This is a genomic window from Vibrio splendidus (assembly GCF_001557875.1).
Lineage (GTDB): Bacteria > Pseudomonadota > Gammaproteobacteria > Enterobacterales > Vibrionaceae > Vibrio > Vibrio splendidus_F.
In genome coordinates this window covers 115,344-230,686 of sequence record NZ_LNRF01000006.1, presented here as the reverse complement: position 1 = coordinate 230,686, position 115,343 = coordinate 115,344, and the positions used below count along the sequence as shown (strand labels likewise).

Annotated in this window: 99 protein-coding genes, 1 tRNA gene and 1 other RNA gene (2 of these 101 cut by a window edge); 64 read left to right on the top strand and 37 right to left on the bottom strand. The window is 44.9% G+C overall.

All coding sequences use genetic code 11. The annotated features are described in order from the left end of the window. The 3 genes from ATB74_RS15545 to argR all read right to left on the bottom strand — a co-directional run. Positions 1-1,529 carry the 5' portion of a TRAP transporter permease gene (locus tag ATB74_RS15545; protein ID WP_061019096.1) on the bottom strand. It extends 1,051 nt beyond the left edge of the window, so the window shows 1,529 of its 2,580 coding nt (coding positions 1-1,529); it begins with the start codon at positions 1,527-1,529; its stop codon lies off the left edge, out of view. A gap of 255 nt (positions 1,530-1,784) precedes the next feature. Further along, the gene (locus ATB74_RS15540; RefSeq protein WP_017061374.1) at positions 1,785-2,753 is read right to left on the bottom strand and encodes a TAXI family TRAP transporter solute-binding subunit; all 969 of its coding nucleotides are present in this window, start codon (positions 2,751-2,753) and stop codon (positions 1,785-1,787) included. Positions 2,754-3,095: 342 nt separating this feature from the next. After that, positions 3,096-3,566 carry a transcriptional regulator ArgR gene (gene argR / locus ATB74_RS15535; protein ID WP_004740827.1) on the bottom strand — a complete coding sequence of 157 codons (471 nt, stop codon included), beginning with the start codon at positions 3,564-3,566 and terminating at the stop codon, positions 3,096-3,098. Positions 3,567-3,898: 332 nt separating this feature from the next. Here argR and mdh point away from each other — a divergent pair, with 332 nt between their 5' ends. Beyond that, on the top strand, positions 3,899-4,834 hold the full coding sequence (gene mdh / locus ATB74_RS15530; RefSeq protein WP_009847834.1) for a malate dehydrogenase: 936 nt from the start codon (positions 3,899-3,901) through the stop codon (positions 4,832-4,834). 125 nt (positions 4,835-4,959) lie between these two features. Beyond that, positions 4,960-5,151 (top strand): hypothetical protein, encoded by a 192-nt coding sequence (locus tag ATB74_RS15525; protein WP_017061375.1) that lies wholly within the window; start codon positions 4,960-4,962, stop codon positions 5,149-5,151. A gap of 95 nt (positions 5,152-5,246) precedes the next feature. Here the strand turns inward: ATB74_RS15525 and ispB are convergent, their stop codons facing one another. Next, positions 5,247-6,218, bottom strand: a complete 972-nt coding sequence (gene ispB / locus ATB74_RS15520; protein WP_061019095.1) for an octaprenyl diphosphate synthase — start codon at positions 6,216-6,218, stop codon at positions 5,247-5,249. A gap of 268 nt (positions 6,219-6,486) precedes the next feature. On the opposite strand from ispB, the gene rplU reads away from it, so the two are divergent. The 6 genes from rplU (at position 6,487) to folA (ending at position 10,478) form a co-directional block, all read left to right on the top strand. Further along, positions 6,487-6,798 carry a 50S ribosomal protein L21 gene (rplU, locus tag ATB74_RS15515; RefSeq protein ID WP_004740823.1) on the top strand — a complete coding sequence of 104 codons (312 nt, stop codon included), beginning with the start codon at positions 6,487-6,489 and terminating at the stop codon, positions 6,796-6,798. A 19-nt stretch (positions 6,799-6,817) separates the two neighbouring features. Then, positions 6,818-7,075 (top strand): 50S ribosomal protein L27, encoded by a 258-nt coding sequence (gene rpmA, locus ATB74_RS15510; protein WP_004735905.1) that lies wholly within the window; start codon positions 6,818-6,820, stop codon positions 7,073-7,075. A 305-nt stretch (positions 7,076-7,380) separates the two neighbouring features. After that, positions 7,381-8,553, top strand: coding sequence for an Obg family GTPase CgtA (gene cgtA / locus ATB74_RS15505; RefSeq protein ID WP_017061377.1), 1,173 nt, complete (start codon positions 7,381-7,383; stop codon positions 8,551-8,553). 165 nt (positions 8,554-8,718) lie between these two features. After that, on the top strand, positions 8,719-9,486 hold the full coding sequence (locus tag ATB74_RS15500) for a threonine/serine exporter family protein (protein WP_060982989.1): 768 nt from the start codon (positions 8,719-8,721) through the stop codon (positions 9,484-9,486). Further along, positions 9,486-9,959, top strand: coding sequence for a threonine/serine exporter family protein (locus tag ATB74_RS15495; RefSeq protein ID WP_017062945.1), 474 nt, complete (start codon positions 9,486-9,488; stop codon positions 9,957-9,959). The genes ATB74_RS15500 and ATB74_RS15495 overlap by 1 nt, the downstream gene beginning before the upstream one ends. Before the next feature lie 39 nt (positions 9,960-9,998). Next, a complete protein-coding gene (gene folA, locus ATB74_RS15490; protein ID WP_061019094.1) occupies positions 9,999-10,478 on the top strand; it encodes a type 3 dihydrofolate reductase in 480 nt (159 codons plus the stop codon). Between the two features lie 99 nt (positions 10,479-10,577). On the opposite strand, the gene ATB74_RS15485 is transcribed toward folA, so the two are convergent. The 6 genes from ATB74_RS15485 to lptD form a co-directional block, all read right to left on the bottom strand. Further along, positions 10,578-11,381, bottom strand: a complete 804-nt coding sequence (locus ATB74_RS15485) for a symmetrical bis(5'-nucleosyl)-tetraphosphatase (protein WP_060982991.1) — start codon at positions 11,379-11,381, stop codon at positions 10,578-10,580. Between the two features lie 29 nt (positions 11,382-11,410). Continuing rightward, the gene (gene apaG / locus ATB74_RS15480; RefSeq protein WP_004735899.1) at positions 11,411-11,791 is read right to left on the bottom strand and encodes a Co2+/Mg2+ efflux protein ApaG; all 381 of its coding nucleotides are present in this window, start codon (positions 11,789-11,791) and stop codon (positions 11,411-11,413) included. An 88-nt stretch (positions 11,792-11,879) separates the two neighbouring features. Further along, positions 11,880-12,695 carry a 16S rRNA (adenine(1518)-N(6)/adenine(1519)-N(6))-dimethyltransferase RsmA gene (rsmA, locus tag ATB74_RS15475; RefSeq protein WP_017062942.1) on the bottom strand — a complete coding sequence of 272 codons (816 nt, stop codon included), beginning with the start codon at positions 12,693-12,695 and terminating at the stop codon, positions 11,880-11,882. Continuing rightward, on the bottom strand, positions 12,692-13,681 hold the full coding sequence (pdxA, locus tag ATB74_RS15470) for a 4-hydroxythreonine-4-phosphate dehydrogenase PdxA (protein WP_061019093.1): 990 nt from the start codon (positions 13,679-13,681) through the stop codon (positions 12,692-12,694). The genes rsmA and pdxA overlap by 4 nt, the downstream gene beginning before the upstream one ends. After that, a complete protein-coding gene (surA, locus tag ATB74_RS15465; RefSeq protein ID WP_061019092.1) occupies positions 13,671-14,966 on the bottom strand; it encodes a peptidylprolyl isomerase SurA in 1,296 nt (431 codons plus the stop codon). Before surA ends, pdxA begins: the two co-directional genes overlap by 11 nt. Positions 14,967-15,009: 43 nt before the next feature. Then, the gene (gene lptD / locus ATB74_RS15460; protein WP_081090131.1) at positions 15,010-17,343 is read right to left on the bottom strand and encodes an LPS assembly protein LptD; all 2,334 of its coding nucleotides are present in this window, start codon (positions 17,341-17,343) and stop codon (positions 15,010-15,012) included. Between the two features lie 149 nt (positions 17,344-17,492). Here lptD and djlA point away from each other — a divergent pair, with 149 nt between their 5' ends. Both djlA and ATB74_RS15450 read left to right on the top strand, forming a co-directional pair. Further along, complete coding sequence (djlA, locus tag ATB74_RS15455; RefSeq protein ID WP_061019090.1) at positions 17,493-18,347, top strand: co-chaperone DjlA; 855 nt, start codon at positions 17,493-17,495, stop codon at positions 18,345-18,347. Positions 18,348-18,407: 60 nt separating this feature from the next. Further along, positions 18,408-18,953 carry a DUF924 family protein gene (locus tag ATB74_RS15450; protein ID WP_061019089.1) on the top strand — a complete coding sequence of 182 codons (546 nt, stop codon included), beginning with the start codon at positions 18,408-18,410 and terminating at the stop codon, positions 18,951-18,953. A gap of 93 nt (positions 18,954-19,046) precedes the next feature. On the opposite strand, the gene ATB74_RS15445 is transcribed toward ATB74_RS15450, so the two are convergent. The 5 genes from ATB74_RS15445 to leuA form a co-directional block, all read right to left on the bottom strand. Beyond that, entirely contained in the window at positions 19,047-19,829 is a 783-nt protein-coding gene (locus ATB74_RS15445) for a DUF547 domain-containing protein (RefSeq protein WP_061019088.1), read from the bottom strand. Between the two features lie 189 nt (positions 19,830-20,018). Further along, complete coding sequence (leuD, locus tag ATB74_RS15440) at positions 20,019-20,621, bottom strand: 3-isopropylmalate dehydratase small subunit (protein WP_061019087.1); 603 nt, start codon at positions 20,619-20,621, stop codon at positions 20,019-20,021. Between the two features lie 14 nt (positions 20,622-20,635). Continuing rightward, positions 20,636-22,048 (bottom strand): 3-isopropylmalate dehydratase large subunit, encoded by a 1,413-nt coding sequence (gene leuC / locus ATB74_RS15435; RefSeq protein WP_061019086.1) that lies wholly within the window; start codon positions 22,046-22,048, stop codon positions 20,636-20,638. A gap of 112 nt (positions 22,049-22,160) precedes the next feature. Further along, positions 22,161-23,252 (bottom strand): 3-isopropylmalate dehydrogenase, encoded by a 1,092-nt coding sequence (gene leuB, locus ATB74_RS15430; protein WP_061019085.1) that lies wholly within the window; start codon positions 23,250-23,252, stop codon positions 22,161-22,163. A gap of 97 nt (positions 23,253-23,349) precedes the next feature. Beyond that, complete coding sequence (leuA, locus tag ATB74_RS15425; RefSeq protein ID WP_060983000.1) at positions 23,350-24,897, bottom strand: 2-isopropylmalate synthase; 1,548 nt, start codon at positions 24,895-24,897, stop codon at positions 23,350-23,352. A gap of 568 nt (positions 24,898-25,465) precedes the next feature. Here leuA and ATB74_RS15420 point away from each other — a divergent pair. The 10 genes from ATB74_RS15420 to ATB74_RS15375 all read left to right on the top strand — a co-directional run bounded on the left by ATB74_RS15420 (position 25,466) and on the right by ATB74_RS15375 (position 40,425). Continuing rightward, a complete protein-coding gene (locus tag ATB74_RS15420; protein WP_061019084.1) occupies positions 25,466-26,125 on the top strand; it encodes a TetR/AcrR family transcriptional regulator in 660 nt (219 codons plus the stop codon). Then, positions 26,125-27,462: an efflux RND transporter periplasmic adaptor subunit gene (locus ATB74_RS15415; RefSeq protein WP_061019083.1), complete on the top strand. Its 1,338-nt coding sequence runs from the start codon at positions 26,125-26,127 to the stop codon at positions 27,460-27,462. Before ATB74_RS15420 ends, ATB74_RS15415 begins: the two co-directional genes overlap by 1 nt. After that, positions 27,459-30,566, top strand: coding sequence for an efflux RND transporter permease subunit (locus tag ATB74_RS15410; protein WP_060983003.1), 3,108 nt, complete (start codon positions 27,459-27,461; stop codon positions 30,564-30,566). Before ATB74_RS15415 ends, ATB74_RS15410 begins: the two co-directional genes overlap by 4 nt. A 216-nt stretch (positions 30,567-30,782) precedes the next feature. After that, positions 30,783-31,307, top strand: coding sequence for a phosphatase PAP2 family protein (locus tag ATB74_RS15405; protein WP_061019082.1), 525 nt, complete (start codon positions 30,783-30,785; stop codon positions 31,305-31,307). 54 nt (positions 31,308-31,361) lie between these two features. Next, a complete protein-coding gene (locus ATB74_RS15400; protein WP_061019081.1) occupies positions 31,362-32,417 on the top strand; it encodes an MJ1255/VC2487 family glycosyltransferase in 1,056 nt (351 codons plus the stop codon). Between the two features lie 346 nt (positions 32,418-32,763). Further along, on the top strand, positions 32,764-33,723 hold the full coding sequence (gene leuO / locus ATB74_RS15395) for a transcriptional regulator LeuO (protein WP_060983006.1): 960 nt from the start codon (positions 32,764-32,766) through the stop codon (positions 33,721-33,723). A 201-nt stretch (positions 33,724-33,924) separates the two neighbouring features. Next, positions 33,925-35,733, top strand: a complete 1,809-nt coding sequence (locus ATB74_RS15390; protein ID WP_017062927.1) for an AMP-dependent synthetase/ligase — start codon at positions 33,925-33,927, stop codon at positions 35,731-35,733. Between the two features lie 459 nt (positions 35,734-36,192). Further along, on the top strand, positions 36,193-37,932 hold the full coding sequence (locus ATB74_RS15385) for an acetolactate synthase 3 large subunit (RefSeq protein ID WP_060983008.1): 1,740 nt from the start codon (positions 36,193-36,195) through the stop codon (positions 37,930-37,932). A gap of 1 nt (position 37,933) precedes the next feature. After that, positions 37,934-38,428, top strand: a complete 495-nt coding sequence (gene ilvN / locus ATB74_RS15380) for an acetolactate synthase small subunit (protein ID WP_008219984.1) — start codon at positions 37,934-37,936, stop codon at positions 38,426-38,428. Between the two features lie 113 nt (positions 38,429-38,541). Then, on the top strand, positions 38,542-40,425 hold the full coding sequence (locus ATB74_RS15375) for a sensor domain-containing diguanylate cyclase (RefSeq protein ID WP_061019080.1): 1,884 nt from the start codon (positions 38,542-38,544) through the stop codon (positions 40,423-40,425). Between the two features lie 577 nt (positions 40,426-41,002). Here ATB74_RS15375 and ATB74_RS15370 read toward each other — a convergent pair. After that, entirely contained in the window at positions 41,003-41,674 is a 672-nt protein-coding gene (locus ATB74_RS15370) for a GntR family transcriptional regulator (RefSeq protein ID WP_081090130.1), read from the bottom strand. A gap of 176 nt (positions 41,675-41,850) precedes the next feature. Then, on the bottom strand, positions 41,851-43,263 hold the full coding sequence (pykF, locus tag ATB74_RS15365) for a pyruvate kinase PykF (RefSeq protein ID WP_017061403.1): 1,413 nt from the start codon (positions 43,261-43,263) through the stop codon (positions 41,851-41,853). Between the two features lie 429 nt (positions 43,264-43,692). Between pykF and ATB74_RS15360 the strand changes: the two genes are divergently transcribed. Then, positions 43,693-44,463, top strand: a complete 771-nt coding sequence (locus tag ATB74_RS15360; RefSeq protein WP_061019078.1) for a DeoR/GlpR family DNA-binding transcription regulator — start codon at positions 43,693-43,695, stop codon at positions 44,461-44,463. Positions 44,464-44,569: 106 nt separating this feature from the next. Beyond that, positions 44,570-46,402, top strand: a complete 1,833-nt coding sequence (gene glmS / locus ATB74_RS15355) for a glutamine--fructose-6-phosphate transaminase (isomerizing) (RefSeq protein WP_061019077.1) — start codon at positions 44,570-44,572, stop codon at positions 46,400-46,402. A gap of 116 nt (positions 46,403-46,518) precedes the next feature. Here the strand turns inward: glmS and ATB74_RS15350 are convergent, their stop codons facing one another. The 6 genes from ATB74_RS15350 to rpsU form a co-directional block, all read right to left on the bottom strand. Then, complete coding sequence (locus ATB74_RS15350; protein WP_061019076.1) at positions 46,519-47,787, bottom strand: O-acetylhomoserine aminocarboxypropyltransferase/cysteine synthase family protein; 1,269 nt, start codon at positions 47,785-47,787, stop codon at positions 46,519-46,521. A 201-nt stretch (positions 47,788-47,988) separates the two neighbouring features. Further along, a tRNA-Ile gene (locus ATB74_RS15345) sits at positions 47,989-48,064 on the bottom strand. A 163-nt stretch (positions 48,065-48,227) separates the two neighbouring features. Then, positions 48,228-50,072, bottom strand: coding sequence for an RNA polymerase sigma factor RpoD (gene rpoD / locus ATB74_RS15340; RefSeq protein WP_017061407.1), 1,845 nt, complete (start codon positions 50,070-50,072; stop codon positions 48,228-48,230). A gap of 99 nt (positions 50,073-50,171) precedes the next feature. Next, positions 50,172-51,923, bottom strand: a complete 1,752-nt coding sequence (gene dnaG / locus ATB74_RS15335; RefSeq protein WP_017069474.1) for a DNA primase — start codon at positions 51,921-51,923, stop codon at positions 50,172-50,174. A gap of 119 nt (positions 51,924-52,042) precedes the next feature. Then, positions 52,043-52,486 (bottom strand): GatB/YqeY domain-containing protein, encoded by a 444-nt coding sequence (locus ATB74_RS15330; protein ID WP_017069475.1) that lies wholly within the window; start codon positions 52,484-52,486, stop codon positions 52,043-52,045. Between the two features lie 25 nt (positions 52,487-52,511). Continuing rightward, complete coding sequence (gene rpsU / locus ATB74_RS15325) at positions 52,512-52,727, bottom strand: 30S ribosomal protein S21 (protein ID WP_004396009.1); 216 nt, start codon at positions 52,725-52,727, stop codon at positions 52,512-52,514. A gap of 258 nt (positions 52,728-52,985) precedes the next feature. Here rpsU and tsaD point away from each other — a divergent pair, with 258 nt between their 5' ends. Beyond that, positions 52,986-54,002: a tRNA (adenosine(37)-N6)-threonylcarbamoyltransferase complex transferase subunit TsaD gene (gene tsaD, locus ATB74_RS15320; RefSeq protein ID WP_019826876.1), complete on the top strand. Its 1,017-nt coding sequence runs from the start codon at positions 52,986-52,988 to the stop codon at positions 54,000-54,002. A gap of 106 nt (positions 54,003-54,108) precedes the next feature. Beyond that, positions 54,109-54,924: an alpha/beta fold hydrolase gene (locus ATB74_RS15315; RefSeq protein ID WP_061019075.1), complete on the top strand. Its 816-nt coding sequence runs from the start codon at positions 54,109-54,111 to the stop codon at positions 54,922-54,924. Between the two features lie 37 nt (positions 54,925-54,961). On the opposite strand, the gene plsY is transcribed toward ATB74_RS15315, so the two are convergent. Further along, a complete protein-coding gene (gene plsY, locus ATB74_RS15310) occupies positions 54,962-55,558 on the bottom strand; it encodes a glycerol-3-phosphate 1-O-acyltransferase PlsY (RefSeq protein WP_061019074.1) in 597 nt (198 codons plus the stop codon). A 138-nt stretch (positions 55,559-55,696) separates the two neighbouring features. Here plsY and folB point away from each other — a divergent pair, with 138 nt between their 5' ends. Genes folB through ATB74_RS15295 form a run of 3 tightly spaced genes read left to right on the top strand, consistent with a single transcriptional unit; the run spans position 55,697 to position 57,353 of the window. Beyond that, positions 55,697-56,056 (top strand): dihydroneopterin aldolase, encoded by a 360-nt coding sequence (folB, locus tag ATB74_RS15305; protein ID WP_004735969.1) that lies wholly within the window; start codon positions 55,697-55,699, stop codon positions 56,054-56,056. Continuing rightward, entirely contained in the window at positions 56,053-56,535 is a 483-nt protein-coding gene (folK, locus tag ATB74_RS15300; RefSeq protein WP_061019073.1) for a 2-amino-4-hydroxy-6-hydroxymethyldihydropteridine diphosphokinase, read from the top strand. The genes folB and folK overlap by 4 nt, the downstream gene beginning before the upstream one ends. Positions 56,536-56,549: 14 nt before the next feature. Next, positions 56,550-57,353, top strand: a complete 804-nt coding sequence (locus tag ATB74_RS15295; RefSeq protein ID WP_004735967.1) for an undecaprenyl-diphosphate phosphatase — start codon at positions 56,550-56,552, stop codon at positions 57,351-57,353. 100 nt (positions 57,354-57,453) lie between these two features. On the opposite strand, the gene ATB74_RS15290 is transcribed toward ATB74_RS15295, so the two are convergent. Beyond that, the gene (locus ATB74_RS15290) at positions 57,454-58,770 is read right to left on the bottom strand and encodes a multifunctional CCA addition/repair protein (protein WP_061019072.1); all 1,317 of its coding nucleotides are present in this window, start codon (positions 58,768-58,770) and stop codon (positions 57,454-57,456) included. 36 nt (positions 58,771-58,806) lie between these two features. Between ATB74_RS15290 and ATB74_RS15285 the strand changes: the two genes are divergently transcribed. Further along, positions 58,807-60,474: an ExeA family protein gene (locus ATB74_RS15285; protein ID WP_179946923.1), complete on the top strand. Its 1,668-nt coding sequence runs from the start codon at positions 58,807-58,809 to the stop codon at positions 60,472-60,474. Continuing rightward, complete coding sequence (locus ATB74_RS15280; RefSeq protein ID WP_061019070.1) at positions 60,474-61,427, top strand: general secretion pathway protein GspB; 954 nt, start codon at positions 60,474-60,476, stop codon at positions 61,425-61,427. The genes ATB74_RS15285 and ATB74_RS15280 overlap by 1 nt, the downstream gene beginning before the upstream one ends. Positions 61,428-61,531: 104 nt before the next feature. Here ATB74_RS15280 and ATB74_RS15275 read toward each other — a convergent pair whose 3' ends face one another. From ATB74_RS15275 to ATB74_RS15265, 3 genes are all read right to left on the bottom strand, one after another. After that, complete coding sequence (locus ATB74_RS15275; protein WP_019826861.1) at positions 61,532-62,143, bottom strand: TIGR04211 family SH3 domain-containing protein; 612 nt, start codon at positions 62,141-62,143, stop codon at positions 61,532-61,534. 205 nt (positions 62,144-62,348) lie between these two features. Next, complete coding sequence (locus ATB74_RS15270) at positions 62,349-63,611, bottom strand: inorganic phosphate transporter (protein ID WP_048609672.1); 1,263 nt, start codon at positions 63,609-63,611, stop codon at positions 62,349-62,351. Between the two features lie 128 nt (positions 63,612-63,739). Further along, on the bottom strand, positions 63,740-64,420 hold the full coding sequence (locus ATB74_RS15265; RefSeq protein ID WP_010434644.1) for a TIGR00153 family protein: 681 nt from the start codon (positions 64,418-64,420) through the stop codon (positions 63,740-63,742). A 207-nt stretch (positions 64,421-64,627) separates the two neighbouring features. Here ATB74_RS15265 and ATB74_RS15260 point away from each other — a divergent pair, with 207 nt between their 5' ends. Beyond that, positions 64,628-66,145, top strand: a complete 1,518-nt coding sequence (locus ATB74_RS15260; RefSeq protein WP_048609673.1) for an inorganic triphosphatase — start codon at positions 64,628-64,630, stop codon at positions 66,143-66,145. A 51-nt stretch (positions 66,146-66,196) separates the two neighbouring features. On the opposite strand, the gene ATB74_RS15255 is transcribed toward ATB74_RS15260, so the two are convergent. After that, positions 66,197-66,946, bottom strand: coding sequence for a potassium channel family protein (locus ATB74_RS15255; protein WP_061019069.1), 750 nt, complete (start codon positions 66,944-66,946; stop codon positions 66,197-66,199). A 97-nt stretch (positions 66,947-67,043) separates the two neighbouring features. Here ATB74_RS15255 and ATB74_RS15250 point away from each other — a divergent pair, with 97 nt between their 5' ends. The 3 genes from ATB74_RS15250 (at position 67,044) to hldE (ending at position 73,099) form a co-directional block, all read left to right on the top strand. Continuing rightward, on the top strand, positions 67,044-68,300 hold the full coding sequence (locus tag ATB74_RS15250) for a methyl-accepting chemotaxis protein (RefSeq protein ID WP_060983018.1): 1,257 nt from the start codon (positions 67,044-67,046) through the stop codon (positions 68,298-68,300). Positions 68,301-68,698: 398 nt separating this feature from the next. After that, positions 68,699-71,548, top strand: coding sequence for a bifunctional [glutamate--ammonia ligase]-adenylyl-L-tyrosine phosphorylase/[glutamate--ammonia-ligase] adenylyltransferase (gene glnE, locus ATB74_RS15245; RefSeq protein ID WP_061019068.1), 2,850 nt, complete (start codon positions 68,699-68,701; stop codon positions 71,546-71,548). Between the two features lie 120 nt (positions 71,549-71,668). Next, entirely contained in the window at positions 71,669-73,099 is a 1,431-nt protein-coding gene (hldE, locus tag ATB74_RS15240; RefSeq protein ID WP_061019067.1) for a bifunctional D-glycero-beta-D-manno-heptose-7-phosphate kinase/D-glycero-beta-D-manno-heptose 1-phosphate adenylyltransferase HldE, read from the top strand. A 110-nt stretch (positions 73,100-73,209) separates the two neighbouring features. Here hldE and tolC read toward each other — a convergent pair whose 3' ends face one another. Beyond that, positions 73,210-74,520 carry an outer membrane channel protein TolC gene (gene tolC, locus ATB74_RS15235; RefSeq protein WP_061019066.1) on the bottom strand — a complete coding sequence of 437 codons (1,311 nt, stop codon included), beginning with the start codon at positions 74,518-74,520 and terminating at the stop codon, positions 73,210-73,212. A gap of 228 nt (positions 74,521-74,748) precedes the next feature. Here tolC and nudF point away from each other — a divergent pair, with 228 nt between their 5' ends. The 6 genes from nudF (at position 74,749) to parC (ending at position 81,710) form a co-directional block, all read left to right on the top strand. Next, positions 74,749-75,378: an ADP-ribose diphosphatase gene (nudF, locus tag ATB74_RS15230; RefSeq protein ID WP_061019065.1), complete on the top strand. Its 630-nt coding sequence runs from the start codon at positions 74,749-74,751 to the stop codon at positions 75,376-75,378. A gap of 4 nt (positions 75,379-75,382) precedes the next feature. After that, positions 75,383-75,823: a DUF1249 family protein gene (locus ATB74_RS15225; protein ID WP_008222561.1), complete on the top strand. Its 441-nt coding sequence runs from the start codon at positions 75,383-75,385 to the stop codon at positions 75,821-75,823. 59 nt (positions 75,824-75,882) lie between these two features. Next, positions 75,883-76,707, top strand: a complete 825-nt coding sequence (cpdA, locus tag ATB74_RS15220; RefSeq protein WP_061019064.1) for a 3',5'-cyclic-AMP phosphodiesterase — start codon at positions 75,883-75,885, stop codon at positions 76,705-76,707. A gap of 15 nt (positions 76,708-76,722) precedes the next feature. After that, on the top strand, positions 76,723-77,328 hold the full coding sequence (gene yqiA / locus ATB74_RS15215; protein WP_060983024.1) for an esterase YqiA: 606 nt from the start codon (positions 76,723-76,725) through the stop codon (positions 77,326-77,328). A gap of 239 nt (positions 77,329-77,567) precedes the next feature. Then, positions 77,568-79,448: a DNA topoisomerase IV subunit B gene (gene parE, locus ATB74_RS15210; protein ID WP_017061428.1), complete on the top strand. Its 1,881-nt coding sequence runs from the start codon at positions 77,568-77,570 to the stop codon at positions 79,446-79,448. Positions 79,449-79,451: 3 nt separating this feature from the next. Further along, complete coding sequence (gene parC / locus ATB74_RS15205) at positions 79,452-81,710, top strand: DNA topoisomerase IV subunit A (protein WP_060983026.1); 2,259 nt, start codon at positions 79,452-79,454, stop codon at positions 81,708-81,710. 116 nt (positions 81,711-81,826) lie between these two features. Here parC and degS read toward each other — a convergent pair whose 3' ends face one another. The 3 genes from degS to zapG all read right to left on the bottom strand — a co-directional run bounded on the left by degS (position 81,827) and on the right by zapG (position 84,987). Further along, positions 81,827-82,891 carry an outer membrane-stress sensor serine endopeptidase DegS gene (degS, locus tag ATB74_RS15200; protein WP_061019063.1) on the bottom strand — a complete coding sequence of 355 codons (1,065 nt, stop codon included), beginning with the start codon at positions 82,889-82,891 and terminating at the stop codon, positions 81,827-81,829. A gap of 158 nt (positions 82,892-83,049) precedes the next feature. Continuing rightward, on the bottom strand, positions 83,050-84,405 hold the full coding sequence (locus ATB74_RS15195; protein WP_050053096.1) for a Do family serine endopeptidase: 1,356 nt from the start codon (positions 84,403-84,405) through the stop codon (positions 83,050-83,052). 126 nt (positions 84,406-84,531) lie between these two features. After that, positions 84,532-84,987 carry a Z-ring associated protein ZapG gene (zapG, locus tag ATB74_RS15190; protein WP_060983029.1) on the bottom strand — a complete coding sequence of 152 codons (456 nt, stop codon included), beginning with the start codon at positions 84,985-84,987 and terminating at the stop codon, positions 84,532-84,534. Positions 84,988-85,206: 219 nt separating this feature from the next. Here zapG and zapE point away from each other — a divergent pair, with 219 nt between their 5' ends. From zapE to sspB, 8 genes are all read left to right on the top strand, one after another. Next, positions 85,207-86,310, top strand: a complete 1,104-nt coding sequence (zapE, locus tag ATB74_RS15185) for a cell division protein ZapE (protein WP_050635033.1) — start codon at positions 85,207-85,209, stop codon at positions 86,308-86,310. Positions 86,311-86,557: 247 nt separating this feature from the next. Further along, entirely contained in the window at positions 86,558-86,986 is a 429-nt protein-coding gene (gene rplM, locus ATB74_RS15180) for a 50S ribosomal protein L13 (protein WP_010434689.1), read from the top strand. Between the two features lie 13 nt (positions 86,987-86,999). Further along, positions 87,000-87,392, top strand: a complete 393-nt coding sequence (rpsI, locus tag ATB74_RS15175; protein ID WP_004740758.1) for a 30S ribosomal protein S9 — start codon at positions 87,000-87,002, stop codon at positions 87,390-87,392. Positions 87,393-87,722: 330 nt separating this feature from the next. Next, positions 87,723-88,313, top strand: coding sequence for a ubiquinol-cytochrome c reductase iron-sulfur subunit (gene petA / locus ATB74_RS15170; RefSeq protein ID WP_061019062.1), 591 nt, complete (start codon positions 87,723-87,725; stop codon positions 88,311-88,313). Then, entirely contained in the window at positions 88,313-89,578 is a 1,266-nt protein-coding gene (locus ATB74_RS15165) for a cytochrome b (RefSeq protein ID WP_017629361.1), read from the top strand. Before petA ends, ATB74_RS15165 begins: the two co-directional genes overlap by 1 nt. After that, positions 89,575-90,312 (top strand): cytochrome c1, encoded by a 738-nt coding sequence (locus tag ATB74_RS15160; protein ID WP_048658023.1) that lies wholly within the window; start codon positions 89,575-89,577, stop codon positions 90,310-90,312. The genes ATB74_RS15165 and ATB74_RS15160 overlap by 4 nt, the downstream gene beginning before the upstream one ends. A 97-nt stretch (positions 90,313-90,409) precedes the next feature. Further along, positions 90,410-91,045 carry a stringent starvation protein SspA gene (gene sspA / locus ATB74_RS15155; RefSeq protein WP_009848943.1) on the top strand — a complete coding sequence of 212 codons (636 nt, stop codon included), beginning with the start codon at positions 90,410-90,412 and terminating at the stop codon, positions 91,043-91,045. Between the two features lie 6 nt (positions 91,046-91,051). Continuing rightward, entirely contained in the window at positions 91,052-91,546 is a 495-nt protein-coding gene (sspB, locus tag ATB74_RS15150; protein WP_061019061.1) for a ClpXP protease specificity-enhancing factor, read from the top strand. Positions 91,547-91,635: 89 nt separating this feature from the next. Here the strand turns inward: sspB and ATB74_RS15145 are convergent, their stop codons facing one another. The 4 genes from ATB74_RS15145 to ATB74_RS15130 are packed head-to-tail and all read right to left on the bottom strand — an operon-like array spanning position 91,636 to position 95,053. Further along, a complete protein-coding gene (locus ATB74_RS15145) occupies positions 91,636-92,241 on the bottom strand; it encodes a BON domain-containing protein (protein ID WP_061019060.1) in 606 nt (201 codons plus the stop codon). A gap of 16 nt (positions 92,242-92,257) precedes the next feature. Beyond that, positions 92,258-92,848: a phosphoheptose isomerase gene (locus tag ATB74_RS15140; RefSeq protein ID WP_010434705.1), complete on the bottom strand. Its 591-nt coding sequence runs from the start codon at positions 92,846-92,848 to the stop codon at positions 92,258-92,260. A gap of 2 nt (positions 92,849-92,850) precedes the next feature. Beyond that, positions 92,851-93,249 carry a YraN family protein gene (locus ATB74_RS15135; protein WP_061019059.1) on the bottom strand — a complete coding sequence of 133 codons (399 nt, stop codon included), beginning with the start codon at positions 93,247-93,249 and terminating at the stop codon, positions 92,851-92,853. After that, entirely contained in the window at positions 93,236-95,053 is a 1,818-nt protein-coding gene (locus ATB74_RS15130; RefSeq protein WP_061019058.1) for a penicillin-binding protein activator, read from the bottom strand. The genes ATB74_RS15135 and ATB74_RS15130 overlap by 14 nt, the downstream gene beginning before the upstream one ends. 61 nt (positions 95,054-95,114) lie before the next feature. Between ATB74_RS15130 and rsmI the strand changes: the two genes are divergently transcribed. The 17 genes from rsmI to secA all read left to right on the top strand — a co-directional run. Further along, on the top strand, positions 95,115-95,981 hold the full coding sequence (gene rsmI, locus ATB74_RS15125) for a 16S rRNA (cytidine(1402)-2'-O)-methyltransferase (RefSeq protein WP_061019057.1): 867 nt from the start codon (positions 95,115-95,117) through the stop codon (positions 95,979-95,981). Between the two features lie 176 nt (positions 95,982-96,157). Next, positions 96,158-96,597: RNase P RNA component class A (rnpB, locus tag ATB74_RS15120), an RNA gene on the top strand. Between the two features lie 228 nt (positions 96,598-96,825). After that, complete coding sequence (gene rsmH / locus ATB74_RS15115; RefSeq protein WP_017059280.1) at positions 96,826-97,776, top strand: 16S rRNA (cytosine(1402)-N(4))-methyltransferase RsmH; 951 nt, start codon at positions 96,826-96,828, stop codon at positions 97,774-97,776. A 3-nt stretch (positions 97,777-97,779) separates the two neighbouring features. Beyond that, positions 97,780-98,097, top strand: a complete 318-nt coding sequence (gene ftsL / locus ATB74_RS15110; protein ID WP_061019056.1) for a cell division protein FtsL — start codon at positions 97,780-97,782, stop codon at positions 98,095-98,097. Next, positions 98,094-99,851, top strand: a complete 1,758-nt coding sequence (locus tag ATB74_RS15105) for a penicillin-binding transpeptidase domain-containing protein (RefSeq protein ID WP_061019055.1) — start codon at positions 98,094-98,096, stop codon at positions 99,849-99,851. Before ftsL ends, ATB74_RS15105 begins: the two co-directional genes overlap by 4 nt. A gap of 18 nt (positions 99,852-99,869) precedes the next feature. After that, positions 99,870-101,354, top strand: coding sequence for a UDP-N-acetylmuramoyl-L-alanyl-D-glutamate--2,6-diaminopimelate ligase (gene murE / locus ATB74_RS15100; protein WP_061019054.1), 1,485 nt, complete (start codon positions 99,870-99,872; stop codon positions 101,352-101,354). Further along, on the top strand, positions 101,354-102,727 hold the full coding sequence (locus tag ATB74_RS15095; RefSeq protein ID WP_061019053.1) for a UDP-N-acetylmuramoyl-tripeptide--D-alanyl-D-alanine ligase: 1,374 nt from the start codon (positions 101,354-101,356) through the stop codon (positions 102,725-102,727). Before murE ends, ATB74_RS15095 begins: the two co-directional genes overlap by 1 nt. Beyond that, positions 102,724-103,806 carry a phospho-N-acetylmuramoyl-pentapeptide-transferase gene (mraY, locus tag ATB74_RS15090; RefSeq protein WP_048658030.1) on the top strand — a complete coding sequence of 361 codons (1,083 nt, stop codon included), beginning with the start codon at positions 102,724-102,726 and terminating at the stop codon, positions 103,804-103,806. The genes ATB74_RS15095 and mraY overlap by 4 nt, the downstream gene beginning before the upstream one ends. Before the next feature lie 57 nt (positions 103,807-103,863). Beyond that, positions 103,864-105,180: a UDP-N-acetylmuramoyl-L-alanine--D-glutamate ligase gene (gene murD, locus ATB74_RS15085; RefSeq protein WP_061019052.1), complete on the top strand. Its 1,317-nt coding sequence runs from the start codon at positions 103,864-103,866 to the stop codon at positions 105,178-105,180. Between the two features lie 22 nt (positions 105,181-105,202). Next, positions 105,203-106,399: a cell division protein FtsW gene (ftsW, locus tag ATB74_RS15080; RefSeq protein WP_048609688.1), complete on the top strand. Its 1,197-nt coding sequence runs from the start codon at positions 105,203-105,205 to the stop codon at positions 106,397-106,399. A gap of 12 nt (positions 106,400-106,411) precedes the next feature. After that, positions 106,412-107,473, top strand: a complete 1,062-nt coding sequence (gene murG, locus ATB74_RS15075; RefSeq protein ID WP_061019051.1) for an undecaprenyldiphospho-muramoylpentapeptide beta-N-acetylglucosaminyltransferase — start codon at positions 106,412-106,414, stop codon at positions 107,471-107,473. Between the two features lie 13 nt (positions 107,474-107,486). Beyond that, positions 107,487-108,947, top strand: coding sequence for a UDP-N-acetylmuramate--L-alanine ligase (gene murC / locus ATB74_RS15070; protein ID WP_061019050.1), 1,461 nt, complete (start codon positions 107,487-107,489; stop codon positions 108,945-108,947). A 278-nt stretch (positions 108,948-109,225) separates the two neighbouring features. Beyond that, on the top strand, positions 109,226-109,918 hold the full coding sequence (locus tag ATB74_RS15065; protein WP_017059290.1) for a cell division protein FtsQ/DivIB: 693 nt from the start codon (positions 109,226-109,228) through the stop codon (positions 109,916-109,918). After that, positions 109,911-111,179: a cell division protein FtsA gene (gene ftsA / locus ATB74_RS15060; protein ID WP_010434747.1), complete on the top strand. Its 1,269-nt coding sequence runs from the start codon at positions 109,911-109,913 to the stop codon at positions 111,177-111,179. Before ATB74_RS15065 ends, ftsA begins: the two co-directional genes overlap by 8 nt. A 31-nt stretch (positions 111,180-111,210) precedes the next feature. Beyond that, on the top strand, positions 111,211-112,440 hold the full coding sequence (gene ftsZ / locus ATB74_RS15055) for a cell division protein FtsZ (RefSeq protein WP_017059291.1): 1,230 nt from the start codon (positions 111,211-111,213) through the stop codon (positions 112,438-112,440). 96 nt (positions 112,441-112,536) lie between these two features. Further along, entirely contained in the window at positions 112,537-113,454 is a 918-nt protein-coding gene (gene lpxC / locus ATB74_RS15050; RefSeq protein ID WP_010434751.1) for a UDP-3-O-acyl-N-acetylglucosamine deacetylase, read from the top strand. A gap of 388 nt (positions 113,455-113,842) precedes the next feature. Beyond that, positions 113,843-115,343: the 5' portion of a preprotein translocase subunit SecA gene (gene secA, locus ATB74_RS15045; protein ID WP_061019049.1), read on the top strand. Its footprint extends 1,226 nt past the window's final position; 1,501 of the gene's 2,727 nt are visible here — the first part of the coding sequence; it begins with the start codon at positions 113,843-113,845; its stop codon lies beyond the right edge, outside the window.

The following is a 115,343-nucleotide window of genomic DNA, read 5'->3' as shown; positions in this document are numbered from 1 at the left end:
CCTGAAACCAAGCTCTCTGCTAGGTCAACGAAACCAGCTTTAGTTTGCTCTGCAAGATCGTCAGATTTGTTCATCAGAGTCATCAAAGGACGCTGAGTGATCAAAATGAAGATCATGAATACGGTTGCCCAGAATGCAGATAGGCCTGGCGAGAAACGTTCAACCGTTAAACACCAAACTAGCACTACGATAGGCAGTAGGAAGTGAAGGCCAGACTTAATCGTTGGACCTGGGTCTGGAACTTCTTTTAGATCCGCATCGATTTCCATACCACCTTCAGCTGCGTATTTTGCTGATACGCGAACCAGAGCAACATAAGCGATCAATAGCGCCACAGTTACGATTGGTGTTGCCGCATCGCCAAATACATCTTTCGTCCAACCGACACCGTAATAAACCGCGGCACTGATAACACATAGACCTAAAATGGTACCAGTGAAAGAGAGTAGGCTTTGTACGATAGTTGGCGTGTGACGACGAGGTAGGCCTGTCATGCCTGCTTTACATGCTTCTAGGTGAACAATGTAAATCAGAGCGATGTAAGAGATCAGAGCGGGCAGTAGCGCGGCTTTGATAACTTCTACATACGAAATGCCCACATACTCAACCATCAAGAAGGCTGCTGCACCCATGATAGGTGGCGTTAGCTGACCGTTGGTTGAAGCTGCTACTTCTACTGCACCAGCTTTTGTGCCAGGGAAACCAACACGCTTCATTAGCGGGATAGTAAAGGTACCTGTGGTTACCACGTTTGCAATCGATGAGCCTGATACCAGACCAGATAAACCAGACGCAACAACGGCTGCTTTCGCTGGGCCGCCCTTCATGTGACCAAGCAGAGAGAATGCAACTTTAATAAAGTAAGCACCAGCACCAGCACGTTCTAGCATTGCACCAAACAGTACAAACAAGAATACGAATGACGTTGATACGCCAAGTGCCACACCGAATACACCTTCAGTTGTTAGCCACAGGTGCGACATTGCCTTGTTCAGGCTCGCACCTTTGTGGGCAATAACGTCTGGCATGTGAGGGCCGCCAAAGGTGTAAAGTAGGAATACTGCTGCCACAACCATAAGAGGTGGACCCAAAGCGCGTCGTGTTGCTTCAAGCAGTAAAACCATACCGAATACGGCCGCAACAATATCGAATGTTGTTGGTGCGCCTGAGCGCTCAGCGAGTTCAGTATAGAAAATATAGATATAAGAAGCTGAAAAACTACCTACTAGCGCTAATATCCAGTCGACAGCTGGGATGCGATCCCTAGGCGAATTCTTCATGGCTGGATAAGCGGTAAAGGCTAGGAAAATAGCAAACGTAAGGTGAATTGCTCGAGCTTCAGTGTCGTTTAAAATTGCGAAGTTAAAAATGAACGGCAGCGGAGATGCATACCAAAGTTGGAACAGTGACCAACATAGAGGCACAAACCATAAAATACGGCCTTGGATACCACGAGGGCTACGCGCACCAGTATCTGATTGTGCCACCATTTCTTGCACATCTGGAGACGGTGATGTTGTCTGCGTCATGTACTTTATCCTTATTATTGATGGTCTGCCTTTTCTTACGAACAACCAAACGCTATTTATTTCCTATCTAGTGTAGTGAATGGATAGGGAAATGCGTTCTTTGTTCGTCTTTGTCTTAGGCTTGATACGAAGGTAAGTCCTCCAAATTGGAGAAACTTAAAGGGTTGCTCTTTTCACTTAAGTTATTTTTATAAAACGTGAAAAGCCAATAAGGAGGGCTAGCCTCCTTATTGGTGTAGTAGGCTTAAAGTAGAATTACTTTAGAAGGCCCACTTCTTTGTAGTATTTTGCTGCGCCTGGGTGAAGAGGGATAGAGATACCCGCTTTAACCATGTCTTCTTTTTTCAGGTTAGCAAATGCTGGATGTAGGCGTTTGAAAGTGTCAAAGTTTTCAAATACTGCCTTAGCAACGTTGTATGCAACTTCTTCAGAAACGTCTGAAGTTGTTACCATTGTTGCTGCAACACCGAAGCTGTTTACGTCAGCGTCAGTACCACGGTACATGCCAGCAGGAACTGTGCTGTAAGCGTAGTACGGGTTTTCAGCTACGATCTTGTCGATCTGTGGACCTGTTGCTGAAACCAGTTTTGCATCACAAGACGTTGTTGCTTCTTTGATTGATCCGTTCGGGTGACCAACCATGTAGATGAATGCATCAATCTTGTTATCACAAAGTGCTTGTGAACGCTCAGAACCTTTAAGTTCAGAAGCAAGCTTGAAGCTGTCATTCGTCCAACCCATAGCGTCCATTACAACACCCATCGTTGCACGGTCACCAGAGCCTGGATTACCAATGTTTACGCGCTTACCAGCTAGGTCAGAAACATTGTTGATGCCAGCATCGGTACGAGCGATGATGTTGAACGGTTCTGTATGTAGAGAGAACATAGCGCGAAGTTTCTTGTATTCGCCTTGATCTTTGAACTTACTTGTACCGTTGTAGCCGTGGTATTGCCAGTCCGATTGAACAACACCGAAATCTAGTTCACCAGCACGGATGGTGTTAACGTTGTAGATTGAACCACCAGTAGACTCTACAGAACAACGAATGTTGTGGTCTTTGCGGCCCTTGTTCACTAGTTTACAAATTGCACCACCAGTCGGATAGTAAACACCCGTCACTGAACCAGTACCAATTGTGATGAACTCTTGAGCGTTAACAGCGCCAGCGCCCATTACAGCAGCTGCAATAGCACCAACTTTAATAAGTTTGGTAAATGCCATGAATTTCCCTTCCTTTATTCATTATTAACCCTGAAACAAGTGTAGTCGTTTCTGGAGTTTCCTATTTGGAAACGGCACCTTTTTCAATCCATGTGATGAAAAAGTGGCTGAATAATATCAAAAATTGGCAGAAAATTACTCGAATGTTAAAAGATATAGCTAAAAAATCTAACAAATGATGTCTAGATCTCGTGTTTAATTTGCTACTGAGTTTTTTAAAATCAATGATTTAGTGTAATTTCGGGAGGGGAGTATGGATATTCTAGGATGTGATTTGGATCACGAAGCGAATAGATGCTCGTGATCCATTAGTAAGGCTGATAGTTATGAAACAGTGATCAATTATCCTGCGTATTCAAACAGTTCGCACACAGAATCAAACAGTTGCTTAGTGGTAACCGATAAGGTTGGAGTAATAAAGATAGTGTCATCACCCGCGACCACACCCAGTATGCCTTCCGACTTGCCTAGTGAGTCTAATAAGCGAGCAATAAGCTGAGCTGCACCTGGGCCAGTGTGTATCACAACTAATGCATTGTTGTGGTCAATATCTAGTACTAATTCTCGTAAAGAGCTAGAAACTGTCGGAACACCAAGTTCAGCAGGAAGACAGTAAACCATCTCCATTTTTGCGTTACGAGTTCGAACGGCACCAAACTTGGTTAACATACGCGAGACTTTAGACTGGTTGATGCTTTCAAAACCTTCGTGTTTTAGGGCATCTACAATTTCGCCTTGTGAGCCAAAACGTTCTTCTTTTAGTAAGGCTTTAAATGCACGAACTAAGTTGTCTTGCTTTTCTGTATTGCGCATATGTCATTCTTATTCATTAACAAAGATGTTTGCATATTCTCGCATACATATTCAATTTTAGCCAAAATATCCCAGTAATTTGTTAGTCATATCACTGTAAATATTTAATAGAATAATGTGTTATTTGCGACGACTTATTTTGTTATTTCAGTTGATTATCGCCATAATGCGAACTCGCTGTGTAGCACGGTTTTATTGACTTGCGCGAAGTCGCAAAGCTAGCGTTAATTGATTGTAATCACTTTGTGATTAATATAGTTTTTTAACTTAGATTTAGCTCAAGAATTACCCTACAAAGAATTTATAAGAGAAAGCTCTCAAGGAGAATAACAATGAAAGTAGCTGTTATTGGTGCCGCTGGTGGCATCGGTCAAGCCCTAGCCCTACTACTTAAGAACCGCCTACCTGCTGGTTCAGATCTTGCACTTTACGATATCGCACCGGTAACACCGGGTGTTGCTGCTGATCTTAGCCATATCCCAACGCCTGTTTCGATCAAAGGTTACGCAGGTGAAGATCCAACACCAGCACTAGAAGGTGCGGATGTTGTACTTATTTCTGCAGGTGTTGCTCGTAAGCCTGGTATGGATCGTGCGGATCTTTTCAATGTGAACGCTGGCATTGTTAAGTCTCTTGCAGAGAAAATCGCAGTTACTTGTCCTACTGCTTGTGTTGGTATCATCACTAACCCAGTAAACACGACAGTGCCAATCGCGGCTGAAGTACTGAAGAAAGCGGGCGTTTACGACAAGCGTCGTCTATTTGGTATTACGACTCTTGATGTGATTCGTTCTGAAACGTTCGTTGCTGAACTAAAAGACAAAGATCCAGGCGACATCCGTGTTCCTGTTATCGGCGGTCACTCAGGCGTAACTATCCTTCCTCTGCTTTCTCAAGTTGAAGGCGTAGAGTTCACTGATGAAGAAATCGCAGCGCTAACGACTCGCATCCAAAATGCAGGTACGGAAGTAGTAGAAGCTAAAGCTGGCGGCGGTAGTGCGACACTGTCTATGGGTCAAGCGGCTTGTCGTTTCGGTCTTGCACTAGTTAAAGCACTTCAAGGCGAAGAGAACGTGATTGAATGCGCATACGTTGAAGGTGAAGGCGAGCACGCACCATTCTTCGCGCAACCAGTTAAACTTGGCAAAGAGGGCGCTGAAGCGATCCTTAGCTACGGTGAGCTGAGCGACTTCGAACGTAACGCTTTAGATAGCATGCTTGAAACACTAAATGGCGACATTGAGATTGGTGTTGAATTCGCTAAATAAGCGAGACGCTATTTAACTCAGCCTAAAAGTGAATTATTAAGAGCCGGTCATAATGATCGGCTTTTTTGATCCTAGAGTTTAAGCTGCTCGTATTTTCCTCTACAACCAAGTTGAGGGTGAATTTTATGGCTACTGTTCAGAAGGGTATGAATGTCGAATATTTGGGGCACTTAGGAAAAGTATTGGTTATTGATGAGCAAGAGCAGTATGCCTTAGTAGAGACTTACAATGGGCATGAGCAATACGCAGTGCCAATGGAAGAGCTTGAAGAAATTGAAGCACAATTGCCACTATCATTAGAAGCGAGCCGATATTGAACTTGGATCTCTTATAAATATTTGTTCAAAACTAAAAAAGAGCCCTGAGGCTCTTTTTTATTATTTATATAGAAGCTAGTTGTCTATCAACGAGCTTACTTACTGCGTTTAACAGCCAAGTGTGCGAGCGTTGTTAGCGCTTGCTTATATTCAGAGTCAGGAAGTACAGAAAGCTCAGCAATCGCTTTATCGGCTTCTTCATAGGCTTTATTTGTTGTGTACTCTAAAGAGCCTGTCTCTTTCATCACAGCCATAATATCGTCGAGGCGTTCCATCCCATTCGCTTTTTCAATCGCTTCACGAATCATGCTTGCTTGTTCAGCTGAACCATTGTGCATTGCGTAAAGTAGAGGCAGCGTTGGTTTGCCTTCGGCAAGATCGTCACCAACGTTCTTACCCATCTCTTTACCGTCAGCTGTGTAATCCATCACATCATCAATCAGTTGGAATGCGGTGCCTAAGTACTTACCGTAGTTCTGCATTGCAGTTTCGATTTCTGGTGATGATTCGCTAAGAATGGCACCGATTTGCGTTGCAGCTTCAAACAGGCGAGCGGTCTTAGAGTAGATCACCTGCATATAGCTTTCTTCTGTGGTGTCTGGGTTGTTGCAGTTCATTAATTGTTGAACTTCACCCTCGGCAATTACGTTTACCGCTTCGCTCATCAACTCAAGGATCTTTAAGGATCCTAGCGTTGTCATCATTTGGAATGAGCGAGTATAAATAAAATCGCCCACCAAAACGCTAGCGGCATTACCAAAAGCGGCATTGGCTGTCGCTTTACCGCGTCTCATGTCTGATTCGTCGACAACATCATCATGGAGCAGGGTAGCGGTGTGAATAAACTCGATAAAGGCTGCTGAGGTGATATGAGCTTCACCTTGATAACCAAGTGCACGAGCAGATAAAAGAGCAAGCAAAGGGCGTAGGCGTTTGCCGCCGCCGCTAACGATATAAAAACCAAGCTGGTTGATTAAACTTACGTCAGAATTAAGTTGGGCTTGAATTGTTTCATTCACTTTTGCCATATCATTGGCAGTAAGCGTTTGGATAGCTTTAAAATCCATTGTTCATCCGGCTGAAGTTAGACCCTGTAAGGCTTATACGTTGTATTTAATTGTTGAATAATACACTAAAAAACGTTGATTAATACATCGCTAAAGGGCATGATTGCCGCACTTTTCTTTGGCGAACAGGTTTTCGCCAATTTTTTAAAAATATGGCTTGTCATAGCGCCATGATTCCCGTAGAATCTGCGCCCTATTGATTAGTTTAGCGCACACCCGAGTTGTACAATTAACAACCATAGGCTGTGCGGAAAAAGCGGAGTAAAATATGTACGCTGTTTTCCAATCTGGTGGCAAACAACACCGAGTAAGCGAAGGTCAAACACTTCGTTTAGAGAAATTAGACGTTGAAACTGGTGCAACTGTAGAATTTGATAAAGTTCTTCTTGTTGCTAACGGCGAAGAAATCGCTGTTGGTGCACCTCTTGTTGAAGGTGGCAAGGTTACTGCAGAAGTAGTACAACACGGTCGTGGCGATAAAGTAAAAATCGTTAAGTTCCGTCGTCGTAAGCACTCGCGTAAGCAAGCTGGTCACCGTCAGTGGTTCACTGAAGTGAAAATCACTGGCATTAACGCTTAAGTATTAGGAGAGTTTAACAATGGCACATAAAAAAGCTGGCGGTTCTACTAATAACGGCCGCGATTCAGAAAGCAAACGTCTTGGTGTTAAGCGTTTTGGTGGTGAATCTGTTCTTGCAGGTAACATCATCGTTCGTCAACGTGGTACTAAGTTCCACGCTGGCACAAACGTTGGCATCGGTAAAGACCACACTCTTTTCGCTCTTACTGAAGGTAAAGTGAAATTTGCTGTTAAAGGTCCTAAAAACCGTAAGTTTGTAAGCATCGAAGCTGAGTAATTTAATCTTTAACTAGATTATTTTATTAGCTTTCAAGCTGAATTCAAAAGCCCTGCCGATTCGGCAGGGTTTTTTATTTATAGCAAGAATAAAAAAGCAGACGCTCTGGCTTTAATTTTTAATAAGCAGTTTGGTTTTTAAGAAACCATTTGTTTTTTAAGAAAAAGAAAGCAAAGAACCTCTCCTTATTTGTTCCTTAGTTGCAGGTCGGCCTAGATCTTAGGTGATCGATCTAAACACGGATCTGCTAGAATTTATATCACTCCTTGATGAGTGGTAACGCAACGTAAGTGCGGAGTTAAAAAATGAAATTCGTTGATGAAGCGGTAGTAAAAATAGAAGCCGGTGATGGCGGTAATGGTACAGTTAGCTTTTGGCGCGAAAAATTCGTCGCTAAAGGTGGCCCTGACGGCGGTGACGGCGGTGACGGTGGTGATGTTTACATCCAAGCGGATGAGAACTTGAACACACTGATCGATTATCGTTTCCAACGTTTTTACAACGCAGAGCGTGGTGAGAACGGTCGCGGTGGTAACTGTACTGGTAAACGTGGTAAAGACATTACACTGAAAGTACCTGTAGGTACTCGTGCGGTTGATATCCACACCAATGAAATCGTTGCTGAAGTTGCTGAACACGGCAAGAAAGTAATGGTTGGTAAAGGTGGTTGGCACGGTCTTGGTAACACGCGTTTTAAATCGTCTGTTAACCGTGCTCCTCGTCAAAAGACAATGGGTACTAAAGGTGAAGTTCGCGAACTGCGTTTAGAGCTTCTTCTATTAGCTGACGTTGGTATGCTTGGCCTACCAAACGCAGGTAAATCTACTTTTATTCGTTCAGTATCTGCTGCGAAACCAAAAGTAGCTGATTACCCGTTCACTACCTTGATCCCAAGCTTGGGTGTGGTAAGTGTCGTTCCTGAAAAGAGCTTCGTTGTTGCCGATATCCCTGGTCTAATCGAAGGCGCAGCTGATGGCGCAGGCCTTGGTATTCGTTTCCTTAAGCACCTTGAGCGTTGTCGTGTTCTTCTGCATATGATCGATATTATGCCGATTGATCAGTCTGATCCTATTCAGAATGCACTAACGATCATCGATGAGCTTGAGCAATACAGTGAAAAAGTTTCACAGAAACCTCGTTGGTTAGTGTTCAACAAAGTTGACCTAATGCCAGAAGACGAAGCAGACGAAAAGATTCAAGAAATCATCGATGCTTTGGGTTGGGAAGGCGAGTACTTCAAGATCTCTGCTGTGAACAAAATCGGCACCAAAGATCTTTGCTTCAAACTAGGTGAGTTTATGGAAAACCTACCTCGTGAAGTTGTAGAAGTTGAAGAAGAAGAAAAAGTAGACTTTATGTGGGATGACTACCATAAAGATGCGATGAGCGGTAAGAATGTCGTCACTGAAGATGACGATGACTGGGACGATTGGGATGACGAAGAAGATGACGGTCATGTTATCTATGTTCGTGACTAATCCTCTTAGTTTCTCATAACGCATCGGTCGCTTCTTACAAGTACACTGATAGTTTTATTAAACCGCAATGAAAATTGCGGTTTTTTTGTATCTAAATCATTATGTATAGTCGGATTTTAATGCAGAATTTATTTCTAGAAATTTAACGCCTATGGGAAGGAAATCATGGCACCAAAGCAAAGAGCGATCTCAAGACTTGTCGCTCAATCAGGACAAATGTTACTGGCACACGGAGCTGAAAGTACACTGGTCGGCGATATTATGCGCCGTATCGGCATTGCTTGTGGGGTGAATGAGGTTGAAGTCGCACTGTCAGCCAATGCGCTCGTTGTCACTACCGTGATGAACGATCACTGTATTACCACCACACGAAGCTGTGCTGATCGTGGCATTAACATGCAAGTGATCACTGACATTCAGCGAATTTGCATCATGATGGAGAAGGGAATTCTCGATTATGAATTAGCATATAAAAAGATTCAAAACATCAGCCCTGAACGCTACAACCGTTGGTTAGTGGTTGTGATGATTGGATTATCATGCGCCTCTTTTAGCCGTCTTGCGGGCGGAGATTGGCAGGTGTTCATGATGACTTTTATTGCTTCAGCCTGCGGCATGATCGTCAGACAAGAAATTGGCCATCGTCATTTCAATCCTTTATTAAACTTTGCGATCACTGCATTTGTTACCACTACCATCTCTGCTCAAGCTGTACTTTACAATATTGGCGGTCAACCCACGATCGTGATGGCTTCATCAGTATTGATGCTAGTACCAGGCTTTCCTCTGATTAACTCCGTCGCTGATATGCTCAAAGGCCATATCAATATGGGGTTGGCACGCTTCACCATGGCCAGCTTATTAACTCTGGCGACGAGCTTGGGTATTGTAGCAGCGATGAGTTTATCTGATGTTTGGGGATGGGCGAGCTAATGAGTATTTTCGAACTGTTTTTAGGTTTGCTCAATGATATGTTTTTCGCCGCGATTCCTGCGGTTGGATTCGCATTGGTGTTTAACGTTCCACAGCGCGCGTTAATTTATTGTGCATTAGGAGGCTCTATTGGTCACGGTAGCCGTTACCTGATGATGCACTTTGGTATTCCAATCGAATGGGCGACATTTTTCGCCGCGACTGTAGTTGGTATGATAGGGGTTCATTGGTCGCATAAACTGTTAGCGCATCCTAAGGTATTTACGGTTGCTGCCTTGATTCCTATGGTCCCAGGCGTGTTTGCCTTCAAGGCAATGATTGCTATGGTGGAGATTAACAGAGCTGGCTACACTCCCGAGTTACTGGCAATGTTGATGGAGAACTTTTTGAAATCAATGTTCATTATCGCTGGACTAGCGGTTGGCTTAGCTGTACCTGGGCTGTTATTCTACCGACGCAGACCTATTGTCTAGCATCAAATCTCTCTCAGTTAAGGACAGGACTTTCGATTTATGATCATCAGTATGATTGCAGCAATGGCCAATAACCGTGTAATAGGTAAAGACAACCAGATGCCTTGGCACTTGCCTGCGGATTTTGCATGGTTCAAGCGCTCAACGATGGGTAAGCCTGTAGTCATGGGGCGTAAAACCTATGATTCTATCGGACGTCCTTTACCTGGTCGATTAAACGTTGTGATTAGCCGTGATGAGAACTTGGAAATTGAAGGGGTGACAACGGTTACCTCGATTGAAAAAGCTCTGGATCTAGTCAGTGATGTTGAAGAGGTCATGATCATTGGTGGTGGTTCAATCTATGAAAGTTGCCTACCTAAAGCAGACAAGTTGTATCTGACCTACATCGATTTTGATGTGGATGGAGATACACAATTTCCTGACTGGGGGGAAGGTTGGAAGCTGAGCTTTAACGAGAGCTATCAAGCTGACGAGAAAAACAAACACAATATGGCGTTTGTGATTCTCGAGCGTTAACTGTGGTTATTAATAGTTAGGCTCTGAAAAATGCTTGCGTTACTGTACCTAGCAGCGCAAGCGTTCGTATCTCGTATCTCGTATCTCGTATCCGTGTTTCTATAGCGCTTTTTGAGTAAAAAACTGTTTGTCTTCCCAGCGAAGTGCGGTTAAGTCTCCCCCCCAAACGCAGCCAGTATCAAGTCCAATCACGTCTTTTCCGTTATAGCCTTCAAGTGCAGCCCAGTGTCCAAAAACAACGGTTTTATCGAGCTTTATGCGTTGTGGAAGGTCAAACCACGGCACTAATGGTTCATCGGTAATTTCATTGGGTGGTAGCTTACATGCCATGTCAAGTCGACCGTCTTCAAAACAGAAGCGCATTCTTGTCAGGCTATTGATTGCATAGCGATAGCGCTCAATATCATGTAAATCCTGATGCCATAAATCAGGCGTGTTGCTGTACATGTTTTCGATAAGCCATTGCCATCTGTCCGACTTCAGCAAGGATACTATCTCTCGATTTTCGATACGTGCTGTTTCTATGCTCCATTGCGGCGAGATACCCGCATGGCACATCACGAACTCTGGGTGTTCTTGAAGCAAAGGTTGTTGCCTTAACCATTCGAGTAGTAGTTCACGATCTTCAGCATCAAGAATCGCTTGAGTCTTATCTTTTGGTTTCGCTGGAAATAGCCCTAAGGACACTGCCAGAAGGTGTAAGTCGTGGTTGCCTAATACAACCTTAGCTGCGTCACCAAGGCTACGAATAAAGCGTAGAGTTTCCAATGATTTTGGGCCTCGAGCGACTAGGTCTCCAGCTACCCATAAGGTATCTTGGTGTTTATCAAAGTTAATAGCTTCAAGCAGTAATTGAAGTTCGTCGAAGCACCCTTGGATGTCTCCGACAATATAATTCGACACAATAATTTCCTGTAGATACGGATGTATGGCTAATTAAGAATATTAGGGATTGCGAGTCTGAATGGGTCAACTTCGGTAATAAAATCAATGCCCTTGTTATCGGTCATCACATAGTGACCTTGCATAACGCCAACAGGGGTTTCGATGACAGTGCCACTTGTGTAGGTGTATTCGTCGTTGGCTTCAATCACGGGTTGTTGCCCAACTACACCATCACCCTCAATGGTGAGTTGCTTGCCGTTAGAGTCGGTAATAAGCCAGCGGCGAGACATAAGCTGCACCGTTGTTTTACTGAGGTTTTTGATCGTTATAATGTAGGCGAAGACGTAACGATTCTTGGTAGGCTCAGATTGCTCCTCTATGTATTTAGAGTGAACCTGGCATTTGATACAAGGCGTAGATATATCCATATTCGCACCTTTTGTTGTTGATATACTTAATGTAATTAAAGTATTACATAAAAAAGGCTCCTAACCGAAGTGTAGGAGCCTTTTTTATTTATTTGTCAGCGTTGTGGCTGTCGTACAACCAGTTTGCCATGTCGACAAACTGTTCAAGCGTTAAGTTCTCAGGACGCATGCTTGGGTTGATACCGAGCTCTTCCAGTACTTCTTTATCGATCAAACTCTTATAGCAGTTACGAACCGTTTTACGACGCTGGTTAAAGCCTTCGCGACATACGCGATCTAGCCATTTCAGATCTTTTGCCGGGTAAGGCAGCACTTCGTATGGCTGTAGGCGAACGACTGCAGAGTCTACTTTCGGTGGCGGAACGAAGGCCGTTGGTGGCACTTCTAGCACTGGCGTCACTTTACAGTAGTACTGAGCCATCACAGTAAGACGGCCGTAAGCTTTGCTGCCTGGGCCTGCGGCTAGACGGTTAACCACTTCTTTTTGAAGCATAAAGTGCATGTCTTGCACGTCTTTATGGAATTCAAAAAGGTGAAACATCAATGGTGTAGAGATGTTGTATGGCAAGTTACCGAAAATACGTAGCTTGTTGTTTGGTTTAACCAGTTCTTGGAAGTCGAACTTCATCGCATCGCCTTCACGGATCGTTAGCTTATCAGCCAGATCCGGATGGTTACGCAGACGTTCTGCAAGGTCTCTATCCAATTCGATAACAGTAAATTTATCGACAAGCTTACCCACAGGCTCAGTAATTGCGCCTAGACCAGGACCGATCTCTACCAAGTTTTGACCAGGTAATGGGTTAATGCTCGATACGATGCCATCAATAATGTATGGATCGTTAAGGAAGTTTTGACCAAAACGTTTACGCGCTTTGTGCCCTAAGTGGACATCATTTCTCATTGCTTTTTCTCTACTAATTCAATGGCGTGCGTGAGCGCTGTTCTAAAGCTCCCTGTATCGGCTTGGCCTTTCCCTGCCAAGTCTAAGGCGGTACCGTGGTCGACTGATGTGCGAATAAACGGTAAGCCAAGCGTGATGTTCACTGAGCGACCAAACCCTTTGTATTTCAATACCGGGAGTACTTGGTCGTGATACATACCTAAAACAGCATCTGCATCTTGCAAATATTTTTCATTAAAGATGGTATCTGCTGGCAATGGGCCAACTAAATTGATGCCATCTTTTTGGCGAATTTTTTCTAGCGTCGGGGTGATGGTTTCAATCTCTTCACGCCCTAAGCAACCATCTTCACCAGCATGTGGATTCAAGCCACACACGTAGATAGTTGGTTTCTCAATAGCAAATTTTTCAACCAAGTCTTTATTCAGAATAGCAATAATTTGCTCTAATCTGTCTTCGGTCACTGCTTGAGATACATAAGCTAGTGGGATGTGCGTTGTTACTAGCGCAACACGCAGCCCTTCAGTTGCCAACATCATCACTACCAGTGGTGTATTGGACTTCTCTGCAAAGAACTCGGTATGGCCACTAAAAGCAACGCCAGCTCGGTTAATTACACCCTTGTGAACAGGGCCGGTGACAATAGCATCAAATTCATCATTCATACAGCCAATTGCTGCGGTTTCTAAAGTATTTAATACGTAATGGCCATTAGCCTCGTTGAGTTGGCCCGCAATTGCCATTTCAGCAAGTGGAATGTGTTTCACTACTAGTGTGCCAGCACGTTGAGGTTGCTTAGCTGCGTTTGCGTCGTAATCTAGCAGATCCACTTCGATACCAAGCACTTTAGCTCGTTCAGCTAGCAGTGTCTTATCGGCACAGACTACAAGTTGATGAGGCCAGCTTTCTTGAGATAGAGCCAGAGTCAGATCTGGACCTATCCCCGCGGGCTCTCCTGCAGTTATGACAATACGTTTAGTTGTCATCTTGGTCGTCCTCAACCATTTCCACAAAGGCACTTGCTCTCACTTCTTGCAGCCAAGCACCAGCTTCTTCGTTGAATTTACGGTTAAATAGAATTTGGTAAGCTTTATTTTTCAAAGCTGAATCAGTACGGTCTACTTCGCGACGGTCTAGTACTTCAACAATGTGCCAACCATGCACGGTTTTGAATGGCGCACTGATCTTACCTTCGGGTAGTGTTTCTACTTGGTGTTTGAACTCTGGTACATACAAGTCTGGCGTTTGGTAACCTAGCTCACCGTCTTGTACTGCAGAACCTGGGTCTTGGCTGTATTGCTGAGCAAGGTCGCCAAAGCTCGCTTCACCTGCGTTTACGCGGCGCGTGATCTCTTCAAGTTGTTCCTTAGCGCCATCGTCACTTAAGATTACGGTTGGTTTAATCAGGATATGACGAGCATTAACTTCCGTTACCGCTACAGTTTCTAAGCCTTTCACATCTTCAATTTTTAGAATATGGAAACCAACGCCGCTTCGGAAAGGACCTATGATGCTGCCTTTATTTTGCATTTTGATTTGATCAGCAAAGATGGTTGGCATCTCTTCTTTGCGCATCCAACCCCAATCACCACCTTGTAGTGCTTTAGGGCCTTTAGAGTAAGTATATGCCATGGTGCTGAAATCTTTACCTGAGTTCAGCTCTTCGACAAGTTCTTTAGCTTGGGCTTCTAGCTCTTCTTTAGTTTGGTCATCATTGAAGCGCAGTTGAATGTGTCCAATCTTGTATTGAACGGTTGCGTTAGTCTCTTGCGCCAAGATATCCGCTAGGTTATCGACCTCTGCAGGAAGGATGTTAATACGACGACGAACTAGAGCATTGCGAGCCTCACTTGCCGCAATTTCTTTTCTTACTTGCTCTCGAAATGCATTGTAGCTAAGGCCTTCTTCAGCAACCGATGCGGTAAGTTGCTCTACCGTTTGGTTGTTGTCTTTGGCGATACCTTCAATTGCTTGATCAAGTCGAGCATCATCAATACGAACACCGATACGCTCCGCTTCTTGAGTCTGAATAGTATCGATGATCAGTTTTTCAAGCACTTGCTCATTGAGCACGTCTTGTGATGGCAGTGTTTGACCGCTTTTTTTTGCGTTTGCACGCAGCGTCTTCATCGAAGCATCGATGTCGCTTTGTAAGATAACGCCTTCGTTAACGATAACTTTTACGCTGTCTAGCTCGACCGGCGCTGCATAGCTTGTTGATAAAGTACAAGCTGCTGCAATGGCAATTAATGTGCGTTTCCACAATGTCATGTGTAATCCTTTAAATTTACTGATGTCTTATCAGTAAAGAAAATTAGTTGTTTAAGAAGAATGGGCGACCGTAACTCAAAGAATTATCTGAGCTGCTTTCACCAATAGCGCCGGAGTCAGAGCCGATATTGGTACCAAAGCCAATAATACCGAAGTTCACACTAAAGTTGTTTTCATATTCAGGTGTGATATTTGGATCACTAATGTTGTTCGTCAAACGGTTGCTATAGGTAAAGCCGATGTACCAACAATCCGATTTGTAGTTAAGTCGAGCCAACCACTCTAGATCTTCTTGTGTGCTTAAGTCATAGAAATATTGGGCACTTGTGCTCCACTTAGGTGAAATTTTGTAGGCACCGAGTAAACCTGCTTGAGATATACCATCTCTTGTTATTGATGATACGTCAAAATCTACAGTTTCATTTATGTATTCTTCTGTAACGTAGCGATAGTTGGTTTGTATGTAACCACCAGCAAAGCGGTATTCAAGTGTACTATTGGCTAATTGCATCGAAGATGAGTCAATGTCGTATTGCACGCCACCATGGTAGAACAGATAGTCATCGTAGTTGAAGTCCATTTCGATAGCCCAAGAAGAATAATTAGTTTTATCATTAGATCCTTCACTGCTCAGGGTTTGCTTTGTATCTTTATCAAAATAGAATATTTGACCAAATGATATATTTAGTCTTTCTTTGTATTCGTCATCAAAGAAACGAGATGAAGCCCCATAACTGACTTGATTTGCAGCTGCGATACGGTCTACACCACTGTATTTACGGCTTCTAAATAGACCATAGTAATCAGTCTGAAGTAATGTAGTGTCGTAAAATCCGATATTACTTTGGTCTTCTTCTGGAACGTACAGGTACTGAACCTGTGGTTCTAGAGTTTGTGTGTAGTTACCAACAATCGTGGTATCTCGTTCTAGAATGATCCCAGCATGACTTCTAAATTCAGGGATAGCTCTGCTTACTGATTCTTCTAAATCTTTGTATTCGTCACTTGTTGTATCAACACCATCAAGATCTTGCTGATAGTATGTACCCAGCAGTCGTGCTTCTGTTGTCCAAGTACCCCAAGTATTTCCGACTGGAATGGTAATGCCTGGCTCTACGTGGACACGAGTCGCAGATGGTTTACCTTTTGCGTCTGTATCAAATATTGAGACATGGCTGATCATGTCGAAGTCTAAGTACTCCATCACCTCAGGAGCATAGTAATTGTACTCTAGCTGTGGCATTAGACGATAAGGAAGATTATTGCTTGTAGTCAGAACTTGGAAATCTCGCACAAGTACCGATGCATCCCAGTTTTGGGAGCGGTAAGTTGCTTGACCTTCTTGAAGTAGTTGGCCATCTTCGCGATTACCAATACTACTTCCACTAACGTCTGTGAAGTAGTCGATATCACTTACTTTTGAATAATCGATTTCGAATAACCAAGACTGCTGGAATATACCTGAGTGCTCTAACTGTGCTCCCCAACGGTCGCCCTTATCTTGGTATTTTTTGTCATCTGGTAAGTATTCCGATTTGATACTGCCCTTACCAAAGTCACTTAAATATCTGAACTTACTGTTAAGTTGTGTACCACGCTCTTGCATGTACTTGAAGGTGGTTTCCAAGTCGTAGTTTGGTGCTAAGTTCCAATAAACAGGGATTTCAGCTTCAAAGCCATCACTTGAACCGTATGACACGGTTGGGTACAGGAAACCTGTTTTACGTGTATCGCCAATAGGGACGGTTAGATAAGGCAGATAGAAAACAGGAACGCTCTGGATTTCAAAGCGTGGGTTATAAAAGGTCGCTTGCTCTTCGTCTTGGTCGACATCGATACTCGATGCTCTTAGACGCCAAGCGTTGTCACCAATCGGGCAAGAGGTAATCGAGCCATCTTCAATCTCATAAACCGCTTTACCTGTTTTTGCTATATAAACAGCATCTCCGCGACCTGGTTCGCAAAGAAATTCGTAATCGGTATTTTCTAACGTCATCTCATCGGTAGTCAGATTGTTGGTTGCTCTATCTGATACTGACTTGATTTGACCGTCACTAAAGTTTACGTTGCCTTCAGCTACAACGATATTTTCTTGTTGGTGTAGGGTTACGTTATCAGCAAGGATGGTCTTGTTCCCTTGCGTAACTCTTACGTCACCTGAATATATAGCCTTGTCACCATTGATAGCTTCTAAGCGATCTGACTCAACGTGTGCGGGTAGCTGTGTCTCGTTTTCTGCAGCGGGTTCGATCAAGCATTGATCTATAGAGGGCATTTCCTGCACACTACTATTGGTGATTGTTTCAGCTTGAGTTGTCGACACGTATAACGCCGTACTTATAGACGCGGCTAACAAGGTGCGGGAAAAAGATTGCATGAAGTTGAACTATCCTGTGTCACTAGATGGAGGGTTGATCTAGTATCAATCCAATTAATAAAGCATTTTCCTTATGATAAAGGAAATATTAGCATTCAGCATCATCAGACAGCATTACTCAGATAAAATTCATAGATAGAGAACACATAATGCAAATATTTGGCAAAATTTTGGGCGCGTTTTTTGGCTTTTTATTTGGAGGGCCGCTCGGTTTGGTTTTTGGCCTATTTTTAGGTCACCAGTTCGATAAAGCTCGCCGATTGAACCAATCAGGCTTCAATAGCTCTGGTTTTGGTCGAGGCCCAAGCCAAGCTGAAAGACAGAACGAGTTTTTTAAATCCGCTTTTGCGGTTATGGGACATGTTGCTAAAGCGAAGGGGCAAGTAACACCTGAAGAGATTCAGCTTGCTTCTACCATGATGGAGCGCATGAACCTGCATGGCGAACAACGCAAAGCGGCGCAAGATGCATTCCGAGATGGAAAAGAGAGTGACTTCCCGCTGAGTGATGTCCTTGAGCGAGTGAAAATCTCATCGGGTGGTCGTTTTGATCTCCTACAGTTCTTCCTTGAGCTGCAAGTATCTGCTGCATTTGCTGATGGGAGCTTGCATCCAAGTGAGCGTCAGGTCTTGCATAAGATAGCTCAAGGCCTAGGTTTTTCTGCAGAGCAACTAGAACGCCGCTTGCAGATGCAAGAAGCTGCATTCCGTTTCCAACAGCAAGGTGGAAGCTTTGGTGGTCATCAAAGCCATGGGCAATCATCAGGTTGGCAACAGGCTTCACAGCAGAATCAGCTTGGCGATGCGTTTAAGGTACTAGGTGTGAGTGAAAGTGCCGACGGTAAAGAGGTCAAGAAAGCTTATCGTAAGCTGATGAATGAGCACCATCCAGATAAACTGATGGCGAAGGGCTTACCGCCTGAGATGATGAATGTTGCGAAAGAGAAGTCGCAAGAAATTCAAAATGCTTATGACCTGATAAAGAAGGTCAAAGGTTTTAAGTAATCGAACACTAAGCCGAGCCATGACATTAAATGACTCGTTTTTTTTATTAAAGGGAATTATATGACGGTAACGTATCAGGATGTTCTTGAATTTTGGTTCGATGAGTTGACGCCTAAAGATTGGTTTACTGGCGGCGCCGAGATTGACTCTTTGATAGAGTCTCGATTTTCTGAACTGCACAAAGCAGCAGCTCAAGGTGAGTTATTTGAATGGCGTCAAAACGCACAAGGGCGCTTGGCTGAGATTATCGTGCTTGATCAGTTTTCTCGAAATATTGGTCGAAACAGTCCGACAGCATTTTCTGCTGATCCGATGGCGTTAGCTCTAGCCCAAGAAGCGGTAGCGGGTGGTTTTGACCACCAACTTAACGAGCAACAAAAAAGTTTCCTGTATATGCCTTATATGCACAGCGAGTCTTTGTTAGTCCATGAACAAGCCGTGGAGCTCTTTTCTCAAACTGGCTTAGAACATAATTTGGATTTTGAGTTTAAGCACAAGATTATCATTGAGCGATTTGGTCGCTATCCGCACCGTAATGAGGTGTTAGGGCGAGCATCAACGCCAGAAGAGATTGAGTTCTTGCAGCAGCCAGGTTCAAGTTTCTAGTTTTAGAGCTCAGTGAAATAGATGAAAAGAGGCTAGTGGCTAATATACTATTAGCCTCTTTTTTTGCTTTAGTAATGAACTTTAGCGTTAGAGTTAGTTTGCTTGGTTGAGCGACCAGTCGTAGTCATAATTGATGTTCTCAGTATTCGTTACTGCTTCTTTTCGATATTGGTCTAAGTGCTGAATGAGTTGTTTCTCCGTACCAAAATCCACAGCAAACCAATCGTAAATCGATGATAGCTGAAGCTTATTATTTGTAACCAGCACGCCTTTGTCATTGTTTACAAACTCATTAGCAGCTTGTTCTAGCAAGGTTTCAGTATTGTCAGAGGTAAAAGCGTCAGGCTGCAAGTTAGGGCAGCCTAGGCTGGCACAGTTCACTGCATAATGGGTGCGTGGGTCTTGCCAAATCGGTCTTAGGATTCGATGTTCAATGTCGTTGAGTGTCAGTGACTTCCCGTTAACGACTACCACATCATCTCCCCAAGGCCCGAAACTAAACAGTCCGCCAAGTTTCGTGATGGATTTGATCGGGTAGGCATCAAGAATCAAATCGACAGTCACGGCGTTGTATAGGTTAACCCAATAGGCATACTGCTCCGCTTTTGAATAGTCGAGCGGATTCACCTGTTCGAGTTGCTTGATGTACTGCTTGAGTTTTGTCTTATCAGTAGTGTTTACTGCTTGATAGCGAACTAGGGTGTTTTGCCCTTGTTTAATTAAGTAGTTATCGAGAAATTGCTGCCAATCTTGATGAGATACCTGTTCTAGGTTGGTTTCGTCGCTTTGGTTCCAGTATGGCCAAAGATCGGATTTAGGCGCAGACCAAGCTAAGGTTGAGAAAAGTAGGCTTACAATAAAAAGTAGTTGTTTCATGGCATTCTCCTGATGACTGACTACTAAGACCTTATGGCTTACCATTTTCTTTCATGGCTCTTCAGTTAATAAAGAACTTAGTCAAATAAAGAGGAAGTTTAATAAAGATATTCAGCTAAATAAAAAAGGTTGGCACTAGGCCAACCTTTTATGTCTACAGAAACTGTGTGATTCTATTTCAAGACTTCTTTATTTCAGGAAGCTAGGAATCTTAGCTTCAAACTCTGAGATCTTATCAGCATGTTGAAGTGTAAGGCCGATATTATCTAAACCATTCAGTAAGCAGTGACGACGAAACTCATCAATTTCAAACGAGTACTGTTTGCCGTTCGCGCTAACTTTCATTGCTTCTAGATCAACAGTGATTTCTGCACCTTCATTCGCTTCAACGAATTGGAATAGCTCGTCCACTTCTTGCTCAGTCAATCGAACTGGCACCATTTGGTTGTTGATCGAGTTACCGTAGAAAATGTCGGCAAAGCTTGGTGCGATCATTACTTGGATACCGTAATCGGCAAGCGCCCAAGGTGCGTGTTCACGAGATGAACCACAACCGAAGTTTTCACGAGCTAGAAGAATTGAAGCGCCTTGGTAGCGTGCTTCGTTCATTACAAACTCAGGGTTTGGTTGTTGGCCTGCATCGTCTAGAAAGCGCCAATCGTGGAACAAGTGCTTACCAAAACCGATGCGGTTCACTTTCTGTAGAAACTGCTTTGGAATGATCGCATCAGTATCGATGTTGGCCGTATCTAGAGGAACGACTAATCCGGTGTGTTGTTGAAAACCTGACATGTTAAATCCTCTAATTATAGTTCACGAATATCGACGAAGTGACCAGCGATAGCGGCTGCGGCTGCCATAGCTGGGCTAACTAGGTGCGTACGACCATCACGGCCTTGGCGACCTTCAAAGTTACGGTTTGATGTAGAAGCACAGCGCTCTTGTGGACCTAGACGGTCGTTGTTCATCGCAAGACACATCGAACAACCAGGTAGGCGCCACTCAAAACCAGCTTCTTTGAAGATAACATCTAAGCCTTCAGCTTCTGCTTGTGCTTTTACTTGCTCAGAACCCGGAACAATAAGCGCTTGAACATGCTTCGCCACTTGGCGACCTTTTGCTACCGCTGCTGCTGCACGCATGTCTTCGATACGCGAATTAGTACAAGAACCAACGAAGACCTTATCAACGTTGTAATCTGATAGAGACTTACCTGCTTCAAGGCCCATGTAAGCTAACGCTTTTTCAGCCGATGCTTTTTCAACAGGGTCAGCAAAGCTTTCTGGTGCTGGGATTGGTGTGTCTACCGAGATAACCTGACCTGGGTTGGTGCCCCAAGTAACTTGTGGTTTGATGTCTGCTGCTTCTAGTGTAACAACCGCATCGAACTCTGCATCAGCATCGGTTTTTAACGTATTCCAATACTTAATTGCTGCTTCCAAGTCTTCGCCTTGTGGAGAGAACTTGCGACCTTTGATGTACTCGTATGTCGTTGCATCCGGAGCAATTAGGCCCGCTTTAGCACCAAGCTCGATAGCCATGTTACATACCGTCATACGACCTTCCATCGTAAGGTCAGTAATCGCCTCACCACAGAATTCAACCACGTAGCCTGTACCACCAGCAGCAGTTGTTTTACCGATGATCGCTAGTACGATGTCTTTTGCAGTGATACCCGGAGCAACCTTGCCTTTTACTTCGATTTTCATGGTTTTAGCACGAGCTTGTTTTAGCGTTTGAGTTGCTAGAACGTGTTCAACTTCTGAAGTACCGATACCAAACGCAAGAGAACCAAATGCACCGTGTGTCGCAGTGTGTGAGTCACCACATACGATGGTCATGCCCGGTAGTGTAATACCCAGTTCAGGGCCCATGACGTGCACAATACCTTGGTATTTGTGGTTTAGGTCGTAAAGCGTTACACCAAACTCTTCACAGTTTTTTGATAGCGTTTCCATTTGGATACGTGCCATCTCGCCAGAAGCATTAATGTCTTTGGTTTGGGTTGATACGTTGTGATCCATGGTCGCGAAAGTCTTGCCTACTTGGCGAACTTTACGGCCTTTTTCACGCAAGCCATCAAACGCTTGAGGTGACGTTACTTCGTGAACTAGGTGACGGTCGATGTAAAGAATCGGGTTTTCGCCTTCCGCTGCTACTGCAACGTGCGCGTCGTAAACTTTTTCGTATAAGGTTTTTGCTTGCTGGTTTGTCGACATAGCTGTTCTTCCTTGGGAGCATCAGTCCCAGTGTTTGTTTCGAGCCAAGTCATGCGGTTTAAGCTGACTTGGCTTGATATTATTCTTATGTACTTGCTTTAGAGCGTTAAGCCTATGAAGCTAAGATGTACTCTGCGATCTTGTCACCCATTTCAGAGGTAGTAAGCGCTTGGTTCTTACCTGCAAGGTCTGCTGTTAGCTCGCCTGCAGAAAGTGCTTTAGATACTGCTGCTTCGATGTCTTGTGCTGCTGCTTCTTCACCTAGGCTGTAACGAAGCATTAGCGCAGCAGAAAGAATCTGTGCAACTGGGTTTGCGATGTTCTTGCCTGCGATATCTGGTGCACTGCCGCCCGCTGGTTCGTATAGGCCGAAGTTGCTTTCGTTTAAGCTTGCAGAAGGAAGCATTCCCATGGAGCCTGTGATCATTGCGCACTCATCAGAGATGATGTCACCGAAGATGTTAGAACACAGCATTACGTCAAACTGAGATGGATCTTTGATTAGCTGCATGGTCGCGTTGTCGATGTACATGTGATTTAGCGTGACATCTGGGTAATCTTTTGCGATCTCTTCAACCACTTCACGCCATAAGATAGAGCTCTGCAGAACGTTTGCTTTATCGATTGAGTAAACGTTTTTGTTACGTAGACGTGCAGATTCAAAAGCAATCTTGGCAATGCGTTCGATTTCGTAACGGTGGTAAATCTCAGTATCAAAGGCTTTTTCAGTTGCGCCTTCGCCTTCACGACCTTTAGGTTGGCCGAAGTAGATGCCGCCTGTTAGCTCACGAACAACAACGATGTCGAAACCATTACCTGAAATATCAGCACGCAAAGGAGAGAAAGACTCTAGACCTTTATGGATTTGTGCAGGACGTAGGTTACAGAACAATTGGAAGTGTTTACGCAGGGGAAGTAGGGCACCACGCTCAGGTTGATCGTTTGGTGGAAGGTGCTCCCATTTAGGGCCGCCAACCGAACCAAATAATACAGCGTCAGATTCTTCACAGCCTGTTACTGTCGCTTCTGGAAGTGGACAACCGTGGTTATCAATTGCGATACCACCAACATCATACTCTTCGCGAGAAAAGCTAATTGCGTGTTTCTTTTCGATCGCGTCTAACACTTTATGTGCTTGCTGCATTACTTCTGGGCCAATGCCATCACCAGGTAGTACGGCAATCTTGTATGATTTATCAGTCATGTTAATCCTTTAATTCTTGTTACTGAGCTGTTTAGCTCGTTTAAAATTTTGTCCCTAAAGCCAATAACATCGGCTCTAGGGCTCTGTTATTGGGTGTTTAAACTGTCGCGATTCTTTGCTGTTTCATTTCAGCAATTGTGTCTGCGCGTTGAATGCTATTAATAACGTGCAGTAGCGCCTGACCAGAGGCCTCAACGATATCCGTTGAAACGCCCGTACCGTGGTATTTACGGCCTTTATAGTTAGCAATGATGTCCGCTTGACCTAGGCCATCTTCGCCTTCACCTTTCGCCGTAAGGTCGAATTTATCCAAGGCAATCTCGTAACCCGTTAAGCGGTAGATACATTGGTATAAAGCATCAACAGGGCCGTTACCGACAGCCGCTTCGCATTTCTCTTCATCGCCACATTGAAGCTTGATGCTGGTGGTAGACATAACACTACCAGATTGTACGCTTAGGTAGTTAAGTTTATAGAAGTCATCTTCGTCGCGTAGGTTCGCAAAGTGCATTAATGCTTCAAGGTCGTAATCGAACACTTGGCCTTTACGGTCAGCTAGCTTCAAGAAGTCTTCGTACAATGAATCTAGGCTGTACTCGTTGTCTTTGTAACCCATCGCGTCCATGTGGCTCTTAACGGCTGCACGACCGCTGCGGCTTGTTAGGTTCAATGCTTTGTTCTTCAAGCCAATAGACTCAGGCGTCATGATCTCGTAAGTGTTCTTGTTCTTAAGCATGCCATCTTGGTGGATACCTGAAGAGTGGCTGAATGCGTTAGCACCAACGATTGCTTTGTTGTCTTGAATTGGCATGTGGCAAAGCTGGCTAACCAACTTACTGGTACGGTGAATCTCTTTGTGGTCCAAACCAGTATGAACACCTAATAGCTCTTGACGAGTTTTGATGATCATTGCGATTTCTTCTAAAGAACAGTTGCCCGCACGCTCACCAATACCATTGATTGTGCCTTCAATTTGTCGAGCACCCGCTTGCACTGCAGCAATTGAGTTAGCAACCGACATGCCTAAGTCATCGTGACAGTGAACAGAGATGATCGCTTGATCGATGTTTGGTACGCGATCGAATAGCGTTTGGATAATGCCACCAAACTCATTCGGTACTGTGTAGCCTACGGTGTCAGGAATGTTGATGGTTTTTGCGCCCGCGTTGATAGCGGCTTCAACCATACGGCATAGGTTGTCGATAGGTGTACGGCCAGCATCTTCACAAGAAAACTCAACATCATCGGTATAGTTACGCGCATGCTTTACCGCTTTCACTGCCATCTCGACAACATCGTCGTAGCTGCGGCGTAATTTGTCTTGAACGTGAACCGTCGATGTCGAAATGAAGGTATGAATACGGAACTGTTCAGCCACTTTTAGCGCTTCGGCAGCGGCATCAATATCTTTCGCTACTGCGCGAGAAAGCGCGCAGATGCGGCTATCTTTAATATTTTTTGCGATGGTTTGTACTGATTCGAAATCGCCTGGAGATGACACAGGGAAACCCGCTTCAATAACATCTACACCCAGTCGTTCAAGTGCATAAGCGATCTGTAATTTCTCTTTTACCGTAAGGCTTGCTGCCAACGCTTGCTCGCCATCACGTAAGGTCGTGTCAAAAATTATCACTTGATCGTTCATGGGTGCTTCCTTATATCGATAATGAATCGATTGCTATCCAAATTATTATTAAGAATGATGTTCTTTTAAAAGTGCCAGTTACAAAAAAACCCGCTCAGCGCGGGTTTTAATATTTGTGTAGTTCTTGACCCACAACTTACCCGCGCGATTGGTTCACGATAAGGAGAAGTTTCAGCAGTCGAGAAGAAGAAAAAATCATTACACAAATATCCGTAAATAAACTGTTAACACCATATTTACCGCAATTTATTCTGAGCGTCAAACAAGAAAATCCAATATCAGTGTGCATTGACGGTGTTTTTGTTTGGTTTGTGCTGTTTTGTGTTGTTTTATTGGCTAAATCATCTGATTGGTGGTTTTGTATTGGGGGGTTAGTTTATCGTTTGGCTTATGTGTAGGTTAAAACTTTGTAGTAAATCTTTTTGATGGAACGATTCACCAAAAAAATCACAAGCGTGACTAAATTAATTAATCACTTGATTAAATAGTGAGTAATTAATCTTCTACTGTTACGCCTGTTTATCTCTATAATTAATCAGATGATTAATTATAGAGATGGATTTTTACCATGACGGCACGAAAAGCGGGGCGACCTCAAAAGAACTTAGATGTTCGACAGTTATTGATTGAGCATGCTCGTGATCTGTTTGTCGTTCAGCCATACGATAAGGTCTCGACACGTTTAATTGCTGAGCGTGCGGGTGTGAACATTGCGATGATCCGTTATTACTTTGGTAGTAAGGCCGGGCTGTTTGAAGCGATGCTGCGTGAAACGCTACGACCGATGCAATTACAGATGCAAAGGTTGGTTGAAGAAAGCAGTCATGAGAACTTTCTTGATTTAATGCGGACTTACTACAAAGAGATGGTCAAGGTGCCGAAGTTTCCTCGCTTGATAGCTCAAGTGATGAATATGCCTCCCTCTGAAGTGCAAAGAGAGTTGCTCGAAAAGGTTTTCCTCGATGTTGCCAAGCCAGCTCAAGATGTCATTTTTGAAAAACTGGTGGCACAAGGCGTCTTAAGAAAAGATATGGATCCTAAACTCTGTCGCGTGTCGTATATAAGCTTGATGGTATTTCCATTCATTGCGCCGCCTCCTCTATTAGCAATCCATGGTATTGAGATTAATGAAGAATTTCTTAACCGCTTAATCGAACACAACATTAAATTGATGACAGAAGGCTTTATAAATACGCCTAGCCCTTCTTCTGTGCAGGACCAAAGATAATGAAAATAAATAAAAAACTACTCTTCTTTCCAGCACTTGCGGTTGGTGTGATTGGCCTTGTCGCCGCGATTAACTTGAAGCCGGATCTTCCAACCAAACCTGCGAGTGATAGAGCCCGCTTAGTTGATACAGTAAGCCTAGAGCAACAACTGATAGCGCCGTTAGCAGTTGGTTTTGGCAAAGTGGTGCCGAAAGTCGAATGGAAAGCGATTGCTGAGGTGACAGGACAAATAGTGTATCGACATCCAGATCTTGAAAAAGGGCAGGTGATCCCCGCAGGAACGGTTGTGCTCAAGGTTGATCCATTGGATTACGAATTGAAACTGATACAAGCAGAGGCGGATCTAAAATCAAGCCAAACCTCATTAGCGAAATTGAATCAAGAAGAAGACAACCTTAATCAGACTCTTAAGATCGAAAAGAATCGCTTAGTGATCAGTAACAAAGAGCTACAACGTAAACAGGATCTGCGTAAGAAAGGGCTAACTTCTCAGTCTGATGTCGACCTGCAACAACAAAGCGCATTGTCTCAACAGAAGCTAGTGTTGGAGATCGCGAACCAAATTGCTTTAATGCCAGATGAAAAACGCGTCGCGGAAGCGGTGATTAAGGTCAACGTATCTAAAGTGAAAGAGGCGCAGCGCTCTCTTGATAAGACCACCATCACTTTGCCAAGAGCGATGCGAATTGCTCAGGTTGATATCGAACAAAATCAAGTGGTTAATCTTCAGCAGGAGATGTTTATTGCTCACGGGATTAGTGTCATGGAAGTGGAGGCGCAACTTTCTATTCACGATATGCAAACTTTAGCCTCGAGCTTTAACCAGTTCCCTCGCGATGCTGCGGGAATCCCTAATCCTTATGAAGCGCCAATTAAAGCAAGCATTCAACTTAACAGCGGCAACCTGAACCTTAGTTGGCCTGCGAAGGTGGCAAGAATCAGCGAAACAGTTGATGAAAACCAAGCAACGGCGGGGATTATTCTCGAGATCGCGCAAGACTACTCGCAGTTGAAACCTGACAGCGCAACGCCTTTGGTTAACGGTATGTTTGTAAAAGCTGAGATTGAAGGTGTCGCCAATCTAAGTTGGGTGGTTCCAGAGCGAGCACTGCATGGTGATAAGGTTTATCTGATGGGTGACAATCAGCGTTTGCAAGTGGTCAATGTTGAAGTGCTTTATCGCAGAGACAATCAAGTGGTTGTGAGTGGCGAGCTACAAACTGGAGATAAACTGGTTCTCAATGATGTTCTGCCAGCAATTGAAGGCATGTTACTGAAAGAGTCGAACTCTGAAGAGGCTGAGCTTGAATCAGATACTCAGGAGAGTGCGTCATGATCAAGTTCTTTTCTAGGCACCCAACAGCAGCAAACTTGCTGATGCTTGGGCTGTTGATCTTGGGTATAAGCTCACTATCAACCATCAAACGTGAAACCTTTCCCGCTTATGACCCGCCTTACATTATGGCTGCGATTGTTTATCCCGGCGCTTCTCCACAAGAAGTGGAAGAGAGCTTATGTGTGCGAATGGAAGATGCAGTCGACGGCTTGGCCAACATTGAAGAGACTCAGTGTGAAGCGATCGAAGGCAGCGCCCGTTTAATTCTCAAGTTAAATGAGAAAGCAGATATTGGCCGAATGCTGGTGGACGTGCAAACCCAGATCAACTCGATCAATGACTTCCCAACCGAGATTGAATCACCTGTTGTTCAAGAGCTAGATTGGAATGAACCAGTTGTTGATATCGCCATCACAGCCGAAACGTCGTGGCCGGAACTTAAGGCCTACGCGGAAGATCTTAAGCGCACTATGAAGCTCGATTACGGTGTATCTTTGGTCGAGGTCAGCGGCTTCTCAGATCATCAATATCGAGTAGAACTGGATACCCAAGCCATTCGTCAGCTGGGTTTGAGTGTCGGTGATATTGCCGATCAGATTGGTCGACAGAATGTAAAACTGCCGAGCGGTAACGTTGAAACACCAGACAAAAACTTCCTGATTCGTTTTGACGAGAGACGAATCACACCGGTTGAACTTGAAAGTATCGTGGTTGGATCTGCGCCTAATGGCTCGGTGATCCGTTTGAGAGACATAGCCAAAATAACCGACCGCTTTGAGCTTGATGAACAGAAGGTGTTATTTGATGGCAAGCCTTCGGCGTTGCTTAAGATCAGTAAGAACAAAGAAGACGATGCGCTGCGAATCAAAGAGAACGTAACACGATTCGTTGAAGATCAAAGCGCGATTGCTCCTGATGGCGTGACACTACAAATGACTAACGATCTCTCTTCTGTACTTTGGGATCGTCTAACCATGATGGTGAGCAATGGTTGGCAAGGTATTGTGCTAGTGTTCGCAACCATGTGGCTGTTCTTCAGCTTACGTTATTCATTTTGGGTGGCTGCTGGGTTACCGGTGGCCTTCCTTGGTGGTTTGTTCTTAATGGCCAATCTTGGTTTGTCGATCAACATTATGTCGTTAGTCGGCTTATTAATGGCAATCGGTATTATGATGGATGACGCCATCGTGATTGCCGAATCGATAGCGTCCCATTTAGATCGGGGGCAGAGCGTAGATGATGCGGTGTACAATGGCGTTAAGAAGGTGCTTCCCGGAGTACTGTCTTCTTTCCTAACCACTGTGTGTATTTTCGGTAGCTTACTGTTTCTTGATGGTGAGATGGGCGCGGTGCTTAAGGCCGTTCCTCAAGTCTTGATTTTGGTGCTGTCGTTGAGCTTGATTGAAGCCTTCCTGATTCTACCTAATCACCTATCTCATTCATTACACAAAGAAAAGAATGACAAGCCAGCGCTGCGTTTTAAGGTTGTGTTACTTGAGAAGTTTGAGAACTTCCGTAATACCACTTTGATGAACATGGTTGAGAAAGTCGTGACCTTCCGTTATGCCTTTATGGGGGGAGTGATTACGCTGTTGTTACTTTCTGTAGCCTTGATTGCTGGTGGCATTGTTAAGTTTCAACCTTTCCCTGAGCTGGATGGTGATATTGCCGAGGCACGTATCATTCTTCCGCCGGGAGCATCATTGTCTCAAACCGAAAAAGTGGTCGACAAAATTGTCGCGTCTGCTGAGCGTTTGAACAAGCAATGGAGCGAAGAGGTTGAAGAAGGCAATACACTGGTCGAGCATATCACCAGCCAATTCAATGCCAACGCCGATGCCAATGAATCTGGCCCACACTTAGCCACAGTGCGCCTAGATTTACGCGGAGCAGAGAGCCGTAATACGGTTATCGATGATTTCATTGATGCGTGGCGTGAAGATATAGGAGACTTAGCGGATCCTATTTCATTGGTGTTCAAGCAACCGACTATGGGGCCGGGCGGTCGTGCTATTGAAATCCGCGCCAAACATGATGACCTGAGCGCGTTGAAATCTGCTTCTTTGGATATTCAAGAATACCTTAATCAGTTTGATGGGGTGCATGGCGTGCTTGATGACATGCGCATGGGTAAAGAAGAGATCTTGGTGAAGCTGCGCCCTGGAGCCGAAACCTACAATGTGAATGGGCAAATGATCGCGTCTCAGTTACGAGCTGCTTTCTTTGGGCAAACCGCGGATGAGATTCAAATTGGCGTCGAGAATATTTCGATTGAAGTGCGTCTTGATAAAGAGCAAGCGGGAGATTTACAGCAGCTGGCTAACTTCCCGATCATTACCGCAGATGGCAGTCAGATCCCGCTAGCAACATTGGCGACATTAGATTTCCAACGTAATTACGTGCGAATCCAGCGCATTGATGGGCTGAGAACCATCAGCATCTTTGGTGATATTGACAATAAGAAAGCGAGCTCATCTGCGATTTTGGCTCAGTTCCAAAAAGATGAAGCAGCCAAGCTTGTTCAGAAGTACCCAGGTTTACGCTTTGATTTCGAAGGGGAGGCCAAAGATGCGGCTAAGACGGGCGCTTCGATGGGCAAAGGCTTCTTGCTCGGTCTGTTTGGTGTGTTTGCGATTCTGAGTTATCAATTCAGAAGCTACTTAGAACCGGTGGTCGTGATGTTGGCGATTCCACTCGCCTTTATTGGGGTGGTCGTTGGTCACTGGATACTTGGCCACTCTTTGAGTATGCCAAGTATGATGGGCTTTGTGTCGCTTGCCGGTATTGTGGTTAATGATTCCATCTTGTTGGTGCAGTACATTCGTCACCATGTCGATGAGGGAGATAGCGTGCATGACTCGGTAGTGAAAGCCAGTCGAGAGCGTTTCCGAGCGGTATTCTTGACCTCAATGACGACAGCGGCAGGTTTGCTACCGCTATTGACGGAAACCAGCTTACAGGCACAGGTTATCCAGCCATTGGTTATTTCGATCGTATTCGGCATATTTGCCTCGACCTTACTGGTGCTGTTTATGATCCCAGCAGCCTACGCGATATTGGCGGATTTCGGTTTGGTGAAAAAGCACGAGCCACTCTCGTTATAGAGTCTTCGTTTATTCGTCTTTAAAGAAATAACAAACAATAAAGCGACCTTGAGTCGCTTTATTTGTATCTGTGTGATCACTCTCAAGCTTGGGATGCACAATTTAGTTGAGTCATTTGCTTCAAAATTCATTTTAGTTCATTCAAAACGTCACTTAATTGTCATTTCAGGGGCATAACTTGAGCCTTAACTGAATAAGGATTGTTAAGGAGATCGTATGCGTACTATCGAACCTATTGTCCGCTGGGATGTGGCATTTTCTGTTTTCTGTTTAAAGAACCGTTGCAGCGGGCAACATGCAACATTGAGCAAAGCGGTGTCTCACACTGGAGATGGACACCTTTATGTTTTGATTGCTTTGGTTGCACTGCTGGCTGATAGCAACACCGGCCGAGATTTTCTTTTGGTGGGCTTAACCGCTTTTGCTATCGAACTGCCTATCTACTGGCTGGCCAAAAATACCCTCAAGCGCCGTAGACCAGCTGAATTCTCTTCACTGCTTCACTCTCATATTGTGCCATCCGATAAGTACAGCCTGCCTTCTGGGCATTCCGCTGCGGCTTTTGTTATGGCGACTCTAATCGGAGATTTCTATCCGAGCTTATATCTCTTTAGCCTGATTTGGGCGGCAGCGATTGCTGGCTCTCGAATCCTGCTTGGTGTGCACTTTTTAACGGACGTACTGATTGGTGCAGCCTTGGGCATCGCTTGTACTAGCCTTGCTATCAGTTTCATCCTGTAATCATTTTGTTGGCAACCACGGCCGAGCTAAAGTGGCAAATTCAAAGGAACATGCATGAAAATTTTATATGGTGTACAAGGTACGGGGAATGGTCACATCGCTAGAGCGAGAGCAATGGCTGTTGCTTTTCGTCAGCAAAATATCGATGTCGATTTTCTATTCTCAGGTCGAGAAGCTAGCAAATACTTCTCGATGGAAGCGTTTGGCAACTATCAGACTCGCAGCGGCTTAACTTTTTACAGCGAGCAGGGGCAGGTTAAATACGGCAAAACATTCATCAAGAATAACATCTGGCGATTTCTCCGTGAGATTAACCAGATCGATCTTACGCCTTATGATTTAGTGATTAATGACTTTGAGCCTGTGACTGCATGGGCGGCTAAGCGGCAAGGTGTGCCATGCATTGGGATAAGTCACCAGAATGCGTTTCGTTATGATGTACCCAAAGAAGGGGGCAACTGGATTGAACATTCAGTGATTCAACATTTCGCTCCAACCGAGCACTCTATTGGTTTGCATTGGTATCACTTTGAACAGCCGATTTTGCCACCTATTGTTCATACGCTGGTTGGTAATGAACAAACCAAAACAGCACAAGATTTTACGTTGGTCTATTTGCCGTTTGAGGAGCTTGATTCGATCTCAGAGCTGCTGATGAAGTTCATTTCCCATAATTTTGTTTGCTACCACCCGAATGTCATTGAGCATAGCCGAGTCGAAAATATTGAGTTTAAACCACTCAGTCATGCAGGCTTTCAATTCGACCTAAACCAGTGCTCAGGTGTGGTAGCCAATGGCGGCTTTGAATTGCCATCTGAAGCCTTAACCTTGGGGAAAAAATTGCTTCTCAAACCACTCGAAGGACAGTTCGAACAACAGAGCAATGTGGCGACGCTAGAGGCTCTTGGATTAGCTCAAACCATGACCTTTTTAGATGCAGCTATCTTGCGTACTTGGCTCAGTGAAAAACAGGCTGAAGTGGTCACTTACCCTGACGTGGCAAGTGCACTCGTTGAATGGCTATTAGCGGGGAATTGGTCTAATCAAGACGACTTAAGAAAGCAACTTTGGGACAAGGTAGATTTTCCAAGTTATGCATCGCTCACCTAACTCATAAGTGTTATTTCTGAATGGACCAGTCAACCAATTCATAGGTTCAATAAGTTGTAACAATTGTAACCAAACGATAGAACAGCTAAATAAGTCGAAATGAAACTCATAAGTGAAGCATTTTATGTTTTTTTATAACTCTATAAGCTTCTGATTTTTAGATGTTATTTAATCATTAAGATAAAATAAAATTATTCTTTATCAATCTTGTTGGTAGCTCGAGATGTATTGGTTAATAGTAATGGTAATCCGAAAAGTATCGGTCTGATAAATATAAGAATTAGTGGTTATCTATTCCCATACCATTACCAATTTAACGCTGTCGAACCGACAAGAGGCAACTTGAATGTTAGAGAAAAAAGACGCAATGAGTGCAATTGCAAGCTACAGAATGGAAAGCACACTTCGTGGAGTTGACTTAAATCTTTTGACTGTATTTGATGCAGTTATGCAAGAGCAAAACATTACACGTGCAGCTCACAATCTGGGTATGTCTCAGCCTGCTGTAAGTAACGCTGTTGCTCGTCTAAAAGTGATGTTTAACGACGAACTATTCATGCGTCAAGGTCGTGGTATTCAACCGACTCAACGTGCTCGCCAGCTGTTTGGTCCAATCCGCCAAGCGCTACAGTTAGTACGCAACGAACTACCAAGTTCTGTGTTCTCTCCAGAGTCGTCTTCTCGCCTGTTCAAACTTGCGATTTGCAGCCCTTGTGACATGCGTTTTGCTCCTAAGATTATGTCGACAATCAATGACCAAGCACCTAGCGTAAAACTGCACATGGATGCTGAATTCGATCGTCAACTTTCAGAGCGCATGCGTTACCAAGAAATCGACTTCGTTATTGATTACGCTCGTTTTGATGAGCAAGGCTTCTCAAGCACTGAAATCTTCCAAGACGAATTAGTTGTGGTTGCTTCTGCTTCTCACCCTCGCATCAACGGTGAAGTTTCTGCGGCAGAGCTGCTTAACGAAAAGCACGCAAAACTGTCTCGCATCCATGGTCAACGTAGCTTCTCTGAGCAAGCTTACCGTGACCTAGATTGCACGCCTTTCTACGAAGGTACGAGCTTGAGCAACGTTCTTTACGTTGTTGGTCAATCTGAACTAGTAACGATTGCTCCTCGTTGGATGGTAGAACATGCAGCAAACAAAGAGCAGCTTCAGATTCTAGATTTCCCATTCGATAATGCGGCGATTTCTGGCTTCTTAAGCTGGCACGAATCAAGTGAAAAGGACAAAGGACACATTTGGTTACGAGATCAGTTAATGATGATCTGTGGTGAAGTCGTGGCACTTAACTAGACATTAATCCCTATGTTTTATAAGCCCTAAGCTAGGAGTCTGGCTTGGGGCTTTTTTGTACCTGCTATTTTTGTTGATAGAAAACTTAGCGTGAGACGTACTATTACTTATAACTTTGAGCTTCATCAGTTGCCTTTTCCATGATCAGAGGTACACTTGTGCGCTCAAAAAAGCTTACAGGTGTAAGCCAAAGGTAAAGAGATGGCCAATTTAGATTTTCATATCGTAAAAAGACTTCGTGACCAAATTGCCCAAGGCGGCAACCGTACAGCTTTGAAGCACAAAGTAGACAATGTATGGCAAGGCATTAGCTGGGAACAGTTTGGACAACAAATCGATACGCTTTCATTAGCACTGTTGGCTCAAGGACTGAGAGTTCAGGATAAGATCGGTATCTATTCGAACAATATGCCTCAATGGACCGTGGCAGATTTTGCATCGTTACAAGCACGCCTTGTGACTGTGCCGATTTATCCAACGAACACAGCAGCACAGTCTTCTTACATCATCCAAAATGCAGATGTGAAGATCTTATTCGTTGGTGAGCAAGTTCAATTCGATGCGGCGGTTAGCCTGTTTGAAGAGTGCGAGCAGCTAGAAGTTGTTGTGGCTATGTCTGATGACATCGACCTGCAAGGACACAGCTTTGCCGTCTCTTGGAATGACTTCATGGCGCGTGGCGTTGAAGCACAACAAGCTGAACTTGACGTGCGTCTTGCTGATGCAAGCATGGACGACTTACTGACTCTTATCTATACCTCTGGTACCACAGGTCAGCCAAAAGGCGTAATGCTTGATTACACCAATATTGGCTATCAGTTAGAAGGCCACGATGAGCGCCTTAGCTTAAGCAAAGATGATGTCTCATTGTGTTTCCTACCGTTATCACACGTATTTGAGCGTGCTTGGACGTTCTACGTTCTCTATAAAGGCGCAACCAACTGCTACCTGCAAGACACGATGCAAGTGCGTGATGCGTTAAGCGATGTGAAACCAACAGTAATGTGTGCGGTTCCACGTTTCTATGAGAAGATCTTCTCAGCGATTCACGAGAAAGTATCTAAAGCGCCGTTTATCCGTAAAGTGCTATTTACTTGGGCGGTGAACATGGGAGCAAAGCTTTCAGTTTGTCACCAAGAAGGTCGTACTCCATCGTTAATGCTGAAGAAGAGCCATGCGCTAGCCGATAAGCTTGTGCTATCTAAACTGCGCGCTCTACTCGGCGGCAACATCAACTTTATGCCATGTGGTGGTGCAAAGCTTGATGAGACGATTGGTCGTTTCTTCCATGCTATCGGTATCAACGTAAAACTTGGTTACGGCATGACAGAAACCACAGCAACAGTATCTTGTTGGGATGACCGCTGTTTTAACCCTGATTCGATTGGTATGTCGATGCCGGGCGCAGAAGTAAAAATTGGTGCGAAGGACGAGATTCTTGTTCGTGGTCCAATGGTGATGCGTGGCTATTACAAGATGCCAGAAGAGACAGCTAAGACATTCGATGAACACGGTTTCTTGAAAACTGGTGATGCGGGTCATTTTGATGAAAATGGTAACCTGTTCATTACCGACCGTATCAAAGAGTTAATGAAAACCTCTGGCGGTAAGTACATTGCACCGCAAGTGGTTGAAGGCGCGATTGGTAAAGATCACTTTATCGAACAGATTGCCGTTATCGCTGATACGCGCAAATTCGTTTCTGCGCTGATTGTTCCTTGTTATGACTCACTAGAAGAGTATGCCAAAGAGCTTAATATCAAGTATCACGATCGCGTTGAGCTTGTTAAGCATCACCAAATCGTCGAGATGCTAGAAAAGCGTGTGAATGACCTACAGCAAGAACTGGCTAAGTTTGAGCAAGTGAAGAAATTCAAACTGCTACCAAAAGCATTTTCTATGGATGATGGTGAGCTGACACCAACTCAAAAATTGCGTCGTAAAGTTATCAATGATAAGTATCAAGACGAAATCGAAGAAATGTACAATGAAAAGCCAAAAGATAAGTAGTTTTCTGCTTAGATAAATTTTCAGTTGTTTAAAAATCCCCCTACGGATGTGATTGCATTTTTAGGGGGATTTTTTGTATCTAATGACATGCACAATGTGCGAAAACGCACGCCAGAAAGCTCGCTGTTAATCGATAAATCGCGATCTATTGAAATATTAAGTGCTTTTTTTTGTCTGGTAACTAGTGTTTAAACCTATTGCTGGGGTCTGGATTGGGTTTTATTTAATGCTTTGAGCTAATAGTTGGTTTTTTGGCACAGTTGCCGAATAACAGGTGTTAGACCAGATGATAATAAAGCGTTAAAGTTGTTTCGTATTACTGTTTGTTGTTATCACGACAGACAGCCATAGCCGAAAAAGTGGAAGTATTTCGAATTAGGCTACGAATAAGCCCTAGACTATGAAAAACCAGCCCAACATGTTCACCAAATATGATTGGAAACTGGTGAGGAGAGCAATATGACAACAAAACCTGAAACAGCAATGTTATCCGGCGCTGAGATGGTGGTGCAGTCTCTGATTGAAGAGGGTGTAGAACAAATCTTTGGTTACCCAGGTGGTTCTGTACTTGATATCTACGATGCGCTGCATGCTAAAACTGCTGAAATTAAACACGTATTAGTACGACACGAACAAGCCGCTACCCACATGGCAGATGGCTATACTCGTTCTACCGGTAAACCGGGTGTAGTACTTGTGTGTTCTGGTCCCGGTGCGACCAATACCGTTACTGGTATTGCAACAGCCTACATGGACTCAATCCCAATGATTGTTATTTCTGGTAACGTACCAAATAACCTTATTGGTAACGACGCCTTCCAAGAGTGTGACATCGTTGGTGTATCACGCCCGATCGTTAAACACAGCTTCTTAGTTAAGAAAGCGGAAGACATCCCTGAAGTCGTTAAAAAAGCATTCTATATTTCAACGACAGGACGTCCTGGTCCTGTGGTTATTGATCTGCCAAAAGACATCTTAAACCCACAAATCAAGCTTCCTTATGAATACCCAGAAACGATCAAAATGCGTTCGTATAACCCAACGGTTACGGGTCATAAAGGTCAGATTAAAAAGGCGTTAAAAGCCCTTCTTGAAGCGAAGAAACCAGTACTTTACGTCGGTGGTGGTGCGGTTATTTCTGAAGCAGATAAACAGCTAATCAAATTAGCTGAAGCACTGAATTTACCCGTAGTAAGTACCCTAATGGGGCTTGGCGCTTTCCCTGGCACTCATAAGAACTCTTTGGGTATGCTAGGTATGCATGGTTTGTATGAAGCTAATATGGCGATGCATAATGCTGATCTTATCTTTGGTGTCGGTGTACGCTTTGATGACCGTACGACCAATAACCTGGATAAGTATTGCCCGAACGCAAAGATCATGCATATTGATATCGACCCATCTTCGATCTCTAAGAACGTGAAAGTGGACTTACCGATTGTAGGTTCTGCTGAAAAAGTACTAGAGAGCATGGTTAACCTGCTGGTTGAGCAAGGTGGAACTAATGATGCAGAAGCAATGGAAAGCTGGTGGAGTGAAATCAAGGTGTGGCAAGATCGTGATTGCCTAGCTTATGAAAAATCTTCAGAGTGCATCAAACCACAACAAGTTATTGAAACACTTCATAAAGTAACTAATGGTGATGCTTACGTTGCTTCGGATGTAGGTCAGCACCAAATGTTTGCAGCATTGTACTACCCATTCAACAAGCCACGCCGTTGGATTAACTCTGGTGGCTTAGGCACGATGGGCTTTGGTCTGCCTGCTGGTATGGGGGTTAAGTTTGCTAAGCCAGACGAAGAAGTGGTTGTGGTAACTGGTGATGGCAGTATTCAAATGAACATCCAAGAGCTGTCGACTGCGCTGCAATACAATATCCCAGTTAAGATCATTAACCTTAACAACCGTTTCTTAGGCATGGTAAAACAGTGGCAAGACATTGTTTATCAAGGCCGTCACTCTAACTCATATATGGACTCTGTTCCTGATTTTGCTGCTATCGCCGAGGCTTACGGCCACGTTGGTATGCGCATTTCATCTCCGGATGAACTGGAATCAGGTTTGGAAAAAGCACTCGCGATGAAAGACCGTTTGGTATTTGTCGATATCAGTGTGGATGACACCGAGCACGTATACCCAATGCAGATCAAAGGCGAGGGTATGGATAACATGTGGCTAAGCAAAACGGAGAGAACATAATATGAGACACATCATTTCACTATTAATGGAAAACCAACCTGGTGCACTTTCTCGTGTGGTTGGCTTGTTTTCTCAGCGTGGCTACAACATCGAGTCTTTGAACGTATCTCCAACCGATGATCCGACGCTGTCTCGTCTGAACGTAACCACTAACTCAAGCGAAATGCAGCTTGAGCAGATCCAGAAACAGCTACATAAACTAATCGATGTACTTAAGGTACAAGAAGTGTCTGAGCTTGAGCATATCGAGCGTGAGCTGTTGATGGTAAAAGTACGCGCGAGCGGCTTTGCTCGTGCAGAAGTGAAGCGTACGGCTGATATTTTCCGTGGGCAAATCGTTGATGTAACGGCTTCTCAATATACGGTTCAAATGGCCGGCACTAGCGAGAAGCTTGATGCTTTCATTCAGGCATTGTCTGAAGTGACGGAAGTACTTGAAGTAGCTCGAAGTGGTGTTGTTGGCATCGCACGAGGCGAACGAGCGTTGAAAGCCTAGGCGATAAGTCTTTAAAAAATAACTTAAAAGCCGCTTTTTTAAGCGGCTTTTATTTTGTTAATTTTTTAGAGTGCTATAATCCTGCGCTGCACTTCCATTCATCTGAGTTAGCAATGCGAAATAAAAAATCAATAATTACATTGCTGATTATCTCTATCATATTGTCTTCTGCAGTATGCCTGTACTATTTACAGCGCTACAAAGAAGTAAAACAGCAGAGCTTTGACTACTCGGCTAAGCAAGCCGTCCATCAGTTAGTGTATGCCAAGCGAGATTATGATCTTCTTAAGACTCAGTTAGTCTCGGTAATGGAGCTACTCAGTCATAGCCAGAGCTTGGTTAACTTTGCTTCTTCTCCTTCAGACCAAACCAAAGGTCTACTTGAAGAGGTCTGGCAATCTGTTCTTGTGAATCAGAAGTGGTATACACAAATCCATCTGTTAGATATCACAGGTAAAGAACTGGTGCGGGTTAATTATTCCTCTGATACCGGTAGGGTGACGCTCCCTCAACATCTGCAAGATAGGTCGGATTCTAGCTACTTCCAATACGCTCAAAAACTAGAAGCTGAACAGATTGGTGGTTGGGGTATTGAGCTTGAAACGGAGCATGGTGAAGTCACCTTTCCTTATTCGCCAGTAATCCGTGTATTTACTCCCGTAGAAACCCCTGACAAAAGAGTGGGCTACCTTGTTATTAACCTCGATGTATGGGGCCTATCATCGCGTCTTAGCTTTTCACCTGATAACGATCTTAGAGCAGAAGTTCTCAATGAAGCGGGTTACTTCATCGCGAGTAACAACAGCGGTAAGCTGTTCGGTGACTCTATTCCTGAAAGAAAAGGGTACAACCTGAAAAATATCGCGCCTAAGACGTGGGATGCTATTTCCAATGATCAGGCTGGATATGTTTTTGAAGATGGTAATTTGTTTGCCTTTAACACGGTTATGCTCGCAAACAGTCAAAAGGTCCATTTGCTGATTCAACTTAATCAGAAGCAATTGATGGATCGGGCTGAGCGTGATCTGAATGATCTGGCCTATGAAGAGATCATTGTTTTGATTACGGTGCTGATTTTCGCCTTCCCGTTTGCTTATTTGGTGACGCACTATCGACGCCGAAGTCTTGAGAGTAAATTGGCGCGCGCGGCATTGAATGGTATGTCGGCAGTGATGATCTCTGATAAGCAGCACCGTACAATGATGATCAACAACGAATTTGAGAACATGACTGGGTACAGCAAAAAACAAGTTATTGGCCAGAATGCATTGCAGTTGTTGCTTGAGAATACCGACCAAGTGCTCTCAAGTTCGACCATCTGGAGCCATTTAGAACAAGAAGAAGTATGGGAAGGGGAAGTTCAGTGTAAGAACAAGTTACGAATTCCTTTTACTGCAATCATGCGAGTGCATGCGGTCAAAAACAGTTCGGGTAAAGTCAGCTACTACATCACCTCGTTGGTTGATATTTCCGTAAGGAAGGAGCTTGAGGTGCGTTTGAGGATCTTAAGTGAACGTGACTCTTTGAGTAATCTTTGGAACCGACGAAAGTTTGAAGAGCAGTTGGCTTACTACTCTCGCTTGGTTGAACGTTATCCTAATGAAGCGACTACTTGCTTAGCCTTAGTCGACATCGATAACTTTAAGCGAATCAATGACGAACTTGGCCACGACGAAGGCGACCGAGTGATTGCTGGTGTTGCTAAACTTCTGCAAGACAGCCTTCGTGGGACTGACTTTGTTGCACGTGTCGGAGGAGAAGAGTTTGCACTCTTGATGCCACACACCTCACTGCCAGAAGCAAAACGCGTATTGGATCGTTTACGAATCGAGATTGAGCTAGCCGCCGGAACTAAGGTAACCGTGAGTGTTGGCTTTACGGATTTAACCAGTAACAGCACTCGCTCATACAAGTGTGCGGATGTTGCGCTTTACGAATCTAAATCGTCTGGCCGTAACACGGTCTCTATGTGTCCTAGCTATGATGATGTCGCTTAGGTTCGCCTCTATTTAGCCCTCTCTTCTATTTGCTTCACCTTTCAAGCTGCTCCTCGATTCATTTTCCCTTTCCCCTTTTTATTAGGAATCTCACTTTTGAGCGACCTATGTCACAAAATCTATACAGTTAGACTAAAGTCTAATGTTGGTGAAAATTTGAGCTAAAATGAACAATAAGTAAACTACTTTGCTTCAGATTACATCGTGTTAAACGATGTAATAAATAGAGTGTTTACCAGATGTAAAAGGATGACACCGTTAACTTAATTCAGCTGGTTAGCTAGCCTTATCAACAATTTGAAAGGCAGCAGTAGAATTAGGTTAGCTGGAGCAAGAGTTTGGGGATCATACAGTCTGGTTAAAAGAGGCGTGGTATGTTTGTCGATTTTTTAGTGAGGTTAACCATAGGCACATTAGCCATTCTTGGCTTTCAGCTGAGTGCATTGTATTTTTTACCTATGGTTGTGCTGCTCAATACTCATCACAAAGAGTTTTTTGGGTGGTAGTTCAGTCGTGGTACTGGAAAAAAACGGAGCCGTTGGGCTCCGTTTTTATTTGGTGAGAATCTATCTTGGCATTATGCAGCTTCGATAACTTCTTCAATTCGTTTCATTGAACCTAGTAAGTGTTGATCAAGCAGTTCTGTCGCTTGTTCTACATTCTTAGAGAGTACTAGTTTCATGATCATTTCGTGCTCATCAATATTGAACAGATCATCAGATGCATTTTCTGCAGACATTGCTAGGAAGCGGTAACGTTTCACTTGGTTGATCAAGTCATCAAAGAATTTAAACATGTTCTCTGAATCGGCACCTTCAAGCAGTGCGACATGGAATTGCTGATGGCGCTCTTCCCATTCAACACAATCAAACTCTTCAGATACGTACTGCACTCGTGACAGTTTATGGTAAGACGTTAGTACATCCAGTTCCCAACTCTCATCACCTGCTGAAATCGCTTTTTTAAGCAGAACAGATGATACAACACGAAGACTTTCGTATAGGTCATTCAGTTCTTTCTTTGATACAGGAGATACCCAGCAGCCCTTTTGTGGCTCTAGCTTTACGTATTTACTCCAAGATAACTGTACCAAGGCTTCGCGAATAGGAGATGCGCCAACGTTGTAGCGTGCTTTTAGATCAGCAACAACGAGCTTTTGGCCTGGGGTTAACTCACCATTAAGAATATCTTGGCGAATCATCTTTGATACTTTGTCAGTGAGCGTAGGACTAGACATTACAAACCTCATCTATATATGATTTCTAGTCTGCTAATCCGTCTCTTTGAAAGAGCTAATTGGAAGTTAACAGTACGTAGTTCTATTGCGATTGATAATACAGCGTACTGAAAAGTTAGGCAAGATTTTGTTTCATAAAAAAAGAGGGCCGAAGCCCTCTTTTATATTTTATACGAATCGGTTCATTCTTATAGAACGTGAACAGATGCCGTGTTTGTAGTACCAGAAGCTACTAGAGCACCAGAAACCATAACTACGATGTCGCCTTTGTTACCTAGGCCAGATTGTAGAGCGATTTCTTTACCGTTGATGTAGAACGCGTCTGTGTTCTCGATAGAGTCAACAAGAACTGGCTTAACACCTTTAGTAAGAACTAGCTGTGCAGCTGTCTTTTCGTTAGTTGTTAGAGCAAGGATGTTTGCAGTTGGGAAGTACTTACGTACTGAACGTGCAGACTTACCGCCTTCAGTTGCAACAACGATTAGAGGAGCAGCTAGCTTCTCTGCTGTGTCTACAGCGCCTTTACATACTGCTTCAGTGATGCGTAGACGTGGGCTGTCTAGACGAGAACCTAGCTCAGCTTTAAGAGCTGAATCAGTACGGTTCGCGATTTGAGCCATGATAGTAACAGCTTCAACTGGGTACTTACCTTTAGCAGTTTCGCCAGAAAGCATTACTGCATCAGTACCATCCATGATTGCGTTCGCAACGTCACCCGCTTCTGCACGAGTTGGACGTGGGTTGCTGATCATAGAGTCAAGCATTTGAGTTGCAGTGATAACCATCTTACGTGCGCGGTTACACTTCTCGATCATCATCTTCTGAGCGAAGATTACTTCTTCAGCTGGGATTTCAACACCTAGGTCACCACGAGCAACCATGATGCCGTCAGAAGCTTCAAGGATTGAATCGAAGTTATCTACACCTTCTTGGTTTTCAATCTTAGAAATGATGTGGATGTTCTCGCCGCCGTTAGCATTTAGAAGTTCACGGATTTCTTTAACGTCTTCTTCTTTACGGATGAAAGAAGCGGCAACGAAATCTACGCCTTGCTCACAACCAAACTTAAGGTCAGCTTTGTCTTTCTCAGAAAGAGCAGGAAGTTGAACAGAAACGCCAGGAAGGTTAACACCTTTGTTTTCGCCTAGAGCACCGTTGTTAAGAACTTTACACTTAACTTCAGTTTCTGTTGTTGCGATAACTTCCATTTCGATTAGGCCGTCATCAACAAGGATAGTGTTACCCGCTGTTAGGTCTTTAGCGAAACCTAGGTAAGTTACTGCTACTACGTCTTTGTTACCAACAACTGTTGCGTCAGTTGTGAAAGTGAACTCTTGACCAGCTACTAGATCTACGTCGTTACCATCTTCAAGTTTGATAGTACGGATTTCTGGACCTTTAGTATCTAGAAGGATAGCAAGTTGCTCACCTTTGTTTTCCATTACTTTACGGAAGTTCGCGATACGAGTGCCGTGCTCTGCGAAATCACCGTGAGAGAAGTTAAGACGCATAACGTTCATGCCAGCATCTACTAGTTCAGTTAGCTTCTCTACAGATTCAGTTTTAGGGCCAATCGTACATACGATTTTGGTCTTTTTCATGGAAGGTACTCTCCGGTAAGTATTGTTACAATTTGAAATTTATTTAAGTTCTGAAGATTGGTCCGCTACATCAACATTTTGTGCCTGTTGTGTAAAAGCGCGGGACTTCCAATATGTCCTTCAGAGTTGTAAGTCTTTCATCAATTTTAGTCATTTTATGACCAAAAGATTTTGATTCAATATCGGTTTTCTGTGACTTACCCCACTATATAGGCGGTAAGTTGCAAAAAAATAACAGTCAGTTTTGTAATTTTTTTTCTTTTCGGGTGCGGATTCTACCACCTAATGAGTTCAATATCACTGCTTAACAATTGTCTTAGGACAAGGTTTTATCGCTATTTATTAATTTTTTGGATCAAAATAAATGGACTAAATAGTTTCGTTGTAACTATAATATCTTTCATATCGAAACTTAATGGCCTTTTTTAAATGTCGAAACGAAACACTCAGCTCAGAAGACATGCAATTTCTAACCTAGTGAATGAAAAAGGGGAGGTTAGTGTTGATGAATTATCCGCTAAGTTCGAAACCTCAGAGGTCACTATTAGAAAGGACTTGGCGTCTTTAGAGAAAAACGGTCAGCTTTTACGCCGTTATGGTGGTGCGATTTCGTTACCGAAAGAGGTTGTCAACGAAGAACTGGGTCAACAAGTTTCGACTCGAAAGATTTCATTGGCAAAAGCTGCTGCAGATTTAATTCGCGACCATAACCGCATCGTGATCGATAGTGGCAGTACTACCGGTGCCCTAATTCAGCAGCTAAATGCTAAGCGTGGTTTGGTTGTTATGACCAACTCATTGCACGTCGCTAATGCGCTTAATGAGCTTGAAAGCGAGCCGACGTTATTAATGACTGGCGGCACTTGGGATACCCATTCGGACTCTTTCCAAGGCAAAGTCGCAGAGTCGGTGCTTCGCGCTTACGATTTTGACCAACTATTTATCGGGGCCGATGGTATCGACCTTGATAGAGGCACAACCACGTTTAACGAACTGGTTGGCCTGAGCAAAGTAATGGCTGAAGTGTCACGAGAAGTGATCGTGATGGTTGAGTCGGAAAAAGTGGGACGAAAGATCCCAAACTTAGAGCTGGCATGGGAACACATTGACATCTTAATTACAGATACAGACTTAGGCGAAGAATCCATAGCAAGTATCGAATCACATGATGTTCGCGTGATCCTGACAGATCCAGCGTAAAAACAAATTTAAGTATTATGCATTTACCTTCCTATAATTGATCTTAATAAAGATATGGCCTTTGCTTGCTGCCAATAGGAATAAACGAAATTGATGGAGTGAAACTATGTGTGGAATTGTTGGTGCAGTAGCACAGCGTGATGTAGCCGAAATTTTAGTAGAAGGCCTTCGCCGCCTAGAATACCGAGGCTACGATTCAGCGGGTGTCGCTGTAGTTGATACCGAAGCTAACTTAACTCGTGTCCGCCGCCTTGGTAAAGTACAAGAGCTAGCTGACGCGGTAGACGAGCAACATGTGATTGGTGGTACAGGTATCGCTCACACTCGTTGGGCAACACACGGTGAGCCATCTGAAGCGAACGCCCACCCACACATGTCTGGCGATATTGCCGTTGTGCACAATGGCATTATCGAAAACCACGAAGCACTGCGCGCTATGCTGCAAGAGCGTGGCTACGTGTTTACTTCACAGACAGATACAGAAGTTATCGCTCACTTAGTTGAGTGGGAACTTCGCACTTCAGCTTCTTTGGTTGAAGCGCTACAGAAAACCGCAAAACAATTAGACGGCGCGTATGGCACGGTTGTTGTTGATCGTAAAGATCCTAGCCGTATCGTTGTTGCTCGTTCTGGTAGCCCAATCGTTATCGGTTTTGGTGTGGGCGAGAACTTCCTTGCTTCTGACCAACTGGCGCTACTGAGCGTAACTCGTCGCTTCATGTACCTAGAAGAAGGTGATGTTGCTGAGGTAACTCGTCGTGATGTTACTGTATTTGATGTCGCGGGCGAGCGTGTTGAGCGTGAAATCGTTGAATCAAACGCTGAACACGACGCTGGTGACAAAGGTCAATACCGTCACTTCATGCAGAAAGAGATCTTCGAGCAGCCAACCGCGCTGATCAACACAATGGAAGGTCGTATCTCTGACACTTCGGTTATCACTAATGCAATCGGCGTTAAAGCGGAAGAGATCCTAAGCAAGGTTGAACACGTGCAGATCATCGCATGTGGTACATCTTACAACTCAGGCATGGCTGCACGTTACTGGTTTGAATCTCTAGCGGGCGTAAGCTGTGATGTAGAGATCGCCTCTGAGTTCCGTTACCGTGATTTCGTTGTTCGCCCGAATAGCCTATTGGTGACTCTGTCTCAGTCTGGTGAAACGGCGGATACGCTTGCTGCACTTCGTCTTGCAAAAGAGAAAGGCTACATGTCAGCAATGACCATCTGTAACGTAGCAGGTTCTTCGCTCGTTCGTGAATCTGATTTTGCCTTCATGACTCGCGCAGGAACGGAGATCGGTGTTGCTTCTACTAAAGCTTTCACAACTCAACTAGCAGCGATGCTGATGATGGTAACGTCAATTGGTCGTCTACAAGGTCGTATCAATGAAGAGAAAGAAGCGGAAATCGTTCAAGCACTTCACCAACTGCCTGCTGATATCGAGAAAGCATTAGCGTTTGATAAAGAAATTGAAGCACTGGCACCTGATTTTGCTGATAAGCACCACACACTGTTCTTGGGTCGTGGTGAGTTCTACCCAATCGCGATGGAAGCGTCTCTTAAACTGAAAGAGATCTCTTACATCCACGCAGAAGCATACGCGGCTGGTGAGCTTAAGCACGGTCCTTTGGCTCTTATCGATGCAGATATGCCAGTTGTCGTTATTGCACCAAGTAACGACTTGCTAGAGAAGCTGAAATCAAACGTTGAAGAAGTCCGTGCTCGTGGCGGCCTGCTGTATGTATTTGCAGATGAAGCTGCTGGTTTCGAAAGCGATGAGAACATGAAGATTATCAAGATGCCTCACGTAAGTGAAGTAACTGCATCTATCTACTACACAGTACCAATGCAGCTGCTGTCTTACCATGTTGCGTTGATCAAAGGTACCGACGTTGACCAACCTCGTAACCTAGCGAAAGCGGTAACGGTTGAGTAATCGACAGCTTACTAAGAAATAGATAATAAGAAGCCCATCCAGTGATGGGCTTTTTTGTACCTGTTACTATTTTGATGCTACATGGCACTTTAATATCTTGGTGCTGCTTACCTTGTTTAAGCGTTAAGAGCTTGCTCTAGGTCAGCGAGAATATCTTCGATGTGCTCAATACCTACTGAGAGGCGAATCATCTCTGGTGATACACCGGCTTGTTTCTGTTCGGCTTCGCTTAATTGACGGTGTGTTGTAGAAGCAGGGTGACAAGCCAGAGACTTGGCATCACCAATGTTCACTAAACGCTTGAAGATTTGTAGCGCGTCGTAGAAGCGGACACCAGCTTCATAACCGTCCTTTAAGCCAAAAGATAGAATGGCCGATGGCTTACCCTGCATGTATTTTTCAGCAAGCGGGTAGAATTCTGAGCTAGGCAGACCAGCGTAGCTTACCCAGCTGACTTTTTCGTGTTGGCTGAGGTATTCCGCTACTTTCAATGCATTCTCTGTGTGTCGCTCCATACGTAACGATAACGTCTCCAATCCTTGCATTATCATGAAAGCATTCATTGGCGACAGTGCTGCACCTGTATTACGCAGGGGAACGGTTCTAGCACGACCAATAAACGCAGCCTCACCAAATGCCTCGGTATAAACCACGCCATGATAAGAAGGCTCTGGCTGATTAAACACAGGGAAGCGGTCTTTGTGTTGTGCCCATGGGAATTTGCCTGAGTCGACAATCACGCCACCTAACGTTGTACCGTGACCACCCACGTATTTGGTTAGTGAGTGAACCACGATGTCAGCACCAAAATCGATAGGTTTACACAGCACAGGCGTCGCCACCGTATTATCAACAATCACAGGCACACCTTGTGCGTGAGCAAGTTCTGCAACACGCTCTAAGTCGATAATATTACCTGCTGGGTTACCAATACTTTCACAGTAAACCGCCTTAGTTTTTTCATCGATCAGCGCCGCTAAGCTTTCTGGTTTGTCGTCTTTAGCAAAGCGAACTTCGATCCCTTGGTTTGGCAGCATGTGAGCAAATAGGGTGTAAGTTCCACCGTAAAGTTGAGGTGTCGAGACGATGTTGTCCCCGATTTGTGCCAAGGTTTGAATCGCGTAGTTAATCGCAGCACTACCCGCACTTACGACTAGGCCTGCAATACCACCCTCTAGGGCTGCCATGCGCTTTTCTAACACATCATTGGTCGGGTTCATTATGCGAGTGTAGATATTGCCCGGTACCGCAAGGTTAAACAGGTCGGCGCCGTGTTGTGCATCATCGAATTCATAAGCAACGGTTTGGTAGATAGGAGTGGCAACGGATTTAGTCGTTGGATCGGTTTCGTAGCCGAAGTGAATCGAGAGTGTTTCGTCTTTCATGTTTCTTCCCTGAACTATTGAACGATTTATGTACGTTCATATTGCCGTCTTTTTTATAAAAGAAAAGTAAACTTAGTCACAGAGAGGCAATTGGAATTGTGTACGGGACGATTCCAACCGTTAGGAAGTGCGGGCGTGATTTATGCTGTTCTAGAAAAGCAAAAAGCCAGAGCAGCATGAACTGTTCTGGCTTTTCTAATTTGGTGGCCCCTCCCAGATTTGAACTGGGGACCGAACGATTATGAGTCGTGCGCTCTAACCACTGAGCTAAGGGGCCGTAGGGCATAGATTATAGGGGAAGCATTCAGTGGTGTCTAGACACTATAAGGGGCAATTCCGCTTACATCTTAGCCACTTAAATCACACAGATAAAAAAAAGGTGAGCCAACGCTCACCTTTTCTTATTTATGCTTAAAAGCTAACCACACTAAAGCGTGTGATTACTCGTCTAGGAAGCTACGCAGAGTTTCTGAGCGGCTTGGGTGACGAAGTTTACGCAGTGCTTTTGCTTCGATCTGACGGATACGTTCACGAGTTACGTCGAACTGTTTGCCCACTTCTTCAAGAGTGTGGTCAGTGTTCATGTCGATACCGAAACGCATACGCAGTACTTTAGCTTCACGAGGTGTTAGGCCAGCAAGAACGTCTTTAGTTGCACCGCGTAGGCTTGTTGCCGTTGCAGAGTCTAAAGGTAGTTCTAGCGTTGTATCCTCGATGAAATCACCTAGGTGCGAATCTTCGTCGTCACCGATTGGTGTCTCCATTGAGATTGGCTCTTTAGCGATTTTCAGTACTTTACGGATCTTGTCTTCAGGCATTTGCATGCGTTCAGCCAGTTCTTCCGGAAGTGGTTCACGACCCATCTCTTGTAGCATTTGACGAGAGATACGGTTTAGTTTGTTGATCGTTTCGATCATGTGAACCGGAATACGGATAGTACGAGCTTGGTCGGCAATCGAACGAGTGATTGCTTGACGGATCCACCAAGTAGCGTAAGTAGAGAACTTGTAACCACGACGGTATTCAAACTTATCTACCGCTTTCATCAGACCGATGTTACCTTCTTGGATTAGATCCAGGAATTGTAGACCACGGTTTGTGTACTTCTTAGCAATCGAGATTACTAGACGTAAGTTTGCTTCAACCATCTCTTTCTTCGCACGACGAGCTTTCGCTTCACCGATAGACATACGACGGCTGATATCTTTGATGCTTTGAACAGTAAGAGACGTTTCACGTTCGATCATATCCAGTTTTTGGATAGAGCGACGGATGTCGTGCTCGTTACGTTTGATCTTTTCTGCGTATGGTTTGTCTGAAGCAAGAACTTCATCCAACCATGCTTCGCTAGATTCGTTGCCAGTAAATAGAGCAATGAAAGATTTCTTCGGCATTTTGCCGTACTCAACCGTTTGACGCATGATTAGGCGTTCTTGAGTACGTACGCGATCCATAGAGTTACGCAGTTCGTTTACTAGGTAATCAAACTGTTTTGGTGTTAGACGGAACTCTTTGAATACGTCTTGCATCATTGTCGTTGCAAGCGTTGCTTTCGGGCTTTCATGGCCGTACTCGTTGATCGCTAGCTGACGGTTTTGGTAGCTAGTACGAAGCGCTGTGAACTTCTCAAGAGCAAGCTCAGGATCGATACCTGTATCTTCTTCTTCCTCTTCCTCGTCGTCTTCTGCGTCTTCTTTGTCTTCGTCTTCCAGATCAGTCTCAGCAAGTTCTGAACCGATGTGAGTCGCCGTTGGCGCAGCTGTGCCATCGTCGTCAGGGTCAACAAAGCCATTGATTAGGTCTGTTAAGCGAATCTCTTCTGCTTGTACACGGTCAAACTGCTCCAAGATGTATGGAATAGTGCCTGGGTACTCAGCAACCGATAGTTGAACTGTATTGATACCATCTTCAATACGTTTCGCAATGTCGATTTCGCCTTCACGAGTCAGTAGTTCAACCGTACCCATTTCACGCATGTACATACGAACTGGGTCAGTAGTACGGCCAATCTCGCTTTCTACGCTTGAAAGCGCAGCAGCTGCAGCTTCGGCTGCATCTTCATCTATATTGGCATCGTCATCATTAAGTGCTAGATCATCAGCATCAGGTGCAGTTTCAACTACCTTGATACCCATGTCGTTGATCATTTGAATGATGTCTTCTACCTGTTCAGAATCCACGATTTCTGCAGGTAGGTGGTCGTTTACTTCGGCGTAGGTCAGATAGCCTTGTTCCTTGCCTTTAATAACAAGTAATTTTAGCTGTGACTGCGGATTTTGATCCATAGATGATATCCAACTTCAGGTCTGGTGAAGGACGTTGCATTCTCAAATGCAAACCAATTATGTTAACAAATTTATTAAATGCTGACTAATCAAACAGGGTTACGCTTTTAGATCTAGCATTAAAGCTAGTAGCTCCCTTTTTTCTTCGGCTGATAAACCGACGCTTCTTGCTTTGGCCTGCAGGTTTTCAATTTGTTTTTCAACGCACTGGGCAAGTATGTTGTCCAATGAGTCTAAAAATATGTCTTCTTGATTGTCTTCGTCGAGGGGGATTTCCCAGCTCGCGAGACGAGACAGAAGAGCCTCATGTTTATTGTGTCGCCAATGCTCTAATAATTGGCCTGTGTTGATATGGGGATGCGCGTGGCATTTATCAAGTACTTCGACGAATAAACTTAGTCCGGGCAATTGTAAGCCTTTGACACTTGATAAATCCGGTACCATATCAGCATAGCTCGGATTTTGGATAAGCAAAGCGATAACTTCACGCATTGGAGTGCGCTTCAGCTCTTTATGCGGTTGAGGTGTCGGGTTCTGTGTATGAACACGAGCTCGTCTCAATTGGTTATCAAATCCAGTTCGCTCATCGAGCAGTTTTTCGAGCAATTCTTGGAAGTAACTGTCAGGAATTTTATTAATCAAGGCGCTGGCGTGTGCACGCAGTGCTGATTTCCCTTCGGTTGTTCCCAAGTTTAACTTGTGTATTTCAATCAGGTTATCGAACAAATAGGTCGAAAGTGGCGTCGCATTGTGAACTAGCTGTTCGAAAGCGGCTTTGCCATGCTCTCTAATATAGCTGTCTGGGTCTTCACCGTCGGGCAAGAACAGAAACTTAAGCGTGTTACCTGTTTTCAGATACTCAAGTGCGTTTTCTAATGCGCGCCATGCGGCTTCTTTACCTGCTCGGTCACCATCGTAGCAACAAACCACAGTGCTGGTTTGGCGGAACAACATTTGAACGTGGTCGCCTGTTGTCGAGGTGCCCAGTGATGCCACTGAGTAATCAACACCATATTGCGCGAGTGCCACGACATCCATGTAACCTTCAACCACAAGAATTTGCGGCGGTTCACGGTAGGCTTGCAGCACTTCATAAAGGCCGTAAAGCTCTTTACCTTTATGGAAAATAGGCGTTTCTGGTGAGTTGAGATATTTTGGAGTACCGTCTTCTAATACACGACCACCAAAACCAATCACACGACCACGACGATCGCGAATCGGGAACATTACGCGTCCACGGAATCGGTCGTATCGGTTACCTTTATCGTTCTCAATTAACATGCCGCCAGTCACGAGCATGTCTTGGGCTTCTTTCTGTTGGCCAAAGTTCTTACGAACTAAGTCCCACTCATCGGCCACATAACCAATACCAAACTTCTGGACAATTTCGCCAGAAAGACCACGATTCTTTAGGTAATCAATCGCAGGTTTGTTGGCTGATATTTTCAGTTGAGAGCGGTAAAAATTACTGATGCCGCCCATCAAATCGTAGAGGTTACGTTTTTGTTCGCTGTTGGCTCTTGGTGCTGTTGATATCTCGCCGCTACGCTGTTCTCTAGGAACATCGAGGCCCAAGAAAGAGGCTAACTCTTCAATAGCTTCAACAAAATCGAGACGTTCGAACTCCATAATGAAGTCGATAGCATTACCGTGTACGCCACAACCAAAGCAGTGATAAAACTGTTTTTCTTGGCTTACGCTAAAAGAAGGGGTCTTTTCGTTGTGGAATGGGCAACAAGCACCATAGTTTTTGCCTTTTTTCTTAAGTTTCACGCGTGCGTCCACAATGTCGACAATGTCGAGACGCGCTAGGAGATCATCGATGAAACTACGCGGGATGTGTCCTGCCATAAAACCTTAGAAAAATGCACTAACTTAGAGTGTGGATAATAATAGTTTGAATAGGTTACAGATACAAACAAGCCGTGCGTTCCGAAGGATTGCACGGCTTGTTGCAATTTGATTTGGGATTAAGCGAGTTTAGAACGAACTAAACCACTAACTTTACCCATATCTGCACGCCCTTGAATTTGTGGTTTCAAGATAGCCATTACTTTACCCATGTCTTGCATGCCCGCTGGTTGAGCTTCGGCGATTGCGCTATCAAGTAGTGCAATAACTTCTTCATCAGTTAGCGGTTGAGGCATAAAGCCTTCAAGTACCGTAATTTCTGCTTTTTCCACGTCAGCAAGATCTTGACGATTTGCCGATTCATATTGAGCAACAGAATCGCGACGTTGCTTAACCATTTTAACTAATACAGCAAGAATGTCGTCGTCGTTCAGAGTGATCCGTTCGTCAACTTCACGTTGCTTAATTGCTGAAAGAGCTAAGCGGATAGTGCCAAGGCGCGGTTTGTCCTTGGCTTTCATCGCTAATTTTTGCTCTTCTTTGAGTTGTTCAATAAGAGCCATAACTCAGTCCTTATGGATTAAGTTATTAGTACAGGCGAACGCGACGTGCGTTTTCGCGAGCTAGCTTCTTAGCGTGACGCTTTTGAGCTGCTGCTTTAGCGCGTTTGCGAACTGTAGTTGGCTTTTCGTAGTGCTCGCGACGGCGAACTTCAGAAAGGATACCTGCTTTTTCACAAGAGCGCTTGAAACGACGTAGTGCAACGTCGAACGGTTCGTTTTCACGTACTTTAACTATTGGCATATGCCTTTCACCTCAGGGGTTATTCATTATCGCTGGCTACTCAGTACCAAATCAGAGAAGTTACCCATCGAGCTAACTCTCTATTCGTGTTTGGCCATTAACCAGCTTGATCAAAAATGGTGCGGAATTTTAATCCGATCACAGTGGCTTTGTAAAGCACTTTGTCGATTATAGTCTGTACAATATTTGTTTGAAGAGCTTAGGCAGGGTAATATTGCGCTAATTTCCCATTTTAGACGAAAGCGTGCCGAGAAAATTATGCGCATTATTGGTATTGAAACCTCTTGTGATGAAACAGGAATCGCGATTTATGATGATGAGCAAGGGCTGCTTTCTCATCAATTATATAGCCAAGTAAAGTTGCACGCCGATTACGGTGGTGTGGTGCCTGAGCTAGCGTCGCGTGACCACGTGAAAAAAACAATTCCTCTTATTAAAGCGGCATTAGCTGAAGCGAACCTAACGTCGAAAGACATTGATGGTGTGGCTTACACTGCTGGCCCTGGTTTAGTGGGTGCACTGCTGGTTGGTGCAACGATTGGTCGCAGTATTGCTTATGCGTGGGGCGTGCCTGCTGTGCCTGTTCACCATATGGAAGGTCACCTTCTTGCGCCAATGCTAGAAGATAACCCACCACCATTCCCATTTGTGGCTCTGCTGGTTTCTGGCGGGCATACCATGATGGTCGAAGTGAAAGGTATTGGTGAATACCGAATCCTCGGCGAATCGATTGATGATGCGGCGGGTGAAGCGTTTGATAAAACCGCGAAACTGATGGGCTTAGATTACCCTGGTGGTCCACTGCTATCTCGTCTGGCAGAAAAAGGCACTCCGGGCCGCTTTAAGTTCCCGCGTCCAATGACCGATCGTCCGGGTTTAGATATGAGTTTTTCTGGTCTGAAGACGTTCGCAGCGAATACCATTCGTGACAACGACAATGATGACCAAACTCGTGCTGATATCGCTTATGCGTTCCAAGAAGCCGTTTGTGCAACCTTGGTAATCAAGTGTAAGCGTGCCTTGGTAGAAACAGGCATGAAACGTATAGTGATTGCTGGCGGTGTAAGTGCCAACAAACAACTGCGTGTTGAGCTTGAAGCTCTTGCTAAGAAAATCGGTGGTGAGGTGTACTACCCACGCACTGAGTTCTGTACAGATAATGGTGCAATGATCGCTTATGCGGGCATGCAGCGCCTGAAGAATGGCGAAACGGCTGATTTGTCTGTTCATGCCACACCGCGTTGGCCAATTGACCAACTGGAGCCAATTGCGTAATAAACCATAGTGTTTCGATAAACGGTCGCCTTGTGCGGCCGTTTTTATATCCTAGCTTACCGACTGTATGTCGATAAATAATTGCTGATAGAGATTAGGGAAGAAGATGAACAAGTTCACAGTAGACAATCAATCGATGGCGTACCTAGATGAAGGTCAAGGCCCTGTTGTTGTACTCGGCCACAGCTACCTTTGGGATAGTGCAATGTGGAAGCCGCAGATCGAAGCATTAAAGACTCAGTATCGCTGTATTGTTCCAGAGCTTTGGTCGCATGGTGAGTCTCAAGCGGCACCCACTTCGATGCGCAACTTGAAAGATTACGCTCAGCACATTTTAGCTCTGCTTGATCATTTAGAGATCGAAGAATTCTCAGTGGTTGGCTTATCGGTTGGCGGTATGTGGGGGACTGAGTTAGTGGAACTTGCACCTGCTCGTATCAAGTCTTTGGTTCTAATGGATACTTTTGTAGGTCTAGAGCCAGAAGTTGCTCACGCTAAATACTTCAGCATGTTAGATACCATCACTCAAACCAAGATGGTTCCTCAGCCAATTGTTGAAGCGGTTGTTCCACTGTTCTTCGCTAATGATGCGCAAACCAACACACCAGCTTTAGTGGAAGGTTTTACTCAGCAGTTATCCGCTCTTGAGGGCGACAACGCTGAAGAAGTGGCACGAATTGGTCGAATGGTGTTTGGACGTCGCGATATGATTGAATCAGTAGAGAGCTTTGCTCTGCCTGTTTTGATTGCTGTAGGCCAAGAAGATAAACCGCGTCCGGTACTTGAATCATACTTAATGCACGATTGCATCACGGGCAGTGAATTAGTGGTGATTCCTGGAGCTGGTCATATTAGCTCGTTAGAGCAACCAGAGTTCGTGAACACAATGCTGAAGACATTTTTAGATAAACATCTGCTGTAAGTTATTAAATATTATTGTTCGGCTTAAACATGACAGTTTAAGCCGATTTTTTTTGTCCGAGTTTTGGTTCGCTACCATCGAGTAGGCGACGGATATTCTGATGGTGACGTAGCACGATCAAACAACACAACATGGCTACAGGCAGTGTGTATTGAGGTTTGACTAACCAAGCGTAGAAAGGTGCTAGCAACACAGTAACCAGTGCCGCTAAAGAAGAGTAACGAAACAAAAAAGCCACAATCAACCAAGTCGCCATGATCATACCGGTTAGATCGAATCCTATTGGGGCGATGGCGCCTAATGCGGTTGCGACGCCTTTACCACCTTTAAAGTGGAAGAATATTGGGTACATATGGCCAAGACAAGCAGCAATCGCCACTACACCTAAAATGATCGAGTCGATATTGAGGTAGTAGCCAAGCCAGACAGGGATGGTGCCTTTCAGCATGTCACACAAGAGGACAGCAGCAGCTGCGCCTTTGCCGCCAACGCGCAGTACATTGGTGGCTCCAGGGTTATTGGAGCCTACCGTTCTTGGATCAGGAAGTCTTAAGACTCGGCATATCAAGACCGCACTAGAGATTGAACCTAGCAAATAGGCTGCAATGATCATGATTAGTGCCAATGGGGTCATGTCTTTCCTTAAACGGTTATAAGCCTAGCGATGGGAAAATAATGCTCAATCCAAGAGTAATTGATATCATATCTCGAATTACGCAAATAATACGTTTTTTTCCCCAATATGGGTATCCGACCTCTAAAAGGACAAGTCATGGCATTGGATAAAGTTTTCATTGAACAGCTAGAAGTAATTACAACGATCGGTGTTTACGATTGGGAACAAGAGATTAAACAAAAACTTGTGCTTGATATTGAAATGGCTCATGACAACCGCCCAGCAGGTAAGAGTGATGATGTGGTTGATGCTTTGGATTACTCGACAGTGAGTACTGCCGTGCTTGACCATATTGCGAATGGCCGATTCCTATTGGTGGAGCGTGTGGCAGAAGAAGTAGCTGAATTGATCATGACTCAATTCTCTGTACCTTGGATTAAAATCCGTTTAGCTAAACCGGGCGCAGTGCCACAAGCAAAAGCCGTTGGCGTGATCATCGAACGAGGTCAAGCATGACAATAGCCTATGTTGGCGTTGGCACGAACATAGACCGCGATAAGCATGCAAGGGTGGCATGGACAGAGCTTCAATCGTTAGGGACTAACCTTAAATGCTCTAAAATCTATCACTGTGAGCCCGTGGGTTTTAATAGCCATCCGTTTTATAACTTTGTGATAGAGCTCGACACGTCACTCTCATTGACTGAATTTTCACAGCAGCTGCGTACAATTGAGTTTAAATGGGGTCGCTCTCAAGATGCGCACAAACTTCAAGATCGAAAACTCGATCTTGATATTGTGCTGTTTGGAGAGGTGGTTTCTGATAGCGATCCAGAATTACCACGCAGTGATATCTACAAATATCCTTTTGTAACACAGCCGCTTTATGATCTTTGTCCTGCGCGAGTGATCCCGCAAGACGGAAGAACCGTCAGTGAAATATGGCAGAAGATGCAGCAATTAGACTCGCTCTCTGTCGTAGATATAAAACTATAATTTTAAGGTAAGTAATGAGTTATTTTGAAGCGTTTATGTTGGCGTTGGTGCAAGGTTTTACTGAGTTTTTACCTATTTCCAGTTCAGCACACTTAATCCTTCCTTCTGCTGTTTTAGGTTGGGAAGATCAAGGCTTGGCTTTTGATGTTGCTGTCCATGTCGGTACTTTGGCAGCCGTGGTTATCTATTTCCGTAAAGAAGTCGTCTCTCTGTTGAGCGCATTCTTTGGTTCAGTGTTTAAAGGTGATCGCAGCAAGGAAGCGAAGTTAGCGTGGATGATCATTCTCGCGACGATTCCTGCGTGTATCTTTGGTCTGTTGATGAAAGATATTGTTGAGCTTTACCTGCGTAGCGCGTGGGTGATCGCAACGACAACGATTATCTTTGGTCTGTTGTTATGGTGGGTGGATAAGAACTCAAGCCTGCGCGATGACGAATACCAAGCGGGTTGGAAAAAGGCGTTATTTATTGGTCTTGCTCAAGCAATGGCGATCATTCCGGGTACGTCTCGTTCTGGCGCAACCATTACCGCGGCGCTGTATCTTGGTTTCACACGTGAAGCAGCAGCTCGATTCTCTTTCTTGATGTCTATCCCAATCATCACTCTAGCGGGTGGTTATTTGGGTCTGAAGTTAGTGACCAGTGGTGACCCAATCCATGTGGGCACTTTACTAACGGGAATCGTGGTTTCTTTCATTAGTGCTTATATCTGTATCCACTTCTTCTTGAAGCTTATCTCTCGTATGGGTATGACACCGTTTGTTATCTACCGCCTGATTCTAGGTTTTGGTCTATTTGCTTTCTTAATGATGCAGTAGCGCTCGACCTACGAAGACAAATGTTTCGTCCTACAGATTGAAACGGAAAAACCCGCTTAGTTGCGGGTTTTTTATTGCGTGCTTACTAACGGAGTGAAGACTAACTATCAGTGATTTCTGATAACGCGCTTTCAATAGCCACCGCTCTGCGCTTCTCTTGCTCTTCTCGAATATCTTTACCTTTAAAGCCATCAGCAATGATCGCTTTTACTTCAACTTGAAGCGCCGCTTGATAGGCCGCTTCAAAACGAGCCTTTTGAGGGTAAGGCTGATCTTCTAACCCTCTACGGCCTGCGTGGTCAGCTTGGCAGCAAAGCAAGATGTCGTTGAGTCGATCTGGTTTACGCCAAACATCGAACTTGTTGAGAACTTTGAGAAAGGTGGTTGGCTTTAGCTCACCTGCACGATGGATATTAGAATGCTGCTCACACACTAACAGCGCAAGATCTCTGAATTCATTGGGTACTCTCACTCGTTCACATAGCTTCTTAATGATTTTCAAACCTGTGTGGCAATGCATTTTGTGGCTTGGCCATTCACTTTCAGGTGTAACGCCTTTACCTAAGTCATGCACTTGAGCAGCAAAGCGTACCGGTAGCGATGGGCTTAATAGTGCAGCTTGCTGAGCAACCATCAGAGTGTGAATCCCCGTGTCGATTTCAGGGTGCCATTTTTCAGGTTGAGGAACGCCAAATAGAGCGTCAACCTCAGGTAATACGATTGCCAATGCACCACACTCTTTTAATACAGAAAGGAACACTTCAGGGTGTGGTGTACTGAGTGATTTGTGCCACTCTTGCCAAACTCGTTCGGCGGTAAGATGTGCCAGCTCACCGGATTGGACGATCTCACTCATCATATCCATGGTTTCTGGGGCAACCGTGAAGTTGAGATGGTGAAGCTTGGCTGCGAAGCGAGCCACACGCAGCACACGCAGTGGATCTTCAACAAAAGCGTCTGAAACGTGCCTTAAGATACGATCGGAGAGATCTTTCTGGCCATGGTGAGGATCATAAAGTTGGCCTTCATCATCTTGAGCAATAGCGTTGATAGTCAGATCGCGGCGCATGAGATCTTCTTCTAGACTAACATCTGGCGCGAAGTAACATTCGAAGCCTGTGTAACCAGATCCGGACTTTCTCTCAGTACGAGCCAGTGCGTGCTCTTCCTTGGTTTTTGGATGCAAGAATACCGGGAAGTCTTTACCCACTGCAGTGAAGCCGAGGCTTTCCATCTCTTGAGGGGTACTGCCGACTACCACCCAATCTTTATCATAGCTATCAATATTGAGTAGCTTATCGCGCACCGCCCCACCGACTAGATAGCGCTGTAGCCCATTCTCTTCTGGTAGGCTATCGTATATTTGCAACTTATCACCTCGAAATGTTTTATCACTGCTGGACTTTACGGCAAGCAATGGTACTTTCCATTAATCGTAATTATAGGGCAGCACATGTATAAGGAATATTTTGGCTTCGTTGAGATGCCATTTTCGATTGTACCAAATTCTCGCTATTTGTTTTTGAGTCAGCGCCACCAAGAGGCAATGCAGAACCTACAAGCCGGTTTAGGCGAGGGTGGGGGCTTTGCGATGCTTACTGGTGAGGTGGGTACAGGGAAAACAACGGTCGCTAAGGCGATGTTGTCTTCACTCGATAATCAGACCCAAGCCGGCCTTATACTTAACCCTACATTTTCCAATACAGATTTACTTGAAGCTATCTGCGATGAGTTTGAGGTCGAGTACCCAGAACAAGCATCCTTGAAGCAGCTGAGTCAGGCGATTCACTACTTCTTATTGGATAGCCATGCAGAGGGTATTCAAACCTTATTGGTGATAGATGAAGCTCAACACCTTGCTGCCGATGTGTTGGAGCAATTACGCCTTCTTACCAATTTGGAAACCGACAGTCGTAAGCTATTAAAAGTATTGTTGGTTGGTCAACCTGAATTACAACAGCATTTGCAGACCACGCAACTGCGTCAATTGGCGCAGCGTATTACAGGGCGTTACCATTTATTGCCTCTTAATATTGAAGAGACCGGTAAGTACATCGCGTTTCGTCTGGAGACGGCAGGTGGCGAGCAGATGTTGTTCTCGAATCGCTCCGTCAAGCTGATTGCTCAATATACTCATGGCATTCCAAGGCTGATTAACTTGGTGTGTGATAAGGCGCTGCAGTTAGCTTTTCATGAGGGAGAGCAAACACCGAGCAATGAAACGGTTAACCGAGCGTGTCAGCAGGTTATGTCCTTTCAGGCCGAGGTTTATCATGTCGATAAACCTCGCGCAACGAGCGTGCTACCAAAGCTCGTTCAGTACGCTGGTGCAGCTACCTTGAGTGTCGCACTTGCGATGGCAACCTTTAACTTTGCCCCAACGTACATAGATTCATGGTTAACAACCAAACCTTCAAGTGAAGTCCAAGCTGTAGGTTCAGCAAAGATGCAACGGTCGTTAGTTGCGGATACGCCTGAGGTGGTTGAGTTTGAGACAGACAAGTTCGCACTGCCAGCACATATTCAACAACACTTGATGCAAGGGACTAACCGCTCGCTGGCTATCAAGGATTTATACACCCTTTGGGGGTACCAGTCTTCATTGCGAGACGGTTTATGTCTAAGCGAGCCGCAAAGTGTTTTCGTATGTGAACAGCAACAATCTAGCTTGGATGACTTGCTTGAGTTAGGCGTTCCTGTGGTGTTGAACTTAGACATAGAACAAGAATCTGTGTTTGCTGTGCTTTATGGCGTATCACAAGATTCTGTCGAACTACTGGTTAACGAAAAACTCTTAGTCATGCCTAAGCAATCTCTAGAGCAGATCTGGCAGGGTGATTATGTCGCGATTTGGAAACAGCCGCTGCGAGAGACGCTGAAAGAGGGTTACCAAGGTGAAGCTGTGGCTTTGCTCGATTTGTTGCTTTCTGAGGTGTTGGGAGAGGTTGTGTCTGGTAGTGATGTATTTGATTACGAATTAAAAATGAAGGTTGAAGCGTTTCAAACTTGGCAAGGTATGTCGGTTGACGGCATCGCAGGTCAACGAACATTAGCAAGGTTGCAAAGATTAGCTCAGCTTGATTCTCCGAAGTTGATGTCATTAAGTGGAGGGGCAAGCTAATGTCACGTATTATGCACGAGCTGAATCAGTCTTCGGTTACACAATCATCTATCAATAAACCTAGCTTTAAAGGCTACCAAAATCACCATGTGTCGAACTCGGCAAAGGGCATCAGCAACAAACGTGGTTCGTCGTTAGCCATGGGGTTACTTCTTTTGCTTGTGCCTTCTTTGTTGGTAGGCGGTACCTTGGTTTATCAATCATACAATCAACAGCAAAACTCGATTAGCCAAGTTGCCAATGTAGATCTACCAGAGTTAAAGCTTCAGTCAGACCTTGACCCTCAAATATCTGAGGCTGATATAGCAAGCATGGAAGCCCCGTCAGCAGGTGCGGAAGACGAAGTACTGTTCGCCGTTCGTCCGGCACCGGCAAGCCAACCTTTGAAAACACTTCCGCGCCAAGAAATGTATGCAAAGATTGACTCTGAAAGTACGAATGTCGCTGGTGGAGCTATTGTGCCTGTTGCTAGCTCGGAGAGCAGTGCGCGAACATCAGAAGAGTCAGAGCTATCACTAGCTCAGCCTGAGGTTCAGCCAGGTGCAAGCAATGAGGATAGGGCTCTGCAATCGGACAGTGATTTATTGCAAGGGCTAGACCTCAGTGAGTTACCACCTGATTTAGCATTGAAGCTTGAATCTATCATGGGTGATCAACAAAGCGCACCTGAACCTATGGATTCAAGACCTGCAGGACAAGTAGGGTCGCAGGTCATTGAGTTGGAAACGCATACCAATAGCTTATCTGGGGTGTTACCTAAGTTAGACTTACAAACTCACATGTATTCGAGTAGCGAAACCAAGCGTTGGGTCAAAGTGAATGGCCAAGAGGTGGCGCAAGGGGATTGGATTGGACGAGACATTCAGTTACTCGAGATTAAGCCACAGTCGGTGATCATAGAGTTCAACCAGCAGAAGATAGAAATCCCAGCTCTGTACGAGTGGAAAGGCTAGCGAGTTCCAAGTGCACTAGATGACAGGCAAATAAAAAGGAGCACCTCGGTGCTCCTTTTTGATATTCGATACTGAATTTACTGTACCTGATACAAGCGTTAAGTTTACGCCCAACCGTTTGGTGACTTTCTGCGACGAGGCATAATGTGTGGCAGAACAAGGCCTAGAAGTAGACCAATACCTGCAACACCACCACCGTACATGAAGTACTTTAATAGTAGGTCGTCTTTTTGAGTGTCTAGCTTAGCGCGCAGTTCACGGTTCTCTGTTTGAGAGCTGGTTAGCTGTTGGCTAATTTCACTGTAGTTCTGTTCTAGTTCAGCAATCTGCTTGTTACGAGAATCTAGAGAGCTCGCTAGGCCAGCTTTTTCGCTGTCAGCACTCTGACGAGCGTTCGCTAGCTTGCCTTTAACTTCAGTCAGCTCTTTCTCTAGCTTGGGCATACGTAGTGCCATGCTTTCTTTTGTGCTTACAAACTTACTTTCAACCCAACCTTTACGGCCGCGGTTGTCTTGAATCTGGGTGTAACCCGTGCTCTTGTTAGTTTGTAGGTATGTAATCTTTTCACCAGCATCAACACTGCCGATGATACGGAAGGTGTTGTTTGGGCCAGAATGCATATAAGTAAATAGTTTGTCAGCAATATAACGGTCTTGTGCAAAGGCAGCCGGAGCCGCAAGCATTGCGAACAAAACTAAGCTAATCAGTTTTTTCACAGTAAATCCCTTAACGATTCAAATTGGGTAGGCGTATGAGTCAGCCTCAATCAGCAAATAATATTTAGTTTCTTTATGCGGTGCAACAAAGAAGGGAGGCAAAGCCTCCCTTTCTGTGCGTTTGAGTCAATAATGACATGGCATTTACATATCGTTACTGAAGCTCACACTATTCTGACGCTAGTATCCACTAACACAGTCGCGATTACATAGTAAACGCAGCTTGAATTCCGTAGAAGAACACAACAGCAAGTAGAGCACCTGCTGGCAGTGTCACAATCCAAGAAGCCACGATATTACGAACAACGCCTAAGTTTAGAGCTGCGATACCACGAGCAAAACCAACACCTAATACTGCACCAACGAGTGTTTGTGTAGTAGAGATTGGAAGGCCAGTACCTGAAGCTAGTACAACCGTACATGCCGTTGCAAGTTGTGCAGCAAAGCCACGGCTTGGTGTTAATTCTGTAATACCAGTACCAACGGTTGCCATTACTTTATGACCCATTGTTGCAAGACCAACAACGATACCGAAACCACCTAGAGGAAGAATCCACCATGCGATAGTACTCTTACCTGTGATTTCACCCATGTGCTCAACGGTTGATACAACAGCAGACAGTGGACCAATCGCGTTCGCAACGTCGTTTGAACCGTGTGCAAATGCCATTGCACAAGCTGTGATAACCATTAGTACAGAGAAGATGCCTTCAACACCGGCAAAGCCGTGGTCTTCTTCACGATTAGCAAATTTCTTCTGGATATATAGGTAACCGCCGACCATAACAAGCGCAGAAACGGCAGCAGCCCAAACCCATGCTTCAGTGTTGCTTAGGTGAAGACCAACGTGCTTAAGACCTTTCTTGATGGTTACAAGTGCAATCACCATCGTTGTGATGAACATGTATACCGGTACAAAGCGTTTCGCGTTGAATAGCGGGTTCTCTGTATCAAAAATCAGTCGTTGAGCACTTACAAATATCACGTAAGCGAAGAAGCCGGAAATAACGGGTGTGATAATCCAACTGCCCACAATACCTTGAACACTGTTCCAGTCTACCGCTTCAGTACCTACAGAAATACAAGCAAAACCGATGATTGCACCGATGATTGAGTGAGTCGTAGAAACAGGCCAGCCCATGTAAGAAGCGAGAAGTAGCCATGTACCAGCAGCAAGAAGTGCTGACATCATGCCGTACACGAGTACATCAGGTTGATGAGCGAATAGAGACGTTTCGATAACACCTTTACGGATAGTGTCTGTTACTTCGCCGCCCGCAAGGTAAGCACCTGCGAATTCAAAGATCATTGCGATAATGATCGCTTGTTTAACGGTTAGAGCTTTAGAGCCTACGGAGGTGCCCATTGCGTTCGCAACGTCATTTGCACCAATACCAATAGCCATCAAGAAACCGAAAGCTGCTGCAACAATAATCAGGACAGTGCCGTAGTTAGCAAGGATATCCATCGTAATACCTAGTTGTTTGATAACAAGCGGAACAAATTTAGACGCAAAAAACCGCTCAGCGAGAGAAATACTCAGCGCATAAGTGGTTTGTTCAAAAAATGCTCTTCGTTATATGGTTAACGTATGATTTAAGATCGAGAAAGCATTACTTCAAGACGAGCGCCAACACGCTGTGCTTGATCTGCAATACCACCAACCCATTCAAGAATTTTGTATAAGAACATGATATCAACTGGATTCAGATCGCCTTCAATCGCCATTAGTTGTTGGCGTAGTTCGATCTGCATCGCATCCGTGTCATCTTCAATTACATCTAATTGATGAATCATTTCGGCAACGAGTGTTACTTCACGGCCTTTAAAGCCAGTCTCAAGTAATTCGTCTAATTCATTGATTACGTTTTGTGCTTGGTTCGCTGCATCTAGACAACGTTTAACGTAAGCGATGAAGTTTTCTTGCATAGGAGCAGGAATGACAAGTTGACGACCATATACACGGCCAGCAATGTCTTTCGCTAGGTTTGCGAGTTTGTCTTGTTGCGTTAATAGCTCCAACATATCGGTGCGATCAACTGGCATAAACAAACCACGAGGAAGTTTAAGGCGAATTTCACGTTTTAGTACGTCAGCTTCTTTCTCAAGGTGAGAAATTTGAGCTCGAATTTCTGATGCTTTTTCCCAGTCACCTTTTGAAGAAACTTCAAAGAAATTAACTAGGTGAGAACAACATTCGTTCACGCATACTACGTGACGCTGCAAAGGTTTAATTGGGGACTTTGCAAATAACCCCATAATTGTATTTACTGGCATGGTCATCCAACCTAATAAATAATAACCTTAAAACAACATACACCATATTCATGGTGAAATGTTAAGCGATGGCTACAAAGTCGCGCATGTTAACCTAATCAATCTCTCATTAAAACTGTTTTAGATCATCATAAGGGCGATATTTCTGACTTGCCGACTTTTCAAATTGGCAATATCCTGTCCCTATCTTCACAGAAAGGTATAACTATGGAAACCGAGATAGAACTGAAGTTTTTTGTTTCTCCTGAATTTTCAGAGACTTTACGCAATAAAATTGCTGAAACTAAAGTACTTCAGCACAGTTGTCGTGAGCTAGGTAACATCTACTTTGACACCGCTGACAACTGGCTACGTAAGCACGATACAGGCTTACGCATTCGACGCTTTGATGACGTATTTGTACAAACCGTAAAGACGGCTGGTCGTGTGGTTGCTGGCCTACATCAAAGGCCTGAATACAATGCAGAACACGACAGCAACGAACCTAAGTTAGCCCTGCACCCAGAGGACATCTGGCCAGCAGGTAAAGACATCGAAACGTTGCAAGCTGAGCTGACTCCTCTATTCTCTACCAACTTCACGCGCGAGCAGTGGTTGATTGGTATGCCTGATGGCAGTCAAGTCGAGGTCGCATTCGACCAGGGCTTCGTTGAATCAGGCGACCTGCAAGAACCGATTTGCGAAGTCGAATTGGAACTTAAATCCGGTCAAACGGATGCGCTATTTACATTGTCTCGCCAATTCTGCGAACAAGGTGGCATGCGTTTGGGTAACCTAAGCAAAGCTGCTAAGGGTTACCGCCTTGCTCAAGGTTATCAAGGAGATGAAGTCACTCCTTTGACCTTAGTTGATACTGACAAAAGTGATACCGTTGAATCGTGTTTCATTCAATCTTTAGAGCACGCTCTCGCTCATTGGCACTATCATGAGCAGATATTCACCGAGCGCCAATCTATTGAAGCACTGCATGAAATCAGTCACTCGCTCAGTTTTATTCGTCAAACCTTCACTATCTATGGTGGTATTGTCCCAAGACGTGCAAGTGCTATTTTACGCCAAGAGCTCAAGTGGCTTGAGCAAGAGCTCGATTGGCTGAAAAGCTATGATCACTTCGAAGACTTGCTCGAAGATAAAGGCCATGTGCTACGTAAGTTGGATGCGCGCAAGTTCTTGGTCGCAGAGCTTAAAGAGATGCAAGAGCAACTTCCCGATCGCGAAGAGCTGCTTACCTTGTTGAGCTCTGCTCGTTACACTGGTTTATTGTTAGATCTGAGCCGCTGGATCTTATCTCGTGGCTGGCAACCTTTCTTAGATGAGAAAGCGCGTGAACAAATGGGTCGTGGTATCGAATGGTTTTCCGTGCAGCAACTCGATCGAACATGGGCAGACTTGATGGAAGCTTTCCCACCAGAGCGAGTGATGACCAGCCAAGCGTATATTGAACAGCAATACCGTTTGATGCGTAATCTGTATTCTGGTGTTGGCTTCGCGAGTTTGTATGATGACGCTGAACGAAACAGCTTCCGCTTGCCATGGGCTGATATGGTGCAAGGTATTGATGACTTGCTGGCACTCAAAACATTAGAGCCTTTGACTGAGAAGTTGGAAGGTGACGAGAAGGTTCAGCTAGAGCGTTGGTTGGCTCGTCAAGAAGTGTCCATTCTGCATGCGATGGAACAGACACGCCAAATCAGTGTTGAGGTTGAGCCATATTGGCAAGACTAAATTCAACACCTGCATCAATATAAGCATGAATTTGAAAATAGGGCTTCGGCCCTATTTTTTTGTTTGTTGTTCGAGCTTTTCTAGTCGTTCGAGGATTTTCTGTTGTTGCTCAATGATCTTCTCAAGATGCTTCTCTTTGCTTTCAGCGCGTTGACTCTCAAGGTGAGTTGGAGAGGTAATCAAAGAAGTAATCAAGCCTGAAATCATACCAAACACACCCACACCGCAAATGATCACCAGAGAAGCGACTAATTTTCCTGAACTCGTGACTGGATAATGATCGCCGTACCCTACGGTACTGATGGTAACGAAAGCCCACCACAAAGCATCTTGTCCAGTGGTGATGTTGGCATTGGGATCTTTGTGCTCTAACAGCAGTATTGTTCCGGCTCCTATGGTCAGGAGAATGACCAGCAGCAATATAATCGAGGCGAGGGTGGTTTCTTTGCGGTTGCGAAATAGCTCTCTGAGAACGCGTTTACCCGAACGAAGAACAAGAATGACACGCAGGATCTGAAAAATGCGAGCGAAACGAAGAGGCTCGATCATTGGGATGCTTGCTAAGAAATCGATCCAGTGTACTTTTAGATATTCTTTTTTGTTTTGTGATCTGAATAGATCAATTGTGAGCTGAAAAAGAAAAACACTACAGATTACAAAATCGAGGCCGATAAGGACTTGTTTCGATTCTTTATCGATCGGTACGAACAATAAGCCTGAGATCACAAATAACGCTAAGAAAGAGAGAATCAGTGACAATAAGCTCATCGGCTTGGTGGCGTCTTTGGTATTATTCAACATTCATACGAGGCTCAAAATAAATCGCGAACTTTGACTGACATAGCCACCTCGCGGATATAGAAGCCATCAATATATAAGAATTAATGGAGAACTGACAATGACTAAACTGTCATTCAAGCCGTGGGAAAGGATAATCTCTGACGTTCGTCTCGTTCCGAAAATGATCATGCTGATGATATTCAGCACTATCTTGATCATTTCGAAGCAGCTTTGGGACGCAAGTACGTTTTACGATTCATTGCTTGCTGTAACCAACAATGCGCAAGTCGCACAACAGCATTACGAGACTTACCTAGTTCAGGTGGCTTGGCAAACAGCCTTGATGATCATTGTGTTTGTGGTTCTTCTGTTAGCTGCGGCTCGCGTTATGCTGCGTCAGACTCAATACCTTAATGACGCCATTAAAACTATGGCTGACAAGAACCTATCAGTGCCGATTCAAATGGATTGTAAAGATGAATACGGCGATGTGGCACGTGAACTTGAAAAAACTCGCGTTCAACTGAACGACATGATCAAAACTCAGGTGGCCTCTTCTGATGAACTGTTTGCTCTGACGGAAGTGATGACCATCAGCATGTCTGAAACCAAAGAGTCAGCTCAAGAAGAGTTCAATGAGATCGATCAGCTTGCGACAGCAATGAGTGAGATGACCTCTACGGTGCAAACTGTAGCCGAGCATGCGCAAAGCGCTTCTTCATTGACGGAACAGGCATCAGGTCAGGCTCTTACTGGTCAGAAGTTTGTTCAAGGGTCAGTGTCTAAGATGAGTGAGCTATCTTCAGATATCGCAGCATCTGCAGCAGCGGTAAACCAAGTAGAAGAGCGCGTTGACTCAATTGGTAGTGTGGTTGGTACTATCCAAGGCATTTCAGAACAGACAAACCTTTTAGCATTGAACGCTGCGATCGAAGCGGCGCGTGCAGGTGAAGCGGGTCGAGGCTTTGCGGTTGTTGCCGATGAGGTTCGTAACCTTGCGCAGCGTACTCAGCAAGCGACGGTAGAGATTCAAGACATGATCAGTCATTTACAAAGCAGTGCTAATTCTGCAGTAGAGCTGATGGAGAAGAGTGTTGTTGAAGCGGCGGAAGGCGTTGATCTGGTGACCAATGCAGGAACAGAGCTAGATGGCATTGTAAGCCAAGTCAATCAAATCAATGATATGAACTTCCAAATCGCGACCGCTGCAGGTCAACAAAGCAGTGTTGCTGAAGAGATGAGTGTTAACCTGACCAACGTTCGTGAGCTTGTTGAAGCTTCAGTTGTGGTGGTTGGTGAGCTGTTAGAGACCTCTCAGCTTATGGAAAGCAACGCGCAAGAACTCGACGGTAAGATTAAGCAATTTAAGGTTTAGTCCTTAGCACCTAATCTTCATCCGTAAAGGCTTATTCCCAGAGACTTTTTCTAGGTTGTAAGCTCAACCAGATAAGTTAATCGATAAAACGCCCACATTGCTAATGTGGGCGTTTTTTATTGGCGTAACTTTGGTATAACTATCTTATACCAATCGTAGTAAATAACTGGTCACCCTAGCTTGTTAAAAATCTCGATAACAGCGTTAGAATTTTTGAATGTAGAATAACTACTTATCGAAACTATTTATTGAAAAGGGCAGCCTTGTTCTCAAGCTTTTTTCCTACGCTATCTCTGAACACTTACTTACTGTGATTGGTATTAGTTATGAAAACTCGTTATTGAAGAACTGAATCGATAAACCGATTGTTCGGCGCGCAGCTTATACAAGGAAGAAACATGCCATTGCCTTCTCAACTCATCACTCACTCCCAGTCTGCTTTTGAGCAATTATTAGAGCATCAAAGTGAAGCCATCAATACTTGGTCTGAGCCACTAATTGAAGATCTTAAACGTGTACTCGGCTTAAGCTGTTTTATTGGTGATTGCCTGCAGCGTGATACGGTTTTATGCGGTGACTTACCTGATATGTTGGCATGTGCAGAGTGCGCTGAAGGGTACCGAGAGCGACTAGCTGAGTTACTTTCTGGTTGTGCTGATGAAATGAGTGGTCAGCGCGTGCTGCGTCAATTCCGCAATCGAGAAATGACTTACATTGCTTGGCGTGATTTTATGGGTTCGTGGGAGCTAGAGCAGAGCCTAAACCATCTATCGATGTTGGCTGAGGCGATGATCTTCGAAACCTATCAATGGCAGTACGATATTTGTTGTAAAGAGTGGGGTACACCTTGTAATGAACAAGGTGAAGCACAGCCAATGTTGATCATTGGTATGGGCAAGCTAGGGGGCGGTGAGCTCAATTTCTCTTCTGATATTGACCTGATTTTTACCTATCCTGAGAATGGCGAAACCCAAGGTGCAAGACGAAGTATCGCCAACGCACAATTTTTCACACGCTTGGGGCAACGTATTATCAAGGCACTTGACCAGCAAACCTTTGATGGATTCTGTTATCGAGTCGACATGCGTTTACGTCCATTTGGTGAGAGCGGTCCACTTGTGATGAGCTATGCGGCACTTGAAGATTATTACCAAGAACAAGGTCGTGATTGGGAACGCTACGCGATGGTCAAAGCGCGAGTGATGGGCAGCGAAATGTATCCTGAGTATCAAGAGCTTCGCCAAATGTTACGCCCGTTTGTTTTCCGTCGTTATATTGATTTCAGTGCGATTCAATCTCTGCGCCGAATGAAATCGATGATCAGCAGTGAAGTTCGCCGTCGGGGCCTCTCAAATAACATCAAACTTGGGTCTGGTGGTATTCGTGAAGTGGAGTTTATTGCGCAAGTTTTCCAATTGATTCGTGGTGGGCGCGAACCTAGCCTTCGTGGTAGAGGTCTATTGGAAACGTTAAGTGCGATTGAGTCTCTTCATCTGCTAGAGGCCCAAGAGGTAAGGCATTTACGCGAGGCTTACCTGTTTCTGCGTCGTCTTGAGAACCTATTACAAGCGATGGCTGATAAGCAAACTCAAACCTTACCTGATGGTGAATTCGAACAGTTGCAACTCGCTGTCGCAATGCAATTCATTGATTGGGACAGTTTGATTGCTGCAACTCGAACTCATATGGCAAATGTACATACCGTGTTCGAAGACTTAATTGGCGTTGATGAAGATGACGCTAATCCGATCGCGAGTCACTTTAGTGAACTGTGGGATATGGCCCATAAACCAGACGTGATTGAACAAGTACTGGAGCATGATATTGCGATTGCTAGCCCGCCTGAAGCTGCGAGAACGATCATTCAGTTTAAAGCCGATTTGGCTAAAAAAACCCTTGGCCCACGTGGACGAGAAGTTCTGAATCGCTTGATGCCTAAAGTGTTTCAAGCGCTATACACCGCTAAGGATGCCGAGTTTGGTTTATCTCGAGTGCTGCATCTACTGCAAAAAATCGTTACGCGTACCACTTACCTTGAACTACTAGATGAGCACCCTGCTGCGTTGACTCAGTTAGTTCGCTTATGTACAGCAAGCCCGATGATTTCGGAGCAGCTGGGTCGTTACCCAATTCTGTTAGATGAACTTATCGATCCTCAGCAACTCTACAATCCAGTACCTTTAGAGTCTTACAAGACCGAATTGCGTGATTACCTAGCCCGTATCCCTGAAGATGATATGGAGCAACAGATGGAAGGTCTGCGTCAGTTTAAGCAGACTTGTATTTTGAGGATCGCAGCTGCGGATATTGCGGGCGCTCTACCTGTCATGAAGGTTAGTGATCATTTGACCTACTTAGCGGAAGCCATTGTTGAAGCCGGAGTTAACCAGGCTTGGTTACAGGTGTCAGCAAAGTTTGGTGAGCCGACCCATGTTAAAGATCGTGAAGGTCGTGGTTTTGCTGTTGTCGGTTATGGCAAAGTGGGCGGCTGGGAGCTTGGCTATAATTCCGATCTCGATATTGTGTTCATGCATGACTGCCCGGTACATATCTATACTGATGGTAAGAAAGAGATCGATGGACGCCAATTCTACTTAAGATTAGCGCAGCGTATTATTCATATTTTCTCGACCAGAACCGCTTCCGGCATTCTGTACGAAGTCGACACTCGTCTACGCCCTTCTGGTGCATCTGGCTTGTTGGTGAGTCCAACCGATGCCTTTGACGAGTATCAGCACAATGACGCGTGGACTTGGGAACACCAAGCTTTGACACGCGCTCGCATGATTTATGGCGATGACTTATTGGCTTCCGCATTCAATAAAACACGTCATGAGGTGTTATGCCTACAACGTGATGAAGCAACGTTGAAGAAGGCGGTAGTGGATATGCGAGAAAAAATGCGTGATCACCTCGGCGGTAAAAAAGCCGATCGATTCATGCTCAAACAAGATGCGGGTGGTATTACCGATATTGAATTCTTGGCGCAATATTTAGTCCTTCGATACAGCAATGAGAAGCCAAAGCTTACTCGTTGGTGTGACAATGTACGAATCTTCGAAAGCTTGTTGTCACAAGGGATTATGGACGAGCAACAAGGGATGGCATTAACCCATGCTTATACAACGTTAAGAGATGAAATCCACCACCGTAATCTACTCAATCTTGATGCGGATGTGGCGATTGAAAAGTTTGAAATGGAAAGAGAACATGTTGTTCAAGCATGGAAGCAGTGGATGGAAGCGTAGCTTGTCTTTCGCTTAGCTATCACAGTGCCTATCGAAGTAGGCTTTACTCATTTTTCTATAGTTTAGCCTCTGTAATCAGTGTGCTAGACTCTAGCCAGATTCGATTTTTGGAGATCCATAATGAAACCAATTCTACCTGACTACAGCCAATCAGGCGTTCTTGTTGTCGGTGACGTCATGCTTGACCGTTACTGGTATGGCCCAACTGGCCGCATTTCACCAGAAGCACCTGTACCCGTTGTAAAAGTAGAAAATAACGAAGAGCGTCCTGGTGGTGCTGCCAACGTAGCGATGAATATTGCTTCTCTTGGTGGTCATGCTCATATCGTTGGTTTGACCGGTAAAGATGAGCCTGCTGAGGTGTTAAAAAATACCTTAGGCGCACTAAAGGTTAAATGTGATTTCGTTGAGTTAGAAGATTACCCAACCATTACTAAACTGCGTGTGATGAGCCGTGGTCAGCAGCTAATTCGCCTTGATTTTGAAGACAAATTTGAGAATACAGATCCTGCGCTTGTTTTGTCTCGTATGGAGCAAGCGCTCCCTAACGTTCGCTCGGTAATTCTATCTGATTATGCAAAAGGTGCTCTTGAACACGTGCAGAGCTTTATCCAAAAAGCGCGCGCGGCAAAAGTTCCTGTGTTTATCGACCCAAAAGGCGCGGACTTTGAACGCTACCGTGGTGCGACTTTACTGACGCCAAACATGGCTGAGTTCGAGTTGGTTGCTGGCAAAGTAAAATCTGAAGAAGAAATGATCGAAAAAGGACTCGCACTGATTGAAGAGTTTGATTTCGAAGCTTTGTTGGTGACTCGTAGTGAGCATGGTATGACACTACTTCGCAAAGGTTTAGAACCATTCCATTTGCCGACTCAAGCGAAAGAAGTTTATGACGTGACGGGTGCTGGAGATACGGTTATCTCAGTTCTGGCGGCTTCTGTTGCTGCGGGGAAACCACTTGATGAAGCGTGTGCATTAGCGAATGCGGCTGCTGGCGTGGTAGTTGGTAAGCTTGGTACATCCACACTGTCTACGATTGAGTTAGCGGAAGCGATTCACGGTAGTCAAGACACAGATTATGGTGTGATCTCGGAAGCGGCACTGGTTGAAGCAGTGAAACGTGCTCGAGCGAAAGGTGAGAAGGTCGTTATGACCAATGGCTGCTTTGATATTCTGCATGCCGGCCATGTTTCTTACATGAACCACGCAGCTGAGCTAGGTGACCGCTTGATCGTTGCCGTTAATACTGACGAGTCTGTTAAGCGCTTGAAAGGCCCTGGTCGCCCTGTGAACCCAACCGATCGCCGTATGGCGGTATTGGCTGGCTTAGGTGCAGTTGATTGGGTTGTGCCGTTTTCTGAAGACACACCTCAACGTTTGATCTCTGAGGTTTTACCAAGCATTCTTGTGAAAGGTGGTGACTACAAACCTGAAGATATTGCTGGTGGTGCGGAAGTAATTGCAGCTGGCGGTGAAGTGAAAGTACTTAACTTTGAAGATGGCTGCTCTACGACTGAAATTATTAAAGCGATTAAAGGTGGTCGAGGCTAGTTTCTAGTCTTTTGGTGCTAAGCTTTTAGTTAGGCCGTAAATCTCGCTTTGAATAGATAATAAAAATGCCGCTCAATGAGCGGCATTTTTGTAGCTAGCGTAATTTAGAATTACTTACTTGCGACTTTTAGACCTGCGTTTACATCAACAATATCTTGTTCGCTTAGAGTACCAACCGCTTGACGAAGCTGAAGTACACTTAGGATGTAGTTGTAACGAGCATCTGAAAGGTTCTTGTTCGCGTCGTATAGACGACGAGTCGAATCTAATACGTCAACGATAGTACGAGTACCTACATCAAAGCCGGCTTCAGTTGCTTCTAAAGCAGACTGAGCAGAAACTACAGACTGTTCGTAAGCGCGTAGAGCACCGATCGAAGCGCTGATGTTGTTGTTGAACGCACGTACGTCTTTTACAACGCTGCGGTAGGTTGCTTCTAAGTCTTCACTTGCCGCAACGTAGTTGTATTCAGCCTGTCGAGTCAAAGAAGTAGTGTTGCCACCCGTGTATAGAGGCACGACTAAGTTTACCCCTACGTTGAAGTCGTTGTAATCACCTTGAGAACCGTTATTACTATTGCTTTCATCACCGTAGTTATAGCCACCATCAAGGGTTAAGCTAGGTAGGTGACCAGAGCTTGCTAGCGAGATGTTATCTTTCGCCACATCTTGAGAGATCCGCGCTGCTAGAAGACTAAGGTTGTTTTTCTCTGCTTGCTGCACAAGTGCAACCGCAGAGTCTGAAGATTTGCTTGCAGAGAAACGGTCAGTATCTAGGATGCTTAGGTTAGAGTGTTCTTGACCTGTGATCTCACGTAGACCTTCGTAGTTATTAGTCAGAGTGTTCTCTGCTAAGACTTCGTCTGCCAAAACGCCATCGTACTGAGCTTGTGCGTCATGTACATCGGTGATTGCTGAAAGACCTACTTCAAAACGTTGTTTTGTTTGTTCTAGTTGGCGAGCAACTGCTGCTTTCTCGGCACGGACGAATTCAAGGTTATCTTGAGCTCGAAGTACTTCGAAGTACGCTGTTGCTACACGCAGGATCAAAGCTTGCTGCTCTGCCGCGTATGCTGAATCAGCCTGACGAGCACTTTTTTCTGCTGTATCGAGCGTGATCCATGAAGAGCGTTGATAAAGCTCCTGAGAAAAATTAATACCAGCTGTAAGCTTGTCACTTTCACGAGCATCAATATCACTACGGTTAATGTTATAACCTGCAGTGAGGTTAATTTGTGGTAGCAAATCACTACGGCTTGACGTTACTGCTTCAAAAGCGGCATCGCGCTGCGCTGCTGAACGAAGAAGCTGTGGATCGTTCTGTTTTGCTTGGTCATAAACTTCAGCTAGCGTATCAGCAAAAGCTGATGAACTCAGGCTGCCAATTGCTGCACTGATAAATAGTGGAAGCAGTTTTTTCATTTTCCTATTCCTGCCTTTAATAGAATTTTTCTTTAAAAGAGTTTAACCCAGTTTGGTGGTAATTTACTCGAAACTTTGCACTTTTTTACATTTAACTGTCCACTTGTACAATATTTATTTTTTAAAACTTAACTTTAATTATAAGTTTTGTATAAAAAGTTGAACCTTATCCTTGGTAGTTAACTCGGACAATGAGTAAACTATAAAGATCACTTAGTGAGGTACCAAATGCAACAGTCTGACAATCAACGACATGAGTTTACTCCGCAAGATGTGGAAATAGTCTCAAAAGAGACGCTGTTTCGTGGTTTTTTTAAAATGGTTAAGTACACATTTAAACATAGATTGTTTGAGGGGGGCTGGAGCCAACCAATAGAACGCGAAATGTTTGAGCGTGGTCATGCAGCCGCTTTGCTACCTTATGATCCTTTTCGAGATGAAGTTGTGATCGTCGAACAGATCCGTGTCGGTGCTCTAGAGCATGAAAACCCATGGCAATATGAGATTGTTGCCGGGATCATTGATACTGACGAGTCACCACAAGATGTTGCTCGTCGTGAAGCGATGGAAGAAGCTGGAGTCGAAGTTGGATCTGTATTACCTATTACTTCGTATTACCCTTCATCTGGCGGTTGCTCGGAAAAGCTCGACGTCTTTGTTGGCTGTGTTGATGCAACGACAGCTAAAGGGGTGCATGGATTGGATTACGAAGGTGAAGACATTAGGGTACAAGTGATGACTCGCGAGGCCGCTTATCAGTTGGTAACAGATGGTGTGTTTGAAAATGGCGCCACAATCATTGCGCTACAGTGGCTACAATTGAACTACCAAGAATTACAATCAGAGTGGATAGATTAACGTCATGCCAAATATAGCGGTCAAAAAACCGTATCATGTTGATCTTGCTGAATTGATGCGAGTTTACGAGACTAACTATGCCAAACTTAACGCTTTATTACCGGTTGGGCATGAGGTTGGTGACGTTCGCTGTTACCAAGCCGTTAATATGGTGTATCAATTGACAGTGAATGAGGTCACAAAATACACCACATTAATAGATATATGTCAGAGTGACGCGATGCCAGTGTTTCCTTTGCCAAAAATGTCTGTCAGGCTATATCACGACGCTCGAGTTGCAGAAGTGTGCGCTAGCGGGGATTTTTCGCGAGTCAAAGCGAAATATGACTACCCCAACACTAAGCTTCTGCAAAAAGACGAGAAATTTCAATTGAATAAATTTCTTGGGGAATGGTTAACGTTTTGTTTAAAAACGGGTATCAGCCGAACTCCAATTGCCTTTTAATTGAGCTTATTGAACAACACTTTTAAAGTCTAAACAGTAACGTATCTGGATTTGTTATTTTGGAATTATCACACACTTCAAAATTTGATGAGAGCACTATTAAGCTTGTGCAGCTAACGGACACGCATTTATTTGCGCCGAGCAATGGCAGCTTATTAAGCATCAACACTCAAGATAGCTTTCGTGCTGTAGTCGATGGCATTGTTAGCCAGGGCTTTGACTATCAAGCGATATTAGCCACCGGTGATATCTCTCAAGATCACAGTGCAGAGTCGTACCAGAAATTTGAGTCAGGGATTCAGCCTTTGGAAAAGCCATGTTATTGGCTGCCTGGAAACCATGACTTTAAGCCTAATATGGGCAGTGTTTTACCATCAACCCAAATACAGTGCGTTGAGCATGTCTTGCTAGGTGATAGCTGGCAGATGGTGATGTTGGATTCGCAAGTGGTGGGTGTGCCTCATGGTCGCCTCAGCGATCAACAGCTTGATCTGTTAGAACAAAAGCTGACGGAATTCCCTGAACGTAATACATTGGTTCTATTGCACCACCACCCGTTATTGGTTGGCAGTGCATGGTTGGATCAACATAACCTTAAAGACGCAGACCAATTTTGGGATGTGGTTCAACAGCACACCAATGTTAAAGCAGTGCTGTGTGGCCACGTTCATCAAGACATGAACCGAGATCATCATGGTGTACAAGTCATGGCAACACCGTCGACTTGTGTGCAATTCAAACCTAACTCAGATGACTTCGCGGTAGACACTTTGTCTCCGGGCTGGAGAGAGATTGAATTACATCAAGACGGTACTGTTAGCACGCAAGTTCGTCGTTTGCCTCATGGGCAGTTCTTGCCTGATTTTAAGGCTGCTGGTTACTAATGAAGGTGGTTATTGATGCCAGGCTCTAATCAACAAGCTAATAAGCCATCGCTGCTTCTCTATATTCATGGGTTTAACAGCTCATCACGTTCTCATAAAGCGAATGTGATGGCAGATTACTGTGCTAAGCATCGCGCTGATATTAAAGTTGTAACCCCTCAACTGCCGAGTTTCCCTCAGCAAGCGGCACTCCATTTGCAGCAGCTGGTGGAGCAATACAAAGAACAATATCAAATAGCGTTGGTGGGTAGCTCATTGGGTGGCTATCTTTCAACATGGCTGAATAGTCACTATGGTTTTAAAGCGGTGGTTGTAAACCCAGCAGTAAAGCCATTTGAGCTTCTTGCTGACTATTTAGGTGAACAAGTAAACCCATACACTGATGAGCGATATGTACTGGAAACAAAGCATATCGATGAACTGAAGGCGTTAGAGGTTCCGGTTATCACTAAGCCGAGTGATTTCTGGTTACTTCAGCAAACGGAAGATGAAGTTCTGGATTACCGACAAGCGGTAGAGAAGTACCAAGGTGCAACACAGACAGTAGAAGAGGGGGGGGATCATAGTTTTGTTGATTTTGAACGCTACCCACAACAAATCATCACCTTTCTAAATATCTAATCTGTTTCACCAACTAAGTGATTTTCTCTTGTTTGCCTGTTATTTCATCTATCAATGGTGAAATATCATAGTTTGATGTCTTAGTTTTTGAACTAGCTTGACATCATTACTCAGCTTCCAGACTATATTCCCCAATACTTCGCTCGTTCGCTCTACTATGACGGTTCATAGTAATGATTCTGCTTTAGTGAAACTGGAGCCAGCGAACTGACGCAAACTTTTTGAGTAAACTCCGTATTATGACTGAACAATATAATGCAAAAGACCTCGAGGTACTTGAAGGTCTCGACCCTGTGCGACACCGCCCGGGAATGTATACCGAGACAGAAAGACCTAACCACCTTGCCCAAGAAGTCATTGATAACTCGGTCGATGAAGCACTAGCGGGACACGCTAAGAAGATCAAAGTTGTGCTTCATGCAGACCAATCGTTAGAAGTTACCGATGACGGCCGTGGTATGCCTGTCGATATTCACCCTGAAAAAGGGATCTCAGGTGTTGAGCTGATTTTAACTAAGCTCCACTCTGGCGGTAAATTCTCGAACAACAACTACAAGTTCTCTGGTGGTCTGCACGGTGTAGGTATTTCGGTCGTAAACGCACTGTCAAAACGTGTTGAAGTGACCGTACGCCGAGAAGGTCAGGTTCATGAGATCGCACTTGAAGGCGGTCATGCTGTAACAGAACTGACTGTAACGGGCACTTGTGGCCATCGTAACAGTGGGACATCTGTACATTTTTGGCCTGATCCTAAGTATTTCGATAGCCCTAAATTTTCGACACTGCGTCTGATTAACAACCTACGTGCAAAAGCAGTACTTTGCCCAGGTTTAGAAATTACCTTTATCGACAAAGTCGGTGGCGAAGAGCATAAATGGTTCTATGAAGATGGCCTAAAAGACTACCTTGCCGAAGGCGTGAAAGGTTACACCTTACTGCCTGAAGAGCCTTATGTTGGCGAATTTGTAGCTGAAACAGAAATGGCGAACTGGGCGATCATCTGGCAGCCAGAAGGCGGTGATATGATTACCGAGAGTTACGTGAACTTAGTACCAACTAAGCAAGGTGGTACACACGTAAACGGTCTTCGCCAAGGTCTGCTTGATGCAATGCGCGAGTTCTGTGAATTCCGCAACTTGCTACCACGTGGCGTTAAGCTAACGGGCGACGATATTTTCGACCGTTGTTCTTACGTGTTATCGGTGAAGATGCAAGATCCGCAGTTTGCTGGTCAAACAAAAGAGCGCTTGTCTTCGCGTCAAACCGCTGCGTTTGTTTCTGGTGTGGTAAAAGATGCGTTTAGCTTGTGGTTGAACGAAAAGCCACAGCTGGCAGAGCAGCTAGCAGAAGCTTGTATTGCAAATGCTCACCGCCGTATGCGCGCAAGCAAAAAGGTTGTGCGTAAGAAAATAGCTTCAGGCCCAGCACTGCCGGGTAAGCTAACGGACTGTTCAGTTCAAGACTTAAGCCGTACCGAAATCTTCTTCGTGGAAGGGGACTCGGCGGGCGGTTCTGCTAAACAAGCACGTGACCGTGAGTTCCAAGCGGTGATGCCACTTCGCGGTAAGATCCTAAATACATGGGAAGTGTCAGCAGACCAAGTATTGGCTTCGCAAGAAGTACACGACATCTCAGTGGCTCTGGGTATCGACCCGGACAACGATGATTTATCAGGCCTGCGTTACGGTAAGATCTGTATCCTTGCCGATGCGGACTCGGATGGTCTTCATATCGCGACACTGCTATGTGCTTTGTTTACTCGCCATTTCCATGCATTAGTTGAAGCGGGCCATATCTATGTGGCAATGCCTCCTCTGTATCGTATCGATTGCGGCAAAGAAGTGTTCTACGCACTCGATGACGCAGAGAAAGACGGTGTGCTTGAGCGACTATCGCAGAAGAAAGCCAAGATCAACGTGCAACGATTCAAAGGTCTGGGTGAAATGAACCCACTTCAGTTGCGTGAAACCACCATGGATCCAAACACTCGTCGCCTTGTGCAGTTAACGATTGATGACAGCGAAGCGACCAACGAGATGATGGACATGCTGCTTGGTAAAAAACGTGCAGATGATCGCCGTACATGGCTACAGACTAACGGTGATATGGCCGAGGTATAATGGATGTCTAACGAAATTACATATGATGGCGTTGAACAGTTGCCAATGCGCAAGTTCACCGAAGATGCCTACTTAAATTACTCAATGTACGTGATCATGGATCGTGCATTGCCGTATATCGGTGATGGCTTGAAGCCAGTACAGCGTCGTATTATCTACGCGATGTCTGAATTGGGCTTATCAGCTGCATCGAAATACAAAAAATCAGCACGTACCGTTGGTGACGTATTAGGTAAGTATCACCCACACGGTGACTCTGCTTGTTACGAAGCGATGGTATTGATGGCGCAGCCTTTCTCTTACCGCTACCCATTGGTAGATGGTCAAGGCAACTGGGGTGCTCCGGATGACCCGAAATCGTTCGCTGCAATGCGTTATACCGAAGCGAAATTGTCTAAGTTTGCTGAGGTACTTCTAGGTGAATTAGGTCAAGGTACCGTTGATTGGCAACCAAACTTTGATGGCACCATGAAAGAGCCTCAAATGTTGCCTGCTCGTCTGCCTCATATCCTACTTAACGGTATCACTGGTATCGCGGTAGGTATGGCGACCGATATTCCACCACACAACGTACGTGAAGTCGCTAATGCGGCCATTCACCTAATTGATACGCCTAAGTCTGAGCTTTCAGATGTGATGGGTTTCATTCAAGGTCCAGATTACCCGACAGAAGCTGAGATTATCTCTCCGAAATCGGACATCGAAAAAATCTACCGTACTGGACGTGGCAGCATCAAGATGCGCGCGGTTTGGCACAAGGAAGGCTCTGATATTGTTATCACGGCTTTACCTCATCAAGTGTCAGGTGCGAAGTTACTTGAGCAAATCGCTAACCAGATGCGCGCTAAGAAGCTGCCAATGGTTGACGACTTGCGTGATGAATCTGATCATGAGAACCCAACGCGTATCGTTGTCGTTCCTCGTTCAAATCGTATCGACTGTGATCAATTGATGAGTCACCTGTTCGCGTCGACGGATCTAGAGAAAAACTTCCGCGTTAACTTGAACATGATTGGTTTAGATAACCGTCCTCAAGTTAAAGGCTTAGTTCAGATCCTGAAAGAGTGGATTGAGTTCCGTCGCACAACAGTTCGTCGTCGTTTGCAGTACCGTTTAGATAAAGTATTGGCACGTTTGCACATCTTAGAAGGCTTGCTTGCTGCTTATCTTAATATCGATGAAGTGATTGAGATCATTCGTACAGAAGACGAGCCATGTCCTGTATTGATGAGCCGTTTCAACATTTCTGAAATTCAAGCCAATGCGATTCTTGATATTAAACTTCGTAACTTAGCTAAGTTAGAAGAGTTTAAAATCCGAGCGGAACAAGAAGAGCTTGAAGCTGAACGTGAAAAGCTTGAAAAGCTACTCGGTTCAGAGCGTCGCTTGAATACGCTGATCAAGAAAGAAATCCAAGCAGATGCGGATAAATACGGCGATGATCGTCGTTCACCTCTGATTGAGCGTGCAGAAGCGAAAGCGCTAACAGAACGCGACTTAGTACCAAGCGAACCAATCACGGTTGTATTGTCTGAGAAAGGTTGGATTCGTCATGCTAAAGGGCATGAAGTTGATGCTGAAGGCTTGAACTACAAGTCTGGTGATAAGTTCTTAGCGAGCGCTAAAGGTAAGAGTAACCAACAAGCAGTGTTCCTCGGCAGTGATGGCCGAAGCTACTCCCTTGAATCTCATTCATTACCATCGGCACGTAGCCAAGGTGAGCCAATTACGGGCCGCTTGAACGTCAGCCCTGGTACTTCTATTCGCCAAGTGGTGATGGGAGAGAATGAGCAATTATGGTTAGTCGGTTCTGATGCTGGTTATGGCTTTGTTTGTAAGGGTAGCGATCTGCTGTCTAAGAACAAGAGCGGTAAAGCGTTGGTTAACTTGCCACAAGCCTCTGAAGTGATGATGCCAAGCCCTATTGCTGATTTGGACAGTAACCAAATTCTGGCGATTACTAACCAAGGCCGTATGTTGTTGTTCCCTATTAAAGACCTACCTCAGTTGAGTAAGGGTAAAGGCAACAAGATCATCAATATCCCTTCTGCGAAAGCAAAAGAGCGTGAAGAGTTTGTATCGCATCTCATGGCTATACCAGAGAATGCGACACTGACTATCTATGCCGGTAAACGTAAGCTTGGCTTGAAACCAGCAGATCTTGAAAACTTCCGTGGTGAACGTGGTCGCCGTGGTGGCCTACTACCAAGAGGTTTACAGCGAGTGACTCGCATCGATATCGAAGAGCCAAGTGAATCGTAGAGATCCCTGATACTATCTTTAGATAAAAGAAAACCCAGCCTGTGAGCTGGGTTTTTTGTATTTGTTTATAAGCCGCATAAATCCAGCAGCTTGAATTACTGTTTACAGAGTTTACTCTACAGGCGAGTATCTTCAGCAATCGTTACTTTGAGGGTTTTGTTTTCACCTTGGCGTAAGATGCCTACATCAATCACGGTACCTGGACGTAAATCAGTAACAGTATCCATCACACTCTGACGACCATTTACCTGGTTATTGTTGATGCTGACAATAATGTCTTGGGCTTCAAAACCGGCATCCGCTGCTGGGCCATTTGGATCGATACCTAACACAACAATCCCACCGATATTCTTAGTACCTAACATGCGTGAGGTGACAGAGTTGATGTCTTGTCCATCGATACCGATATAACCGCGAATCACGCGACCATCGGCGATGATCTTCTCCATGATTTTATTCGCAAGTGGATAGGGGATAGCAAATGAGATCCCATAGGTTTCCATGTCGGTAGCTTGTTGGAAAGAAGCGGTATTGATACCGACTAGCTCACCTTGTGAGTTAACCAGCGCGCCACCTGAATTACCTTCATTGATTGCCGCGTCGGTCTGAATAAAGGCTTGATGGCCATCGGCACTGATCGAAGAGCGGCCGGTTGCAGAGATGATACCAAAGGTTGTTGTTTGACCTAGGTTATATGGGTTACCGATAGCCAGTACTACATCACCGACATTGGCTTTGTAATTAGAGTTGAGTGGGATCACCGGTAGGTTGTCACCGCTGACTCTAAGTATCGCGATATCGGTGCGCTTGTCTGAGCCAACCAATTGTGCAGCGGCCACTCGGCCATCTTGAAGTGCCACAACTATTTGGTCTGCTTGAGCCACAACATGGAAGTTGGTAATGATGTAACCTTTCTCGCTAACAATCACCCCAGAGCCCAAACCTTGAGTGAGCAGTTTGTTACGATCGCTTTCAGCGTATTTACGGCTATAAATGTTAACCACTGCAGGTGCCGCTCGGCGAACTGCTTGGTTAAATGAAATCTGAAGAGAGCCAATATTATCGACTTTAGGGCTAGTGACGTCAGCAACAATTGCTGGCCTTAAGCTCGGAAATGCGAGAAGAATAAGCGCCGCTGAAACGAGTCCAAGGGAAATAGAACGAAATAGAAAGGACAGCATGTTTCCCTCTTCAACAAGTAAGGTGTGAAGCCTCCATGAATGGATGACTGACTTGATTACCAGTGAAGCATAGCATTTTGATTGATCTAAAGAAAAGGGAGACTGAGTAAGTTTAAAGCAAACTTACTGGGCCTCCCTGTAATTGCGTTGACGTAAGACTATCGAATTACAAGATAGATAGTCCTGTCGCCTCGCTGGATATTAAGCGCCAGTACACCAGGTTGTTTTTCAAGAATCTCTCTAAACTCAGCAAGGTTCTTAACCGTTTGACGGTTTACCCCGATGATGATGTCATCTTTCAGAAGTTGATAGGCTTCGGCTGGCGAGCCTTGAGCAACACTCGATACCTTGACGCCTGTTGCTGAGTCACTCTCTGTTGTGTTGGTTAACTCAGCACCGGCTAGTCCTTCATGGAGCTTCTCTGCCTGTGTCTTATTATTGGTTGATTCACCAAGCGTCACATCAAAGGTTTTGCTCTTACCGTCACGAACCACACCCAGCTCAATCTGCTTACCAGCGCCGAGTGTTGCGACCTTAGCTCTTAACTCGCTGAAGGTATCAATGCGTTTGCCATTAATAGAGACAATAATATCGCCCGCTTTCAGCCCAGCTTTATCTGCTGCGCTGTCTGGGACGATTTGGCTAACAAAGGCGCCCTTACTTGATTCATAACCGAGAGCTTCTGCCAATTCGGAGGTCACTTCTCCGCCTTGAACGCCAAGCATGCCGCGTTTTACTTCACCGAAGTCGAGAATTTGTTCTGTCAGGTTTGTCATCATATTAGAAGGGATTGCAAAGCCGATACCGACATTACCTCCGTTAGGGCCAAGAATGGCGGTGTTGATACCAATTAGCTCACCGTTGAGGTTCACTAGCGCGCCACCAGAGTTACCGCTGTTGATTGCTGCATCGGTTTGAATGAAGTTTTCAAAGTTTTCTAGATTCAGGCCGCTACGACCAAGTGCAGAAACAATACCGGATGTTACGGTTTGTCCTAGTCCGAATGGGTTGCCGATCGCGACACTAAAATCACCAACTCTTAGTTTGTCTGAGTCTGCGACTTTTATCTGGGTAAGGTTCTTGGCTTCTTCTAATTTTAGCAGTGCGATATCAGACATCTGGTCGCCACCGATAAGTTCAGCATCGTACTCTCGACCATCATGCAGTTTTACTTTGATATCGTCCGCACCATTAATGACATGGTAATTGGTCACTATATGACCTTTCTTGGCGTCGATGATGACACCAGATCCTAGCCCGCGGAATGGGCGCTCTCGTGTTTGTTCTGGACCAAAAAAGAATTGAAATTGTTCAGGGATTTGCTGACGTTGTACCTGTTTGCCTTCTACGGCAATACTAACCACAGCGGGGGTCACTTGTTCAAGCATAGGAGCAAGGCTGGGTAATTGTTCATTACCCACACTTAATGGCAGTGCGGCAGTTGCTTGAATGGGGGTGATGATTGAACTTAAGCTTAAAGTTAATACTGATAAAGCAAGCAAAGGTTTTTTCATCATAAACTCCTCTCTAGTTAAGGTCTTAACCCTCTTATACGTATAATAAGTATGAGAAGTTTCCAATGACCTGAGTGAAAGTTATGACTCAAAAACCTTTGTAAAGTTCACAGAAGTGTTAAATGTTTACGATGCTTTTGCTGTTACAACATCGGGAGCATCCATGATTTCTTTTTTCTGCTCTGTAAATAAACCGGTTGCGCCATTCGCGTAATCTTTCGGTTGTTCTTCAAGAGTTGCCTCTTTTACTGAAGACTTCTCTTGTGGCTTGTCCGAATGGGCAGCGGCTGTTTTCACAAATGGGTTGTCTTGCTCTGGCAGGTTAGGAATCAGCTCTGAGCTTGTTTTTTCCATGTGTTGGTACAGTTTTGTGTAGTCTTTACCTAAGGTGTCCAACATTTCTGCTGATTTCGCAAAGTGATCAGCCAGCTCTTGTCGCTGCTGCTCAAGGGCAAACTTTGCGCTATCTAATTCTTTCTGTACGTTCTTTTGTTTTTTGTATTCAGGTGTCATGAGACGAGAAATAGCGACCCCTAAAATAACTCCGACTAGTAAACCGGCAACGGCATACATCCAAGGCATAACAGCTCCTTATTATTGTTTTTTAACATGTTTGTTACTGCTTAGTTACACGTGCTACGGCTCCATGGTACTATGAGAATGCCGCAGTATAAAGAGAAATGCGTGTGCGCTAGTTAGCAGTTTGATGCTGCATTATTCACCACCTCACGTTATTCCTCGTACTGTTTGGGCTCATTTTTAGTTGCTGTCTGATATTGCTTTCATTGTGGAAATGTCGTCATGAATCCCATTAAAAAATACGAACAAGATATAAAAGAACATGGATTTCAAAGAGATCCAGCACAAGAGCAAGCCGTTAAATCTTTAGATGAACTCTTTCATCAATTCCAAGATTACATGAATACGCCCATTCCTCAACTGACTCGCTTCCAGAAATTACTGGGCAAAAAGCCAGAACTGCCACAGCCACCAAAAGGTCTTTACTTCTGGGGGGGCGTAGGGCGCGGTAAAACATATCTAATGGATACGTTCTACGATGCCTTACCGACCACTAAAAAAATGCGCGTTCACTTTCACCGCTTTATGTATCGAGTTCATGATGAACTAAAGGCGCTAGGTAATGTTAGCGATCCATTGCCTTTAGTAGCAGACAAGTTGAAGGAAGAAGCGGACATTATCTGTTTCGACGAATTCTTTGTTTCAGACATCACCGATGCGATGATCTTAGGAACCTTGTTCCAAGAGTTATTCGCTCGAAACGTTATTTTGGTCGCGACCTCTAATATTCCCCCTGCGGATCTATATCGTAACGGGTTACAGAGAGCGCGTTTCTTACCGGCCATTAAGCTCATTCAAGACAACTGTCATATTCTTAATGTCGATAGCGGAATCGATTACCGTTTGCGTACTTTAGAGCAAGCTGAGATTTACCATTACCCGCTAGATAGCCAAGCGAATATCAATCTCGAAAAGTATTACGCTCAGCTCGTTGGTGAAGATAAAGAGAAGCTTAAGCAGATTGAGGTTAATCACCGTCAATTAGATGTAGTCGAAGCGAGTGATGGTGTGTTGCATGGTACTTTTGCTCAGCTTTGTCAGTCGGCTCGTAGCCAGAACGACTATATTGAGTTGTCTCGGGTTTATCACACGGTTCTGCTGGCTGATGTGTTGCAAATGGGCGCGACTTCAGATGACGCTGCGAGGCGCTTCATTGCATTAGTTGATGAGTTCTACGAGCGCAATGTGAAACTGATTATTTCAGCGGAAGTGGAGCTAGAAAAGCTCTACACTCACGGTCAGCTAGAGTTTGAATTTAAACGTTGTCAGTCGCGTTTAATTGAAATGCAGAGCCATGAATATTTGGCAAAAGAACACTTAAGTTAGCTTTGATTATCTCGAATAAGAAATAGAATTAAAAAAATCGTGATTTTGTTCAAAAAGAGGTGATTTTTTCTTCGCTCTTCTCTATAATCCTGCGACCTACCGTTACTGCGGGCCTCTAGCGATGAGTAAAATCACGTTATGCCAAGAGTTTTCCAACACTCGAAGGGGTGATGAATGGTAACTCTTAGACAGTGGGAATACGCGAGTATTCCTTAAGTGTAAATTTTTTAAATAGGTAATTATTAGCATGAAAACTTTCGTTGCTAAACCAGAAACTGTAAAACGCGACTGGTATGTTGTAGACGCTGAAGGCAAAACTCTTGGCCGTCTAGCAAGTGAAATCGCTTCTCGCCTACGCGGCAAGCACAAAGCAGAATACACTCCTCACGTAGACACTGGTGATTACATCATCGTTGTTAACGCTGAGAAAGTTGCTGTAACTGGTAACAAAGCTAAGGGTAAGGTTTACTACCGTCACTCTGAGTTCCCAGGTGGTCTTAAAACTATCACTTTTGAAAAGCTAATTGCTAAGAAACCAGAAATGGTTCTAGAACTAGCAGTTAAAGGTATGCTTCCACGTGGTCCTCTAGGCCGCGCGATGTACCGTAAGCTTAAAGTGTACGCTGGTACTGAGCACAACCATGTTGCTCAACAGCCACAAGTACTAGACATCTAAGGGGATTATGAAAATGGCAGAGAATCAATACTACGGCACTGGTCGTCGCAAAAGCTCAGCAGCTCGTGTTTTCATCAAACCAGGCTCTGGTGAGATCGTAATCAACAAGCGTAGCCTTGATGTTTACTTCGGTCGTCCAACTTCTCGTATGGTTGTTAAGCAACCTCTTGAGCTAGTTGAACTAACTGAGAAACTTGACCTTTACATCACTGTTTCTGGTGGTGGTATTTCTGGTCAAGCTGGCGCAATCCGCCACGGTATCACTCGCGCTCTTATGGAGTACGATGAAACTCTACGTCCTGCTCTACGTGCAGCTGGTTACGTTACTCGTGACGCTCGTTGCGTTGAACGTAAGAAAGTTGGTCTACGTAAAGCACGTCGTAAACCTCAATTCTCTAAGCGTTAATTTTTCTTTACGAAAAAGTACACGCTCCCAGTTTTACGACTGGAATTGTGGTTCAAAGCTCGGCTATATGCCGGGCTTTTTGTTTTTATACCCCCTCTAAACGCTTCCTCTCCCTCGTTTTATTCCCAAATTCTTATATTTTGAAAGCTTTTGTAACCCAATGTGCGCTTTGCCTCATGATTGTTACAAAAAGGTAGCTTTATCTTGTCAAAAAGTAGGGTTTTATTTATCATTTGCCGTCAATAAATAGAACTAAATACATATTTTGTTAGCCATGCTCTTTAATCGGAATTATTTCAATCCATAAGGAGCAAATGGGAGAATGTTTGGATGAGCAACGCGCCTTTAAATAACGGTCGCAGGCGTTTCTTAACCGCAACAACAGCCGTTGTTGGTGGTTTAGGAGCAGCTGCTGTAGCCGTGCCTTTTATTAAATCATGGAATCCGAGTGCCAAGGCGAAAGCTGCGGGCGCGCCGGTGGAAGTGGAAGTCAGTAAGTTAGAACCGGGACAAATGGTTCGTGTCGAGTGGCAAGGTAAACCTGTATGGGTTGTACGCCGTGCTGAGTCGGTACTAGAAAACCTAAAAGCGATCGGTGGTCAACTTCGTGACCCTCAATCTGAAGCTGAACAACAACCAGAATACGCGCAGAACGAGTTCCGTTCAATTAAGCCGGAATTCTTCGTTGCTGTTGGTTTCTGTACGCACTTAGGTTGTTCTCCAACTTACCTGCCAGATTCTTTTGCAGAACAAGTTCAGGGCGTTAAGTCTGGTTTCTTCTGTCCTTGTCATGGTTCGAAGTTTGATATGGCAGGTCGAGTATTCCAAGGCGTACCCGCACCGTTGAACCTTGTTGTGCCAAAGCATATGTATTTAAGTGACACCAAGATCCTTATCGGTATTGACGAGGGAGATGCATAATGCAAGGACTACTAGACTGGGTAGAGAAACGTATACCCGCGATGAATGCTTATAAAAAGCACTTGTCTGAATACCCAATGCCTAAGAACTTTAACTTTTGGTACCTTTTCGGTTCTTTAGCTATGTTGGTACTGGTTAACCAAATCCTTACGGGTATTTGGTTAACAATGAACTACGTACCGTCTGGTGATGGTGCATTTGCTTCTGTTGAATACATCATGCGTGATGTGGAATACGGCTGGCTACTGCGTTACATGCACTCAACAGGTGCTTCGGCATTCTTCGTTGTTATCTATCTGCATATGTTCCGTGGTCTAATTTACGGTTCTTACCAAAAACCTCGTGAGCTACTTTGGATCTTCGGTATGTTGATCTTCTTAGTACTTATGGCTGAGGCTTTCATGGGTTACTTACTACCATGGGGGCAAATGTCTTACTGGGGTGCGCAGGTAATCATTTCTCTGTTTGGTGCGATTCCTGTTATTGGTGATGACCTAACGCTTTGGATCCGTGGTGACTACATCATCTCTGGTGCAACGCTGAACCGTTTCTTTGCACTGCACGTTATCGCGCTACCAATCGTACTATTGCTGCTTATCGTACTTCACGTACTAGCACTGCACGAAGTGGGTTCGAACAACCCTGACGGTATCGAAACGAAACTTCCTAAAGGTACAATGGGCGACGACTACAAAACTCAGTTCCCATTCCACAAGGATTACACTAAGAAATACGACATCATTGACTCTATTCCTTTCCACCCATACGGGACAGTGAAAGATATGGTAGGCGTTGCTGGTTTCCTATTCTTGTTCTGTTACGTGCTGTTCTTTAACCCAGAAATGGGTGGATACTTCCTTGAGCCGCCTAACTTTGAAGCTGCGAACCCGCTGAAAACACCAGAGCACATTGCTCCAGTTTGGTACTTCACGCCGTTCTACGCTGTACTTCGTGCTGTTCCTGATAAGCTGCTAGGTGTAGTCGCAATGGGTGCGTCTATTGTTGTGCTATTCCTACTGCCATGGTTCGACCGCTGTAAAGTGCGCTCTTACCGTTACCGTAGCAAACTGCATTTGATTAACATCATCCAATTCACAATAAGCTTTATTGCGCTTGGTGTACTTGGTGCGCTTCCAGCAACGCCAACATACACGTTACTGGCTCAAATCTTTAGCTTAGGTTATTTCATGTTCTTCGTTCTACTGTGGTTCTACAGTAAAAATGAAGCGACGAAACCATTACCAGAAAGGGTGACATTCAAATGAAAAAGTGGATTGTAATTTTATTTGCTATGTTGCCGTCATTGGCGATGGCAGCGGGTGCAAACGTACCATTAGACAAAGCGAACAATGACTTAACAGACAAAGCTTCATTGCAAAATGGCGCTAAGATGTTCATGAACTACTGTTTCGCTTGTCACTCAACGCAGTACCAGCGCTATGAACGTGTTGCGAATGATTTAGAGATCCCTGTTGATCTAATGAAGGAAAACCTGATTTTCGACCCAGAGGCGAAAATTGGTAGCTTGATGGTTAATGCTATGCCTTCTGAGCAAGCGGCAAGTTGGTTTGGTGCTCCGCCACCGGACCTAACTTTGGTGGCTCGTGTTCGTGGCGCAGATTGGCTATACACGTACCTTCGTACATTCTATGAAGATCCGTCTCGTCCGTTTGGCGTGAACAACATTGTTTTCCCAAGTGTAGGTATGCCGCACGTTCTTGAAGAGCTGCAAGGTATCCCAACACCAATCTACGATACGCATATGGTAGATGGCGAGGAAGTGACGGTTGTTGTTGGTACTGAAACTGACGGCTCTGGCGAATTAAGTGCCGGTGAATACGACGAAGCGGTTCGTGACCTTGTTAACTTTTTGGTTTACTCGGGCGACCCAGTTCAACTTGAGCGTCATGCTATGGGTTGGTGGGTAATGGCCTTCTTAGTCATCTTCACTATCATCGTGATTTTGCTGAAGAAAGAGTATTGGCGTGATGTGCACTAATTGTGCTATAATACCGTGCTAATTCCCAAATTATGTTAATGTTCAATGGAGGCTTTAGGCCTCCATTGTTTTTATTTAAAGTGTACTGGAGGGCTCCATGGCTGTAGCTGCCAATAAACGTTCTGTAATGACTCTTTTCTCAAGTGCTTCTGATATGTATAGCCATCAGGTGCGCATTGTTCTTGCTGAAAAAGGCGTAAGTGTTGAAGTTGAGTTGGTTGATGAAAAAAATCTACCAGCAGAACTTGTTGAACTGAACCCGTACAAATCAGTACCTACTCTTGTTGATCGTGAGCTTGCTCTATATGACTCAAAGATCATCATGGAATACCTAGATGAGCGTTTCCCTCATCCACCATTGATGCCTGTATACCCGGTTGCTCGTGGTAACAGCCGTCTAATGATGTACCGCATTGAGCGTAACTGGTATTCAGTTGCAGAGAAGATCGTTAAAGGCAACGCTGAAGAATCTGAAGCAGCCCGCGTTAAATTGCGTAACGACCTACTGACTCTTGCTCCTATCTTCGCTGAGTATGAATACTTCATGAGCGAAGAGTTTAGCCTAATTGATTGTTACCTAGCTCCGCTACTATGGCGTTTACCTGAGCTTGGTATTGAACTAATTGGTCCTGGTTCTAAAGAGCTTAAGATTTACATGAACCGTGTATTTGAACGTGATTCATTCCTAGCTTCTCTAACTGAAGCTGAGCGTGAGATGCGACTCGTTCGCTAAGCGTTTATGGATATTTCTAATATGACTCCACGCCGACCATACATGCTTCGTGCATTTTATGAATGGCTGGTTGATAACGAACTAACTCCACACCTTGTTGTTGAAGCAACATTGCCTGGTGTGCGAGTTCCAGAAGAGTTTGTTCAAGATGGTCAGATCATTCTGAACATCGCGCCTCGTGCGGTTGGACAACTTGAACTGGGTAACGAAGCTGTGACGTTTAGTGCTCGCTTTAGTGGTCGCCCACACTCTGTGATCGTTCCGCTTTATGCTGTACAAGCGATTTACGCTCGTGAGAATGGTGCTGGTACTATGTTTGAACCTGAAGAGGCTTACATGGAATCGTTTGAAGAAGGGATTGAAGAAACTCCTTTTGAAGAACCAGAAAAAGGCCCATCTTTGAGCGTAGCAACGGCAGACGTAGATGCTGAAGAGCCTGACTCAGATCCTGAGCCACCTCGTCCAGTGAAAGGTCGCCCAAGCCTTCGCGTTATCAAATAACGTTAGTTAAAACGACTCAAATAAAAAAGCAGCGATTCGTCGCTGCTTTTTCTTGTCTGCTAAATGGCATTTAATTGACTGGCTTAAGGCTAGTTAACAGCCGTCTCTTCTTCGCCATATTCAAACGCTCGAATGACCTGTTTTACGCCAGAGATGTTACGCGCAACTTCTGTCGCGATATCAGCATGCTCTCGAGTGACGAGTCCAAGTAGGAAAACTTCTGAATCCTCAGTAATCACTTTTACTTTGATGCCGTTAAGCTCAGCATTCGCAAGCAAAGCTGACTTCACCTTGGTCGTAATCCAGCTGTCTTTGCTAATAGCGCTAACTGACAAAGGCTCTTTGACTCGAATCTGGTTATGTATACTTTCGACGCCTGTTACTTCCTTGGCTTGGCTTTCAAAAGCACGACGTTCAGCGTCTGTCGTTGCTTGGCCCATTAACACTACAGAGCCGCGGTAAGAGCTTGCGGTGACACGCACGCTACCACGGTATGGTTGTTTATTGGTGATAGCTGCAACTTCAAATTCGATATTGTTATCGTTCCAAATCTCTTTGGTCGTTCGCGTATCTGTGACTAGGTTTGCTGTGGTTGCTGCACCAGCAATGAAAATGCCAGCACAACCAGATAGGGATAGTGTAAGTAGCGAAACACTAATCAGCTTAAACAGCGTCAAAGAGGTTAATGATTTCATTGTGATGCTCCGTATATCACTCTTCGTGAGCAGGGAAGAGTACTTGATCGATTAGGTCACATAGGCAGTGTAGTGTCACCATGTGTACTTCATGAATGCGCGCTGTACGGTGTGAAGGGATACGAATCTCTACATCGTGTTCACCAAGCAAACCTGCCATCTCACCCCCATCTTTGCCGGTAAAGGCGATGATTGTCATGTCGCGAGTTACCGCCGCTTCCATTGCCTTGATGATGTTTTTGCTATTACCGCTAGTAGAGATAGCCAATAGAATATCGCCTGTTTGACCAAACGCACGTACCTGCTTAGAGAAGATCTCTTCATAGTGGTAATCGTTAGCTACTGCCGTTAGCGTAGTGTTGTCCGCCATCAGTGCCATCGCTGGCAGGCTAGGGCGCTCTGTTTCAAATCGGTTGAGTAGGCACGATACAAATTGCTGAGCATTCGACGCCGAACCACCATTACCACAACAAAGAATTTTGTTTCCGTTAAGCAAGGTCGCAACCATTGCTTGAGCGGCATGCGTGATTGCGTCAGGCAGAGCTTCTGCAGCCGCAATTTGGATTTGAATACTTTCTGTAAAACTTTCTTTAATGCTGTCTAGCATGTTTATCCTTGGGTAATCGCGTTTTGAATCCAGTCGATATTGTCATTCGGCCCTTCAATGGCAACAATATCAAACCTGAAATCTGTAGAGTGCACCGACAAGCCTTGCTGCATAAGCCAAACATTAGCTGTTTTGAGCAGTTTCTGTGACTTCTTGGCAGTCACCATTTCAGCGGCATGTCCGTAGCGGGTTTGCTTGCGGTATTTTACCTCAGCAAACACAACCGTATTGTTATGGCGCATTATAAGATCAATCTCGCCACATTTTGCTATGAAGTTTTCTTCTATTAACGATAAACCGTGGTTAATCAGATAAGATTTTGCCACGGTCTCGTATTTATCACCCACTTGTTTGTGGGTGATGGTTGGTTTGGATAGGAACTTTCGGCTAAAAAGCCCCATGCTCTGCCCAGCTGATTTCACGTTGAACCACACAGTTGTTATCGATGGTTAGCACACCCGTTTCACCTGGAATGCTGTAACCCTGTACGGCTTTCATCTGTGGCAGTGCATCCATTAGGTAGTATGCATCCATTCCTAGTGCTTGCAGACGCTTTTGGCCGTTTGAGTGTGCAGGCCATAGATCGTTGAGCTCTTTATTAAGCTCGTTTTTGTTCTCAACCAATAGTGGGATATCGCTGTAGAACACACCAGTTAGGTCTTCATACTGCTTATCACCGCTGTTACTGCGTGAGTTTGAGAACAGAGCGGGTTGGTTCGCATCAGGGTTAATTGCAACTTCAATGAAGGGTTTGATTAGCGTTAGCTCTGAGTTCTTAGCCACAATGTAGACAGAATCGATATCACGACGGCTGCGTGGCTCTGTTTCTAGGTCTAGGTTCAGTAACCCGTCCATTTGAGCGATACGCTGTTGGCTCTCTTGCAAGCCGAATACCTGATTCACATTGCGTTGCAGTTGGCGTTTGTCAGAGAACAAGCTGATAGCAACATCGTTGCTGCTGTATTTTTTCCACTCTTCTTTAAACGCTTGCTCAACACGCTCACCTAAACGTCCTCTTGGCGCAAGGATAAGCGGGTACTTGTAGCCTTGAGCAAATAGGTGTTTCGCTGCCTGAGCGACTTCTTGCTCTGGCGATAGAGCGAGATAACAAATGTTGGTATCTGGTTCTAGTTGCGTAGGGATGTTCAGAGCTAAAGCTGGAATCGAGTTCTCGTGGTTTTTCTGCGCTTGCTGAAGCTTAGTGATGTTGCTCTTAATCAGCGGGCCAACGATGAAATCAACGTTGTTCTCTTCGAGTGTCACTTTAATCTCAGCCGCACTTTGCACGTTGGTATCCATTACCGTCAGTGTTGCATCTTCTTCACGCTCTTTGTCATTCATCATCGCAAAGATGAAACCGTCACGCACAAGTTGTGCCTGCTTGCCGTACTTACCGGTTAGAGGCAGCAATAGTGCAGTGCTAGTTGGTTTGCTGATCTCTAGCGCCAAGATGTCAGTGATCGCCTGAGGTGTATATGTCGCTGCTGGGTGCTGAGGATTCTCTGCTAGCCAATCAGACAGGGTTTCCTGTAGGTTTGGAAGATTTGAATTCAGCGTCTTCATGTAAATCGCCAGTTGTAACCAACCTGCAAGAGCGTCTTCTGTAGGCGACGTCTTAAGCTCTAGAATCTCATATTGAGAGTAGCTATTTAGGTTTTGCCAAATACGGTCAGCAGCTTGTTGTTGGAGCTCGTCGTCAGCGTCTAGATACTCTGAATAAAGAACTAACTCACGGCTTGCTTCAAAATACTCGCTTTGCATTTCAGAAATGTTCGCGCGTAGCTCGTGATAATCTTTCCACTGCTCGTTCGGAATTTTCCACCAAGGCTGAAAGTTCAGTTGGCTATAAGCTTGCTCCGGCTGCGAGTTATTCACCAACAGTTGAGCACGAGCTAATTGCCATTCAGCTTGTTGTGTTTCGCTCAGCTTTTGTTTGGCTAAGCGTTTGATCAGCAGAGTTGCTTGATCGGTTTTTCCAGCTTGCACAGAAGCTTTAAGCGCCATGATTAACCAGTCGTTTTGTAGACTTCCTTTGCTACTATCCGCCTGCATCATATAACTTTCAGTTGATTGCACTGGATCTAGTGTAATATCTACGCTCTTTGGTGCTTGAGGACCTGAAGAACAAGCCGCCAATGTAATTGCTAATGCAATTGGAGTTAGTAAGCGTGGTACACTGAGTCTCTTATGGTTCATCGTTGCCATGAGTTCTTTAAATTCCGTATAAATTTGTATCTATATTAATCGTTGAAGTGATGGTAAACAAATGACAGATAACAAAACCTTGCTCACAGAGAGCCCAACTCTCTACATTGTGCCAACCCCAATCGGAAATTTGGGAGATATCACTCAAAGAGCAATTGAAATTTTATCAAGTGTCGATGTTATTGCAGCCGAAGACACACGCCACACGGGTAAGCTGCTTGCTCACTTCAATATATCAACCAGAACGTTCGCTTTACATGATCATAATGAACAAACTAAAGCGCAAGTTCTAGTCGAAAGGTTATTAGAAGGTCAGTCTATCGCATTAGTCTCTGATGCGGGTACTCCTTTAATTAGTGACCCAGGTTACCATCTTGTCTCACAATGTCGTCAAGCGGGTGTGAGAGTTGTGCCACTTCCTGGTGCTTGTGCTGTGATTACGGCGTTGAGTGCGTCTGGTTTACCGTCAGATCGTTTCAGCTTTGAAGGCTTCTTACCGCCAAAGAGCAAAGGTCGTAAAGACAAGTTCTTAGAGATCGCAAAGGCAGAGCGCACCTGCATCTTCTATGAATCACCACACCGTATTTCAGACTCTCTACAAGATATGCTCGAGATTCTTGGCCCTGACCGTGAGGTTGTATTGGCGCGTGAGCTAACCAAAACCTTCGAAACCATCCAAGGGCTGCCACTGGGTGAACTTATTGAGTGGATTGAAGAAGACGCGAACCGTAAAAGCGGTGAGATGGTGTTACTGATTCACGGCCACCGTGAAGAAGCGAGCACAGAATTGCCCGACGAAGCGACTCGCACACTAGGCATTCTAACCAAAGAGCTGCCTCTTAAAAAAGCGGCGGCGATGACCGCAGAAATTTACAATCTGAAAAAGAACGCTTTATACAAATGGGGCCTAGAGCATCTAGACAACTAGAAACCTCTTGATAGAGTAGCTAACCTGTATTGAAAAGCTTGTGAGGAATGATGGTATTGCCGTCATTCCTCTTTTTTTGTCTGAATTGTGTAAAAATCACGCAGTTGCTTAGAGGTTTGCAGCATATTTGTGATCTCGCTAGACACTGCACCCTAATCTCTATACAATCCGCCCTCGGAGTTGAACGGGTAATCGCTGCTTTGCTGATGTCCTTCGGGAGACTGACGTTGAGGTCCTTAGGGAAACTGACGTTGAAGTCCTTCGGGAGACTGGTAGAGGGGAGGAACGTCCGGGCTCCATAGAGCAGGGTGCCAGATAACGTCTGGGGGGCGCGAGCCCACGACAAGTGCAGCAGAGAGAAGACCGCCGATGGCCTCATTTCTTCGGAAGGGGCACAGGTAAGGCTGAAAGGGTGCGGTAAGAGCGCACCGTGCGACTGGCAACAGTTCGTAGCAAGGTAAACTCCACCCGGAGCAAGATCAAATAGGCCCTCACATTGCGTTGCTCGCGTATGGGGGCGGGTAGATTGCTTGAGCCTGTGAGCGATTGCAGGCCTAGACGAATGGTTACCGCCGCGCAAGCGGAACAGAACCCGGCGTATGTGTCAACTCCACCTATATAAAGAACCCATCATTACTTAACGGTAGTGATGGGTTTTTTGCTTTATATTGACGTAAATTATTTAGATTTCCTTAGAATCCTTCATCCTGATATGAGCTTGGGTCAAAAATTCCCAAAGCCTATACACAATATGGTGGAGATACAGCGTGAAATCAGTACACTAAAACGTTAATAGAACAAATTATTGCCGAACTAATGGCTCAATCCACTCACTGAGAAGACTATGACAGAAGCATTCAAACATATTTCAGTATTGCTTAACGAATCTATTGACGGACTTGCGATCAAACCTGACGGTACCTACATCGATGGTACTTTTGGCCGTGGTGGTCACAGCCGTACAATCCTGTCTAAACTGGGCGAGAATGGACGACTCTTTAGTATCGACCGCGATCCACAAGCGATTGCAGAAGCACAAAAGATTGATGACCCTCGTTTTACGATTATTCACGGCCCATTCTCAGGCATGGCCGAATATGCAGAGCGTTACGACTTAGTCGGTCAAGTGGATGGCGTATTACTGGATTTAGGTGTTTCTTCACCACAGTTGGATGACGCAGAGCGTGGCTTTAGTTTCATGAAAGACGGCCCGCTTGATATGCGTATGGACCCAACAACCGGCATTCCTGTATCTCAGTGGTTAGTTGAAGCTGACCTTGATGACATCACATGGGTTATCCGTGAATTTGGTGAAGACAAACACGCTCGCCGTATCGCGAAAGGCATCATTGCTTATCAAGAGAATGAAGAGAACGAACCGCTAACGCGCACTGGCCAGTTGGCTAAGCTTATCTCTGATGTAGCACCAAAAAGCTTCAAAGAGAAAAAGCACCCAGCGACACGTGCTTTCCAAGCATTCCGTATCTACATCAACAGCGAGCTTGAAGAGATCGACACGGCACTGAAAGGTGCTGCAAGTATTCTTGCTCCAGAAGGTCGTTTATCTGTTATCAGCTTCCATTCACTTGAAGACCGCATGGTGAAGCGCTTTATCCGTAAAGAGAGCCAAGGTCCGCAAGTACCACATGGCTTGCCACTAACAGAAGAGCAGATCAAAGCGCTAGGCAGTGCTGATCTTAAGCCTGTTGGTAAAGCGATTAAACCATCAAAAGGCGAAGTGGATGAGAATACTCGTTCACGTAGCTCAGTATTACGAATCGCAGAAAAGCTATAGTCAATGAAGACCTCCAAACCTAACTTAGCCAAGATAATATTTTTTGATTTGATCTCAGTGGGCAAGATCCCATTGATGCTTCTTATCTGTATCTTTGCAAGTGCGATGGGGGTCGTTCTTACGACACATATGTCACGTCAGGCGATCACTCAAAAAGACATGGCATTGGTGGAGCGAGAACAGCTTGATGATGAGTGGCGAAATTTAATGCTTGAAGAGACGGCTCTGGCTGAACACAGTCGCGTTCAAGCATCGGCAAAAAGAGAGCTAGACATGAAACGTCCAGACTCTGACAAAGAAGTTGTGATCACACTGAAATGACCGGTAAAAAGGAAAAAGCACCCGCAAAAACCGTTAAGAAATCAACGAAAGAGCGTGTGAAGAGCGAAAAGGATTCGGATCCAATTCTTATTAAGTGGCGTTTTAACGTCGTTATTGCTTTCGTGTTTCTTGCCTTTGCTGCACTGGTTGGCCGTGTGGCTTACATTCAAATTATTGAACCAGATAACTTAATTCGTCAGGGCGACCTTCGCTCGGTACGTGTTAAGGCCATTCCTTCTGCTCGCGGTATTATTTCAGACCGCAATGGCGAGCCGCTTGCTGTGAGTGTTCCAGTTGAGGCGGTATGGGCCGATCCAAAAACGATTTTTGACAAAAACGGCATGGCCAACATTGATCGTTGGTATGCGCTAGCTGATGTACTTGGGCTAGAACGACAATCGATGATCGACAAGATCTCCAGCAACAAATCCCGTCGATTTATTTACCTGCAAAGACAAGTTAGCCCTGCGATGGCTAAATATATTCGCGATCTGAAGCTAGTGGGTATTGGTCTGAAAGCTGAATCTCGACGTTACTACCCGGCAGGCGAAGTCAGCGCGCACCTTATCGGCGTTACCGGGATTGATGGGCACGGTCTAGAAGGCGTTGAACGCAGCTACGACAAATGGCTTACGGGCGAGGCGGGTAAGCGAACGATTCGTAAAGACCGCTACGGACGCGTTGTTGAAAACATTGCTTTAGAAGAGCGTGAAGAAGGTAAGCCACTCGAGCTCACAATCGATCAACGATTACAAGCGATAGCTTATCGAGCGATCAAGCAAGCCGTAGCCGATCATAAGGCGACTTCTGGCTCTGCAGTGTTACTCGATGTGAAGACGGGCGCAGTGTTAGCCATGGTCAATGCACCGTCTTACAATCCTAATAATCGTGCTGACTTACAAAGCTTTAAGATGCGAAACCGCGTGCTCACTGATGCCATGGAGCCAGGTTCGACAGTAAAACCTTTCGTGGTGCTAGCGGCACTGGAGAATGGAACGGCAGACGCGGAAACCATCATTGATACAGGTAATGGCATCATGCAGATTGGTGGCAGTCGCGTACGTGATACGTCGAAAGTCGGCAAAGCTGATTTAGCGTTGATCCTCAAAAAATCGAGTAATATCGGTGTAGCGAAGTTAGCGCTTGATATGCCACTTGAAGCCTTGCTTGGGATGTACAGCTCTGTTGGCTTAGGTGAGATGTCAGGGTTGAACCTGGTGGGGGAAACGGCTGGTATTTTCCCGAATCGTCGTCGCTGGTCTAAGTTTGAAATCGCGACCTTGGCATTTGGTTATGGATTAGCAGTTACGCCACTTCAATTGGCTCATGCTTACGCAACGTTAGCCAACAAAGGTATGTATGAACCAATTCACATCATCAAAAGTAACGACCAAGATTTCTCTAAGCAGATCATCAAGCGTGAGAACGCTGAACTGGTTCTGCAAATGCTAGAAGGGGTAACTCAAAAGGGTGGTACGGCAACGAGAGCTGCTGTGCCGGGTTACCGAGTAGCAGCAAAAACAGGTACATCTCGTAAAGCAGAAGCTGGTGGGTACAGCGATGAATATATCGCTATTACATCTGGCTTTGCCCCTGTCAGTGACCCTAGAGTGGCGCTGGTTGTTGTGGTTAATGAGCCTCAAGGTGACCTTTACTATGGAGGTTCAGTCGCCGCCCCTGTTTTTTCTGAAATCATGAAGGGGGCACTGCAAATACTCAATGTCCCTGCTGATGAAAACAAGTTTCAAGAATAGATCTAATCAGGATTCAATATGAGTAATAGCCTCACGCTGTCATCTTTACTTTTTCCTTGGGGTGACTTTAGCTCACCTGAGCTGGATGCGATTGCTGTTGAGCAGTTGGAACTGGATAGCCGTGCGATCAAGGAAGGTGGTATTTTTGTTGCCGTAGTCGGACATGCTGTCGATGGCCGTCGTTTCATTGACAAAGCGGTCACACAGGGAGCTCATGCTGTTATTGCACAGGCCGATGCTGAAAAGCCCCATGGTCTGATTGAGTGGTTGGGTACTGTTCCGGTCATTTACATTAAAGACCTTAACTTGGTGTTATCTGAGTTGGCCGGCCGTGTTTACTCGTCTCAAGCGACTAAGTTGATTGGTGTTACCGGTACCAATGGCAAAACCACCATCACCCAATTGATCGCTCAGTGGTTTGATTTAGTCGGCCAACGTTCGGCGGTAATGGGCACCACGGGTAATGGCTTTTTAGATAATCTAAAAACCGCGGCGAATACCACAGGCAGTGCCATCGAAATACAACGCACACTGAGTGAGTTAGCTGAAGGAAACGCGGCTTACACAGCAATGGAAATATCTTCTCATGGTTTGGTGCAAGGTCGCGTTAAAGCCTTGGACTTCGAAGTAGGTGTATTCACTAATTTGAGCCGTGATCATCTTGATTACCATGGCACGATGGAAGAGTACGCTTTGGCTAAGAAGAGCCTGTTTACTGAGCACAAATGCAACCACGCTGTCATAAACGTTGATGACGAAGTAGGCAAAGCTTGGATGACAGATTTATCGAGTGCGATTGCTGTTTCATTACTTCCATTAACGGGCTACCAACAGTCGGTATGGGCATCTGATGTTGTCTATGCAGAAACTGGGATTAAGCTCTCTTTTGATGGTAGTTGGGGACAAGGCGATCTTTCGGTTCCATTGATTGGTCAGTTCAACGCATCAAACGTACTGGTTGCCTTTACGACCTTGCTGTCATTAGGTATCGATAAGCAAACCTTGGTCGACACTGCGCCTCAGCTGCAACCTGTGATTGGTCGTATGGAACTGTTCCAAGTGCCGAGCAAAGCAAAAGTGGTTGTCGATTACGCGCATACGCCAGACGCTTTAGAAAAAGCATTAGCAGCATTGCGTGTTCATTGTTCTGGAAAACTGTGGGCTATCTTTGGCTGCGGCGGTGACCGTGACACTGGTAAGCGCCCAATGATGGCTGCGACCGCAGAGCAGTTTGCCGATAAAATCATTATTTCAGATGACAATCCTCGTAGTGAAGATCCTGCCTTGATTGTCAAAGACATGCTAGCAGGCTTAAGCAAACCTGAATCTGCATTCGTCGAGCACGATCGCTATCAAGCGGTTAAGTTCGCGCTTGAACAGGCAGACAGCAATGACATTATTCTTTTGGCTGGTAAAGGCCATGAGGATTACCAAGTATTGAAAGACAAAACGGTACATTACTCAGACCGAGAGTCAGCGCTTCAACTTTTAGGTATTTCATAATGATTGATGTATCACTCGAACAGATTTGTTCAGCGGTCAGCGGTGAGTTGGTTGAGTCTAGTAACTCAAACAATGCCGTAATTAATGCCGTTTCTACCGACACTCGCACCGTTGAAGAAGGCGCATTGTTTGTCGCTATTGCTGGAGAACGCTTTGATGCGCATGACTTTTGTCATCAAGCGGTTGAGGCAAATGCAAGTGCGTTGTTAGTCGAACGAAAACTTGACCTAAATATTACTCAAGTTGTTGTTGAAGACACTAAACTTGCTTTAGGTCAGCTAAGTGCTTGGATCCACAAACAATGTGACGTGCCAACCATGGCTATAACAGGAAGCTGTGGCAAAACGACCGTCAAAGAGATGGTGGCGAGCATTCTGCAACAACGTGGCAAGGTGCTGTATACGGCGGGTAACTTCAATAATGATATTGGAGTACCACTAACCTTACTGCGCAGTGAACCAAATGACGACTATGCCGTGATAGAACTGGGCGCGAACCACATTGGTGAAATCGCCTATACTACGCAACTTGTGAAACCACAGGTGGCCTTAGTTAATAACGTCGCAGCCGCACATCTAGAGGGCTTTGGCTCAATTGATGGTGTTAAACAAGCGAAAGGTGAAATCTTTCAAGGGCTTGCTGCCGGTGATACTGCTATTGTTAATCTAGAGAGCAACGGTGGTGACTTTTGGAATGAAGTACTTGCCGATAAAACGGTACTGACATTTTCAGAAAGCGACAGCAATGCCGATTACTTTGCTAAGAACATTGGTATTAATGAGCAGGGTGAAGCTTGCTTTGAGATGCAAACTCCGCAAGGCGCTATGCCGGTTGAGCTTGGTATCATCGGTCAACATAACGTAGCGAATGCGTTGGCGGCGGCAGCGTTGAGTATCCAGTTTGGTGCCACGCTTGAAGAAGTAAAAAATGGTTTAGCAAATCTTATCTCTGTCAAAGGACGAGTTGAGGTTCAACAATTAAGTCAGAATATCAAGCTGATAGATGACAGTTACAACGCCAGCGTACCTGCGATGAAGGCGGCAGCCAAACTGCTGTCGAGCTTCAAAGGTCAACGTTGGTTGATTTTAGGCAATATGGCTGAATTAGGCGACGAAAGCCTTGCACTTCACCGTCAAGTCGGTGAATATGCTGCCCCATTCGCTTTTGAGCATGTACTCACTTACGGTGATGATACCAAGGTGATCAGTGAGGTCTGTAATGGTACCCACTTTGCAACGCATCAAGCGATGATCGCGCACATAGAGCAGCACTTAAGCTTGCCAGAAAACGCGTCACATACCTTGTTGGTAAAAGGCGCTAATAGTGCAGGAATGAGTAAAATAGCCGCTGCTTTAAAGGAGAACTTTTCATGATAATTTGGCTTGCAGAGCTACTACAGCCACACTTTTCTTTTTTCCGTTTGTTCGAATACCTATCGTTTCGTGCAATCGCGAGTATTTTGACGGCTTTATGTCTGTCGCTGTGGATGGGACCTCGTTTAATCGAGCGTCTGCAAATGCTACAAATTGGCCAAGTTGTTCGTAACGACGGCCCTGAATCTCACTTTAGCAAACGTGGCACACCAACCATGGGCGGCGTGATGATCCTAGCTGCCATTATTATTACGGTATTAATGTGGGCTGATCTTTCTAACCCTTACGTTTGGGCTGTATTGGTTGTCCTTGGCGGTTACGGTGCGGTTGGCTTTGTTGATGACTACCGTAAAGTGGTTCGTAAAAACACAGATGGCTTGATCGCTCGTTGGAAATACTTCTGGCAATCGGCTATTGCACTGGTTGTGGCTTTTGCTCTGTATGCTCACGGGCACGATACTGCGGCAACCCAATTGGTTGTTCCTTTCTTTAAAGATGTGATGCCACAATTAGGTTTATTGTACATCGTACTGACTTATTTTGTTATTGTGGGTACCAGTAACGCGGTGAACCTAACAGACGGCCTAGATGGTTTGGCGATTATGCCAACGGTTATGGTGGCGGCTGGTTTTGCAGTGATTGCATGGGCGACAGGTAACGTTAATTTCGCGGCATATCTACACATTCCATACATCCCATACACTTCTGAGCTTGTGGTTGTATGTACTGCTATCGTCGGTGCAGGCCTAGGTTTCCTATGGTTCAACACCTACCCAGCACAAGTATTCATGGGCGATGTTGGCTCACTAGCACTGGGCGGTGCGCTGGGTGTGATTGCTGTGTTAGTTCGCCAAGAGTTGGTACTGGTTATCATGGGTGGTGTGTTTGTAATGGAGACTCTGTCAGTGATTCTGCAGGTGGGCTCTTACAAATTACGTGGTCAGCGTATTTTCCGTATGGCACCGATTCACCACCATTATGAACTGAAAGGTTGGCCAGAGCCGCGTGTTATCGTGCGTTTTTGGATCATCTCAATGGTATTAGTACTGGTTGGCCTAGCGACACTGAAAGTTCGTTAATCCTGTGTGAGCCTCTGAGTAGGGGCTCTTTAAAACTATTAAGAGCATCTTGTTTAAATGGAACGTTGGCAAAATATTCAAAATGTAGTGGTTGTGGGGCTCGGTATTACCGGGCTCTCTGTCGTTAAACATCTCGTAAAATTTCAGCCTCATACTCATGTAAAGGTAATTGATACGCGAGAGCTACCACCAGGAAAGGAATCTTTGCCTGAATCGGTAGAGCTGCATTCTGGAAGTTGGAATAGCCAATGGTTAGCGGAAGCTGATTTGGTGGTTGCTAACCCAGGTATCGCACTCGCGACCCCTGAAATTCAAGATGTTATTCAAACGGGTACTCCGGTTGTTGGTGATATTGAACTGTTTGGCTGGGCGGTAGACAAACCCGTTGTAGCTATCACGGGTTCTAACGGCAAGAGCACCGTGACTGACCTTACTGGTGTGCTTGCTAAGGCTACGGGTTTGAATGTCGGTGTCGGTGGCAACATCGGTATTCCTGCCCTAGACCTTCTAGAACTTGATGCGGATTTGTATGTCCTTGAGCTTTCAAGTTTTCAGCTAGAAACTACATCGAATTTAAAACTTGCCGCTGCGGCATTCTTAAACCTGTCTGAAGATCATATGGATCGCTATCAAGGCATGGCCGATTACCGCGATGCAAAGCTAAGAATCTTTAACAATGCTCAATATGCGATTGTAAACCGCGACGACAAAGAGACGTATCCAGACCACAACATGTCATTAGTAACATTCGGACTCGACGGCCAGGAGTTTGGTGTCGCGACAGTTGATGGCATCGAATGGTTAATGGATAACGGTAAACCTGTACTTGCAACCCAAGATTTAACATTGGTTGGACGTCACAATGTGGCAAATGCGTTAGTCTCGCTAGCACTGCTTAAACAAGTTGGCATCGGTTACAGCAAAAGCCTTGAAGCCTTGAAGGCCTACAATGGTTTGACGCATCGCTGCCAAGTAGTGGCTGACAAACGCGAAATCAAATGGGTTAACGACTCGAAAGCGACCAACGTAGCCAGTACATTGGCGGCTCTGTCGGGTTTAGAGTGCCAAGGTACTTTGTATCTTCTGGTTGGTGGGGTTGGTAAAGGTGCCGACTTTAGCGAGCTTAAGCCTGTGTTGTCGCAACTAGAGCGCGTTCAACTGTGTTGTTTTGGTGAAGATGCAGCGCAATTTATGCCGTTACACTCATCGTCTAAGAGGTTTGAAACTATGGGTGACATTATCGAGAGTATCTCGAAGCAGTTAGTTGCCGGTGATATGGTGATGTTGTCCCCAGCGTGTGCTAGCTTCGATCAATTTAATAACTTCATGGCAAGAGGTGATGCGTTCACTGAACTTGCTCATGAGTATGCCTAACGTGTTGAAGGACTAACATTCAGTGCAAAGAGTGAAAGAGATCAATCAATCCATTTGGCAATGGCTTAACCGTGCCACACCAGAGGCGCTTTACGATCGTCAATTGGTATGGATTGCTCTTGGACTGATGCTGACGGGCTTAGTGATGGTAACATCGGCTTCGTTTCCTATCAGTGCTCGTTTAACCGATCAGCCATTTCACTTTATGTTCCGTCATGCCATCTTCCTTGTGTTGGCGTTAGGTGTCTCCAGCGTCATATTGCAAATCCCGATGCAGCGCTGGTTTCAATACAGTATGTATCTACTGGGCTTGTCCTTCTTCTTGCTGATTGTGGTACTAGCCGTCGGTAAGTCGGTTAACGGCGCATCGCGTTGGATCCCCTTAGGGCTATTTAACTTACAACCCGCTGAAGTCGCCAAGTTATCGCTGTTTATCTTTATGGCTGGCTACTTGGTTCGTAAACAAGATGAAGTGAGAAAAACCTTCTTCGGTGGTTTTGGTAAACCGATCATGGTATTCGGAGCTTTTGCCGTGCTGCTGCTAGGCCAACCCGATTTAGGTACCGTGGTCGTAATGCTAGTTACTTTGTTTGGCATGCTATTCATTGCCGGTGCCAAGCTTTCACAGTTTATCGCCTTGATGGTGGCAGGTATTGCCGCGGTCGTTGGTTTGATTGTTATAGAACCTTATCGTGTTCGACGTGTTACCTCATTCTGGGAACCTTGGAACGACCCGTTCGGCAGTGGTTACCAGCTAACTCAGTCATTGATGGCATTTGGCCGTGGTGATTGGATGGGGCAAGGGCTTGGTAACTCAATTCAGAAACTCGAATACTTACCCGAAGCGCACACCGATTTTGTATTTGCTGTGTTGGCTGAAGAGTTGGGTTTTGTTGGCGTGACCTTGGTGTTGATACTGATCTTTAGCTTGGTTTTTAAAGCCATTTTTATTGGTAAAAAGGCCTTTGAAAATGACCAAGTATTCAGTGGTTATCTAGCATTTGGTATCGGTATTTGGTTTGCATTTCAGACGCTTGTTAACGTGGGTGCAGCTTCAGGCATCGTCCCAACCAAAGGTCTAACCTTGCCGCTGATCAGTTATGGTGGTTCAAGTCTTATCGTGATGTCGGTGGCGGTGTCTATGCTGCTGCGTATTGATCACGAATGCCGAATGCAACAAAAAGAACAAGCCGATAATCAAAACGAATTAGTAGAATAAGAATCTAACGTTATGAAACAAAACAAAAAACTTTTAGTGATGGCTGGTGGTACTGGCGGTCACGTTTTCCCAGGGTTAGCGGTAGCGAAAAAGCTTCAGCAACAAGGCTGGGAAATTCGCTGGTTAGGAACGGCAGACAGAATGGAAGCGGATTTGGTACCAAAGCATGGTATTGAGATCGACTTCATCAAGGTGAAAGGCCTGCGTGGTCAAGGCATTAGCAAGTTAATTAAAGCGCCGTTCCAGATTATTAATGCCATACTTCAAGCAAGACAACACATTAAAGCATGGCAACCTGATGTGGTGCTTGGTATGGGTGGTTACGTGAGTGGCCCGGGTGGTATCGCGGCATGGTTGTCTGGCATTCCAGTGGTTCTGCATGAACAAAATGCAGTGGCAGGTTTAACCAACCAATGGCTGTCTAAGATTGCTAAAAAGGTTTTCCAAGCTTTCCCTGGTGCTTTCCCTACCGCAGAAGTGGTGGGTAACCCAGTACGCGAAGATGTGGTTGCCTTAGCTGAACCCGAGCAGCGCATGGCTGAGCGAGATGGTGACATCCGCATCTTGGTTATGGGCGGCAGTCAGGGCGCCAAAATCCTGAACGATACCATGCCAGTAACGATGGCGCAGCTTGGTGAAGGCTTCACTGTGATGCACCAAGCGGGTAAGAACAATCAACAGCAAGTCATTGAGCAATACAAATCACATTCTGTAGATAATGTTCAAGTGACTGAATTTATTGATGATGTGGCGCAAGCTTATGAGTGGGCAGATCTATTAGTGTGTCGCTCAGGTGCATTAACCGTATCAGAAGTGTCTGCGGCAGGTGTCGGATCTATCTTCGTTCCGTTTATGCACAAAGACAGACAACAAGCGTTGAATGCCGACCATTTAGTTGAATGTGGCGCAGCGTTAATGATTGAACAGCCTCAACTAACGGCTGATAAGCTAGCGAACACTATCGTGCAGCTTGATAGAAATGAATTAAAAATGATGGCTACAAAAGCTCGTCAAGCCGCGAAGCTTGATGCTGATGTGACCGTCGCTGAAGCGATTAAAGCTTTAGCAAAATAATGAGATTGAATTGATGACGATTGAACATACCCAAGACTTAGCGCAAATCCGTGCAATGGTGCCAGAGATGCGCCGTGTTAAATCTATCCACTTCATTGGTATTGGTGGTGCCGGAATGAGCGGGATTGCTGAAGTCTTGCTAAATGAAGGCTACCAGATCACGGGTTCTGATATTGCTCAAAACCCAGTGACTGATCGTTTAATTAGCAAGGGTGCGACCGTTTATATCGGTCACCAAGCGAGTAACGTTGCCGACGCAAGTGTGGTGGTGGTTTCAACCGCTATCAACGAAGAAAACCCAGAAATTATTGCAGCTCGTGAAGCGCGCACACCGATCGTTCGTCGTGCAGAAATGCTGGCTGAGCTAATGCGTTTTCGTCACGGCATTGCTGTGGCAGGTACGCACGGTAAGACAACCACGACTGCGCTAGTGACACAGATTTACTCGGAAGCAGGTCTAGATCCAACCTTCGTAAACGGTGGTTTGGTGAAAAGTGCCGGCACTAACGCACGTTTAGGTTCAAGCCGTATTCTTATCGCTGAAGCCGATGAGAGTGATGCGTCATTCTTACATCTGCAACCAATGGTTAGTATCGTAACTAACATTGAAGCGGATCATATGGATACCTACGGCGGCGATTTTGAAACGCTAAAGCAGACGTTTATTGATTTCTTACACAATCTACCATTCTACGGTCAGGCTGTGATGTGTGTTGATGATCCAGTAGTGCGTGAGCTTATTCCTCAAGTAAGTCGCCAGGTGATTACTTACGGTTTCTCAGAAGATGCGGATATTCGTATTGAGAACTACGTACAAGAAGGTCAACAAGGTAAGTTCACGGTAGTACGTGAAGGTAAAGCTAACCTTGATATCACGTTAAACATTCCAGGTCGTCACAATGCATTGAATGCATCCGCGGCGATTGCTGTTGCAACAGAAGATGACATCAGCGATGAAGCGATTCTCAAAGCGATGGCGGGAACCGAAGGCACGGGTCGCCGTTTCGATCACTTAGGTGAGTACGAAACAGGTAAAGGCGTTGCTATGTTGGTTGATGATTACGGTCATCACCCAACCGAAGTTGATGTGACGATTCAAGCTGCACGAAGTGGCTGGACTGATAAACGTCTTGTAATGATCTTCCAACCACACCGTTATAGCCGTACTCGCGATCTGTATGATGATTTTGCGAACGTTCTTGAACAGGTTGATGTCCTAATTCTGTTAGATGTTTATTCTGCTGGTGAGAAACCTATTGCAGGGGCAGACGGACGTTCATTAAGTCGAACTATTCGCGGGCGTGGTAAGATAGATCCAATCTTTGTTGCCGATATCAACGCGCTGCCGTCGGCTTTAGCCAACGTAATTCAAGGTGGTGACCTTGTTTTAACGCAGGGTGCAGGCGATGTTGGTCGAGTGGCGAAGCAGTTGGAATCGTTACAGTTAGACATTAATAAAATGCAGAACGCGTAACAGAATACTGTCTACAGACTGTGGTCAATCGCTCACTTCTTGCGATTGACCTAAAATTGACCAAAAATCTTATTATCAACGTTTGATAGTTTGATTTTGCTCAGTATAATTCATAGGTTAAAGTAAGTGCTTTTACCTCTATTACGAAGATAGGGAATAGAATTGCGAACCAACGACAGGGAATGCGGGCTTTGGTAGAAAGTACTTTTAGCGAAAACCGCCACCTATTCAGTTTACCGTCGCTCAAGAAACACGCCTTAGGCGGGTCTTTTTTTGTCATGGTATTGCTATTCATTGGGTTTCTTTTCTATACCACACTGACTTGGATGTGGGACGATCAGCGATTGCCTCTCTCCAAAATAGTACTTCAAGGCGACTTAACTTACGTAACCGCTGGTGATGTTCAACATGCGTTTAGCGAGCTAGAGCATATTGGAACATTCATGTCGCAAGACATTGGTGTGTTGCAAGACAGTTTAGAAGCGTTACCTTGGGTTTCAGTGGTCTCCATTCGTAAGCAGTGGCCAGACACAATAAAAGTATTTTTGACTGAGTACCATGCAGCAGCAATCTGGAATGGCAACATGCTGCTGAATGACGATGGTCAGGTGTTTAATGGTGATATCGGCCTGTTGAAGGGTGATAGAGTTAAGCTTTACGGCCCAGACGGCACCAGCCAAGAAGTGATAGAAAAGTGGCGACAGATAACCCCTTTGATTAACAGTCTAGGGTTAACCGTTACCTCACTCGTTCTCAATGAGCGTCGCGCTTGGCAAATAATCCTAGATAACGGTATCCGTTTAGAACTAGGTAAAGATTCTTTAGATGAGCGTGTTGAACGCTTCATTTCGCTTTACAACGAACTTGGTAGTAAAGCGAATCAAGTGAGCTACATCGACCTCAGGTATGATACGGGAGCCGCTGTAGGCTGGTTTCCAGAGCAAGAGTTAGAAGAGAGCACAGATGACTAAGACCGCAGATGACAACATAATCGTTGGTCTTGATATAGGCACTGCGACCATATCAGCTCTGGTTGGTGAAATATTGCCTGATGGTCAAATCAATATCATTGGTTCTGGGCAAAGCCCATCCAGAGGTATGGATAAAGGTGGTGTAAACGACCTAGAGTCGGTAGTGAAGTCGGTTCAGCGAGCTATTGATCAAGCAGAGTTGATGGCGGAATGCCAAATCAGCAATGTATTTATCTCGCTATCGGGTAAACATATCGCAAGCCGAATTGAAAAAGGCATGGGCACTATCTCTGATGAAGAGGTGTCTCAAGACGATATGGATCGAGCGATCCATACCGCGAAATCAATTAAAATAGGTGATGAGCAGAGAATTCTGCACGTGATCCCACAAGAATTTACCATTGATTATCAAGAAGGGATTAAGAACCCACTTGGCTTATCTGGTGTTCGAATGGAAGTCAGTGTTCACCTAATTTCTTGCCATAGCGACATGGCGAGAAACATTATTAAAGCTGTTGAACGATGTGGTCTCACAGTAGAACAAATCGTGTTTTCAGGACTTGCCTCAAGCAATGCGGTAATTACTGAAGACGAGAGAGAGCTTGGAGTGTGTGTAGTAGATATCGGTGCGGGTACAATGGATATTTCCATTTGGACTGGCGGCGCACTTCGACACACAGAAGTCTTTTCCTACGCAGGAAATGCAGTAACCAGTGATATTGCCTTCGCTTTCGGCACGCCAGTGAGCGATGCTGAAGAGATAAAAGTAAACCATGGTTGCGCTCTGAGTGAACTCGTAAGCAAGGATGACTCTGTTAACGTCCCAAGTGTTGGTGGTCGCCCATCGAGAAGTTTGCAACGACAAACTTTGTCGGAAGTGATTGAACCACGTTACACTGAACTTATGGGCCTCGTTAACCAAACTATTGATACGGTTCAATTACAGCTACGAGATGAGGGTATTAAGCACCACCTTGCAGCTGGCGTCGTTCTCACTGGTGGAGCGGCACAAATTGACGGATTGGTAGAGTGTGCGGAACGTGTTTTCCGCAATCAAGTTCGAGTTGGTAAGCCGTTAGAAGTTAGTGGCTTAACTGACTATGTTAAAGAGCCGTATCATTCTACGGCGGTTGGTTTACTTCATTACGCAAGAGATTGTCAGATAAGTGATGAAGGTGATTACAGCGAACCTAAGCGTTCAGCACCTTCTATGTCAGGTTTATTTGGTAAATTGCGTAATTGGATACAAAAAGAGTTTTAACCTGAGTTGCAGGAAAAAACGGAGATAACACATGTTTGAACCGATGATGGAAATGTCTGACGATGCGGTAATTAAAGTCGTTGGAGTTGGTGGCGGTGGCGGTAACGCTGTTGAGCACATGGTGCGTGAGTCAATCGAAGGCGTAGAGTTCATCAGTGTTAACACTGACGCACAAGCACTTCGTAAAACAAGCGTGAGCAGCGTGATCCAAATTGGTGGTGATATCACTAAAGGTTTGGGCGCTGGTGCAAACCCACAAGTAGGCCGTGATGCAGCTCTCGAAGATCGAGAAAGAATTAAAGAAGTTCTAACTGGCGCCGATATGGTATTTATCGCAGCTGGTATGGGCGGTGGTACAGGTACAGGTGCTGCTCCAGTTATTGCTGAAGTTGCGAAAGAGTTGGGTGTGCTAACGGTTGCTGTGGTAACTAAGCCATTTAGCTTTGAAGGCAAAAAGCGTTTAGCGTTTGCTGAGCAAGGTATTGAAGAGCTTTCTAAACATGTGGATTCTTTAATTACGATTCCAAATGAGAAGCTACTTAAAGTACTTGGCCGTGGCGTAACTCTGCTAGAAGCTTTCGCAAGTGCAAATGATGTGCTTAAAAATGCTGTACAAGGTATCGCTGAGCTAATTACTCGCCCTGGTATGATTAACGTCGATTTCGCGGATGTTCGCACCGTGATGTCTGAGATGGGTCATGCAATGATGGGTAGCGGTATCGCAAAAGGTGAAGACCGTGCTGAAGAAGCTGCTGAAACGGCAATTTCTAGCCCACTACTAGAAGACATCGACCTAGCTGGCGCGCGTGGCGTTCTTGTGAACATCACTGCAGGCCTAGATATGCGTCTAGATGAATTCGAAACAGTAGGTAATACAGTTAAGGCATTCGCATCTGATAACGCAACAGTTGTGATTGGTACTTCTCTAGACCCTGATATGACGGATGAAATCCGTGTAACTGTTGTTGCAACAGGTATCGGTACAGAGAAAAAACCAGATATTACATTAGTTGCTGGTGGTAAAGCTAAGGTTGCACCAACTCCTCAACCACAGGTAGCAGCTCAAACTGCACCAAAAGTGGAAGAGAAAGTGGCACAGCCATTGCAGGAAAAAACTGAGGTTAAACCTCAAGTTAAGCCGCAGCCAACAACGTCTCCTGTTTCTTCAGGTACAGGCGCTAGCCAAAGTGCAGCACCTAAAGCTGAGAAAGAGAGTGGATACTTAGATATTCCAGCATTCTTACGACGTCAGGCTGATTAACAAATACCCAAAATTTGACTATCGTCGAATTAATGGTAAAATTCGCGGTCGGTAAATACTGACCGTGATTTGTAGCACTGATAACGAGGCAAGCAGATGATCAGACAACGTACTCTGAAAGAAATTGTGAAAACAACTGGTGTGGGTCTCCACTCTGGTCGTAAAGTCACACTTACTCTTCGCCCGGCAGCTGCAAATACAGGCATTGTTTATCGTCGTACAGATGTAAATCCACCTGTAGATTTTCCAGCTGATCCAGCGTCAGTTCGTGACACTATGCTATGTACAGCTCTTGTTAATGACGAAGGCGTACGTATCTCTACAGTGGAACACCTTAACGCAGCTCTAGCGGGTATGGGCATCGACAACATTATTGTTGAAGTAGATGCTCCTGAGATCCCAATTATGGATGGTAGCGCAAGCCCATTCGTATACTTGCTACAGCAAGCGGGTGTAGAAACACTGAATGCAGCGAAGCGTTTTATTCGTATTAAAAAGCCTATCCGTTTTGAAGATGGCGATAAGTGGGCAGAATTTGTTCCATTTAACGGCTTCCGTATGGACTTTGAGATCGACTTTAACCATCCAGCAATTGAATCTGATGAGCAACGTTTGTTGTTTGATTTCTCTTCACAAGGTTTTGTGAAAGAAATTTCTCGCGCTCGTACTTTCGGCTTCATGCGTGACATTGAGTATCTACAATCTCAAAACCTAGTACTTGGCGGTAGCTTCGATAATGCTATCGTTCTAGACGAATACCGAATTCTGAATGAAGAAGGTCTACGTTTTGACAATGAGTTCGTAACTCACAAAGTACTCGATGCGATTGGTGACTTGTATATGTGTGGACACGCTATTATTGGTGAGTTCCGTGCATACAAATCAGGTCACGGCCTAAACAACCAACTACTACGTGCAGTACTTGCTGACGCAGAAGCTTGGGAATGGGCAACATTCGAAGAAGAAGTGGGCTCTCCTGTTGCATTTGCTGAGCCAGGAATGGTTCTAGCGTAATTGTTGTTTACAACAATATAAGATTTCGAAAACCAGGTCATTGACCTGGTTTTTTTGTATCTATTTTCCAGATACAGTGTCGTCAACATCCGAAAGTTGACTACCAATGGGCTACAGTCTGGCTAATCCGTCAGCAATTAGAAAGAAAAGTTCCAAGCACATCAAACAAATGGGGTTATTAATGGTCGTTGGTGTGAAAATTACTTACACTAAAGGGCATTAATTTTAACTCAAGCCTTGAAAACTCTACTCTCAAGTACAATATCAAAGATACTAGATTTATCTCAGTATCCTTGGTTAGTAACTGAAGACTAGTTCATAGCTAGTAGAGACTGACGGCATTTAAAATAGATCGCGGACGATCTGAGAACGAAGAGATTCCAAGCACATGATTACTAAGCTGCTGACAAAGGTAATTGGCAGTCGCAATGACAGAACACTGCGCCGCCTTAGAAAAATTGTAAAAGAAATTAATAACTACGAACCAACGTTTGAAGCACTTTCAGATGAAGAGCTAAAAGCAAAAACGGTTGAGTTTCGTGAGCGCTTAGATAAAGGTGAATCGCTAGACCAACTTCTACCGGAAGCATTTGCTACGGTACGTGAAGCGTCTAAGCGTGTTTACGGCATGCGTCACTTTGACGTGCAAATGATTGGTGGCATGGTTCTAAATGCTGGCCAAATTGCAGAAATGCGTACTGGTGAAGGTAAGACTCTTACAGCAACCTTGCCAGCTTATCTTAACGCCCTACCTAGCAAAGGTGTTCACGTAGTAACGGTGAACGACTACCTAGCGAAGCGTGATGCGGAAACAAACCGCCCATTATTTGAATTCCTTGGTATGACTGTTGGCGTGAACGTGCCAAACATGGCTCCACCAGAGAAGAAAGAAGCGTACCAAGCGGATATCCTATACGGAACAAACAATGAGTTTGGTTTCGACTACCTACGTGACAACATGGCTTTCCGTGCTGAAGATCGTGTTCAACGTGAACGCTTCTTCGCTGTTGTCGATGAAGTTGACTCAATTTTAATTGATGAAGCTCGTACTCCACTTATTATCTCTGGCCCTGCTGAAGATAGCTCAGACCTTTACACGCGTATTAACACGTTAATTCCGAACCTTGAGCGCCAAGATAAAGAAGATTCTGAAGAGTACCGTGGTGAAGGCCACTACACCATGGACGAGAAATCGAAGCAGGTTCACCTGACTGAAAATGGTCAAGAATTTGTAGAAGAGCTAATGGTGAAAAACGGCCTGATGGAAGAGGGCGATACGCTTTACTCTCCAACAAACATCAGCCTATTGCACCATGTTAATGCAGCGCTTCGTGCACACGTATTGTTTGAGAAAGACGTTGACTACATCGTTACTGAAGAAGGCGAAGTGGTTATCGTTGATGAACATACTGGTCGTACTATGCCAGGTCGTCGTTGGTCTGAAGGTTTACACCAAGCTGTTGAAGCTAAAGAAGGTGTGAAGATTCAGAATGAAAACCAGACTCTAGCATCGATTACATTCCAGAACTTCTTCCGTCTATACGAAAAGCTGTCAGGTATGACAGGTACTGCCGATACTGAAGCTTTCGAATTCCAGTCTATCTACGGCCTAGAAACTGTGGTTATCCCAACCAACAAGCCTATGGTTCGTAACGATATGCCAGATGTGGTTTATCGTACTGAAGAAGACAAGTTCAATGCGATCATTGAAGATATCAAAGACCGTGTAGCAGCTGGTCAGCCATCACTGGTTGGTACGGTTTCTATCGAGAAGTCTGAACTACTGTCTAATGCACTGAAAAAAGCAAAAATTAAGCACAGCGTTCTAAATGCTAAATTCCACGAAATGGAAGCAGAGATCGTTGCACAAGCTGGTATGCCGAGTGCGG

Bases quoted from the DNA above. Each gene is read 5' to 3' on its own strand.
- ATB74_RS15500 (WP_060982989.1), top strand. From the start codon at position 8,719: ATGGCACCAAAGCAAAGAGCGATCTCAAGACTTGTCGCTCAATCAGGA.
- pykF (WP_017061403.1), bottom strand. From the start codon at position 43,263: ATGAAAAAGACCAAAATCGTATGTACGATTGGCCCTAAAACTGAATCT.
- folK (WP_061019073.1), top strand. From the start codon at position 56,053: ATGACAATAGCCTATGTTGGCGTTGGCACGAACATAGACCGCGATAAG.
- glnE (WP_061019068.1), top strand. From the start codon at position 68,699: ATGCCATTGCCTTCTCAACTCATCACTCACTCCCAGTCTGCTTTTGAG.
- surA (WP_061019092.1), bottom strand. From the start codon at position 14,966: ATGACATTGTGGAAACGCACATTAATTGCCATTGCAGCAGCTTGTACT.
- ATB74_RS15400 (WP_061019081.1), top strand. From the start codon at position 31,362: ATGAAAATTTTATATGGTGTACAAGGTACGGGGAATGGTCACATCGCT.
- ATB74_RS15315 (WP_061019075.1), top strand. From the start codon at position 54,109: ATGAACAAGTTCACAGTAGACAATCAATCGATGGCGTACCTAGATGAA.
- ATB74_RS15255 (WP_061019069.1), bottom strand. From the start codon at position 66,946: ATGTTGAATAATACCAAAGACGCCACCAAGCCGATGAGCTTATTGTCA.
- ATB74_RS15130 (WP_061019058.1), bottom strand. From the start codon at position 95,053: ATGGCAACGATGAACCATAAGAGACTCAGTGTACCACGCTTACTAACT.
- ATB74_RS15270 (WP_048609672.1), bottom strand. From the start codon at position 63,611: ATGGATATCCTTGCTAACTACGGCACTGTCCTGATTATTGTTGCAGCA.
- rpsU (WP_004396009.1), bottom strand. From the start codon at position 52,727: ATGCCAATAGTTAAAGTACGTGAAAACGAACCGTTCGACGTTGCACTA.
- ilvN (WP_008219984.1), top strand. From the start codon at position 37,934: ATGAGACACATCATTTCACTATTAATGGAAAACCAACCTGGTGCACTT.
- nudF (WP_061019065.1), top strand. From the start codon at position 74,749: ATGCAACAGTCTGACAATCAACGACATGAGTTTACTCCGCAAGATGTG.
- ATB74_RS15250 (WP_060983018.1), top strand. From the start codon at position 67,044: ATGACTAAACTGTCATTCAAGCCGTGGGAAAGGATAATCTCTGACGTT.
- ATB74_RS15450 (WP_061019089.1), top strand. From the start codon at position 18,408: ATGACGGTAACGTATCAGGATGTTCTTGAATTTTGGTTCGATGAGTTG.
- murC (WP_061019050.1), top strand. From the start codon at position 107,487: ATGACGATTGAACATACCCAAGACTTAGCGCAAATCCGTGCAATGGTG.
- ATB74_RS15095 (WP_061019053.1), top strand. From the start codon at position 101,354: ATGATTGATGTATCACTCGAACAGATTTGTTCAGCGGTCAGCGGTGAG.
- rsmI (WP_061019057.1), top strand. From the start codon at position 95,115: ATGACAGATAACAAAACCTTGCTCACAGAGAGCCCAACTCTCTACATT.
- ATB74_RS15265 (WP_010434644.1), bottom strand. From the start codon at position 64,420: ATGCCAGTAAATACAATTATGGGGTTATTTGCAAAGTCCCCAATTAAA.
- folA (WP_061019094.1), top strand. From the start codon at position 9,999: ATGATCATCAGTATGATTGCAGCAATGGCCAATAACCGTGTAATAGGT.
- murE (WP_061019054.1), top strand. From the start codon at position 99,870: ATGAGTAATAGCCTCACGCTGTCATCTTTACTTTTTCCTTGGGGTGAC.
- leuD (WP_061019087.1), bottom strand. From the start codon at position 20,621: ATGTCAGGTTTTCAACAACACACCGGATTAGTCGTTCCTCTAGATACG.
- apaG (WP_004735899.1), bottom strand. From the start codon at position 11,791: ATGGATATATCTACGCCTTGTATCAAATGCCAGGTTCACTCTAAATAC.
- ftsL (WP_061019056.1), top strand. From the start codon at position 97,780: ATGAAGACCTCCAAACCTAACTTAGCCAAGATAATATTTTTTGATTTG.
- degS (WP_061019063.1), bottom strand. From the start codon at position 82,891: ATGCTGTCCTTTCTATTTCGTTCTATTTCCCTTGGACTCGTTTCAGCG.
- ftsZ (WP_017059291.1), top strand. From the start codon at position 111,211: ATGTTTGAACCGATGATGGAAATGTCTGACGATGCGGTAATTAAAGTC.
- rpoD (WP_017061407.1), bottom strand. From the start codon at position 50,072: ATGGATCAAAATCCGCAGTCACAGCTAAAATTACTTGTTATTAAAGGC.
- cgtA (WP_017061377.1), top strand. From the start codon at position 7,381: ATGAAATTCGTTGATGAAGCGGTAGTAAAAATAGAAGCCGGTGATGGC.
- ATB74_RS15420 (WP_061019084.1), top strand. From the start codon at position 25,466: ATGACGGCACGAAAAGCGGGGCGACCTCAAAAGAACTTAGATGTTCGA.
- murD (WP_061019052.1), top strand. From the start codon at position 103,864: ATGGAACGTTGGCAAAATATTCAAAATGTAGTGGTTGTGGGGCTCGGT.
- ATB74_RS15195 (WP_050053096.1), bottom strand. From the start codon at position 84,405: ATGAAAAAACCTTTGCTTGCTTTATCAGTATTAACTTTAAGCTTAAGT.
- plsY (WP_061019074.1), bottom strand. From the start codon at position 55,558: ATGACCCCATTGGCACTAATCATGATCATTGCAGCCTATTTGCTAGGT.
- tsaD (WP_019826876.1), top strand. From the start codon at position 52,986: ATGCGCATTATTGGTATTGAAACCTCTTGTGATGAAACAGGAATCGCG.
- leuC (WP_061019086.1), bottom strand. From the start codon at position 22,048: ATGTCGACAAACCAGCAAGCAAAAACCTTATACGAAAAAGTTTACGAC.
- argR (WP_004740827.1), bottom strand. From the start codon at position 3,566: ATGCGCAATACAGAAAAGCAAGACAACTTAGTTCGTGCATTTAAAGCC.
- ispB (WP_061019095.1), bottom strand. From the start codon at position 6,218: ATGGATTTTAAAGCTATCCAAACGCTTACTGCCAATGATATGGCAAAA.
- rplM (WP_010434689.1), top strand. From the start codon at position 86,558: ATGAAAACTTTCGTTGCTAAACCAGAAACTGTAAAACGCGACTGGTAT.
- ATB74_RS15525 (WP_017061375.1), top strand. From the start codon at position 4,960: ATGGCTACTGTTCAGAAGGGTATGAATGTCGAATATTTGGGGCACTTA.
- leuB (WP_061019085.1), bottom strand. From the start codon at position 23,252: ATGACTGATAAATCATACAAGATTGCCGTACTACCTGGTGATGGCATT.
- ATB74_RS15145 (WP_061019060.1), bottom strand. From the start codon at position 92,241: ATGAAATCATTAACCTCTTTGACGCTGTTTAAGCTGATTAGTGTTTCG.
- parE (WP_017061428.1), top strand. From the start codon at position 77,568: ATGACTGAACAATATAATGCAAAAGACCTCGAGGTACTTGAAGGTCTC.
- sspB (WP_061019061.1), top strand. From the start codon at position 91,052: ATGGATATTTCTAATATGACTCCACGCCGACCATACATGCTTCGTGCA.
- ATB74_RS15165 (WP_017629361.1), top strand. From the start codon at position 88,313: ATGCAAGGACTACTAGACTGGGTAGAGAAACGTATACCCGCGATGAAT.
- ATB74_RS15370 (WP_081090130.1), bottom strand. From the start codon at position 41,674: ATGAGGTTTGTAATGTCTAGTCCTACGCTCACTGACAAAGTATCAAAG.
- ATB74_RS15160 (WP_048658023.1), top strand. From the start codon at position 89,575: ATGAAAAAGTGGATTGTAATTTTATTTGCTATGTTGCCGTCATTGGCG.
- leuO (WP_060983006.1), top strand. From the start codon at position 32,764: ATGTTAGAGAAAAAAGACGCAATGAGTGCAATTGCAAGCTACAGAATG.
- lptD (WP_081090131.1), bottom strand. From the start codon at position 17,343: ATGCAATCTTTTTCCCGCACCTTGTTAGCCGCGTCTATAAGTACGGCG.
- sspA (WP_009848943.1), top strand. From the start codon at position 90,410: ATGGCTGTAGCTGCCAATAAACGTTCTGTAATGACTCTTTTCTCAAGT.
- pdxA (WP_061019093.1), bottom strand. From the start codon at position 13,681: ATGACAACTAAACGTATTGTCATAACTGCAGGAGAGCCCGCGGGGATA.
- ATB74_RS15445 (WP_061019088.1), bottom strand. From the start codon at position 19,829: ATGAAACAACTACTTTTTATTGTAAGCCTACTTTTCTCAACCTTAGCT.
- rsmH (WP_017059280.1), top strand. From the start codon at position 96,826: ATGACAGAAGCATTCAAACATATTTCAGTATTGCTTAACGAATCTATT.
- rpmA (WP_004735905.1), top strand. From the start codon at position 6,818: ATGGCACATAAAAAAGCTGGCGGTTCTACTAATAACGGCCGCGATTCA.
- leuA (WP_060983000.1), bottom strand. From the start codon at position 24,897: ATGAACGATCAAGTGATAATTTTTGACACGACCTTACGTGATGGCGAG.
- ATB74_RS15375 (WP_061019080.1), top strand. From the start codon at position 38,542: ATGCGAAATAAAAAATCAATAATTACATTGCTGATTATCTCTATCATA.
- ATB74_RS15330 (WP_017069475.1), bottom strand. From the start codon at position 52,486: ATGGCTCTTATTGAACAACTCAAAGAAGAGCAAAAATTAGCGATGAAA.
- rpsI (WP_004740758.1), top strand. From the start codon at position 87,000: ATGGCAGAGAATCAATACTACGGCACTGGTCGTCGCAAAAGCTCAGCA.
- ATB74_RS15540 (WP_017061374.1), bottom strand. From the start codon at position 2,753: ATGGCATTTACCAAACTTATTAAAGTTGGTGCTATTGCAGCTGCTGTA.
- petA (WP_061019062.1), top strand. From the start codon at position 87,723: ATGAGCAACGCGCCTTTAAATAACGGTCGCAGGCGTTTCTTAACCGCA.
- murG (WP_061019051.1), top strand. From the start codon at position 106,412: ATGAAACAAAACAAAAAACTTTTAGTGATGGCTGGTGGTACTGGCGGT.
- tolC (WP_061019066.1), bottom strand. From the start codon at position 74,520: ATGAAAAAACTGCTTCCACTATTTATCAGTGCAGCAATTGGCAGCCTG.
- ATB74_RS15360 (WP_061019078.1), top strand. From the start codon at position 43,693: ATGTCGAAACGAAACACTCAGCTCAGAAGACATGCAATTTCTAACCTA.
- ATB74_RS15105 (WP_061019055.1), top strand. From the start codon at position 98,094: ATGACCGGTAAAAAGGAAAAAGCACCCGCAAAAACCGTTAAGAAATCA.
- mraY (WP_048658030.1), top strand. From the start codon at position 102,724: ATGATAATTTGGCTTGCAGAGCTACTACAGCCACACTTTTCTTTTTTC.
- lpxC (WP_010434751.1), top strand. From the start codon at position 112,537: ATGATCAGACAACGTACTCTGAAAGAAATTGTGAAAACAACTGGTGTG.
- parC (WP_060983026.1), top strand. From the start codon at position 79,452: ATGTCTAACGAAATTACATATGATGGCGTTGAACAGTTGCCAATGCGC.
- ATB74_RS15065 (WP_017059290.1), top strand. From the start codon at position 109,226: ATGGTATTGCTATTCATTGGGTTTCTTTTCTATACCACACTGACTTGG.
- ATB74_RS15285 (WP_179946923.1), top strand. From the start codon at position 58,807: ATGTATAAGGAATATTTTGGCTTCGTTGAGATGCCATTTTCGATTGTA.
- mdh (WP_009847834.1), top strand. From the start codon at position 3,899: ATGAAAGTAGCTGTTATTGGTGCCGCTGGTGGCATCGGTCAAGCCCTA.
- ATB74_RS15415 (WP_061019083.1), top strand. From the start codon at position 26,125: ATGAAAATAAATAAAAAACTACTCTTCTTTCCAGCACTTGCGGTTGGT.
- zapE (WP_050635033.1), top strand. From the start codon at position 85,207: ATGAATCCCATTAAAAAATACGAACAAGATATAAAAGAACATGGATTT.
- dnaG (WP_017069474.1), bottom strand. From the start codon at position 51,923: ATGGCAGGACACATCCCGCGTAGTTTCATCGATGATCTCCTAGCGCGT.
- ATB74_RS15495 (WP_017062945.1), top strand. From the start codon at position 9,486: ATGAGTATTTTCGAACTGTTTTTAGGTTTGCTCAATGATATGTTTTTC.
- ATB74_RS15225 (WP_008222561.1), top strand. From the start codon at position 75,383: ATGCCAAATATAGCGGTCAAAAAACCGTATCATGTTGATCTTGCTGAA.
- ATB74_RS15410 (WP_060983003.1), top strand. From the start codon at position 27,459: ATGATCAAGTTCTTTTCTAGGCACCCAACAGCAGCAAACTTGCTGATG.
- ATB74_RS15390 (WP_017062927.1), top strand. From the start codon at position 33,925: ATGGCCAATTTAGATTTTCATATCGTAAAAAGACTTCGTGACCAAATT.
- ATB74_RS15260 (WP_048609673.1), top strand. From the start codon at position 64,628: ATGGAAACCGAGATAGAACTGAAGTTTTTTGTTTCTCCTGAATTTTCA.
- ATB74_RS15135 (WP_061019059.1), bottom strand. From the start codon at position 93,249: ATGGGGCTTTTTAGCCGAAAGTTCCTATCCAAACCAACCATCACCCAC.
- hldE (WP_061019067.1), top strand. From the start codon at position 71,669: ATGAAACCAATTCTACCTGACTACAGCCAATCAGGCGTTCTTGTTGTC.
- zapG (WP_060983029.1), bottom strand. From the start codon at position 84,987: ATGCCTTGGATGTATGCCGTTGCCGGTTTACTAGTCGGAGTTATTTTA.
- ATB74_RS15385 (WP_060983008.1), top strand. From the start codon at position 36,193: ATGACAACAAAACCTGAAACAGCAATGTTATCCGGCGCTGAGATGGTG.
- glmS (WP_061019077.1), top strand. From the start codon at position 44,570: ATGTGTGGAATTGTTGGTGCAGTAGCACAGCGTGATGTAGCCGAAATT.
- folB (WP_004735969.1), top strand. From the start codon at position 55,697: ATGGCATTGGATAAAGTTTTCATTGAACAGCTAGAAGTAATTACAACG.
- rplU (WP_004740823.1), top strand. From the start codon at position 6,487: ATGTACGCTGTTTTCCAATCTGGTGGCAAACAACACCGAGTAAGCGAA.
- ATB74_RS15140 (WP_010434705.1), bottom strand. From the start codon at position 92,848: ATGCTAGACAGCATTAAAGAAAGTTTTACAGAAAGTATTCAAATCCAA.
- rsmA (WP_017062942.1), bottom strand. From the start codon at position 12,695: ATGAGAAATGATGTCCACTTAGGGCACAAAGCGCGTAAACGTTTTGGT.
- ATB74_RS15295 (WP_004735967.1), top strand. From the start codon at position 56,550: ATGAGTTATTTTGAAGCGTTTATGTTGGCGTTGGTGCAAGGTTTTACT.
- djlA (WP_061019090.1), top strand. From the start codon at position 17,493: ATGCAAATATTTGGCAAAATTTTGGGCGCGTTTTTTGGCTTTTTATTT.
- ftsA (WP_010434747.1), top strand. From the start codon at position 109,911: ATGACTAAGACCGCAGATGACAACATAATCGTTGGTCTTGATATAGGC.
- ATB74_RS15405 (WP_061019082.1), top strand. From the start codon at position 30,783: ATGCGTACTATCGAACCTATTGTCCGCTGGGATGTGGCATTTTCTGTT.
- ATB74_RS15350 (WP_061019076.1), bottom strand. From the start codon at position 47,787: ATGAAAGACGAAACACTCTCGATTCACTTCGGCTACGAAACCGATCCA.
- ATB74_RS15280 (WP_061019070.1), top strand. From the start codon at position 60,474: ATGTCACGTATTATGCACGAGCTGAATCAGTCTTCGGTTACACAATCA.
- yqiA (WP_060983024.1), top strand. From the start codon at position 76,723: ATGCCAGGCTCTAATCAACAAGCTAATAAGCCATCGCTGCTTCTCTAT.